Raw genomic sequence first — 115,343 nt, forward strand, 5'->3', positions numbered from 1 at the left:
TCGGCGCCGGTCGGTGCGATCAGCGGCACCAGCCGCGCCGCGGCGGCCAGCTGCGCGACCACCTCGGCCGGGATGAGCCCTTCCACCCCGGGCGACACGGCCGGCGTGGACCCGCGGCCCTCGACACTGGCCTGCTCCGCGATCACATGAATCACCACATTGCCCCTGACCGCGCTCGGTGCCGCCGCAACGCAGTCAGCCCGCCCGCAGCCGCACACCAACCGCTCGCCCCCGGCGGCCAACGCCCCCAACGCATCCGCGCGCCGCTGTGTGACGGTGCGCGGATCGGCCTCACACACCGTGGCGGCCAACGCATCAAGCCGCCGATCCAACGCCTGGCCGTCGGCGCCCACGACGCTTCCGCTCAGATACGCCATCCCCGACTCATTGGCCAGCACATCCACATAGCGATCACGCAGTGCGTCCTTGGCCCGGCGCACCGCATCGGCATCCACCGACGCCACCACCCGGTCCACCGCGGCGGCCAGCCCACCCCGGGTCAGCGACGGGCGCCGCGACAGCAACACCGCCAACCGGGCATCCACCCGGGCCAGCACCGCGGCATCGGTGATCAAGTCGGTGCGAAACACGATCGTCTGAAACGACCGGTAATCGATGAGGCCGGCCCGAAAGGCCTTGCCGACCTGCGGCAGTCGGTCGCGCATCGCCATCGCATAGCGCAGATAGCTGTGCCCCATCGCGACGCTGCACCCCAACGCCGCACCCAACTGCGCGGCCACCGCATCCCACGCATCCGCCGACCAGTCCGCCCGCTCCCCCGACTCCCGACAACGCAACACCAACAACTCACCGGCGGCCACCAGCCGCTCAGCGGCCGCGCGCGCCTCCGCGCGCCCCGCCTCGCGCACCCGATCCAGCAGCACGGCCGAGTCGGGCGTCGGACGGGAGGCATACCACCACTCGAACATACGTTCGATTATGCCACCAGGCTCCGACATTGACTGCCAGCGCGGCTGAAGAACGGCCCTAGCTGCGCAGACGGGGCCTATCCTTCCCTCATGACGTCGAGCCTGTCGGGCAAGGTCGCATTCATCACCGGCGGTGCTTCGGGCATCGGCGCCGCGCTGGCCACCAGGTTGGTCGAGGGCGGCGCGGAGGTCTGGCTCGCCGATCGCCAACTGGCCGCTGCGCAGGAACTGGCGCAACGCCTCAGCAACGGCGGTACGAAGGCCCACGCGATCGAACTCGATGTCCGCGACTACCCCGCGTTCGAGGGCGCGGTCGCCGAGGCGGTGCAGACATCCGGCCGCATCGACTACCTGTTCAACAACGCCGGCATCGGCGTCGGCGGCGAGGTCGATTCGTACAGCCTCGACGACTGGAACGACGTATTGGCGGTGAACCTGCACGGCGTGGTGCACGGCATCCAGGCGGTGTATCCGATCATGATCCGGCAGCGCTCCGGCCACATCGTGAACACGGCGTCGATGGCGGGCCTGCTCGCCGGTCCCGGCACCGCCAGCTACACCGCCTCCAAGCACGCCGTCGTCGCGCTGTCGAAGGCGTTGCGGCTGGAGGCCGAACGCCACAACGTGAAGGTGTCGGTGCTGTGTCCCGGCGCGATCCGGACCCCCATCCTCACCGGCGGCACGTACGGCCGGATGACCAATACCGGCGCCAGCGACGAGGACATCCTCAAATCCTGGGAACCGACGCGGCCGATGGCACCCGACAAATTCGCCGCCCGGGTGCTTCGTGCCGTGCTGCGTGACAAAGCGATCATCATCGTGCCGGCGTGGTGGAAGGCGCTGTGGTACCTGGAGCGCCTCTCGCCGACGATTTCGATGCAGGTGGGACGACTAGTGCTCAAGCGATTACGCGAAATACCCTCCCACGCAACGTGATCCGCTGCTTCACCGCTCAAGATTCAGCCGACATCCAGCGATCAAGGCGAGCCTGCATGGCGAGCCAGTTCCGGCAGTTTTGTCGCAACTGCTGCGCCATCCGTCGGTCCTCCTCCGCGAACCTGCGGTGCTCAGCCGCGTGGGCCCGCAAAAACGCGCCTCGACGTCCACCGCGGTCAGCCGCGTCTTCGAAGGCCTGCGCGGTTCGATCCTGACTATCTGCCGATAACGCCAAACTTTCGGCTGCCGCCTGCACGCTGTTTGCTGCGAGTCGCCTTGCCGCCTCGGCAGCTTGGCGCGCCTGCTCTGCCCGCTGCCCGGCGATCACCGCTTGCGCCACGGCCTGCAGTTGCTCGCTGGATTCCAGCTCGCCGTCGCTCACCGACTGCACCATCAGCACGACCCCCGTCCTCGCCGCAGGATTGACCACTCCGGCTCGCCTCAAACCGGCTCGCCAACACCGCTCCTGAAAGCACGCTGAGAACCGGCAGCGGCGCCGTTTGCGCAGCAGAACGCCGGGTACACAGCCGTTGCGCTTCGGTCGCGACGCGTAGTCGGGGCCTTCTCGGTTGAAAGACACAGCTGGGCGCTTCCAGTTTTCTGGGCGGGCTTTGGCGACCGTTACTGCAGCGACAGTGTCGGGTCCGAAGCCTGCCAGACCGTGTTCCTTCCAACGCGAAGGCGAGGTGGCTTATGGGCATGACGTCGGCGGATCCGGTCGGCGCGCAATCCCCAGACATCCGCGGCGCATTCCTTCGGACACTCGGTGTCTTCCGTGCGCTCACGGCGGCGAACCAGTTCATCAACCACGCCACACCGGGCCGGTAATCATCCCGGCCCGGCACGAGCGCGAGCGAGAAAGGGATGCACATGTTGTTGCTGGGCAACGGCGGACGGTTGAAAGGCCGCACCGCCGGCAGCGACGGACTCGGCGAGGTCCAACATCTGGCCGGGCGAGCGCTGTACGACGTCGCGCACGGCCGATTCGAACGCTCGCTGTCCGGGCTGACCGCCGTCGCGGCTCTGGTCACGACGGCCGAAATCTACTTCGAGCACTACAAAGCCAGCTTCGGCAACAAATGGATGTGGAGCCCCATCGTGGTGACCCCGCCGGTGGTCGTCGCCGGAATCGGTGGGGTGTTCTCGAAGCGCTGGGCCAAACTCTGGCTGCCCATCACCGCGGGCATCTACACGGCCAACGGACTGATGGGCGAATACCTGCACGCCCGAGGGGTCGCGCGCAAGCCGGGCGGGTGGAAGAACGCGTCGTACAACGTGCCGATGGGGCCGCCGATCGCGGCGCCGGGATTGATGTGCATGGTCGGCGGGATGGGGTTGCTGGCGTCGATCCTGCGCCGCGAACGGTTCCGCGGATAGGGGGCTGGGATTTCTGAGATGGCCAACACCTCACGCCCCGACCACCTGCCCAACCTGCGCCCCGACGGCAAGCCGCCGCACCCGTCCTGGCTGCCCAAGCAACGCCGCGGTGTCACGCCGCAGATGATCGGGCGCTATCCCGATTACGACGTGCTGGAAACCGCCGACAAGTGGGACGAGGCCACCCGGAAGGTGGTGCTGGCCCGGCTCGAACCGCCCGGCCCCTTACGGTTTTTCACACCCGAAGAGGAGCCGTGCCTGCGCGCGTTCTGCGACACGGTGCTGGCGCAGGACGTCGACCCGCGGGTTCCGGTGGCCGAGTCGGTCGACTCCAAGCTCGCCGACGGGCGCCTCGACGGCTACCAGTACGCCGATATGCCCGACGACCGCGACACCTGGCGGCTGGTGCTGCGCGGGCTCGACGAGACGGCGTCGACCCACTACGGCGCACCCTCATTCGCCGACGCCGATATCGCCACCCGCGAGGCGATCGTCGACAAGTTCTCGCGGGCCGAACTGCAGGGCGGAGCGTGGGAGAGCCTGAACGTCAAGCGAGCGTGGTCGGTGTGCATGCGAGCGACCTTGTCCGGCTTCTACTCCCACCCATGGGCGTGGAACGAGATCGGGTTCGGCGGCCCGGCCTACCCGCGCGGTTTCATGCGCCTCGGTGGTGCCACCGGCCCGGCCGCCGCGCGCGAACCGTACGAGACCCGCGGCGCCACAGACGAGGATCCGGTGCAAATCGTGAACAACGGGGAGTTGTGATGGGCGACTTCTTGCGGGGCCTGTTCAAGGGAGCGGTCGAACCCAAGGACAACGATTCGCGATTCCTGCTCGACGTCCACACGCGCGACCTGCCCGGCGAGAAGACCATGCGCCGCTACGCCGACGACGACGAGGTCGATCTGGTGGTAGTTGGCGCCGGGGCCGGCGGTTCGGTGCTGGCGCAGCGGCTGGCCCGCCAGGGCTGGCGGGTCGTGATCCTCGAGGCCGGCCCGTTCTGGCATCCCGACGAGGATTGGGTGTCCGACGAGGCCGGCTCGCATGCGTTGTACTGGACCCAGAAACGCATCCTCGGCGGTGACGACCCAATCGAGCTGGGCAAGAACAACTCCGGGCGCGGGGTAGGCGGCTCCATGGTGCATTACGCCGGCTACACCCCGCGGTTTCACCCCAGCGACTTCGAGACCTACACCCGGGATGGGGTCGGGGCGGACTGGCCCATTCGCTACGAGGACATCCGCCGCCATTACGAGCAGGTCGAGCTCGAGCTGCCGGTGGCCGGCCAGAACTGGCCCTGGGGCGATCCGCATCGGTATCCCTTTGCACCACACCCCATTTCGGGCGCGGCCGCCAAGATCTGGCGGGGCGCGCTCAAGCTCGGCATCGAGATGCGGGTGGGGCCGGTCGGCATCGTCAACGGCACCTTCGGCAACCGCCCGCACTGCATCTACCGCGGCTACTGCCTGCAGGGTTGCAAGGTCAACGCCAAGGCCAGCCCGTACGTCACGCACCTCCCCGACGCGCTGGCCCACGCCGTGGAGATCCGCGCCAACTGCATGGCCTCGCGCGTCGAGCTCGACGAGAGCGGCGCGGCCAGGGGCGTGGTCTACTACGACGAGATCGGCGGCAAAGAGCGGCTGCAACGCGCCAAAGTGGTTGCCGTGGCGGGGTATTCGATCGAAACACCTCGCCTGCTGTTGAATTCGACCAGCGATCGCTTCCCGAACGGGTTGGGCAACAACGAGGATCAGGTCGGGCGCTACGTGATGGTGCAGGGCGCCACCCAGTCCGCGGGCCGCTGGTCCGAGGAGGTCCGGATGTACAAGGCGCCGCCCCCGGAGGTGACCTCCGAACAGTACTACGAGACCGACCTCTCGCGCGGATTCGCCCGCGGCTTCGCCATCCAGACCGTGTCGCCGATGCCGATCGGATGGGCCGAACACGTGCTGGCCGAAGGACATTGGGGCCGCGCCCTGCGCGAGTACATGCGCGACTACAACCACTGGGCGACCGTCGGGGTGCTCAACGAGCTTTTGCCGCTGCCGCAAAATCGGGTGACGCTGGCCGACGAGAAGGATCCGTACGGCATCCCGGTGGCCCGGTTCGACTACACGCTCTGCGACAACGACAAGGCCAACATGGCCTACTCCACCAAGGTGATCGGCGACATCCTGCACGCCGCCGACGCCCAGGACGTGCTCACCATCGAGCGGTTCGCCCACCTGATCGGCGGCGCCCGGATGGGCACCGGGCCGCAGAATTCCGTCGTCGACTCCGACCAACGCGTGTGGGGCGTGCCGAACCTGTTTCTCGCCGACGGCTCGGTGTGCCCGACACAGGGCTCGGCGAACCCCGCGCTGACCATCATGGCGCTGGCCTCGCGCCTCGCGGAACGGCTGGCCGGCGGAAAGATCGACACCACCGCCGGACGGAGGTCGGAGGCGGGAGCCCGTGGCTGACCAGACGATCGACGTCGAGACGATCTTCGCGCCGCGGGTGCTGCGCGAGTACGCGCTGCTCGCCGACGGCGAGCGCGGCGCGCTGGTCGGGCCGCAGGGCGACATCGCGTGGATGTGCGCGCCGCACTGGGACTCCGACGCCGTCTTCTCCAATCTCATTGGCGGCGGCGGTGTTTACGCGATCACCCCGATCGACGTCCGGCACGTGTGGGGCGGTTATTACGAACCGGGCAGCCTGATCTGGCGCAACCGCTGGATCACCCGCGACAGCACCGTGGAATGCCGTGAGGCGCTGGCCTTTCCGGGCGACCGGGACCGGGTGGTGCTGCTGCGGCGGCTCACGGTGTGCCGCGGGACGGCGCGCGTACGCGTGCTGCTGGCCCCCGGCGCGGCGTTCGGCCGGCACGGCCTCGGCCAGCCGACCTCGGACGGCGGCGTGTGGAGCGGCCGGTCGGGCCGGTTACGCTGGCGCTGGCTGGCCGGCTGCGACGTACGCACCCGCAAAGCCGCGCACGACAACAGCGAGCTGCTCAGCTGTGAGATCACCCTCGAGGAGGGCCGGCAACACGACCTGGTGCTGGAGCTGTCCGAACGGGCGCTGCCCGACCAACCCCCCGACCCCGACCTGGCCTGGGACGCCACCGAGGCCGCCTGGCAGCGCAGCGTGCCCCGGCTGAACTGCACCATCGCCCCCCGCGACGGAAGCCACTCCTACGCGGTGCTGCGCGGCCTGACCAGCAGCGGCGGCGGCATGGTGGCCGCCGCGACGATGAGCCTGCCCGAGCGCTCGCACACCAATCAGAACTACGACTACCGCTATGCCTGGATCAGAGACCAGGTGTACGCCGGCATGGCGGCCGCCGCGGTGGGCACGACCGAATTACTGGACCGCGCCGTCGAATTCGTCGGCGCCCGGCTGCTCGAGGACGGCCCGAACCTCAAACCCGCCTACACCGTCACCGGCGACGCGGTGCCCGCCGAAGAAGCGCTCGACCTGCCCGGCTATCCCGGCGGCACCGACAAGATCGGCAACTGGGTCAACCAGCAATTCCAGCTCGACGTGTTCGGCGAGGCGCTGCAGCTGCTGGCCAAGGCGGGCACCGCGGACCGGCTCGACGCCGACGGTTGGCGCGCCGCGCAGGCGGCCATCAGGGCCATCGAAAAGCGTTGGCGCGAACCGGATGCCGGGGTCTGGGAGGTCGACGACGAGCACTGGTCGCAGTCCCGCCTGGCCTGTGTGGCCGGCTTGCGGGCCATCGCCAAGCTGGCCGGCGCGGGTCCGGAGGTGGCCGCGTGCACTTCGCTGGCCGATGCGATCCTGGCGGACACGGCGTCGAGCAGCCTGCACCCGCACGGCTATTGGCAGCGCAGCCCGCGGCTGACCGGGGTCGACGCTTCGCTGCTGCTGCCGCCCGTGCGCGGCGCCGTGCCCGCCGACGACCCGCGCACCCGGGCCACCCTGGACGCCGTTCGCCGGGAACTCACCGACGACGGGTTCGTCTACCGCTTCCGGCACGACGAGCGCGACCTCGGTGACGCCGAGGGCGCCTTCCTGCTCTGCGGGTTCATGATGGCGCTGGCCGAAGACCAACTGGGCCATGGCCATTGCGCGATGCGCTGGTTCGAACGCAACCGCGCCGCGTGCGGCCCGCCGGGGCTGTTCTGTGAGGAGTATGACGTGCGGCAGCGTCAGCTCCGCGGCAACCTGCCCCAGGCGTTCGCGCACGCGCTGATGCTCGAATGCACGGCCATCCTCACCGACGACGACACCCACCATGACTGACTACCGGACCGAGCGAGAGGCAGTTCTGCGATGACACAGACCGTGGTGATCACCGGAGCCAGCGCGGGCATCGGCCGCGCCACCGCCCAGCAGTTCGGCCGGCGCGGCGCCAACGTCGTCCTGCTCGCCCGCGGCGCCGCGGGACTCGACGGGGCCGCGCGTGATGTCGAGGCCGGCGGCGGCAAGGCGCTCGCCATCCCTACCGACGTGGCCGACCACTCGGCCGTCGTCGCCGCCGCCGACGAGGCCGAGGCCGCCTTCGGCCCGATCGACGTCTGGGTCAACGTCGCGTTCACGTCGGTGTTCGCGCCCTTCACCGAGATCAGCGCCGAGGAGTTCAAACGCGTGACCGAGGTGTCCTACCTCGGGTATGTGCACGGCACCATGGCGGCGCTGGCCAAGATGCGCCCCCGCAACCGCGGCACCATCGTGCAGGTGGGTTCGGCGCTCAGCCAGCGATCCATCCCACTGCAGTCGGCCTATTGCGGCGCCAAGCACGCCGTCAACGGGTTCACCGAATCGGTGCGCTGCGAGCTGTTTCACGAGGGCTCGAAGGTGCGGATCACCGTCGTGCAGATGCCCGCCGTCAACACGCCGCAATTCTCCTGGGTGCTGTCCCGGCTGCCCCGCCATCCCCAGCCGGTGCCGCCGATCTACCAGCCCGAGGTCGCCGCCCGCGGCGTCCTGTACGCCGCCGATCATCCAGGGCGAAAACAATTCTGGGTCGGCGATTCCACCATGGTGACCCTGCTGGGCCAGAAGTTCGTCGCGCCGCTGCTGGACCGCTATCTGGGCCGCACCGGATACGACTCCCAGCAGACCAAGGAACACGTCAGCCGCGACCGGCCCAACAACCTCTGGCAGCCGCTGGACCAGGAGCCGGGCACCGACCACGGCCCGCGCGGCCAGTTCGACGACCAGTCGCACACCCGCAGCCCGCAACTGTGGGCGTCCCAACACCGGATCGTCAGCGGCACCGGCGCGCTGAGTGCCGCCGGCGTGGGCGCCTGGCTCGCGGCCCGGGCGGGCCGCCGGTGGGCACGATGACGCCCAGCGCGCGGATCGAGGAAGTCACCGCGCAGGTCTACGAAATCCCCACCGACGCACCGGAAGCCGACGGCACCCTGTCCTGGACGTCGACCACGCTGGTGCTGGCCGAGGTTGCCGCCGGCGGCCGCCGCGGAATCGGCTACACCTACGCCGACGGGGCGTGCGCCAAGCTGATCGACGGCAAGCTCGCCGGCGCGCTCACCGGCCACAGTGCCGTGGACATCCCGGCGCGGTGGGCGTCGATGGTCGCGGTGATGCGCAACAACGGGCGGCCCGGGCTGGCCTCCTGCGCGATCTCTGCGGTCGACACCGCGCTATGGGATCTCAAGGGCAAGCTGCTGGAGCTGCCGGTATGCCGGCTGCTCGGCATGGCGCACCCGGAAGTGCCGATCTACGGCAGCGGCGGCTTCACCACCTACGACGAGCGCACCACGCGCGCCCAACTCGAACGCTGGGTCCACGAGTGGAAGATCCCACGGGTGAAGATCAAAATCGGCGAGTCGTGGGGCTCCGACGTGAGCCGCGATCTGGATCGGATTGCCCTGGCGCGCAAGGTGATCGGACCAGACGTCGAACTATACGTCGACGCCAACGGCGGCTACGACCGCAAACAGGCGATCCGGGTGGCCCACGCGATGGCCGACCACGGTGTCACGTGGTTCGAAGAACCCGTGTCCTCCGACGATCTGGACGGGCTGCGGGAGGTACGCGACCAGGTGACCCCGGACGTCACCGCCGGGGAGTACGGCTACGACCTGGCGTACTTCAACCGCATGCTCGCCGCCGACGCGGTCGACTGCCTGCAGATCGACGTCACTCGCTGCGGGGGCATCACCGACTGGGTGCGCGCCGCGGCCGTCGCCGCCTCCTACAACCTGGACGTCTCGGGGCACTGCGCTCCCAACCTGCACGCCCACGTCGCCACCACCATCCCGAACCTGCGGCATCTGGAGTATTTCCACGACCACCACCGCATCGAACACATGCTCTTCGACGGCGCGCTGCCGCCCGACGGCGGCGCATTGCGACCCGATCAACATCGGCCGGGGCTCGGCCTGGAGGTCAAACACCAAGACGCCGAGCGCTACCGGACGGCCTGACGACAGGCACTGCTCACACGCGCCGTAAGCCGAGGTATGAACGCGCGCAAAAGCGGGAATCGATACGCCAAGGTTTTCACAAAGGGGATTGGGGAAACGCGAGATGACGGTGAACTCCAACGACGAAACTGTTGAACGCCGCGACGCGCTGGTGTCTGACGTCGTCGAGGGAGGCGATCTGAACGCGGTCGACCTGGTGCTGGGTCTCGGTGAGCCACAGCGCGTCGGCCGGTTCTGGTTCTACCTCGACGGCCATCGCTGGGAATGGTCGGACGCGGTGGCGTGCATGCACGGCTACAAGCCGGGACAGGTCGAGCCCAGCACGGAACTGCTGCTGCGACACAAGCATCCCGAAGACCGGGAGCGGGTGGCCGCCGTGCTGGACCGCGTGACGAAGGGGAAGCCGTTCAGCAGCCGGCACCGCATCATCGACGCCGCCGGGCGCACCCGGTGCGTCGTCGTCGCCGGCGATCGCATGCTCGACAGCAGCGGTGCGTTGGCCGGCACGTCGGGGTTCTACGTGGACGTCACCGACTCACTGCACTCCGATATCACCAACGTGCTCTCGGCGGTGGCCGAGGCCCGGGCGCGCATCGAGCAGGCCAAGGGCGTGCTGATGATCGCCTACGGCATCTCGGCCGAGCGTGCGTTCGACATTCTGGTGTGGCGTTCCCAGGAGACGAACCTCAAGCTGCGCGACGTCGCCGGCCGCTTCCTGGATGCCGTGGCCAGCAAGGCGTCGTCGGAAACCCAAAGCCAGGTTGACCAGGCTCTGCTGACCCTGGGCTAGGGGCGCACCGCTAGGGTCGGCCCAGTGGCACACCTACTTGGAGCTGAGGCGGTACACCTCGAATATCCGACTCAGGTGGTCTTCGAATCGGTCACGCTCGGGGTCAACGACGGCGCGCGCATCGGCATCGTCGGGCGAAACGGCGACGGCAAATCCAGCCTGCTGCGGCTGCTGACCGGCCAACAGGAGCCCGATTCCGGCCGGGTCACCCAGCGCAGCGGGCTGCGGGTCGGCGCGCTGAGCCAGGCCGACACCCTGGCCCCGGACCACAGCGTGGGCCACACACTCGTCGGCGAGGCGGCCGAACACGAGTGGGCCCGTGACGCGCGGGTCCGCGAGGTGGTCGCCGGGCTGGTCTCCGACATCGCCTGGGAGGCAACGGTTGCCACGCTGTCCGGCGGCCAGCGCCGCCGGGTACAGCTGGCCAGGTTGCTGATCGGCGAGTGGGACGTCATCGCACTCGACGAGCCCACCAACCATCTGGACATCGAGGGCATCACCTGGCTGGCAAGCCATCTGCGGGGGCGTTGGGCGCGCGACACCGGCGGGCTGCTGCTGGTGACCCACGACCGCTGGTTTCTCGACGAGGTCGCCACCGCGACGTGGGAGGTGCACGACGGGATCGTCGAACCGTTCGACGGCGGCTACGCGGCCTACGTGCTGCAGCGCGTCGAACGGGACCGGATGGCCGCCGTCGCCGAGGCCAAGCGGCAGAACCTGATGCGCAAGGAGCTGGCGTGGCTGCGCCGCGGGGCACCGGCGCGGACGTCCAAGCCCAAGTTCCGGATCGAGGCGGCCAACCAGCTGATCGCCGACGTGCCGCCGCTGCGCAACACCGTCGAGCTGGCCAAGCTGGCCACCGCGCGGCTGGGTAAGGACGTGGTCGATCTCCTCGACGTCTCGGTCTCGTTCGACGGCCGCCCGGTGCTGCGCGACATCGAGTGGCGGATCGCCCCCGGCGAGCGCACCGGCATCGTCGGGGCCAACGGCGCCGGCAAGTCGACGCTGCTGGGGCTGATCGACGGCACCATCACCCCGGACGCGGGACGGGTCAAGCGCGGCAAGACCGTGCGGCTGGCGGTGCTCGACCAGCAGGGCGACGCCCTGGCCGCGGTCGGCGGCGACCGGATCGCCGATGTGCTGGGCGGGCTGCAGGGCGGCTATCAGGTCGACGGCCGCGAGGTCACCCCGGCGCAGCTGCTGGAGCGGCTCGGGTTCGGCCGCGGCCACCTGTCCGCCCGCGTCGAGGATCTCTCCGGCGGTGAGCGGCGGCGGCTGCAGCTGATGCTCACGCTGCTGTCCGAGCCCAACGTGTTGCTGCTCGACGAGCCGACCAACGACGTCGACACCGACACCCTGGCCGCGATGGAGGACCTGCTGGACTCGTGGGCGGGCACGCTGATCGTCGTCTCGCATGACCGCTACCTGTTGGAGCGGGTCACCGATCAGCAGTACGCGGTGCTCGACGGCCGGTTGCGGCATCTGCCCGGCGGTGTCGACGAGTATCTGCGGCTGGCCGAACAGCGGACCGGCGCGGCCGCACCCGAGCCCACGCCGGCCGGTCCTTCGGGGATGTCCGGCGCGCAACGCCGCGCCGCGGAAAAAGAGGTGGCCTCCGTCGATCGTCAGCTGGCGCGGCTGGCGGACCGGATCGAGGACAAGCACAACGAACTCGCCGCGCACGACCAGTCCGACCATGTCGGCATCACCCGGCTCACCCAGGAGTTGCGTGCGCTCGAGGACGAGGTGGCCGCCACGGAGAGTCGCTGGCTGGAGCTCAGCGAGCTGCTCGAATGAAACTGGCGCGCACGGGGTTTCGCGCGATGCGCTCAGGCGCTCAGTGCCAGCGCAGCAACACCAGTTCGGAGCCGAAGCCGGGACCCATCGCGAGCATCACGCCGGGGCTGCCGCTGGGGGGCGGTTTGGCGATGGTGTCGCGCAGGATGTGCAGCACCGACGCCGACGACAGGTTGGCGACTTCCTCGAGCGAGCGCCAGGTCAGTTCCTGCGCCTCCGGCGGCAGGTCGAGGCTGGCGGCGATCGCGTCGATGACCTTGGGGCCGCCGGGGTGCGTGATCCAGGCGCCGATCTCGTCCTTGGTCAGCTGGTGTGCGGCGAGGAAACTGTTCACGTCATCGGCGAGGTAGCGGTCGATGACCTTCGGCAGTTCCGGGGACATGGACAGCTGCATGCCGTCCGAGCCGATGTTCCAGCCCATGATATGCAGCGATTCGGGGTACTGCCGGCTGCGGGAATCCAGGATGTCGGGCCCGGCGGAATTCAGCTGCTCGGCGCGACGGTCGCCGACGGCGACCACGGCCGCGGCGCCGTCGCCGAACATCGCCGTGCCGACCAGTCCCGACACGGTCGGCCTGACCGTCGGGAAGGTGAGCGAACACAGCTCGACCGACACCAGGGCGGCAACGCCGTCGGGCGCACCCCGCAGATAATCGTGCAGCCGTCCGACGCCGCCGGCACCGGCCGCGCAGCCCAGCCCGAACATCGGGATCCGGCGCACGTCCGGGCGCAGACCGAGGAGGCCCACGAGCCGGGCGTCGAGGGACGGCACCGCGATGCCGGTGACGGTCGTGGTGGCGATCATGTCGATGTCTTGGGGTTGCAGCCCGGCCTCGTCGAGCGCGCCCAGCAACGCCTCGCAGCCCAGCTCCAGGGCCTTGTCGATGAAGATCTCGTTGGTCGCGCTGAAGTCGGTGAGGTCGTGGTAGCGCTCGAGGGGCAGCACGAGGTGGCGGCTGTTGACCTTGGCGGCGGCATGCAGCCGCCGGACGACCCCTTCGTGCTCCTTCAACGTCGGGAACTCGACGAGCTGGTCGGTGATTTCGCTTTGGCTATATCGATGTGGCGGCAACGCGCCGAAAACACCCGCGATGACGCTCATGTTCTACCTTCTTGACTGCCAACCGGCGTAAACGACGCTCCCCTTGATGCCGGAAGTTTATGCGGTCCCGTTTGGTGGCGCAAAAGTTTGACATATTCGACACATGTCTTATTAATTGTGCTCCGCCTCCGCGTAATCATATCCGCCACCGGGGAATTCATCATTCGGTGTCTTCCTCATCCGCCGAGCTGAGCGCCATCGCGATCAGCGCATCGGGGCTCAACGCGTCGATGTCGTCGGCACCGGCATTTGCTTCGGCGACGGGCGTTTCCGGGGTGCCGGCAAGCAATAAAAGCTTTTCGAGCAAGCCCGTTCTCCGAAGCTCGCGCACCGGAATCTTGCGCAGTGCCGACCAAATCTTTTCCTCGTCCGATTCGGCCGGCTCGTAATGGAGTAGTTGCCGGCGAAGATGATCGGCCAGCGCGGCCGGCGTCGGGTAATCGAAGATCAGCGTTCGCGACAGAGCCAGGCCGGTATGGCTGGTGAGACGGTTGCGCAGTTCCACCCCGATCATCGAGTCGAAGCCGCGGTCGCCGAAAGCGCGGTCGCGGTCGATGGCGTGGCCGCCCGAATGGCCGGACACCGCCGCCGCGTGTTCGCAGACCAGCTCGACCAGCACCCGGTGCTGGTCGTCGGGCGCCAGTCCGAGCAGCCGGTGCGCCAGGTCGGGCGTTCGAGAAGCCGTCGCGGGCGGAGCCCCCGTCGCGCCGGCGCCTTCGGCGCCCAGCCAAAACCTCTGCCGCGCAAAGCCATACGTCGGCAACTCGACACGTCGCGCGTTCAGCCCGGCGAACACGCCCGCCCAATTCGGGTCGAGGCCGCGGGTGAACAATTGGCCGGCCGCGCCCAGCAGCGATTCCGTCTCGGGCCGATCCTTGGCCATGCTGGCCACCGAGACCGCCCGCTCGGCGCTCAGCGATTGGTCGACCGCCGCCGTCAAGGCCGCACCCGGACCCAGTTCCACGAAGACCCCGGCGCCGGCCGCCTCGGCGGTGCGCACACCCTCGAAGAACCGGACCGGCCGGCCGACGTGCTCCGCCCAGTACTGCGGCGAGCCGTAGCCCGCGCCCGCCAGCTGCCCGGTCACGTTGGACACCAACGCGATTCGCGGCTCCCCCGCCTCGATGCCGGCCACGGCCGCGGAAAATTCCGCCACCATCGGCTGCATCAACGGCGAATGAAACGCATGCGACACCGCCAGCCGGTGCACGCGCCGGCCTTCCCGGGCCAGCCGGTCCGCCAGCGTGTCCACCGGCGTCTGTTCGCCCGAAAGCACCACCGCGTCGGGGCCGTTGACCGCCGCGATGCTCACCCCGTCGTTCAGCAGCCCGGCCACCTCGGCCTCAGCGGCGCCGACCGCCACCATCACCCCGCCGGCCGGCAACCCGGCCATCAACCGTCCCCGCGCCGCCACCATGAGCGACGCATCCGCGAGCGTCAGCACCCCGGCCACGCACGCCGCGGTGATCTCGCCGACCGAGTGCCCCATCACCACATCCGGTGTGACACCGAGGAACTGCCACAACGCCGTCAGCGCGATGCCGATCACGAACAGCGCCGGCTGGGCAAACTCGGTGTTACGCAACATCTCCGGGTCGGCGCCCCACAGCACCTCGCGTAGCGGCGCCCGCAGATGAGCGTCGACGGCCGTGGCGGCCTCGTCGAAGGCGCGGGCGAACACGTCGAACCGCTCATACAGTTGCCGCCCCATGCCCAGCCACTGCGACCCTTGACCCGGGAACACAAAGGCCGTCTTGCCCAACGACGTCGCCCGGCCCACCGCCAACCCCGGCCGGGACTCCCCCGCCGCGAGCGCCGCCAAACCCGTTGCCAGCGCCGCAGGATCGCCGCCCACCACCACCGCGCGGTGCTCGAAGACGGTCCGGGTGCTGATTAACGACCAGGCGATGTCGAGGGGGCTCACATCGGCCCGGTCGGCCAGATAGGCCGACAACCGTCGCGCCTGGTTGGCCAGCGCCTGTTCGGAGCGGCCCGACAGCACCCACGGCAGTACCTCGTCCGCACCCGCGGGCGAGTCCGCCGGCCGTGTCTCCGGCTGGGCGGGGGGCTGTTCGAACTGCTCGACGATCAGGTGCGCGTTGGTGCCGCCCATGCCGAACGAGGACACCCCGGCCCGGCGGGGGCGATCCACCGGCGGCCACGGTGTCAGCGTGGTGTTGACCTGCAGCCCAAGGTGATTGAGCTCGGTTTCGGGGTCGGCGTAGTTGAGGCTGGGCGGGATCGCGGCCTGTCCGATCGCCAGCACGGCCTTGAGCAGGCCCGCGATCCCCGCAGCGCTGCCGGCGTGGCCGATGTTGGTCTTGACCGATCCCACCCGCACCGGATCGTCGGCGCGCCCGGCGAAAATCTCCCCCAGGGCCTGGGCTTCGATCGCGTCGCCGACCTTGGTCCCGGTGCCGTGCGCCTCGATGTAGTCGATGTCGCCGCCCCGCAGGCCGGCGTCAGCGAGCGCGCGCCGGATCACCTCCGCTTCACCGCGCGCCGACGGCACGGTCTGGGCGGTCGCGCTGTGCCCGGCGTTGCCGACGGCGCCGCCGCGAATGACCGCGCGGATGCGGTCACCGTCGGCCAGCGCCGACGCCAACGGCTTCAGCAGCACCAGTCCGCCGCCTTCACCGCGCACGTAGCCGTCGGCGCGCCGATCGAACGCATACGTGTGACCCGACACCGACACCGCGCCGAATTCCCGTTCCAGCATCCCGATTTCGTCGGCCAGGTTGAGGTGGACCCCGCCCGCGATGGCCAGTGCGGACTGGCCGGTGGCCACGCTTTCGCGGCCGAGGTGCACCGCCACCAGAGAAGACGACTGGCCGGAATCGACGGTCATGCTGGGCCCCCGCAACCCGAAGGCGTACGAGATGCGGTTGGCGATCATCGCCCGGCTGATCCCGGTGAAGGTGTGGTGATCCAGGTTGTCGGCGACGTCGCGCAGCGTCAGTGCGGCGTAGTCATCCGTCATCGCCCCGAGAAAGACCGAAACCGGTTCTCCCCGCAGCGTTTCCGGCACCAGGAAGGCGTCTTCGAGTAACTCCCAGGTGAGCTCGAGGGCCAGCCGTTGCCGCGGATCCATCGCGCTCGCCTCTCGCGGCGACAGGTTGAAGAAGTCGGCATCGAATTCGCCCGCGTCCCCGGTGAACCGGGTGGCCTCACGCCCGTCGCGGATCAGGCGCCAGAACGCGCCGGGTCCTGGGGCGGCCGGGAACCTGCAGGCCAGCCCGATGATCGCTACGTCTGTCGAGGGCAAGGTCAGGGGCCGACTTCGTCGTCGAGAATCGCGAACAGCTGGCTCTCGGTGGCGGTGGAGATGTCGTCGTCGAACGCGTCCTCGGGGTGTTCCAGCAGCGGTGCCGGCGGCGGGCCGGTCGCCGTGGTCAACAGGCCTTCCAGCCGGGTGATGAGCTGCGCCTTGTCGCCGGGGCTCAGATCGGGCTGGTTGAGCAGCGCCAGCAGTTCCCGGGCGATGTCGTTGAAGCGGGCCACGCGATCGGGCGGCGTGGCGGTCGTGGCCGTCGCGCCGGGGGCGCTGCCGGCCAGCTGGATGCCGAGGTGTTCTGCTAGCGCGCCCGGCGTGGTCTGGTCGAAGATCAACGTGGGCGAAAGAGTAAGCCCGGTAGCGATTTTCAGCCGGTTGCGCAGTTCGACGGCGGTCAGCGAATCGAACCCGAGATCTTGGAACGCGTCGTCGGCGTTCACGTCCGCGGAGCTGTGGCCCAGTACGGTGGCCGCGTTGCTGCAGACCAATTCCACCAATTCGGTGTGCCGCTGCTCTGCGGTCATGCCCTCCAGTCGCGCCCGCAGCCCCGTCAGGGACACCATGTCGGTGTGCTCAAGGACCCGGCGGGCCGGGCGGGTGGCCAACTGGCTCAGCAGCGGCGGCAGCGTGTCGCTGTGGTGCGCCAGCGCTGCCCGGTCCAGCCGGGTGCCCACCACCATCGGGTGTTCGGTCAGCAACGCGGCCTCCAGCAGCTCCAGCGCCTGCCGAGTGGACAACGCGCTCAGCCCGGCCCGGCTCATCCTGGCCTTGTCACGCTCGCCGAGGTGCCGGGTCATCGTCGAGGCCTCTTCCCACATCCCCCAGGCCACCGAGAGTCCCGGCAGCCCGTGAGCGCGGCGGTGCGCCGCCAGCGCGTCCAGGAAGCTGTTGGCCGCCGCGTAGTTCCCCTGGCCCGGCGCACCCACGATGCCCGCCATCGACGAAAACGCCACGAACGCGTACAGATTCGAGTCTTTGGTCAGCTCGTGCAGATTCCAGGCCCCGTCGACCTTGGCCCGCAACACCGTGTCGATGCGCGCGGGCGTCAGGGACGCGATCACCGCGTCGTCGAGCACGCCCGCCGCGTGGAACACCGAGCGCAACGGGTACTGCGCGGGCACCTGTGCCAGCAGCGCCGCGACGGCATCCCGGTCGCCGACGTCGCAGGCCGCCACGGATACCGATGCGCCCTTTTCGCGCAATTCGGCGGCCAGCGCGCCGATGCCGTCGGCGCGTTCACCGCTGCGGCTGACCAGCAACACGTGCGGCACCCGGTGCCGCTCGACGAGATGCCGCGCCACCGCCGAACCCGCCATGCCGGTGCCGCCGGTGATCAGCGCGGTGCCGCCGGCCAGCCCAGCGGGCCCGTCCGGCATGGTGAGCACGACCTTGCCGATGTGGCGGGCCTGGCTGACAAACCGGTAGGCGTCGGCGGCGCTGCGCGCGTCGAATGCCTTGACCGGCAACGGCGTCAGGACTCCGCCGCCGAAAAGCTCCATCAATTCGGCCAACATCTCGGCGATGCGGTCGGGGCCGGCCTCCATGAGATCGAACGCGCGATACGTCACTCCGGGATGTGCCGCCGCGACGGCATCCGGGTCACGCAGATCGGTCTTGCCCATTTCGATGAAGCGGCCGCCGGGCCGCAGCAGCCGCAGCGACGCGTCGTTGAACTCCCCGGCCAGGGAGTTGAGCACCACGTCCATGCCGCCGGCGAACTTCTGCTCGAACTCCAGGGTGCGGGAATCGGCGATGTGGGCATCGTCGAATCCCATGGCGCGCAGGGTGTCCCACTTGCCGCGGCTGGCGGTCGCGAACACCTCCGCGCCCCAATGCCGGGCCAGCTGTACCGCGGCCATGCCGACGCCGCCGGTGGCGGCGTGCACCAGCACGCGCTGCCCGGCGCGCAGGCCAGCCAGCACCGACAGCCCGTAATAGGCCGTCAAAAACACCACCGGCACGGCCGCGGCCTGCGCCATCGACCACCCCCGCGGCGCCCGGGTCACCAACCGGCGATCGACCACGGCCTCGGAGCCGGCGAGCCCGAAGATCCCCATGACCGAGTCCCCGACGGCCAAATCCGGCACGCCGGCGCCGAGTTCGGTGACGATTCCCGCGCCCTCGGCGCCCAGCTGCGCGGCGCCCGGGTACATGCCCAGCGCCACCAGCACGTCGCGGAAGTTCACCCCGGCGGCGGCGACGGTCACCCGCACCTGACCGGCCTCCAGTGCGGCCGGCGGGTACTCCTGCACCGCCAGCTCCTCGAGCGTCCCGGCATCGCCCGCGGCCAGCCGCCACACCGACGGCGGGTCGGGCAGCCGCAGCAGGGGTCGCTGGTCGGCCGGCTTCAGCCGGGGGCTGTAGGCCACACCGTCGCGCACCACCAATTGCGGCTCGCCACAACCGATCACCGTTGCGACGTCGAGCGTTCCGTCGGTATCGACCAGCACCACGCGGCCGGGGTGCTCGGCCTGCGCCGAACGCGTCAGCCCCCACACCGCGGCGCCGGCCAGGTCCGCGACGTCCTCGCCCGCCAGCCCCACCGCCCCGCGGGTCGCCACCACCAGGACCCCGGCCGCCTCACCCGTCAGCCGGGATTGCAGCACACCCAGGGCCTCGTGCGTGGCCCGGTAGACCGAGGTGACCGCGCCCGGGGCCGCGGGGATTGACTCCCAGACGGTGACGTCCGCGCCAACGTCGTTGCCGGGCAGCGAGACCGGTGACCACACCACGTCGAGGAGCTCACCGCTGCCGGAACGGGCCGCCACGGCCGCGGTCAGCTGATCGGCCGACACGGCCCGCGTCACCAGCTCGCGCACCGACAAGACCGGCAGCCCGGAAGAGTCGGCCAGCTCGACCGACACGGCGCCGGCGGCGACCGGCGCCAGCCTGACCCGGAGCCGGGACGCGCCGGCCGCGTTCAGGCTCACTCCTTGCCACGAGAACGGCAAGACGGTCTCGATCCGCTCGTCGGCCACGCCCAGCGCATGCAGCGCCGCGTCCAGGACCACCGGATGAATGCCGAAGCCGCCGGTCGACACGCCGGCCTGTTGCGGAAGCTCCACCTCGGCGAAAGTCTCGGTCCCCCTTCGCCATACGGCGCGTAACCCCCGAAAGGCCGGCCCGTACCCGTAGCCGCGGCCAGCCAGGCCGTCGTACGCGCCGGTCACGTCCACCGCGTCCGCACCCGGCGGCGGCCACATGGACAGGTCGGCGGCCGGTGCGGGCGCAGCGTCGCTCAACACGCCCTCGGCGTGCAACACCCAATCCGATTGTGCGGCACGCGAATACACTGCGACCGCGCATGTTCCCGCGTCGCCGGGCGCGGTCACCACGACCTGGAGGTGCACCACCCCGGCCGCCGGCACCACCAGCGGCGCCGACAGCGTCAACTCCTCGATCACCGAGCAGCCGACCTCGTCGCCGGCCCGCAACGCCAACTCGACGAACCCGGCTCCCGGAAACAGCACCGTGCCGGCCACCGCGTGGTCGGCCAGCCATGGTTGTGCGGCGAGCGAAAGCCGGCCCGTCAACACCACACCACCGGAATCCGGCCGGTCCACCACCGCGCCCAGCAGCGCGTGCTCGGCCTCGGCCAGACCCAGGCTGGCGATGTTGGCCGAACCCACCGAATCGCTGGACAGCCAGAACCGGCGCCGCACAAAGGCATACGTGGGCAGCTCGACACGGTGCGCGGTGGGGTCGGCGAACGCCGAGGCCCACCGCACGTCGGCACCGGCCATGAACAACTGCCCCGCCGCCCATAGCAGCGAGTCCACTTCGGGGCGGCCCTTGGCCATGGTCACCACCGAGGTCGCCCGGTCGGTCGTCAGGGATTGCTCCACCGCGGATGTCAACGCCGCGCCCGGGCCCACCTCCAGGAACACCCCGGCACCCAACGATTCGGCCAGCTGCACACCGTCGACGAATCGCACCGGCTTGCGCACATGGTCGACCCAGTACCCGACCGACCCATAGTCGGGGCCGGCCAGTTGCCCGGTCAGGTTGGATACCAGGGCGATCCGCGGCTGACTCGCCGACACGTCGGCGGCCACCGCCGCGAACTCCCCCATCATCGGCTCCATCAACGGCGAGTGAAACGCGTGCGAGACCGCCAGCCGGTGCACCCTCGCGCCGCCGGCCGCCAGCCGGTCCGCGACCGCCCCCACCGCGGCCTGCTCACCGGAGAGCACCAGCGATTGCGGGCCGTTGACCGCCGCGATGCTCACGGCGCCGTTCAGCAATCCGGCCACCTCGGCCTCGGTTGCGCTCACCGCGACCATCATCCCGCCGGCGGGCAGCCCGGCCATCAGCCGGCCGCGCGCCGCCACCAGCCGCGCCGCATCGGGCAGTGACAGCGCCCCGGCCACGCACGCGGCGGCGATCTCGCCCACCGAATGGCCGATCACCACATCCGGTGTCACACCGAAGGATTGCCACAGCGCGGCCACCGCGATCTCTACGACGAACAGTGCCGGCTGGGCGAACTCGGTGCTCTGCAACAACTCCGGGTCCGAGCCCCACATCACCTCGCGCAGCGGCAGCCGCGCGTGAGCGTCCACCGCCGCGACCGCCTCGTCGAAGGCCTGCACAAACACGGGAAAACGATCGTACAGCTCGGCACCCATCCCGAGGGACTGCGAGCCCTGGCCGGGGAAGACGAACACCCGCTTGCCCGCCGACCGGGTCCGGCCGACCAGCGCGCCGGGGTCGGGTCGCCCGGACGCCAGCCCCGCCAACCCCGCCGTCAGGGCCGCACGGTCGGCGCCCAGCAGCACCGCGCGGTGCTCGAAGGCCGCCCGGGTGGTCGCCAGCGACCACCCCACGTCCACCGCCCGCACACCCGCGTCGGCGCTCAACCGATCCAGCAGCCGTTGGGCCTGGCCGGCCAACGCCTCGGGCGACCGGGCCGAAATCACCCACGGGATCACCTGATTCGACGGCCCCGCAACCGGTTCGGCTCCGCTGTCGAGCGGCGCGGGGGCCTGCTCGACGATCACGTGCGCGTTGGTGCCGCTGATCCCGAACGACGAGACGCCCGCCCGCCGTATCCCGCCGTGATCCGGCCACGGCTGCGGCTCGGACAACAGCGACACCGCGCCAGCCGACCAATCCACGTGCGGCGACGGGATATCCACGTGCAGCGTCTTGGGCATCACCCCGTGCCGGATCGCCTGCACCATCTTGATCACCCCGGCCACCCCCGCCGCCGCCGAGGTATGCCCGATGTTGGATTTGATCGAGCCCAACCACAGCGGCCGGTCCGCGGGTCGATCCTGCCCATAGGTCGCCAGCAGCGCCTGGGCCTCGATCGGATCCCCGAGCACCGTCCCGGTCCCATGGCCCTCAACCACATCCACGTCCGCGGCCGTCAGTCCGGCGTTCGCCAGCGCCGCCCGGATCACCCGCTGCTGCGACGGCCCGTTGGGCGCGGTCAACCCGTTCGACGCGCCGTCCTGATTGACCGCGGTGCCGCGCAGCACCGCCAGGACGGGATGCCCCAGGCGCCGCGCGTCGGCCAACCGCTCCAGCACCAGCACGCCCGCGCCCTCCGACCACGAAGTCCCGTCCGCCGCACCGGCATACACCTTGCAGCGGCCATCGGGTGCCAGGGCGCGCTGACGGCTGAACTCGACGAAGGCCGCGGGGGTGGCCATCACGGTCACCCCACCGGCCAGCGCCAGATCGCATTCCCCGGACCGCAACGACTGCGCGGCCAGATGCATGGAGACCAGCGACGACGAACACGCCGTATCCACCGACACCGCGGGGCCTTCCAGGCCCAACACGTAGGACACCCGTCCCGAGGTCACGCTCAGCGTCGAACCGGTGAGCCCGTAGCCCTCCAGCTCGCCCTTCACCTCGCCGCCGTAGCCCGCGTGGATCACCCCGGCGAACACGCCGGTCGCCGAGCCGCGCAGTGCGAAGGGGTCAATGCCGGCCCGCTCCAACGCTTCCCAACAGATCTCCAGCATCATCCGCTGCTGGGGGTCCATGGCCAGCGCCTCGCTGGGCCCGATGCCGAAGAATCCGGCGTCGAAGTCACCCGCGTCCTGTAGGAAGCTGCCCTGCCGGGTGTACATCTTTCCCTTGCTGTCGGGGTCGGGGTCGTACAACCCCTCGACGTCCCAGCCCCGGTCGGCCGGGAAGTCCGACACCGTGTCGCGGCCTTCGATCACGAGTTGCCACAGGTCTTCTGGCGATTCGACGCCACCGGCGTAGCGACACGCCATGCCCACCACGGCGACCGGCTCGGCGAGTTGGCCCTCCAGTTCCGCGACACGCCGCCGGGTCCGCCTGAGATCCGCCGTGAGGCGTTTCAGGTAGTCGACGTGTTGCGAGGTGCCCGGCATCGTTGCTCCTTGCGGGGTGTCAGCGGCCGAGTTCTTCATCGAGGATCGCAAAGAGTTGGCTTTCGGTGGCGGCGTCGAGGTCATCGTCGAGGTGTTCGGCATCGGAAAGATCGCCCGGCGGGAGCGCGGCGAGCAGGCTGTGAATGCGGGCCCGCAGCACCGATTTGTCGTCGGCATTCCAGGTGGGCGCGGCGAGCAGCGCCTGCAGTTCGCGGGTGATGTCGTTGAAGCGGCCCATCAGGTTCGGCTGATCGTCGGCACCGGCGGTGCCGGCCAGTTGGGTGTCCAGGTGTGCGGCCAGCAGGGTTGGTGTCGGATAGTCGAATATGAGCGTCGGCGAAAGGTTAAGGCCCGTAGCGTTTTTGAGCCGGTTACGCAGTTCGACTGCGGTCAGCGAATCGAACCCGAGCTCCTGAAAGGCGCGGCCGGCGTCGACGTCCGCCGGATTGGGCACGCCCAGCACCATCGCCGCGTTGCCGCACACCAGGTCGACCAGCTCGCGCTGTCGCGCCTCGGGAGTCAGCCCGTGCAGGCGCGCCGAAAGCCCGGTCGTCGACGCGGCTACGTCGCTGTCGACGATGACGCGCCGGGTCGGGCCGGCGACGAGTTCGCGCAGCAGCGGAGGCAGCGCGGCGATGTTGTCGGACAGGGCGGCCCGGTCCACCCGGGCCGCAACCAGCACCGGCACGTCGACGAGCATCGCGGCGTCGAACGCCGCCAGCGCCTGTGCGGTGGACAGCGGCGCCAGCCCGATCCTGCTCATCCGGGCCTTGTCGCGATCCCCGAGGTGCGCCGTCATGGCCGAGGCCTGCTCCCACAGGCCCCAGGCCAGCGAAAGGCCGGGCAGGCCGTTGCCGCGCCGATAGGCGGCCAGCCCGTCGAGGAAACTGTTGGCCGCCGCGTAGTTGGCCTGACCGGGGGTTCCCACGATGCCCGCCATCGACGAGAAGACCACGAATGCCGAGAGATCCAGGTGCCGGGTGAGCTCGTGCAGGTTCCAGGCCCCGTCGACCTTGGCGCGCAGGACCGCGTCCACCCGATCCGGGGTCAGCGACGAGATCAGCCCGTCGTCGAGAACGCCCGCGGCGTGCACGATTCCGCGCAGCGGATACTGCGCCGGTATCTGGGTCAGCATCGCCGCTGCCGCTTCGGGATCGGCAACATCGCAGGCCACCACCGACACCTGCGCGCCGGCCTCCTGCAGCCCGGCCACCAGTTCGGCGACCCCGGCGGCCTGGGCGCCGGTCCGGCTGACCAGCACCACGTGCGCCACCCGGTAACGGTCGACGAGGTGTCGGGCCAGCGCCGAGCCGGCCATGCCGGTGCCACCGGTGATCACCACGCTGGCGCCCGCCAGCCCCCCGCCGCAGCCGCTGAGCACTTCGCCCGGCCCCGACGGGACGGTGAGCGCGACCTTGCCGATGTGGCGCGCCTGGCTGACGTAGCGATACGCCGCCGAGGCGCAGCGGACATCAAAGGTCTTCAGCGGCAATGGTTTCAAGACGCCTTCGGCCAGCAGTCCCACGATCTCGGCCAGCATGGCCGCGGTGCGGTCGGGGCCGGCCTCCATCAGGTCGAACGCCCGATACACCGCACCCCGATACTCGTCGGCGATGGCGTGCGGATCGCGCACATCGGTCTTGCCCATCTCGATGAATCGCCCGCCGGGGGCCAACAGCCGCAACGACGCGTCGGTGAACTCACCGGCCAGCGAGTTCAGCACGACGTCGAACCCGGCACCACCACCGGCCGCCATCAACGCCGCGAATTTCGCCTCGAACTCCGTCGTGCGCGAATCGCCGATGTGGTCGTCGTCGAATCCCATCGCGCGCAACGTGTCCCACTTACCGCGGCTGGCGGTGACGAACACCTCGGCGCCCCAGTGCCGGGCCAGCTGCACCGCGGCCATGCCCACCCCGCCGGTGGCGGTGTGCACCAAGACCCGCTCGCCGGCGCACAGCCCGCCCAGCACCGACAGCCCGTACAGCGCCGTCAGGAACACCACGGGCACACCCGCGGCCGCCACCAGCGACAAGCCCACCGGCACCGGTGTCACCACGCGCTGATCCACCACCGCCTCGGAACCGACGACCCCGAGCAGCCCCATCACCGCGTCACCGACGGCCAGCCCGGTCACGTCGGGCCCCACCTCGACGACCACGCCGGAGCCCTCGGCACCCAGCTGGCCACCGCCCGGATACATCCCCAGGGCCACCAGGACGTCGCGGAAGTTGACACCGACCGCGACCACCGCCACCCGCACCTGCCCGCCGGTCAATTCGGTTCTCGGGCACGGATTCACGACCAGATCCTGCAGCGTGCCCTCGCCACCGGCATCCAACCGCCAGCCGGCGGACGGCAACCCGACGGCGGAGCCCATGCGCACCGGCCGCAGCCGGGCCGCGTACGCCACGCCCTGGCGCACCGCCACTTGCGGCTCGCCGCAGCCGATCACCGCGCCGGCGTCGACGGAGCCATCGGAGTCGATCAGTACCATCCGGCCCGGGTGCTCGGCCTGCGCCGAGCGCACCAGGCCCCACACCGCCGCGCCGGCCAGGTCCGAAACGTCCTCGCCGGCAAGGGCGACGGCCCCGCGGGTCTGCACAACCAGCACCCCGGCGTTTTCGTCGCGCAGCCACGATTGCAGCGCCGCCAGAATCTCGGCGGCCGCGGCGTGCACCGCCTTCACCACGTCGCCGCCATGATCGCCCAGCTCCCACAGCGTGGCCTCGCCGCCGCCCAGCGCGATCGGCGACCAGGTCACGTCGAGCAATCCCTCGGAGCGCTGCGCGGGAGCCGCTGTCAACTGCCCGGCCGAGACCGGGCGCATGGCCAACGATCGCACCGAGAGCACCGGAAGTCCAGTCCCGTCAGCCAGTTCCACCGACACCGACCCGGCGCCGGCCGGCGCGATCCGGACTCGCGCCCGCGACGCGCCCGAGGCGTGCAGCGACACACCCTGCCACGAGAACGGCAGCACTGTCTGATCCTGCTCGGCGGCGACGCCGATCGCGTGCAGCGCCGCATCCAGCAGCACGGGATGCACCCCGAAGCCGCCGTCGTGGGTTCCGGCGTCGTCGGGCACGACGACCTCGGCGAAGAGCTCGTCCCCGCGTTGCCACATGGCCCGCAGACCCCGGAAAGCGTCGCCGTAGTCGTAGCCCCGCTGCGCCAGCCGGGCGTAAGCGCCGGTGACGTCCACCGCGGTCGCCCCGGCGGGCGGCCAGATCGAGAAGTCCGCGACCGGCGTCACCGTGCCCGGCCGCAACAGCCCCTCGGCATGCAACACCCACTCCGAATCCTGTTCGGCAGCAACGGAATACACCGACAACCGCCGCAGCCCCGACTCGTCGGGCGCGCCGACCACCAGCTGCACCTGCACACCCCCGGGCGGGGGCAGTAGCAACGGAGCCGACAAGGTTAGCTCGTCGAGCACCCCACAGCCCACCTCGTCGCCGGCGCGGATGGCCAACTCGACGAACCCGGCCCCGGGGAACAGCACCGTCTCGCCCACCGCGTGATCGGCCAGCCACGGGTGGGCCGCCGTCGACAGGCGGCCCGTCAGCACCACACCGCCGGAATCGGGCCGCGGCACCACCGCACCGAGCAACCCGTGCTCGGCGGCGGCCAGGCCCAGCGTGGCGACGTCCTGCGACCCCGTCGACCCGCCCGGAAGCCAAAAGTGTTGCCGGACGAACCCGTACGTCGGCAGCTCGACGACCCGGCCGCCAAGGCCGGCCATCGCGGCGCGCCAGTCGACGGCCACGCCCGCCACGTGGGCCTGGGCGGCCGAGAGCCAGAAGCGGTCCAGACCGCCGTCCTCGCGGCCCAGCGACGGGATGACGCACGCCCGCTCGCTGTCGGGCATCGTTTCTTCGATGGCCGCCATGAGCACGGGATGCGGGCTGGATTCGATGAACGCCTGATAGCCCGCGTCGCACGCGCTGCGTACCGCCCGCTCGAATTGCACGGTGTGCCGGATGCTTTGGAACCAGTAGTCGGCGTTCAGCCCCGCGGTGTCCATCAGCTCACCGGTGACCGTGGAGAAGAAGGCGACCGCGGACGACCGCGGCGTGAGGCCGTGCAGCGCGTCGGCGAGGGACTCGCGGATCGCGTCCACCTGTGCCGAATGCGATGCGTAGTCGACGTCGATCTTGCGGGCGCGGATGTTGTCGGTTTCGCACCGTTGCATCAGTTCGGCCAGGACGTCCACCTCGCCGGAGACCACCACCGCCGCAACACCGTTGACGGTGGCGATGTTCAGTCGTTCACCCCAGCCGGCGATCAGCTGCTCGGCGCGCGGCAGACTGCACGCCAACGAGACCATGCCGCCCCGGCCCGACAACTGCACCAGCAGCCGGCTGCGCAGCGCGACCACCCGGGCGGCGTCTTCCAGCGACAGCGCCCCTGCCACATAGGCCGCCGCGATCTCGCCCTGCGAATGGCCGATCACCGCATCGGGCAGCACGCCCACCGAGCGCCACAGTTCGGCCAACGACACCATCACCGCCCACAGCGCCGGCTGCACCACGTCCACCCGGTCCAGCCCGGGTGCGCCCGGGGCGCCGCGGATCACGTCGATCAGCGACCAGTCGACGTATTCGGCGAGCGCATGAGCACAGCGCTGCAGGTGCTCGGCGAATACCCTTGAGCTGTCCAGCAGTTGGGCGCCCATGCCGACCCATTGCGAGCCCTGGCCGGGGAACACGAACACCGTCTTGCCCGCCGGTTGCGCACGGCCGACCACCAGGCCTGCGCCCTGCTCGCCGGCCGCCAGCGCCGTCAGCCCACGCAGCAACTGCGCGCCGTCGGCGCCCACGATCACCGCGCGGTGCTCGAAGCGCGACCGCGTCGCAATCAGCGACCAGCCCACGTCCAGCACCCGCACACCGGGATCCGCCTTCACCCGGGCCAGCAGCCGGGCCGCCTGGTTCGCCAGCGCCTCACCCGAGCGGGCCGAGAGCACCCACGGCACCACCACGTCGTCGCCTGGGCGGGTGGCGGTTTCGGGCTCCGGGGCGTATTGCTCCACGATGACGTGCGCGTTGGTGCCGCTGATGCCGAAGGACGAGACTCCCGCACGGCGCGGCCGGTCCACCGCCGGCCAGGGCCGCTGCTCGGTCAGCAGCGACACCGCCCCGGCGGTCCAATCCACATGCGGCGTCGGCTCATCCACGTGCAACGTCTTGGGCATCACCCCGTGGCGGATCGCCTGCACCATCTTGATCACTCCGCCCGCACCCGCGGCGGCCGAGGTGTGACCCATGTTCGATTTGATCGAACCCAGCCACAGTGGCTGATCCGCCGGCCGGTCCTGTCCGTAGGTCGCCAGAACCGCTTGCGCCTCAATGGGATCCCCGAGCATGGTGCCCGTGCCGTGACCCTCGACCAGATCTACGTCAGCCGTGTCCAGCCGCGCGTTGGCCAGCGCCGCCCGGATCACCCGTTGCTGCGATGGCCCGTTGGGCGTCGCCAGGCCGTTGGAGGCGCCGTCCTGATTCACCGCGGACCCGCGCACCACCGCGAGCACCGGATGCCCGTGCCGCCGGGCATCGGCCAGCCGTTCCAGCACCAGCACCCCGACGCCTTCGGAGAATCCGGTGCCGTCGGCGGCACCCGCGTATGCCTTGCACCGGCCGTCGGCGGCCAGCGCGCGCTGCCGGCTGAACTCGATGAACATCGCCGGTGTGGCCATCACGGTCACGCCGCCGGCCAGCGCCAGATCGCACTCGCCGGAACGCAACGACTGCGCCGCCAGGTGCAGGGCCACGAGCGACGACGAACATGCCGTGTCCACCGAGACGGCAGGGCCCTCGAACCCCAGCGAATAGGCCACCCGGCCCGAGGCGACACTGAGCGTCGAACCGCGCAGGCCGTATCGCTCCAGGTGTCCCGGCACCCGTCCCTGACCCCCGTAGGAGCCGTGGAATATCCCGGCGAACACACCGGTCGCCGAGCCGCGCAGGGCGGCGGGGTCAATCCCGGCCCGCTCCAACGCCTCCCAGGACACCTCGAGCAGCAGGCGCTGTTGCGGGTCCATGGCCAGCGCCTCGCTGGGGGCGATCCCGAAGAAGGCGGCATCGAAATCGCCGACATCCGAGAGGAAGCCGCCGCACCGCGCGTACGATTTGCCCACGGCGTCGGGATCCGCGTCGAACAGACCGGTCAGGTTCCAGCCGCGGTCCGCCGGGAACTCCGATACCACATCGCGGCCCTCAACAACCATCTGCCACAAAGCCTCTGGTGAATTCACGCCCCCCGGGTAGCGGCAGGCCATGCCGACCACCGCCACCGGTTCGGTCGCGGCGGCCAGGTACTCGCGGTTCTCGCGCTTGAGCCGCTCGTTGTCTTTCAGCGACTGGCGAAGAGCCTTGATCAGCTCTTCGGTGTTGCCGTTCATCGAAGGCGGCCTCTCGTGTCACTCACAGCGATACCTCCGCGATGGTCCCTCCCACGCCAAGGTCCCACCGCCACACACTCTTTAACGCCCAAAAAGCCGACGCCTTACGGTAGGAACGGAAGCGCGCGGGCGAGGATCAGTGCCAACGCAACAACACCAGTTCGGAACAGAATCCTGGACCCATCGCGAGCATCAGACCGGGGCTTCCACTCGGCGGCGGCTTGGCCATGGTGTCGCGCAGCACGTGCAGCACCGACGCCGACGAGAGGTTGCCGATCTCGCCGAGTGAACGCCAGGTGAGTTCGAGGGCCTCGGGCGGCAGGCTGAGCGCCGCGTTGATGGACTCGATGACCTTGGGGCCGCCGGGGTGGCTCACGAAGGCGCCGATGTCTGCCGTCGTCAGGCCGTGCGCCCCGAGGAAGTCAGTGACATCCGCTTCGATGTACTGCTCGACGACGGCCGCGACGTCCTTGGACAGCACCAGCTCGAAGCCGGTGGCGCCGACGTCGAAGCCCATGGTGCGCAGGGAATCGGGGTACAGGTGGCTGCGCGAGTCGAGGATGGTGGGCCCGCCGGTGACCAATTGTTCGGCGCGCCGCTCGCCGACGGCCACCACCGCCGCGGCCCCGTCGGCGAACAGGGCGCTGCCGACCATGCCGGCCAGCGACGGCGTGTATCCGGGATAGGTCAACGAGCACAGCTCGACGGAGAGCAGCGCGGCCACGGCGTCCGGTGCGCCGCGCAGGTAGTCGTTCACGCGGCCCATTCCCGCGGCGCCGGCCACGCAGCCGAGGCCGAACAGCGGCACCCGTCGCACGTCGTCGCGCAGGCCGAGCTGCGCGGCGATCCGGGCGTCCACGGACGGCACGGTGAGGCCGGTGACGGTGGTGGTGATGAACACGTCGACGTCCCGTGGCCGCAGTCCCGCCTCCTCGAGCGCGCCGGACAGCGCTTCGCAGCCCAGCTTCACCGCGTGCTCGGTGAAGATCCGGTTCGCCATGCCGAAGTCGGACAGCGCGGGGTATTGCTCGATCGGCAGTACCAGGTGACGGCCGCCGACTTTGGCGCTGGCATGCAGCTGCCGGACGATGTCCTCGTAGCCCTCGAACTCCGGGATGCTGACGAAGAAGTCGGTGAGCTCACGCTGGGAGTATCGGTGCGGTGGTAGCGCACCGAAGACACCGGCGACGACGCTCATTGCTCTCCCACCCCTTGGTGACGAGGACCCGGTCCGAAATGTTCATCCGGATCCCTTTGAGCTCGAAGTCTAGTCTGCCCGCCACGGCCCGGCAGGGAAACCAATCTCATCTCAATCGTCGCCGCGCAGCTGGCTTTTGAGCGCATCGACGCTGGCCAGGACGGTTTCGATCTGCTCGGCGACCCGCTCCGGCGCGGTGCCGCCCCGCGCATCGCGCGACGCCACCGAGCCCTCGATCGTCAAAACCTCACGGACCTGTGGCGTGAGATCGGGGCTGATGGCGGCCAATTCGTCGTCGGTCAGCTCGTCGAGCCCGACCGCCCGCTGCTCGGCGGAGCGCACCGCGGCGCCGGCGGCCTCGTGCGCGGACCGGAACGGCACCCCCTGGCGCACCAGCCATTCGGCGATGTCGGTGGCCAGGGTGTAGCCGGCCGGGGCCAGGGCGGCCATCCGCTCGACGTCGAAGGTCAGGCTGCCCACCATCCCGGCCATCGCGGGCAGCACCAGCTCCAGCTGGGCCACCGAATCGAACACCGGTTCCTTGTCTTCCTGCAGGTCACGGTTGTAGGCGAGCGGCTGGGCCTTCAGCGTGGCCAGCAGGCCGGTCAGGTTCCCGATCAGCCGGCCGGACTTGCCGCGCGCCAGCTCGGCGATGTCGGGGTTCTTCTTCTGCGGCATGATCGAGCTGCCCGTCGACCACGAATCGTGCAGGGTGACGTAGCCGAATTCCGTCGAGCTCCACAGGATGACGTCCTCGGCCAGCCGGGACAGGTCGACCCCGATCATGGCGAACACGAAGGCGGCCTCCGCCGCGAAATCGCGGGACGCGGTCGCGTCGATGGAGTTGTCGGCCGCGGCGGCGAAACCGAGCTCCGCGGCGATCGCGTCGGGGTCCAGGCCCAGCGACGAGCCGGCCAGCGCGCCCGACCCGTACGGAGACACTCCGGCGCGCCGGTCGAAGTCGACGATCCGGTCGACGTCACGCAACAGGGGGTGCGCGTGCGCCAGCAGGTGATGGGCCAGCAGCACCGGCTGCGCGGACTGCATATGGGTCTTGCCCGGCATGATGGCGCTCGGGTGCGCGGCGGCCTGGGCCGCCAGTGCGCCGACCACGTCCAGCGCCCCGGTGGCGACCCGGCGCACCGCGTCGCGCAGCCACATCCGGAACAGGGTGGCCACCTGGTCGTTGCGGGACCGACCGGCCCGCAGCCGCCCGCCCAGGTCGGGCCCGACCCGGTCGATCAGCCCGCGTTCCAGCGCCCCGTGCACGTCCTCATCGGTGACCAATGGCGCGAAGCTGCCGTCGGCGACGTCCTCGGCGAGCTGATCCAACCCGGCCAGCAGCCCGTCGCGCTGCTCCTCGTTCAGCAGACCGGCCCGGAACAGGATCACGGTGTGGGCCCGCGAGGCGACGATGTCGTAGGGGGCCAGCACCCAGTCGAAGTGGGTGGACTTGCTCAGTGCGGCCAGCGCATCCGACGGGCCGTGCGCGAACCGCCCGCCCCACAAGGACCCCTCGCGAGTGCTCACGCTTCGGCCGGGCCCTTTGACGTCTGGTCCCGGCGGGACGCGATCTTCGACGACAGCCCGTGCACGTAGACGAAACCCTTGGCAGCCGACTGGTCGAAGCTGTCGCCCTCGTCGTAGGTGGCCAGGTTGAAGTCGTACAGGGATTCCGCGCTGCGCCGGCCGTTGACCGCAATGTGGCCGCCGTGCAACACCATTCGAACCTCACCCGTCACGTGCTCCTGGGTCTTGGTGACGAAGCTTTCCAGCGCGTCCTTGAGCGGCGAGTACCACAGACCGTCGTAAACCAGCTCGGCCCAACGCTGATCGGTGTGCCGCTTGAACCGACCCAATTCCCGCTCCAGCGTGACGTGTTCGAGTTCGGTGTGCGCGGTGATGAGCACCATGGCGCCGGGCGCCTCGTAGATCTCGCGGCTCTTGATGCCCACCAGCCGGTCCTCGACGACGTCGAGGCGGCCGACGCCCTGGGCGCCGGCGCGGGTGTTGAGTTCCTCGATGGCGCCCAGCACCGACACCCGCTTGCCGTCGATCGTCACCGGCACGCCGCGCTCGAACCCGACGATCACCTCGTCGGGCGTGCTCCAGTTCAGCGTGGGGTCCTCGGTGTAGGCGTAGACGTCCTTGGTGGGGGCGTTCCAAAGGTGTTCCAGGAAGCCGGTTTCCACCGCGCGGCCCCACACGTTCTGGTCGATGGAGAACGGCGAGCGCTTGGTCACGTTGATCGGGATGGCGTTTTCTTCGGCGAACGCGATTGCTTTCTCCCGCGTCCAGGCGTAATCGCGGACTGGTGCCAGCACCTCGAGATCGGGTGCCAGCGAACCGAATCCGACCTCGAACCGGACCTGGTCGTTGCCCTTGCCGGTGCAGCCGTGCGCGACGATGCTGCCGCCGTGCTCGCGGGCCGCCGCCACCAGGTGCTTGACGATCAGGGGCCGGCTGATCGCCGACACCAGCGGGTAGCGATCCATGTAGAGGGCGTTGGACAGGATGGTGGGCAGGCAGTAGCCGTCGGCGAACTCGTCGCGGGCGTCGACGACGACGGCTTCCACCGCGCCGCAGTCCAGCGCCCGCTGGCGAATGACCTCCATGTCTTCGCCGCCCTGGCCGAGGTCGATCGCCACCGCTACGACCTCACGGCCGGTCTCCTTGCCGATCCAGCTGATGGCCACCGAGGTGTCCAGACCGCCGGAATACGCCAGGATGACGCGTTCTGACATGAACCAATCTCCTTAGGTTGAAACGCTTTACGTGAGTTTTTCCAGAGTGGTGGCCAACTCGGCGCCGGTCATCGGCTCTCGAGCAGCCACGAAGACGGTGTCGTCGCCGGCGATGGTGCCGACGACGTACGGTAGCGCCGCGCGGTCGATCGCGCTGGCCAGGTAGTCGGCGGCGCCGGGCGGGGTGCGCAGCACCGCGAGGTTGGCGCTGGCGTCGGCCGACACCAGCAGTTCGCTCAGCAGCCGGGACAAGCGTGCGGTGCCGCCGGACACCCCGCGCACCGGGTTGCCGTCCTCGGGAACCATGTAGACGCCGGCGCCGCCGTCGGCGCCGCGCAGTTTCACCGCGCCGAGTTCTTCCAGGTCCCGCGATAGGGTGGCCTGGGTGACGTCGATGCCCTCGTCGGCCAGCAGCGCGGCCAGTTCGCTCTGGCTGCGCACCTCGGCCGACGACAGGATGGCCACGATGCGGGCCTGCCGACCGGCCCGGGTGGTTTCGGGTGTGGTCTTGCTGCGAGTCATGAGCGCCGCTCCAGCAGCCAGGCCAGCAGCGCTTTCTGGGCGTGCAGCCGGTTTTCGGCCTCGTCGAAGACCATGCTGGCCGGGCCGTCCATCACCTCGTCGGTGATCTCGTCGCCGCGGTGAGCCGGAAGGCAGTGCAGCACAATGGCTTCCGGGTCGGCCAGGGACAGCAGCCGGGCGTTGATCTGGTAGGGCTTGAACGGCGTGCGGCGGTCCAGCCCGTCGTCCTCCTGTCCCATCGACGTCCAGGTGTCGGTGACCAGGACGTCGGCGCCGCGCGCGGCCGCGTCGGCGTCGGCGGTGACGGTGACCGAGGCGCCGGTGTCCTCGGCGCGCCGCCGGGCCGCGGCCACGAACGCCTGGTCCGGGGCGAAGCCGTCCGGCGCGGCGATGGTGACGTGCAGGCCGGCCGTGACGCCACCGAGCATCAGCGAGTGCGCCATGTTGTTGGCGCCGTCACCGAAATAGGTCATCCGCAGACCGGTCAGCGAGCCCTTGCGCTCGGCGATGGTCTGCAGATCGGCCAGCACCTGGCAGGGGTGGAACTCGTCGGAGAGCGCGTTGACCACCGGCACCGTCGCGGCCGAGGCCATCGCGTCGAGGCGGTCCTGGCCGAACGTTCGCCAGACGATGGCCTCGACGTAGCGCGACAGCACCCGCGCGGTGTCCTCCAGGGTTTCGTCGCGGCCCAGCTGGGTGCTGCGGGCGTCGACGACGACGGCGTGCCCGCCGAGCTGGGCGATGCCCACCTCGAACGAGAACCGGGTGCGGGTGGAGTTCTTGTCGAACAGGACCGCGACGCCGCGCGGGCCCTCCAGCGGGCGGGCGCTGAAGGGATCCTTCTTCAGTTCGGCGGCCAGCTGCAGCACCTCGGCCTGCTCGGCGGGCGACAGGTCGTCGTCACGAAGGAAGTGGCGGGTCATGCTGCGGCTCCTGCTGCTTCGTCGAGGATGCCCGGCAGCGCGGCGACGAAGCCGTCGAGCTGGGCCTCGGTGATGATCAGCGGCGGCGCCAGCCGGATGACGTCGGGGGCGGCCGCGTTCACCAGGAACCCGGCCCGGCGGGCGGCCGCTTCCGCGTCCTTGGCGCGCGGCGCGCTCAGCGCCACGCCGCAGAGCAGCCCGCGGCCGCGCACGTGGTCGATCAGCGGGTGACCCAGCGCCTCGATGCCGTGGCGCAGCGACTTGCCCAGCACCTCGGCGTGCCGGACCAGGTTCTGCTCGGCCAGCACCCGCAGCACCGCCAGCGCCGCCGCCGCGCAGACGGGGTTGCCGCCGAAGGTGCTGCCGTGCAGGCCGGGCGTCATCAGGTCGGCGGCCGGTCCGATGGCCAGGCAGGCGCCGATGGGCAGGCCGCCGCCGAGCCCCTTGGCCAGCGTCACCACGTCGGGGGTGATGCCGTCGTGCTGGTGGGCGAAAAACGTTCCGGTGCGGCCCATCCCGGTCTGCACCTCGTCGAGTACCAGCAGCGCTCCGTGCCGCGCGGTGATGTCGCGGGCGGCGACGAGGTATCCCTCCGGCGGGACGACGACGCCGCTCTCCCCCATGATCGGCTCCAGGAACACGGCGGCGGTGGCGTCGTCGACCGCGGCGGCCAGCGCGTCGGTGTCGCCGTAGGGCACGTGCGTGACGTCGCCGGGCAGCGGCGCGAACGGCGCCTGCTTGCTCGGCTGCCCGGTCAACGCCAGTGAGCCCATGGTCCGGCCGTGGAAAGCCTCTTGTGCGGCAACCAGTTTGGTGCGTCCGGTGAGCCGCGACAGCTTGAACGCCACCTCGTTGGCCTCGGTTCCGGAGTTGCAGAAGAACACCCGCGCGGCGGAATCGGTACCGAGCAGGTTTACCAGTTCTTCGGCCAGCGCGAGGCTCGGTTCGGTGGCATACAGATTCGACGTGTGGCCCAGCGTCGACATCTGGTGGGTGACGGCCTCGATGATCGCGGGGTGGCGGTGGCCCAGCACGTTGACCGCGATGCCGCCGAGCAGGTCGAGATACGTCTTCCCGTCCACGTCGGTGACCACGGCACCGTCGCCGCTGGCCAAGGCCATCGGCGGGGTGCCGTAGTTGTTCATCATCACGGCTTCCCACCGCTGCTTCATGGCGTCCGTGCCCGTCACGCGCTCACCACCTTGGTGCCGGTGCCTTCGTCGGTGAAAAGCTCGACCAGCACGCAGTGTTCGACCCGCCCGTCGATGACGTGCGCGCTCGGCACGCCCGCGGTCACCGCCCGCAGACAGGCTTCGACTTTGGGAATCATGCCGGCCTCCAGCGTGGGTAGCAGTTGTGACAGTGTGGCGGTGTCGATTTCGCTGACCAGCGAACCGCGGTCCGGCCAGCTGGTGTACAGGCCTTCGACATCGGTGAGCATCAACAGCTTCTCGGCGTTCAGCGCCTCGGCCAGCGCCGCCGCGGCGGTATCGGCGTTGATGTTGTGCACCACGCCCTCGGCATCCGGGGCCAGCGTCGACACCACCGGAATACGCCGTGCGGCAATCAGATCCAGCACCGCGGCGGTGTTGACCCGTTCAACATCGCCGACCAGGCCGATGTCGGTGGCCACGCCGTCCACGGTGACGCTGCGCCGCACCGCGGTGAACAGTTGGGCGTCCTCGCCGGTGATGCCGACGGCATAGGGCCCGTGCGCGTTGATCAGGTTGACCAGCTCGCGGCCGACCTGGCCGAACAACACCATCCGCGCCACGTCGAGCACTTCCGGTGTGGTGACCCGGAATCCGCCCTTGAAGTCGCCCGGGATGCCGAGCCGGCGCAGCATCCCGGTGATCTGCGGGCCGCCGCCGTGCACGACGACGGGATGGATGCCGCAGTTACGCAGGAACGCCATGTCGGCGGCAAAAGCGTGGCGCAGCGTGTCGTCGGTCATGGCGTTGCCGCCGTACTTGATCACGACGATCTTGCCGTGCAGTTGCTTGAGCCAGGGCAGGGCTTCGGCGAGCACCTGCGCCTTGAATGCGGTGGACAGCGATTCGGTCTTGCTGGTCATGAGCTGTAGGCCGAATTCTCTTCGACGTAACCGTGCGACAGGTCGGTGGTCCGGATGGTGACCCGGCCGTCGCCGAGCCCCAGATCGACCGTGATGTCGATGTCGGCTTCGGAGAGGTCCACCTCGCGCGCCCCCGGCGCCCCCGCCCCGTCGGCGAAGACCGCAAAGCCGTTGAACGCCACCGTGATCCGGTCGGGGTCCAGGGCGATGGGCGCGATGCCGACGGCGGCGAGCACCCGGCCCCAGTTGGGGTCCGAGCCGAACACCGCGGTCTTGACCAGGGAGTCGCGGGCGATCGTCCGGGCGGCGACCAGCGCGTCGTCCTCGGAGGCCGCCCCCTGCACGGTGACGTTCACCCGCTTGGTGACGCCCTCGGCGTCGGCCTGCAACTGGGCGCACAAGTCGTCGCAGACCCGCAGCACGGCCTCGTCGAGGTCGGCCTGGCCCGGCGCGATGCCGCTGGCCCCCGAGGCCAGCAGCAGCACCGTGTCATTGGTCGAGCAGGCGCCGTCGATGTCGAGCCGGTCGAAGGTACGGGCGCTGGCGCGACGCAGCGCGGAGTCCAGGGCGGCGGCGTCGACGGCCGCGTCGGTGGTGAGCACGCAGAGCATGGTTGCCAGCGACGGGGCGAGCATGCCGGCGCCTTTGGCCATTCCGCCGACCGTCCAGTTGCCCGGATGGTGCAGCGCAACCTGTTTGGGCACGGTGTCGGTGGTCATGATCGCCTGGGCGGCCTCATCGCCGCCGGACAGGCCGCCGGCCATGTCCTGCACGATCGTGCGTACCCCGGCGAGCACCCTGTCCATCGGCAACCGGTCACCGATCAACCCGGTCGAGCACACCGCGACCTCGACGGCTCCGGTCTCGGTTCCCCAGTCCGACAGCGCGGCCGCGACGGCCTCGGCGGTGGCGTGCGTGTCCTGGAACCCGCGGGGTCCGGTGCAGGCGTTGGCGCCGCCGGAGTTGAGGATCACCGCGCGCAGCGCGCCGGTGCTCAGCACCTGCTGGCTCCACAGCACCGGCGCGGCTTTGACCTTGTTGCGGGTGAACACCCCCGCCGCCGCGTAGTCGGGTCCCTCGTTGAAGACCAGCGCCAGGTCGCGATTGCCCGAGGCCTTGATCCCGGCGGCGATGCCGGCGGCCCGGAATCCGGCCGGCGCGGTGACGCCCTGCTCGCGTAGCAACCGCGCTTGCGCGGCCGTGGACGTCACGGCGCCACCCCGACCACCGAAAGGCCTTCCGTCTCCGGCCAACCCAGCGCCAGGTTCATCGACTGCACGGCGGCGCCGGCCGTCCCCTTGACCAGGTTGTCGATCGCGGCGATGGCCACGAAGGTGCTCGCCGCCTCGTCCACCGCGACGGCGATGTGCGCCGCGTTGCTGCCGATCACCGCCCCGGTGCGGGGCAGTTGCCCGTCAGGCAGCAGGTAGATGAAAGGTTCTGCGTGATAAGCCTTTTCGTAGGCTTCCCGCAGCCGGGCCAGCGGCGCGCTGGTGCGCGCGGTGCAGGTCGCCAGGATGCCGCGCGATGTCGGGATCAGCACCGGGGTGAACGACACGGTCACATCGCGGCCGGTCACGGCGCCCAGTCCCTGGGCGATCTCGGGAGTGTGCCGGTGTGCCCCGGCGATGTTGTACGCCCGCGCCGAGCCGATGACCTCCGCACCGAGCAGGTCGGTCTTGGCGGCGCGGCCGGCCCCGGAGGTGCCGCTGACGGCGACCACGGTGACGGCCGGTTCGATCAGGTCCTCGGCCACCGCGGGCAGCAGCGCCAGCAGCGCCGCGGTCGGGTAGCAGCCCGGAACCGCGATGCGGCGGGCGCCGCGCAGCCGCTCGCGCGCGCCGGGCAGCTCCGGCAGCCCGTACGGCCAGCTGCCGGCGTGCGGCGATCCGTAGAACCGCTCCCACGCCCCGGCGTCGGTGAGCCGGAAGTCGGCGCCGCAGTCGACGATCAACGTGTCGGGGCCGAGCTGTTCGGCCAGCGCGGCCGAATGACCGTGCGGCAGGGCCAGGAACACCACGTCGTGGCCGGCGAGCACGTCGAGCTCCGTCGGCTCGACCACGCGCTGGGCCAGCGGCGCCAGGTGCGGGTGGTGCTCACCGAGGGTGCTGCCGGCGCTGGCGGCCGCGGTCACCGCGCCGATCGTCAGGCGCCCCTGCGCGTAGGCCGGGTGCCCGAGCAGCAGGCGTAGGATTTCACCGCCCGCGTAGCCGCTGGCACCGGCAACCGCCACCTTCATCCCATCGGCCATTCCGCCGATTCTGCATGGTTATGCAGTGGTTTGCAAATCCATTCCGCTAGGTGCGGAGCTCCGCGCCGACCGCCTCGGCGGCGCGGCGAACCGCCGCGTCGCGGGCCGCGGTGGCGTCGTCGTCGGTGAGCGTGCGATCGGGCGCGCGGAAGCGCAGCGCGAAGGTCAGCGACTTGCGGTCCTCGCCGATCTGCGGGCCGGTGAACACGTCGAACAGCTGCAGGTCTTCGAGCAGCTCCCCCGCGCCCTCGCGGACGGCGTCGGCCACCGCCTGGGCCGGCACGTGCGCGGCCACCACCAGGCTGACGTCCTGGAAGACGGCCGGGAACGGCGACACCCGGGGCGCGGGCAGCGCCACGGCGATGGGCATCGCATCCAGGTTCAGCTCGACCGCGCAGGTGCCCTTGGGCAGCCCGGAGCGCTCGATCACCGCGGGATGCAGCTGGCCCGCGTAACCCACCGGGGTGTCCCCGACGAGCACTTCGCCGCACCGCCCCGGATGCCACGGCAGCTGCTGCGCCGCGCGCAACCGCACGTCGATTCCGCACGCGCGGGCGATGATGCGGACCGCCTCGAAGGCGTCGGCGGCCTCGGCCCGACGGCCCGGGCCCCAGGGTCCGCGCCGTTCGCGCAGGCCGCTCAGCACCGCCGCGACGTGTTGCGGTTGCCGCGGCAACGACGCGTCGAGCACGGCGATCTCGGCGGCGGTGGGCCGGCGGTCGACGGGGATGAAGTCCACCGTGCGGGTGTCCGCCGTCGGCTGAACCACCTGCGCCAGGGCATACAGCGACACGTCGACCAGGCCGCGAGAGACGTTGCGCACCAACGCTTCCAGCAATGCGGGCAGCAGCGTGGTGGCCAGATGCGGGCGATCGGCCTCCAGCGGGTTGAGCACGTCGGTGGTGATACGCCGCGGGTCGTCGGCCGGCAGGCCCCACAGGTCGAACACGCCCGCGGGCAGAAACGGTGTGGGCAGGATCTCGACGTAGCCGGACTGGGCCAGCGATTTGCCGATGGCGCGGCGCCGCTTCTGCACGGCGGACAGGCCCCGGCCGGCCGGCGCCGGCGGCAGCACCGACGGGATGACTTCCAGCCCCTCGAGGCGCAGCACCTCCTCGACGAGGTCGGCGGGCTGCACGAGGTCGGGCCGCCAGCTGGGTGGGGTCACCGTCAACGTGTCGCCGCCCTCCGCCACGTCGGCGCCGATCTGGGCGAGCCGCCTGGCGGTCGCGCCCGGGGCATAGGGCACCCCGGCGACGCGGTCCGGCAGGTCCACAGAGATCTCGATGGGCGGGAGCGACCAGTCGTCGCGCGGCGGCTCACCGCGCCAGTCGGTCAGGCCGTCGGAGACCACGCCGCCGGCGATGTCGGCGAGCAGCGTGGCGCACCGGTCCAGCGCGGCCACCGAGATGGCCGGATCCACGCCCCGCTCGTAGCGGCGGGCGGCTTCGCTGGGCAGGTGCAGTCTGCGCTGGGTGCGGGAGACGGCGGCGGGGTCCCAGACCGCCGCCTCGAGCAGCACGTCGGTCGAATCGGCGCGCACCTCGGTGCTCGCCGCGCCCATCACGCCGCCGATCGCGGTGGTCGCCGTGTCGTCGACGATGAGGACGTCGGCCGGCTCGAGTTTGCGCTCGATGTCGTCAAGGGTCACCACGGTCTCGCCGGGCCGGGCGAACCGCACGCCGAAGCTTCCGGTGATGCGCTTGCGGTCGTGGGCGTGCATGGGGTGGCCCAGCTCGAGCATCACGTAGTTCGTCACGTCGACCGCCGGGGAGGCCGCGCGGATGCCGGACAACAACAGCCGGCGCTGCAGCCACCATGGCGACACGGCCGCGGGGTCGATGCCGGTGACCGGACGCAGCGCGAAGCGCCGCACGCCGGTGCCGGGCTGCACGGTCAGCGGCCAGGCCTCGCCGTTGACCGGCAGCGGCTTGATCACCTGGGAGCCGGCCGGGTCGACGAAGTCCAGGTCGTAGGCGCAGGCGATCTCGCGGGCCAGGCCGCGCAGCGACATGGAGTAGCCGCGGTCCGGTGTGATCGCCAGGTGGAAGATCACGTCGTCCAGCCCCAACACGGCGGCGCCGTCGGCGCCCGGGTCGGCGGTGCCCGGCGGCAGCACCAGGATCCCCGAATGGTCGGCGCCCATGCCGAGTTCCGCCGCCGAGCAGATCATGCCGTCGGAGTTGCGGCCGTAGGTCTTGCGGGCGGCGATCTTGAAGTCGCCCGGCAGCGTGGTGCCGGGCAGCGCCGCCACGATCAGATCGCCCACAACGAAGTTAGTTGCGCCGCAGACGATCTCGCGGTCTTTGCCTTCGCCGACGTCGACGTGGCAGAACCGGATCGGCTTTTTGAAACCGGCGAGCTCTTCGATGGCGGTGACCCGGCCCACGGTCAGCGGGCCCTCGACCGGCCCGAGGGTGGCGACCTCCTCGACCTCGTGGCCGATGCGCACCAGCGCCTGCTCGAGCTCGGCGGGGGCGACGTCCCAGTCCGGCGCGCCGGCCGCCACGATCTCACGTAGCCAGCTGTACGGAACGCGCATCAGGCACCCACCCCGAACGGCAGCGAGAACCGGACGTCGCCCTCGACCATGTCGCGCATGTCCGGAATCCCGTTGCGGAACTGCAGCGTTCGTTCCAGGCCCATGCCGAAGGCGAAGCCGGAGTAGACAGCCGGGTCGATCCCCGCGGCGCGCAACACGTTTGGATGCACCATCCCGCAGCCGCCCCATTCCACCCAGCCGGCGCCGCCCTTCTTGCCGACGAACCAGACGTCGACCTCCGCCGACGGCTCGGTGAACGGGAAGAAGTGCGGCCGGATCCGGGTGCGGGCCTCGGGGCCGAACTCGGCGCGCGCGAACGCGTCCAGCGTCCCGCGCAGGTGCGCCATGGTCAGGCCGCGGTCCACCGCCAGGCCCTCGACCTGATGGAACACCGGCGTGTGGGTGGCGTCGAGTTCGTCGGTGCGAAACGTGCGGCCGATCGAGACGATGTAGACGGGCAGCTCGCGGGCGAGCAGGGTGCGCACCTGCACCGGTGAAGTGTGGGTGCGCAGCAGCTGCCGGGAACCGTCCGGCGCGATGTAGAAGGTGTCCTGCTCGCTGCGGGCGGGGTGGTCGGCCGGGAAGTTCAGCGCGTCGAAGTTGAACTGCTCCGACTCGACCTCGGGGCCGTCGGCCAGTTCCCAACCCATGGCGATGAAGGTGTCGGCGATGTGTTCGGCCAGGATCGTGATCGGGTGCCGGGCGCCGATCGGCTGCCGGGTCGACGGCAGTGTGACGTCGATGCCTTCGGCGACCAGCACCGCGGCGTCGCGTTCTGCGCGCAGGACCACGAGCCGGTCGTCGTAGCCCTGCTGGGCGTCGGTCCGGGCGGCGTTGACCCGCTTGCCGGCGTCGGCCCGCTCGTCCTTGGGGACGCCGCCCAGCGCCTGGCGCGCCAGGGCCAGCGGCGAGCGGTCGCCGAGGTGCTCGGTCTTGACGCGCGCCAGGGTGTCGAGATCGCCGGCGCGCGTGAAGGCCTCCCGGGCGGCGCTGACAGCTCGGGCCAGGGCTTCCGGCGACAGGTCGACGGGTTGATCACCCACGCGGCGACACTCTCCTTGCTGAGGGTTGGCTGCAAATTGCCCAACGGCAAGTGCTGATCATAGTGATTCGGCGCGTGGCGCCCGGCGGGCGCGTGGCAGTTGAGCGGCCCGGGGCCGCGCCGGCACAGCGGCGGTCGCGAAGTGGCTAGCCGGCGACGGCCGGCTGCGGGCCGGCCAGCGTGTCGTCACCGTCGAGCGGCAGGGCCGGCAGGCCGCGTCCGCCGGCGAACTTCGCCACCTTGTAGGCGACGAAGGCACCCACAAGGCCGAACACCGGCGTCGCCGCCATGGTCCCCCAGTGGTGCGCCAGCATCAGGAAGCCGAAGCCCGAGGACGCCGCCAGCATCAGGTACCGCGCCGGCGTCCAGTGGATCGGCTGCCGGAACCGGGCGGAGACCAGCACGCCCAGGATCACGGCGACGGTGTGGCCGGCGTCGGTGAAGTCGCCGCCGATGATCGCCGAAGCGATGCCCGCCGCCACCCACCAGCCGACCCAGGCGGCCCGCCAGCGCGACGGGATCACCGCCGTCATCGCGCCGAGCACCGCCAGCGCGCCGTAGCTCATGCCGACGTCGCTGGCCCGGGTGATGGACATGGGCAGCCAGCCGAACTCGACCGACGCGGCCAGGGCGGCGGCCACCAGCAGCGTCGCGCCGATGTGGCCGACCACGAAGGCCACCACCAGCCGGATGGTGCGCAGATGCAACTCGGCCAGCGCCAGCAGGCAGGTCAGGAAGGGCAGCCAGAAGTAGAGCGGGCCGGCATCGACCACCAGCGCGCTGCCCAGCAGCGTGCCCACGTGGCCGTGGGCCAGGTTGTGCACGTTGGTGCTGGCGCGCTGAACGATGACGTCATGCGCCTGCGGGCCGAGGGCCAGGATTGCGCAACTGATGGCAAGCAGCAGCGCCGCATACCCCACAGTGAATTGGACCCGGGCGAGCCGGGACACGATGCCCCCTACCATTGGCATCCATTATGGCTGCGGTTCCGTTTCGGCTGTGTCATCAGAGCCTGACAACTCCTTAAGAGTCTTGAGGCGATATATCGCCAAATCGTCGGGAATGCCGGCGGGCTTCGGCCCGAAAACCGGCTTCCTCGTGCGTTTGGCCTCGACGCCCAACGCGTCCAACTCGCTTTGCGGTATGAGATCTAACGTTGAACTCGACACCATGATTCCACCCTTGGTGGCTCTTTCCATAACTCGTGCGGCGATATTCACATCGACACCGAGCCAGTCCGCCGCCAGCCGCTGCGGCCGCCCGGTGTGAATCCCGACCCGCATCCGGGGCGTGTGACCCGCCACCTCGACCGATTTCAGCGCCTCTTTGGCGGCCAGCACCGCCCGCACGGCGACCGTCGGATCGCCGAATACGGCCATCAGTCCGTCGCCCATTCGTTTGACGATGTGTCCGCCCGCGTCGAGCAGGGGCGGCTCGAGCGCCCGCGCCACCTGGCGCAGCAGCGCGAGGGCCGCGTCGTCGCCGGCCTGCAGGGACCACGTCGAGAAGCCGACCAGGTCGGTGAAGACGAGCGTCACCTCCGCATTCGCCGGCCGGCGGGACACCCCCTCGGTCAGCGCCTGCCACACCTGCAGCACCCCGAGGCTGACCTCGCGTGACACCGCGTCCCGGTCGCCCAGCAGCCGGTCGGCCGCGCGTGCCGCGGCGCGGGGACCGCCGTCGCCCGCCGTGGACAGCGGATCGCCGAACTCGGGGTCGCCGGGCAGCAATTTGCGCGCGCGCCGGATGAACGCAACCGCCCCGGGGCTGCGGTTGCGGCCGTGTAGCCATTGAGTCGCGCTGTGCAGCGGAGAACGTTGCGTAGCGGATTGCGCCTCGGTCTCTTTGGGCTCACCCGGGTCCAGATCGCGACGCGCGAGTTCCACCTGGCCAGGTTATTTGTTTTCGTCAGACGCAGGCAACGACAGCCCGTGACGGTTCTGCCGGATGTGTCACATCTCGCACCGAACCACCTGATCACGGTGGCGCCACACCGATGTGGAAGCTCGATAACACCCTGGCGAACACATCGCCGAAATCGTAGACAACGCGCGTTGTCAAAGTTATCGTGAGCGCAATCGGAGCAGGAGGCCGCGAATGACTGGCACTGTGAACGCTTGCGGGAGCGAATCCGCGGACCCGCTCGGACCAGATTCCCTGACCTGGAAGTATTTTGGTGATCTGCGCACCGGAATGATGGGTGTCTGGATCGGCGCGATCCAGAACATGTACCCCGAACTCGGCGCGGCCGTCGAGGAGCATTCGATCCTGCTGCGGGAGCCGCTGCAGCGGGTGGCCCGGTCGGTCTACCCGATCATGGGCGTGGTCTACGACGGCGACCGGGCATCGCAGACCGGCCGGCAGATCACCAGCTACCACCACACCATCAAGGGCACCGACGCCGCCGGGCGGCGCTATCACGCGCTCAACCCGGAGACCTTCTACTGGGCGCACGCCACGTTCTTCATGTTGATCGTCAAGGTGGCCGAGTACTTCTGCGGCGGCCTGACCGAGGCCGAGAAGCGGCAGCTGTTCGCCGAGCATGTGCAGTGGTACCGGATGTACGGGATGAGCATGCGGCCGGTGCCCGAGACGTGGGAGGAGTTCCAGGAGTACTGGGAGCGCACCGGCCGCGACACCCTGGTAATCAACCGGGCGACACTGGACATCTTCGAGATGCGAATCCCGAAGCCGAAATTCGTGTTGATCCCGACCCCCATCTGGGACCAGATGTTCAAGCCGCTGGTCGCCGGCCAGCGCTGGATCGCGGCTGGACTCTTCGAGCCCGCGGTGCGCGAGAAGGCCGGGCTGCATTGGACGCCGGGCGACGAGGTGTTGCTGCGGTTGTTCGGCAAGCTCGTCGAACTGGCTTTCCTGGCGGTGCCCGACGAGATCCGGCTGCACCCGCGCGCGCTGGCCGCCTACCGCCGCGCCGAGGGACGGGTGCCCAGCGACGCGCCGCTGGTCGAGGCCCCGCCGTTCATGGCGCCGCCGCGCGACCGACGCGGGCTGCCGATGCATTACTTTCCGCCGCCGCCCAAGTCGCCGCTGGACCCCGCACTGCAGCCCGCCCGGGCCCTGATGGAACGCGCCGGATCCCTGGTGCACACGACGCTGTCGCTGGCCGGGCTGCGCGCGGGCCGCGGTCGCCCGAGGCGGCCGGCTACGGCCGCGTAGGCAGGCTCAGCGCCCGCGCGCTCTGATACAGACAGATGGCCGCGGCCGACGCCACGTTGAGGCTCTCCGCGCCGCCGGCCATGGGGATGCGCATGCGGTGGTCGGCCGCCGCCGCGATTTCGGTTGGCAGACCGTGTGATTCGGGGCCGAACAGCCACGCCGTCGGTGTGCCGAGCAGGTCGGTGGCCTCGTCGAGCCGCGTCTCGCCGTCCACGGTGGTGGCGAGCAGCTGCAGGCCCGCGGCACGTAACGCGTCGACGGCGGCGCCCGTGTCGGGCGCGACGACGACCGGGACCGAGAAGATGCTGCCGGCCGATGCGCGCAGGCACTTGCCGTTGTACGGGTCGACGCTGTGGCCGCCAAGGATCACGCCGGCCGCGCCCATCGCGTCGGCGAGGCGAATGAGGGTGCCCGCGTTGCCCGGCTCGCTGATCTCGACGGCGACCGCGACCAGCGCGGGCGAGCCTGCCAGCACGTCCGGCAGCCGGGTCTGCGGCGTTTCGCAGACGGCGACCAGTCCGGCCGGGGTGACGGTGTCGGACAGCGCTTTCGCCGCGCGCTCACTGACCGGATGCACAGGGCATCCCGCGGATGCCAAAGTCGCCAGCAGCGACGCATGACGCTGCTGGGCGACTTCGGTGACGAAGACGTCGCGAACCAGGCCCCGGCGGGCGGCGGCCTCGACGAGGTTGGGGCCTTCGGCGAGGAATCGGCCCGTTCGCCGGCGGCCGACGTGGCGGTGCAACTTGACCGCCGCGGCGACCCTGGCCGAACGTTCGGTCAGCACCTGGGCGGTCCGCACCGTCTCTTGTTAGGCCGCTTCTCCGGAATCCGAGGGGGCGTTGACGTCCTCGGGCAGTGCCGCCCGCGCGATGTCGACCAGCGCCGTGAAGGCGGCCGGGTCGGCGATCGCGATGTCGGACAGGTTCTTACGGTCCACCTCCACACCGGCGGCCTTGAGGCCCTGGATCAGCCGGTTGTAGGTGATGTCGTTGGCGCGCGCCGCCGCGTTGATCCGCGAGATCCACAGTTTGCGGAACTCGCCCTTGCGCGCACGACGGTCGCGGTAGGCGTAGTTCAGCGAATGAAGCTGCTGCTCTTTGGCCTTGCGATAGAGCCGGGATCGCTGGCCGCGATAGCCCTTCGAGGCCTTCAGGATGCTGCGCCTCTTCTTGTGGGCGTTGACCGCCCGCTTCACGCGTGCCATTGGATGTTCCTACTCTCGTTCAAAATTAGTTGGTCGGGTCGCCGTGCCAGCTCGCGATGCGGGTCTGGCCGGCGCGGTGGTCAGCCGTTCAGCAGGCTGTTAACACGCTTGGTGTCGTTGGCCGACACCGTGATTCGGCCGTCGAGGCGGCGGGTCCGCTTCGAGGGCTTGTGCTCGAGCAGGTGCCGGCGGTTGGCCTGCTGGCGGACGATCTTGCCGGTTCCGGTGCGCCGGAACCGCTTTGACGCCCCGCTGTGGGTCTTTGCTTTGGGCATGTTTCCTCTGTTCTATGAAGTGCTCGAGTGCTGGGTACTCGAGCACTCGCTACTGTCTGGCGGTCAGTTCGACGAAGGTTCGGCTTCGGTGGCCGCATCGGATTCCGGTGCAGCGCCGCCCCCAGGTCCTTCCGGATGCCGCGCCTTGGCGCGAGTCTTCGCGCCGCGATGCGGTGCCAGCACCATCGTCATGTTGCGGCCGTCCTGCTTGGCGGACGTTTCGACGAAGCCGTACTCGGCGACGTCCGCACCCAGGCGCTGGAGCAACCGATAGCCCAGCTCGGGCCGCGACTGCTCACGTCCGCGGAACATGATCGTGACCTTCACCTTCGATCCCGCTTCCAGGAAGCGGATGACGTGACCCTTTTTGGTCTCGTAGTCGTGATCGTCGATCTTCGGTCGCAGCTTTTGTTCTTTGACGACGGTCTGCTGCTGGTTCCGGCGGGATTCGCGCGCCTTTTGCGCCGCTTCGTATTTGAACTTGCCGTAGTCCATGATCTTGCAGACCGGCGGCCTGGCGTTCGGGGCAACTTCGACAAGGTCGAGATCGGCGTCCGCAGCGACGCGCAGTGCGTCTTCGATGCGCACTATGCCTACCTGCTCTCCCCCTGGGCCGATCAATCGGACTTCAGGTACGCGAATGCGCTCGTTGACGCGGGTCTCAGTGCTGATGGGGCCTCCCTTGTTGGGCTTCTATATGTCTTGCGGTGACGACCGGCCGGGTCGGTCCGGGAAGCAGCGGCGGAGACACCACACCACTAGCAAAAAAGCCCTGCACAAGCAGGGCCCAATGCCGACCGATCGCGGCTGGAAACTAATCGAGCCGCCCGCGTTGCCCGCGGAACAGGCATCCGTGATGCCTGTGACCGGACCGCTGAACCTTGGAAGATCCGCTCAGGGATTTCGTCGGCGCGCGGTGGGAGTGGGACTCCACTTAACTGTTCCTGGCATTCGCCGGGATGGTCGCAGGCGCTAGTTTAGCAGCCTTGAGGTGGCTTTTAGCACTTCGGCCGGGCGACCGCGCTGCAAAGCGGGTCAACGCGGCCTGAAAAACAGTCCCAAACTCGTGCCCGCCACACTTAGCGCTTCGACAAGCTTTTCACGGATTGAGGGCATATCCTCGCGGTCTGTGACACTCGCTACTCCTGGTTCGGGTCCTCGTACGGGGCCGCGTTTGAGGCCCGGCGGCCGGTCGAACTCGCGGTATCGGTGGGTGCCGGCAGCGGCCGGATGGACGGTGGGCGTCATCGCCACCGTGTCGCTGCTCGGGAGCGTGTCCCCGCTGATCAGGTACCTGATCAAGGTCCCCCGCGAGTTCATCAACGACTATCTGTTCAACTTCCCGGACACCAGCATCGCGTGGTCGTTCATCCTCGCCCTGCTGGCCGCGGCGCTGACCGCGCGCAAGCGCATCGCCTGGCTGCTGTTGCTGGCCAACATGATCCTGGCCGCCGCGCTGAACGCCGCCGACATCGCCGCGGGCGACAACACCGCCGCCGAGATCTTCGGCGAAAACCTCGGGTTCGCCGTACACATCGTGGCGATCGTCCTGCTGGTGCTGGCCTACCGGGAGTTCTGGGCCAAGGTCCGCAAGGGCGCACTGGTCAAGGCGGCCGCGGTGCTGGTCGCCGGCGACGTGGTGGGGATCCTGGTGTCCTGGGGCCTGGTCGAGTTGTTCCCGGGAACGCTGGCCCGCCCGGACCGCCTGCCGTATGTGGCCAACCGGGTGGTCGGGTTCGCGCTGGCGGATCCGGACCTGTTCACCGGCCGGCCGCACGTGTTCCTCAACGCGATCTTCGGGTTGTTCGGCGCGCTGGCGCTGATCCTGGCGACGATCGTGCTCTTCCAGTCCCAGCGCGCGGAGAACGCGCTGACCGGCGAGGACGAATCGGCGATCCGCGGGCTGCTAGAGCTGTACGGCAAGAACGACTCGTTGGGCTACTTCGCCACCCGCCGCGACAAGTCGGTGGTGTTCGCCCAGAGCGGGCGCGCCGCCATCACCTACCGAGTCGAGATCGGCGTCTGCCTGGCCAGCGGCGACCCGATCGGCGATCCCAGGGCCTGGGGCCAGGCCGTCGACGCCTGGCTGGGTCTGTGCCAGACCTACGGCTGGGCGCCCGGCGTGATGGGCGCCAGCACCCAGGGCGCGCGGGCGTACCGCGAGGGCGGCCTGAACGCGCTCGAGCTCGGCGACGAGGCCATCCTGCGGACTTCCGATTTCAAGCTGTCCGGCCCCGACATGCGCGGGGTCCGTCAGGCCGTGACCCGGGCCCGCCGGGCGGGCCTGACCGTGCGGATCCGGCGGCACCGCGACATTGCGGCCGACGCGATGGCCGACACCATCGCCCGCGCCGACGCCTGGCGGGATACCCAGACCGAGCGCGGGTTTTCCATGGCGCTGGGCCGGCTCGGCGACCCCGCCGACGGGGACTGCCTGCTGGTCGAAGCGCTGGACCGCGACGGCCGCGTCGTGGCGATGCTGTCGCTCGTTCCGTGGGGCACCACCGGCGTTTCCCTGGACCTGATGCGCCGGTCGCCGGAGTCCCCCAACGGCACCATCGAGCTGATGGTCAGCGACCTGGCGCTCAACGCCGAAGCCCTTGGCATCACCCGCATTTCCCTGAACTTCGCGATGTTCCGCTCGGCGTTCGAACAGGGTGCCCAGCTCGGAGCCGGTCCCGTCGCGCGGCTGTGGCGGGGGCTGTTGCTGTTCTTCTCGCGGTGGTGGCAACTGGAGACGCTGTACCGCTCGAACATGAAGTACCAGCCCGACTGGGTGCCGCGGTACGCCTGCTACGAGGACGCCCGGCTGATTCCGCGGGTCGGCGTTGCCTCGGCCCTCGCCGAGGGGTTCCTGGTGTTGCCGTTCGGCCGGCGCAAGACCCACACCGGCCACTACCCCGCCGTCCCGCAGCGATTGGCGGAATCCGGACTGCTGCATCACGACGGCAGCGCCCCGGACGTCAGCGGGCTGCGGGAGCGTCGCGAGACCGCCGACGAAGAGGAGTCCAGGTCCCGTCTGCCCGAACAGGTGCGGGTGCGGCTGGCCAAGCTGAAGATATTGCAGCGCAACGGCGTCGACGCGTATCCGGTGGGAACGCCGCCCAGCCACACCGTCGCCACCGCGCTCGACGCGGACGACCGGGACGCCATCACCATCTCGGGCAGGATTTTGCGGATCCGCGACTACGGCGGCGTGCTGTTCGCCCAGCTGCGTGACTGGTCAGGGGAAATGCAAGTACTGCTGGACAATTCACAGCTGCAGCGGGGACGAACCGCCGACTTCACCGCGGCCATCGACCTGGGCGACCTGGTCGAGGTGTCCGGACACATGGGCTTCTCCAAGAAGGGGAGCCGCTCGCTGATCGTCGCCGACTGGCGAATGATCGGAAAGTGCCTGCGGCCGCTGCCGAACAAGTGGAAGGGGCTGACCGACCCGGAGGCGCGGGTGCGGACCCGCTACGTCGACCTCGCCGTCAACCCCGAGTCGCGCGAGTTGATCAAGGCGCGCAGCGAGGTGTTGCGCTCGGTCAGGCAGACGCTGTTCGCCAAGGACTTCGTCGAGGTCGAGACCCCGATCCTGCAGCAGATCCACGGTGGAGCCACCGCCCGGCCCTTCGTCACGCACATCAACACCTACGACCTGGACCTGTTCCTGCGCATCGCGCCGGAGCTCTACCTGAAGCGGCTGTGCGTCGGCGGCGTGGAGCGGGTCTTCGAACTGGGCCGGGCCTTCCGCAACGAGGGCGTGGACTTCAGCCACAACCCGGAATTCACGCTGCTGGAGGCCTACCAGGCCCACGCCGACTACAAGGTCTGGATCGACGGATCCCGCGAGCTCATCCAGAACGCCGCCCAGGCCGCGCACGGCGAGCAGATCGTGATGCGGCACGGCGCCGACGGCCGGCTGGAACCGGTCGACATCTCCGGGGTCTGGGCGGTCAAGACCGTCCATGACGCCGTGTCCGAGGCGCTCGGCGAGCACATCGACCCCGCGACGTCGCTGTCCGTCCTGCGCAAGCTGTCCGACGCCGCGCACGTCCCCTACCGGGCGCACTGGGATGCGGGCGCGGTGGTGCTGGAGCTGTACGAGCACCTGGTCGAGGACCGGACCGAGGAGCCGACCTTCTATATCGACTTCCCGACCTCGGTGTCCCCGCTGACGCGGCCACACCGCAGCGAGCCGGGCGTCGCCGAGCGGTGGGACCTGGTGGCGTGGGGTGTCGAGCTGGCCACCGCCTACAGCGAGCTCACCGATCCGGTCGAGCAGCGGCGCCGCCTGCAGGAGCAGTCGCTGTTAGCTGCCGGCGGGGATCCGGAGGCGATGGAGCTCGACGAAGACTTCCTGCAGGCGATGGAATACGCGATGCCTCCGACCGGTGGCCTGGGAATGGGCATCGATCGGCTCGTCATGCTCATAACGGGCCGCAGTATCCGCGAGACATTGCCATTTCCGCTGGCCAAGCCGCATTAGCTGAGGCCCCGACCGTCCAGAAAGCCCAGAGCGAACATTAGGTGAATATGTTCCAGGCCGGTTACCGATAGATCACAATGAGTCACGTGACAGCCTCAACGGACAGCGCTCCCGCGCAGTTCCTGGCAAGTAGCCACACCTCGCTGATGCATGGCTGGGTGCCCGCGACGATCCAGGTGCTCGCCGCGGTGGTGCTGACATTGGCGGTCGGCTGGCGGTCGCGCCGCTGGCGCACGGTGTGGATGCCGGCGGCCGCGCTGGCCGGCGGGGTCGCGGCCTACCTGACGCACTGGTACATCGTCGACCGTGGGCTCTCCGACGATCCCGCCCCGGCGGCGCTGTGGCTGTGGGTCACGCTGACGGGCATGGCGGCGGCGGTGCTGGTGCTGGGCTGGCGCACCGCGCGCCGCTGGCGGCGCGGCGCCGCGGTGCTGGCCGTACCCCTGTGTCTGCTCAGCACGGCGCTGATGCTCAACCTCTGGGTGGGCTACTTCCCCACCGTGCAGTCGGCGTGGAGCCAGGTGACGTCGGGCCCGCTGCCCGATCAAACCGATCGGGCCACCGTTACCGCGATGGCCGCCAGCCGAATCCGGCCGGCGCACGGCACCGTGGTGCCGGTGGCGATCCCCTCGGACGGGTCGCACTTCAAACACCGCGGCGAGCTGGTATACCTGCCGCCCGAATGGTTCGCCACCACCCCACCTCCGCCGTTGCCGACCGTGATGATGATCGGCGGGCAGTTCAACACACCGGCGGACTGGACACGTGCGGGCAACGCGGTCAAGACGATCGACGACTTCGCCGCCGCGCACGACGGCAATGCGCCGGTGCTGGTATTCGTGGATTCCGGCGGCGCGTTCAACAACGACACCGAATGCGTCAACGGGGTCCGGGGCAACGCGGCCGACCACCTGACCAAAGATGTTGTGCCGTTTATGATTTCGAACTTCGGAGTCAGCCCGCACCGGGCCAACTGGGGCGTCGCGGGCTGGTCCATGGGCGGGACCTGCGCCGTGGACCTGACCGTCATGCACCCCGACATGTTCAGCGCGTTCGTCGACGTCGCCGGCGATTTCTTCCCGAACGCCGGCAACAAGGCCCAAACCATCGCCAGGCTGTTCGGCGGAAACGCCGACGCCTGGGCGGCTTTCGATCCGACCACGGTGATCAACCGGCACGGCCCTTACCGCGACGTCGCCGGCTGGTTCGCGATCTCGTCCGACGGCCCGCCCACCCCGCGCCGCGCCCTCCAGCTGACCGACAGCGGCGCCATCCGGCTCGCCGGACGCGACGCGGCCGCCAATCCCGGCAATCAGACCGCCGCCGCCTATTCGCTGTGTGCGCTCGGCCGCTCCGAGGGAATCGACTGCGCGGTGGTGCCGCAGCCCGGCAAGCACGACTGGCCATTCGCGGACCGCGTGTTCGCGGCCTCGCTGCCCTGGCTCGCCGGCGAGCTCGGCACCCCGGGAATTCCCCGGACGCCGCTGCCCGCCGCGTCCGCGCCCGCCGTGGGTGCCCCGGCGGTCGTCCCGGCCGAGCATTCCAAAACCGCCAAGCGATAGCGCCCGTGCTGTCCGTCGCGGGGGTTCGGCGCGCCGTCTTCGCGCGGCACTGCCATCCGTTCAGCGCCTGGACCCGGTGGGCCAGCACGCCGCTGATCCTGGTCCCGGTCTGGACGCGGCGACGGGCCCACGCGGTGTGGATTGCGTTGTGGCTGGCCGTGAATCCCGTGGTCTTCGGCAAGCCGGCGCATCACCGCGCATGGTCGACGCGGGCGATGCTGGGCGAAGAGCTGTGGATCGGCCGTCGACCCCGCGACGCGGCGATGCTGGTCAGCGCGGCGACGTCGGCGGCCGCGTTGGGGGCGGTAGTCGCCGCGCGCCGGCATCGGCTGCGCCCGGCGCTGATCGCCGTCGTGGTGCAGATGGCGCTGACGCTGGTGTACTGGCAACAGATGGTCCGGTATTTCGAACGTCGATCGCGCTAGCGGGCTCACGGCTCCGGCTGCGACCTACGCCCCTCGAGCGGAACGCAAACGCCGGAATCGATGCGCGCTATACGGTAATCCGATATCCACGTATCGTCACGCGGTGCGGGTGTATTGTCCGGCCGTGGGATCCACCCGGCTGTTTCCGTATGACCCGCCCCCGCCAGCAGAGCCTTCCCCCAAGGAGCGAATTCGCGACGCCGCGCTGAGCTGCTTTGCTGTTCGCGGCATCGCCGCCACGACGCTGCGTGCGATCGCGGAGACCGCGGAGGTGTCGATTGGGCTGGTGCAGCACCACTTTCGTACCAAGGCCGCGCTAGCCGCCGCAGTCGATCAGTATGTCCTGCAGGTGGTAAGCGAGGCTTTGGAACCCACAACGTTGCCCGACCCCCCTCCGACGGGCTCAACGCGGCCGGGCGCGCACTGACAGCACTTATGGTCGAACGACCCGACGCGATGACCTATCTCAGCCGCGCGCTTGCCGAGGGCGGCGCATTGGGTTCGGTAATCTTCACCGGGCTGTTGGGCATCAGCGCGGCGCAGCGCGATGAGTTCTCCCGACGGAACAACATCCACCCCGACCTCGATCCCGATTGGGCTGCGCTCAACCCGCTGATCCTGCGTGTCGGCGCGATCATGCTGCATCCGTACATCGAGCTATACCTGCGGGAATCCTTCTTTACCGAGCCGCAATTGCGCCGCTGGGATGCAGCCGTCACCAACCTCATACGGCACGGGCAATTCCTCGACGAAGCGACACCTCGGCGTTGATCTTGCGCTACACAAACCGGGCTCAAACCCGGTCCGGCTTGCCGCCCAGGTGCTATACACAAAGCACCATGGATGAGCCCGGCGTAATCGCCTACACCGCGCAACTTCTCGACGCTGCTGAGGCGCACGGCGCGTTGGTGTTGCGGCGACTACACGCCGATCCCAACGTGGAGTTCATCGACCGGCTCGATGCACAGACAGCCAACCTGCGTAGCCTTCGGCCCATCCCGCATCCTGAGCTTCTGACAGAGCCCGGCCGCTGGGCCTACTACCCGTGGCGGCGCACGGTTGTGGCGGTGCTGGGCCCGCGCGGATATCGCGCCGTACGCCTGGACCGCAATCGCAATAACATCACCCCGGCGGAACAGGACCAGCTGGGCGCACTGCGCATCGGCGTCGCCGGTCTCAGCGTCGGCCACGTCATCGCGCACACCCTGGCGGCCCAGGGATTGTGTGGCCGCCTTCGGCTGGCTGACTTTGATCATCTCGAGCTATCGAACCTGAATCGGGTGCCTGCCAGCGTGTTCGACCTTGGCGTCAACAAAGCGTGTGTGGCGGCGCGCAGGATCGCCGAGCTCGACCCGTACCTACCAGTGGAGGTGTTTGACGCCGGACTGACCTTCGATACCGTCGACGCATTTTTGGACGGGCTCGACATCGTCATCGAAGAATGCGATTCACTGGATATGAAGGCGGTCTTGCGGGAAGGCGCCCGCACCCGCCACATTCCGGTGTTGATGGCGACCAGTGATCGCGGCCTGATCGATGTGGAGCGTTTCGATCAACAGCCTCAGCGACCGATTCTGCATGGTCTGCTCGGCGACCTCGACATCGGATTGTTGCCCGGCATGAGCAGCCGCGAGAAGGTGCCCCACATCTTGCGTCACCTTGAGGCCGAACGCCTTTCACCCCGGACGGCTGCCTCACTGTTAGAGATCGATCGCACGCTGTCGACCTGGCCGCAGGTGGCCTCGGATGTCGTGCTGGGGGCGTCGGCGTTGGCCGAGGGCGTGCGCAGAATTGGGCTCGGCGAGGAGCTTCGCTCGGGCCGTACTCGCATCGATATCGGCTGGGCGCTCGACCAACTCGGTGACCCCGACATGTCCAGGCACCACCCAGCGCCGGTAGACCATCCCGAGCCACCGGAACTACCCGGGATCGCCGGAACCATCGCTGCCGCGGCGATCCGCGCACCTTCCGGGGGAAATGTACAGCCCTGGTATGTCCAAGCCGGACCTACCGAGATCACCATCGATATTGCCGCGCAACACACGTCGACAATGGACGTCGGATTCCGGGGCAGCGCTGTCGCAGTGGGGGCTGCCCTCTTGAACGCCAGGATCGCCGCCGCGGCTCACCACGTTCTGGGCCCCGTCAGCCTCACCGAAAACGGCAACGGATCGCCGCTGCGCGCCACACTGAAATTGAGCGACGGCACCGACCCCGACCTTGCCGATCTCTATCAACCGATGCTCGAGCGCGAAACCAACCGCCACCACGGCAGTCCCCGGCCGATTGGCGCCGCCACCATCGAGGCGCTGCGCGCCGCGGCGAAGCGGGAATTCGCGCATTTACACCTCATCACCGACAGAGACGACATCGCGCATGCGGCAACAATTCTTGCCGCGTCCGACCGCACCCGCTACCTGACGCCGCGGCTGCACAAAGAGATGGTCTCCGAACTGCGCTGGCCCGGTGATGCCGACCCCGACACCGGCATCGACGTGCGCAGTCTGGAACTCGACACCGGAGATCTGGCGATGCTCGATATCCTGCGCCGCACCGACGTCATGACCCATCTGGCCCAATGGAACGCCGGCAGGGCCCTCGGTGAAGACGCCCGGGACCGGATATTAGCCAGTTCTGCGCTGGCCGCGGTCTCCGTACCGGGACAGGACCTTCGCGACTACGCCAGGGGAGGAGCGGCTGTTGAGTTGATCTGGATCATTGCGCAGCGGCAAGGGCTTTGCGTGCAGCCGGTCTCGCCGGTCTTCCTGTACGCCCACAACGAAACTGAATTCGGCGAGCTGTCAACCCAATTCGCGAATGAGCTAAAGCAATTGCAGCGCGACTTCCGAGGTTTAACAGGCATACCTTCCGAACATTCCGCGGTGCTGGTACTCCGGTTCACTGCCGGTCCACCGGCATCGGTACCAAGCCGCCGCAATTTTGACCGCGGACGGGTGCTTCGTTGAGCGGTCCCCTGCTGATGCACCACTTATGGATTCCGAGTCTGTTTGGCGCGCAGACCCATGACCCAGTACGCAATGTCGGCGCAGCCCACGAGTTGAAGCTACGGTAAGGGCAATGTCGGGCACGCTAGATCATTTGGTCACCGCTGCCGCCGCAGAGTTGATGGCGGCCACCGCGGCTGACTCTGCCGCGATGAGTCAACGAGTGCTCGGCGACTTGGTCCGCGAATTGGCTGTGGACTTCAGCTTCCTGCGCCACAACGATCACACGATCCACGCCACGGTGCTCGTCGCCGAGTGGCCGCCACGCAACGCCGACCCCGACCCGATCGGCGTCATCTACTTCTCCGACGCCGACTCCGTCTTCGCCCAGGCCGAGCACCTCAAAGTGCCGCAAGTCGTGCGTCCCGCGCCGGCGAATGCCGACTACCAACGCAATATCGACGAGGGCACCGGGTGGGGCACGGTCTCCCTGGCCGCCGTGCCGCTGCTGTCTGGCGACGTAACGACCGGCACGCTGGCCTTCGGCAAGGTCGGAGACCGCGAATGGCTGCCCGAAGAGCTCAACGCGGTGCAGGCGATCGCCGCGCTATTCGCCCAATTGCAGGCCCGGGTCGTCGCCGAAGAGCAGATCCACTACCTGGCTGAGCACGACGAACTCACTGGGTTGCTGAACCGCAGGGCGCTCATCGCCTACCTCGACAAGCGGCTGGCCGAGGGACAGCCGGGTCCGGTCTCGATAGTGTTCGTCTCACTCGACCGCTTCAAAGTCATCAATGACCGCCTCGGCCAAGACGCCGGCGACCGGTTCATCGTGGCCTTCGCCGCGCTGCTGCGCGAGGCCACCGATGCCGTCCCCACGGTCATAGCGCGTTTCGGCGGTGACGAGTTTGTCGTCGTGCCGACCGTGCCCATGGACGTCGAGGCTGCCGAAGCATTCGCTCGGTCGCTGCACAACCAGGTTCACGGACAAGTCTCAATCGACGGTGAGATGCTCAGTCGTACCGTCAGTATCGGCGTCGCGGCCGGCCTACCCGGACACGAGAGCACGTCGGACCTACTGCGTCGAGTCGACCAGGCCACCCGGTCAGCTAAGGGTTCCGGCGGCAACAAACTCGCAACCTTCAGTCCGGAGATGTCTACGACAGACACGATCCGCAACGACATCGAACTGCACCTGGAAGGAACGATCGACAGCGGTATCGGGACCTTAGTGCTCCACTACTTGCCGGAGTTCGACATGAATACCGGCGCCATCCTTGGTACCGAGGCGCTAATCCGTTGGCAACATCCGACTCTGGGGTTATTGATGCCCGATTCGTTCATTCAGGTCGTGGAATCGATCAACCTCGGTGCCAAACTCGGCCGTCTCGTAATGCGTTCCGCGTGTGCGCAGTTTGGCCTCTGGCAATCACGCGGCGTCGGACAAGGCACGGTGCTACGTGTCAACGTGTCGCCGGTGCAGCTTGTCACAGATGGTATCGTCGCTGCCGTCGCAGCCACCCTCGACGAGTTCAGTCTCGATCCCAGCACCGTATGTCTGGAGATCACCGAAAGTGTTGTGGTTCAAGATATCGACGCCACACGCAAAACGTTGTTCGGATTGAAGGATATCGGCGTACAGATCGCCATCGACGACTTCGGCACCGGATACAGTGTGCTGACGTATCTGAAATCTCTGCCCGTCGACGCACTCAAGATCGACAAGGGGTTTGTCCGCAGTCTCGATACCAACGCCGGTGATCTGGCGATCGTGCGCTCGACGATGGCCCTGGCCGAGGCCTTCGGGCTCGAGGTCGTCGCCGAAGGGGTCGAAACCGTGGCCGCGGCCAAGACGCTACTCAGCCTCGGTTGCCATCGCGCACAAGGCTTTCTGCTGTCCCGCCCGCTGGACAGCTCGGCGATGGAGTCGCTCTTAACCAAACGCGTCGTCCCGATTAACTTCTCCGACACGGGGTCTTCCGGAAGAGGCAACTCGCTGTAGACGGTCAACGGCACCGTTGGAACAGGTAGTAATACGTCGCGGTCTTGTCGTCGAGTTCCGGCTCGTCGCCGGTGGACAGCAGCCTCCAGCCGTTAGCGAATCGTCGTTCGATCTCGGCGTGATCAATGCCCGGCACCCCGAACCGGCCACCGGGAGGGAACGCGACAATGAATAGCCGCGCATCGGACGCCGCCACGGCGCTGATCTCCCGGACGTAGGCCTCACGATCGGCGTCACTCATGTTGTGGATGCACCCGTTATCGACGATCAAGCCAAAGCCCGTACCGATTCCGGACTGACTCAACTGGGTGACGTCAGCACGGACAAAATCGACCGGAACCTTGGCGGCGCCGGCCTTGGCCCGCGCCTTGTCGAGCGGCTTTGCGACGTAGTCAACCCCGGTGACCCTCCAGCCCTGCTGAGCAAGGTAGATGGCGCAATCCCCGGTGCCGCATCCCACGTCGAGAGCCGATCCCGCGAGCAATGCCGGGGTCTGCGCGCTTCCCTCGACCAGATCCCGCAGACCCTGTCCGATCGGATGGCCCTCCCACGGCGTGAAGCCAACCCGATAGAAGAACCGAAATCGCATGTGTCGAGAAGCCATAGCCGCAATCATGGCATTCGCGACAACTTGCCGGTCCCCAACCCGCCGGCAGGTGCAGCACTGCGTCAGGACTTAGGCAGCGGAAAGGTTACTGACGTAGTCGTATCTCGGCCCTGATCGGAGCCGCCGCGACCATTGTGAACGGCACGGCCAGCGGGAATTCGTCGGAAAGAGACTTGATTTCGACTCGGCGCACGATGGTGGCCAACGCGAGGGTGGCTTCCAGCATCGCGAAGTGGTCCCCGATACACGAGCGTGGCCCGCCCCCGAACGGAACGTACTGCCAACGGTCGCGACCGTCAGCGCGCTCGGGACTGAACCGGTCCGGATCGAATCGCAGCGTATCGTCCCACAGGCCCGGGTCGGTTTGTACCGCCATCCTTCCGAACGCCAGCATGGTGCCGGCTTTGACGCGGTAGCCGGCGACTTCTACGTCGCGCGTCGCCATTCGGGTTCCGGTCGGGCCCGGTGGGCACAGCCGCAGCGCCTCCTGAAGTACCCGGACGGTAAAGCCCAGCCGCGCAACGTCGTCGGGAGTGAGTTGGCGATTTGGTAGGCCCGCGGCTTCGGCCGCGACGCGCTGCTGCAAGTCCGGGTGGCGACCCAGCGCCCACAGCGCGTAGGTCAGAGTCGTCGCCGTGGTGTCGTGGCCGGCGAACAAAAAGATGATCATTTCGTCGCGAATCTCGTTGTCCGATAACGATAGCCCGGTCTCTGGATCGGTGGCGGCGATTAGCGCGTGTACCAGCGGAGCCTCCCTCTCGGGGTCGGCACGACACGCTTGCAAAATCTCGTCGGCCAGCTCCCGAATCGCCGCGGCCGCAGCGCGGGCACGCCGACGCGCCGGTGTGGGCATCCACTCTGGTGCGCGCAGCGGCCGCAGCGCGCGCCGCACCGCGTAACTCGTCGCCACGCGCAGCGGCTCGGCGATCGCGTCGGAGCGCTCATCGAGATCCAATCCCAATACCGAGCGCCCCAATGCCCGCAACGTCAGCGTGCGGCATTGCGCGTCCAGATCGATCTCGGCGCCGTCGCGCCACTGGGCACGCACGATCTCCGCGGCCTCGGCCATGTGCCCACCGAACTGGCGGACACGCTGGCGGGTGAACACCGGTTGCAGGGTGCGTCGGCGCGGCAACCACTCCGAGTGGGGCAAGACGAACAGGTTTCCGCCGAGCAGCCGACGAAGCTCAGTGGCCACCGTGCTGGTCTTGTCGACCGAACCGTCTCTCACACTGACGATGTCGCGGATGCCTTGTGGTGATGTCGCCAAAACGATCGGCGGGATCAGCCACTTCGGGCCCAAGGTAACCCGGGTGACAGGCCCGCCGGCATCGCGGAGTCTGTTGGTGCCGGTATGGAATTCCTTGATGGCCTTCAGTCGATCCCGATACGGAAGCGGGTTTTTCGGGGCCAACGGCAACGCCGCAACGTCGCGCACGGGCTCAGCGATGGACACGAGTCGACCCTAGAACACTTTGATTTCTGCTATGCCGAGATGCGGCTGAGGATTTCGGCGTTCTCGGCGCACATCAGCTTGAATTGTCCCGGCTCGGCATGTGTGGCAAGGGTGCGACGATCCCACCACATCACCTTGGTCCGGTAGTCCTCACTGGGATACGCCGCCGCCGGCACGCGGTTAGCCACGACGCCCCCAGAGGACTGCCACTGCTCCAGCACGTGAGCCGCCGCGGTGGCCATCACGAACTGAACACCCAGCAAAGTCATCATCGGCAGCGCGGTGCGGGCCAACACGGTGGACAGCGCGCGATTGCCATATTCGCGAGAATTGGTCCACGCGCCTTTTACCTCCACGACGCCAAACGGAAGCCGGTTGGAAATCATATGGCGCAGCAACGGAAGACCCGGATTGCCTTTCCATTCCTCGAGAGCGTGGGAGTCCTCCGGCGAGCGCAAAGGCCCGACAACACGCGTACCTCCGACGACTCGCCCTTGCGGGTCAAGCGCAGCAAAAAACAGGGACGTGTCGGCTCCATCCTGAATCTGGTCGACGTCGAGCACCCAATCCAGCCCGTGCCGGCGATAGCTGTTCAGCGCGCCTTCCAGGTACTGATTCCACAGATCAGGCTCCGCGGCCGGCGTCGCCGCGGTGACCCAGCACCCCGTCGAGTGATCGCGCCAACCAAACCCCGAATCCGACCACGGGCCGTCAATCCCGAGCCCCGTGATTTGCACCGCTTCCATACGTGACCTCCGCTTATTCGCCGTTACCAACGAGTAATTTTTTGAACGCCTCTGAATCGTTTGCTAATTTGACTCGCGACAAATTAACCAAAGGGATTGTGACATAAACGGACGAATTCGACCGCAGCGCGAGGGCAATAGCTCACGAAAAGGCTCTTGTGGCGCATTTGTTTTGGCCGCCAGGTCCCGCTGTGGCGCCGCGACGCCGATACTGAGGCTGCCGCACCGAAACCGCGACGCGGCATCTCGATCCCTCGTCGCAGTACCGTGACGGCATGCCCGACGAACCAGTCACGCCCAGCTCCACCGGGCCCGTGCCCGAATACGACGACGCCGGTGTGCCGACCTTCGAGTCGGTGCGCGAACAGATCGAGGCCCGGTACGCGACCGCGCAAGGCGCCGCCGAACTCGACGCCGACTCACCCGAAGGCCGCTCGGTCGACGAACAATACGACGAACGCCGGCGTGCCGCGGCCGAGCGGCTGGCCCAGATCCGGGAGTCGATGCGGCCCGAGCAGGGATGACCGGGGCTCAGGCTGTGACTTTGCGACGCCGGTTCGATCGCCGCGGAGCGCTGGAGGGGGCCGGGCTGCGGCCGATCACCTCGGCGAGGAACTTCCCGGTGTAGCTCTCCGGCACGGCGGCGACGTCCTCCGGAGTGCCTTCCGCGACAACGGTTCCGCCCTCGGCACCGCCTTCCGGCCCCATGTCGACGATCCAGTCCGAGGTCTTGATCACGTCCAGGTTGTGTTCGATGACGATGACCGTATTGCCTTTGTCGACAAGGCCGTTGATGACCTTCAGCAGCTTGCGGATGTCGTCGAAATGCAGACCCGTGGTGGGCTCGTCGAGGATGTACACCGTGCGCCCCGTCGAGCGCTTCTGCAGTTCGGCGGCCAGTTTGACGCGCTGCGCCTCACCGCCGGACAACGTCGGCGCGGGCTGGCCGAGCCGCACATATCCCAGCCCAACATCGACCAGGGTGCGCAGGTAGCGGTGGATGCCGGTGATCGGCTCGAAGAACTCCGCCGCCTCCTCGATGGACATGTCCAGCACCTCGGAGATGGTCTTGCCCTTGTAGTGCACCTCCAGGGTCTCCCGGTTGTACCGGGCGCCGTGGCAGACCTCGCACGGCACATACACGTCGGGCAGGAAGTTCATCTCGATCTTGATCGTGCCGTCGCCCGTGCACGCCTCGCAGCGGCCGCCTTTGACGTTGAACGAGAACCGGCCCGGTTGGTAGCCACGGACTTTGGCCTCGGTGGTGGCGGCGAACAGGGTGCGGATCTTGTCGAACACCCCGGTGTAGGTGGCCGGGTTGGATCGCGGCGTGCGACCGATCGGTGACTGGTCCACCCGCACCAGCTTGTCCAGGTGATCCAGCCCGGTGACCCGGGTGTGCCGGCCGGGGACCTGGCGGGCGCCGTTGAGCCGGTTGGCCAGCACCGCGGCCAGGATGTCGTTCACCAGCGTCGATTTGCCCGATCCGGACACACCGGTCACCGAGGTGAGCACGCCGAGCGGGAAACAGACGTCGATGCCGCGCAAATTGTGCTCGCGGGCGCCGACGACGGTCAGCTGACGCTTGCGGTCGACGGGCCGCCGCTTCGCCGGCATCTCGATGCGTTCCTTGCCCGACAGGTAGGCGCCGGTGATCGAATCCTTGTTTGCCAGCAGCTCGCTGTAGGTGCCGCTGTGCACGATCTCGCCCCCGTGCTCACCGGCCCGGGGGCCGATGTCGACGATCCAGTCGGCGTGCGCGATGGTGTCCTCGTCGTGCTCGACGACGATCAGCGTGTTACCCAGAGCCCTTAGCCGCGTGAGGGTTTCGATGAGCCGCCGGTTGTCGCGCTGATGCAGCCCGATGGACGGCTCGTCGAGCACATACAGCACACCGACCAGGCCCGACCCGATCTGGGTGGCCAGCCGAATGCGTTGCGCCTCACCGCCGGACAGCGTGGCCGCGGCGCGGGACAGCGACAGATACTCCAGCCCCACGTCGAGCAAAAAGCCCAGCCGCGACTGGATCTCCTTGAGCACCTGCCCGGCGATCGCCTTCTCGCGGACGCCGAGGGTGAGCCCGTTCAGAAAGTCCGCACAGTCCGAGATCGACAGCTCGCAGACCTCGGCGATGGACTTCGCGCCCCGGTCCCCCGCGGCCAGCGTGACGGCCAGAATCTCCGGCTTGAGTCGGGTGCCGTCACACTCCGGGCAGGGCACGTCACGCATGAAGCCCTCGTAGCGTTCCTTCATCTGCTCGGACTCGGTCTGGGCCATCTTGCGCTGCAGGAACGCCAGCACGCCCTCGAAATCGGCGTAGTAGGACCGGGTCCGGCCGTACCGGTTGCGGTACCGCACGTGCACCTGGTGATCGGAGCCCTCGAGAATCGCCTTGCGGGCCTTGGCCGGCAGCTTGCGCCACGGGGTATCGACGTCGAAGCCCAGCTCGTCACCGAGCCCGGCCATCATCCGGGTGAAGTACTCCGCGGTGTGGCCCGCCGACCACGGCGCCACCGCGCCCTCGGCCAACGTGCGCTCGGGGTCGGGCACCACCAGGTCGGGGTCGACCTCCTTGCGGATGCCCAGGCCGCTGCACTCCGGGCAGGCGCCGTAGGGCGAGTTGAACGAGAACGACCGTGGTTCCAGGTCGTCGACCGCCAGCGCGTGTCCGTTGGGGCAGGCCAGCTTCTCGGAGAACCGCTGCTCCCGGTTGTGCGCGTCGTGTTCGTGGTCGACGAACTCGAGCACCACGATGCCGTCCGCCAGGTTCAGCGCGGTTTCCACCGAATCCGTGAGCCGCTGCTTGGCGGACGCCTTGACGGTCAGGCGGTCCACCACCACCTCGATGTCGTGCTTTTCCTGCTTTTTCAGCTTCGGCGGATCGGTCAACGGGTGCACGACACCGTCGACCCGCACCCGGCTGTAGCCCTGGGCGTTGAGCTTCTCGAAGAGGTCGGCGAACTCGCCCTTGCGGGTGCGCACCACCGGGGCGAGCACCAGGAATCGGGTGCCCTCCGGCATCGCCAGCACCTGGTCGACGATTTGCTGCGGGGTCTGGCGGGCGATCCTCTCGCCGCAGATCGGGCAGTGCGGCGTGCCCGCCCGCGCGTAGAGCAGCCGCAGGTAGTCGTACACCTCGGTGATGGTGCCGACGGTGGAGCGCGGGTTGCGGTTGGTGGACTTCTGGTCGATGGACACCGCCGGGGACAGGCCCTCGATGAAGTCGACGTCCGGCTTGTCCATCTGGCCCAGGAACTGGCGGGCATAGGCGGACAGCGACTCCACGTACCGGCGCTGCCCCTCGGCGAAGATCGTGTCGAAGGCCAGCGACGATTTACCCGAACCCGACAGCCCGGTGAAGACGATCAACGCGTCGCGGGGCAGGTCGAGATCGACGCCGCGCAGGTTGTGCTCGCGGGCGCCCTTGACGATCAGACGGTCAGCCAACGCTGCCCCTCTCAGGAACTATCTGGCGACTTCTCGTAGCCGCACTGCGGAATCCGAACGGAATTGCGCACGGCGCATTCCATGCTATGTGCCCATACCGACAAGCAACGTGCGACCAGTAACGTGGCCGCCAGGGACTGGCGCCGACGACGATGTTCCCGGCTCGGACGGCGCCGATGCCGGATCAAGGAGTGGCGCACATGACTGCAGTGGACGACAACTACACCGGACACGTTGACCCCGGTACCGCGGCCCGCCGGACCCTACCCGGCGCCACGATCCTAAAGGCCTCTGTCGGCCCCATGGACAACAACGCATATCTGATCACTTGTTCCGCTACCGGCGAAACGCTGCTGATCGACGCCGCCAACGACGCGGACGTGCTGATCGACCTGATCCGGCAGAACGCGCCGAAGGTGTCGTTGATCGTGACCAGCCACCAGCACTTCGACCACTGGCAGGCGCTGGAGGCGGTGGCAGCCGCCACCGGGGCACCGACCGCCGCCAACGAGATCGACGCGGAACCGCTGCCGGTCAAACCGGACCGTTTGCTGAGCAACGGCGACACCGTGCAGATCGGCGAGCTGACGTTCGACGTCATCCACCTGCGCGGGCACACCCCGGGCTCGATCGCGCTGGCCCTGGACGGGCCAGCGACCGGCGGGGTCACCCAGTTGTTCACCGGCGACTGCCTGTTCCCGGGCGGCGTCGGGAAGACATGGCAGCCGGGCGATTTCGCCCAGCTGATCGAGGACGTCAGCACCCGGGTGTTCGACGTGTATGACGACTCCACGGTCATCTACCCCGGTCATGGCGACGACACGGCGTTAGGCGCCGAGCGCCCGCACCTGAGCGAATGGCGCGAGCGGGGCTGGTAGCGCGGCTACGTCGTGGTGTGCACGATCAATACGTCGGTCTTGGCCCGACGGGAGACGTTGGCCGGCACCGATCCCAGCAGCCGGCCGGCGATCGTGCTCAAGCCGACGTTGCCGACCACGAGCAGATCGGCCTGCTCCTCCTCGGCGAGGTGCACCAGCGCGTCGACCGGCGCCCCGACGATGGGTCGCTCGTCGATGTTTTTCGCACCGGCGGCGTGGGCGCGGTCCTTGGCGTCACGCAGGATCGCGTAAATCGGGGCGGTGCCCGAAACCTTGTAGCTCTCGTCCCGCAGGACGTCGGCGGCCCGGGCGTCCTCATGTTGGGGCAGGTACGCCGACGCCACGATCAGCTTGGCGTCCGCTCCCGCGATCTGCGCCGCCTTCTCCACCGCGCGCATCGACGAATCCGAGCCATCGGTTCCTACCACCACAGTCCGATAGGCGCCCATTTACCCTCCCAGTTTCGGTTGGTCAGCCAACCCAAGACAGTAGCGCGTTTGCTCGATGCGCAGGAGACAGATTAACGACACAGCGTGGCGTGGCGCGTCCGCAATTTGCGGGCGCTGGCTGCGGCAACGGACAATATCGCCAATGACAAAACAATCGAATGTGCAGTGCCAACGTGGAAGGCATTGCATTACGCCGCTTTTCGGGAAAGTGGACATGAAGTGCGAATGCGCCGGCCGCGGTTTGTGACCCGTTCCGTCAACCGCGCCTTACAGTAACAAGCATCATGTCCATGCCCACCCTCGAGCCCACCGTCGAGCCTCGTGCCGGGGATTTCGGCGCCGGGTCCGTGTCGGGGCGTGCGCGCGGCGGGTTGCTCGATCCGTGGGCAATCGCCCTGTTCGCCACCGTTGTCAGCGCCGCCTGGGCCTGTCGGCCATCGCTCTGGTTCGACGAAGGAGCGACGATATCCGCTTCGGCCAGCCGGACTTTGCCAGAGCTGTGGCGGTTGCTGGGCCACATCGACGCCGTCCATGGCGCTTATTACCTGCTGATGCACGGTTGGTTTGCGCTGTTCCCGCCTACCGAATTCTGGTCGCGTTTCCCCAGTTCCCTGGCGATCGGAGCCGCCGCCGCCGGTGTCACGGTGTTCACCAGGCAGTTCTCGACGCGGCCAGCGGCGGTGTGCGCGGGGGTGATTTTCGCGATCCTGCCGCGCACGACCTGGGCGGGCATGGAAGCGCGTCCGTACGCCTTCGTGGCGGCCGCGGCCGTCTGGCTGACGGTGTTGTTCCTCGCCACCGTCCGGCGGAACAGGCGGCGCGGGTGGGTTTGGTACGCGCTGGGATTGATGCTGTCGATACTGCTCAACCTCAACCTGGTGCTGTTGGTGCCGGTGTACGGCGCGATGCTGCCGCTGCTCGCACCCAAAGGCGCGCGCAGGTCTCCGGCGCTCCGGTGGGCCGCCGCTTCGACCGTCGCGGTGGCGGCCATGACGCCGTTCCTGGTGTTCGCGCACAACCAGGTGTGGCAGGTCAACTGGATCTACCCCGTCAGCTGGCATTACGCGTTCGACATCATCCTGCGCCAGTATTTCGACCACAGCGTGGCCTTCGCCATCGCGAGCGCGGTCCTGATCGTCGCGGCGGCCGCGACACGGTTGGCCGGCGTGCCGGCCCCGGCCGGCGACCTGCGCCGGCTGTTACTCATCGCCACGGCGTGGGTGGTGATTCCCACCGCCCTGGTCGTCATCTATTCGGCCGTCGACGAGCCGATCTACTACCCGCGCTACCTGATCTTCACCGCCCCCGCGATGGCCGTCGTCCTGGCCGTCTGCCTCGTCAGCGTCGCCCGCCGACCCTGGCCCATCGCCGGCGGGGTGCTGCTGTTCGCCATCGCCGCGGTGCCGAATTACCTGTTCGTCCAACGTTGGCCGTATGCCAAAGAGGGTTGGGACTACAGCCAGGTCGCCGATCTGATCAGCTCCCACGCCGCCCCCGGCGACTGTCTGATGGTGGACAACACCGTGCCGTGGAAGCCCGGACCGATTCGTGCGCTGCTGGCCACCCGCCCGGCGGCCTTCCGGTCGTTGATCGACGTGGAGCGCGGCGTGTACGGCCCGAAGGTCGGATCGTTGTGGGACGGGCACGTCGCCGTGTGGCTGACGACGGCCAAAATCAACAAATGCCAGGCGATCTGGACCATCACCAATAAAGACAACTCGCTGCCCGACCATCAGGCCGGGCAATCGCTACCGCCCGGAAGCGCGTTCGGTCGCGCCCCGGCGTACCGTTTCCCGGGCTACCTCGGCTTCCACATTGTCGAGCGGTGGCAGTTCCACTACTCGCAGGTTGTCAAGTCCACGCGGTGATTTGGTGCTTTGGTCGGTCGCGTGCAGCGCCGGGCCCGAAGCTCAGCCCCCGGTGGCGACCGGCTCGGCTTGCCGGGTGGCCCGCGTCGCGGCGTAGGACACCGCCACGCCGGCCGCGCTCAACGCGGTGAACACCGTGAACAGCAGGTGCGCCGCCATCTCCTCGCCGCCGGTGGCGGTGTTGACGACGACACCGGCCAATCCGGCACCGATCGCGGCGGACGTCAGCTGGACGGTGTTGATCGCGGCGGAAGCGGCGCCGCCTTCGGCCGGGTCCGCGACGGAGGCCATCGCTCGGGCCGACAGGTGCGGCCAGGCCATCCCGATTCCGATGCCGGCAACCAGCAGGGCCACCGCCCACAGCGCGGCGGTCCAGGCCGAGCCGTCGCCGTGCCGGGCGACGGCGCCCAGCGCCAGGCCCGACGCGGCCACCATCGGCGCCACCATGACCACCCGCCCGACCGTCCGCGGGTTCTCCAGGGATGCGCTGACGATCTCGCTGACGGTCCATCCCAGAGCGAGCGCCGCGCCCAGGAATCCGGCCGCGATCGGCGTCAGGTGGGCCAGCCGCTGCCCGAACAGCGGCACGTAGGTGTTCACCATCGCTGCGCCCATCAGCACACCCATGGTGAGGTAGATCCACTTCAGGGGGCCGGGCGAGAACACGCTGGGCGGCAAGATGGCCGCGTGCATCCGCCAGTCGACGATCACGAAGACGCCGACCAGGCCGATGCCCGCCGCGAGCAGCCCATACGTCGCGATGGTGTTGCGCGGAATCTGCGCGACGCTGACGGCCAGCGCCGCCAACCCGATGATCAGCAGCGACCACACCGGGACCTTCATCCTGGCGAGGCCGTTCGTCGGGTTGACGCGGGCCAGCGCGACCGGGACCAGCAGGGCCATCAGCACGGTCAGGATGGCCATCACGACGAAAGCCCATCGCCAGATCCCGAGCTGCGCGAACAGGCCTCCCGTAGTGGGTCCGACCACGGTCGCGACGCCCCACATCGCCGACACCAGGGCCGAGCCCCGTGTCCACAACCAGCGGGGCAGGGCGGAGTTGATGACCGCATAGCCCAGGCCGGCCAACAAGCCCCCGGCCATCCCCTGCATGGCGCGCCCAGCAATCAAAACATGCATGTTTGGTGCGGCAGCGCAAACCAGGCTGGCGATGCCGAACACGGCGAGTCCCATCAGATATGACGACCGCGCCCCGATGCGCAGCAGTATCGGATTGACCATCGTCGCCGCGACCACCGACCCCACCAGGTACAGCGTCGTCACCCACGCGTAGAGCCGGCTGCCGCCGATTTCTGCGATGGTGTTGGGCAATAAGCTGGTGGTCAGGAACTCATTCGTGGCGTAGAGCGCCACCCCGCCGGCCAGCAGGATGGAAGTTCTCAGGTACCTCGCGCCCAGCAGCTCACGCCAGCCGCCGGTGATAGTCGCCGCGTCGGTCACCCCTCTACCGTATGGGGTCACGCGGAGAGAAGAGCCGGAGATCGGTTGCCAGCAAACTCATTTCACGCCGGCGGCGTCCATCCCACGCAGTTCCTTCTTGAGGTCGGCGATCTCGTCGCGGAACCGCGCCGCCAGCTCGAACTGCAAGTCACGAGCCGCGGCCATCATCTGGGCGGTGAGGTCCTTGATCAGGTCGGCCAGCTCGGCGCGCGGCATGCTGGCCGTATCCCGGCCCTCGAACACGCCCGCGCTGACCGCGCGGCCCGGCTCACCCTGTGCGCGCCGGCCGCGGGACGCATTGCGCCCTGACCCGCCGATCTCCACCGTCTCGCTGTCGTCCGCCTCGCGGTAGACCTGGTCGAGGATGTCGGCGATCTTCTTGCGCAGCGGCTGCGGGTCGATGCCGTGTTCCTCGTTGTACGCGACCTGCTTCGCCCGGCGCCGTTCGGTCTCGTCGATGGCCTCTTTCATCGAGTCGGTGATGGTGTCGGCGTACATGTGCACCTCACCGGAGACGTTGCGGGCGGCGCGGCCGATGGTCTGGATCAGGCTGCGCGATGACCGCAGGAATCCCTCTTTGTCCGCATCCAGGATCGCCACCAGAGACACTTCGGGAAGGTCCAGGCCCTCGCGCAGCAGGTTGATGCCGACCAGCACGTCGTACTCGCCCAGCCGCAGCTGGCGCAGCAACTCCACCCGGCGCAGCGTGTCGACCTCCGAGTGCAGATAGCGCACCCGGATGCCCATCTCGAGCAGGTAGTCGGTGAGGTCCTCGGCCATCTTCTTGGTCAGCGTCGTGACCAGCACCCGCTGGTCGGCCTCGGTGCGCTTCCGGATTTCGCCGATCAGGTCGTCGATCTGCCCCTTGGTCGGCTTGACCACGACTTTCGGGTCCACCAGGCCGGTGGGCCGGATCACCTGCTCGACGAATTCGCCGCCGGACTGGCTGAGTTCGTAGGGGCCGGGGGTGGCCGACAGGTACACCGTCTGCCCGATCCGGTCGGCGAACTCCTCCCAGGTCAGCGGGCGGTTATCGCACGCCGACGGCAGCCGGAATCCGTATTCGACGAGGTTGCGTTTGCGCGACATGTCGCCCTCGTACATGCCGCCGATCTGCGGGACGGTGACGTGGGATTCGTCGATGACCAGCAGGAAGTCTTCCGGGAAGTAGTCCAGCAGGGTCGCCGGCGGCGAGCCCGCACCTCGGCCGTCGATGTGCCGGGAGTAGTTCTCGATGCCCGAGCAGAACCCGACCTGGCGCATCATCTCGATGTCGTAGTTGGTGCGCATCCGCAACCGCTGCGCCTCGAGCAGCTTGCCCTGGCCCTCCAGCTCTGCCAGCCGCTCGGCCAGCTCCGCTTCGATCGTCGAGATCGCGTGGGCCATCCGCTCCGGGCCGGCCACGTAGTGGGTGGCCGGGAAGATCCGCAGCGAGTCCACCTGGCGGATCACGTCGCCCGTCAGAGGGTGCAGGTAGTACAGCGCCTCGATCTCGTCGCCGAAGAACTCGATGCGCACCGCCAGCTCTTCGTAGGACGGGATGATCTCCACGGTGTCGCCGCGCACCCGGAACGAGCCGCGGGTGAACGACAGGTCGTTGCGGGTGTACTGCACGTCAACGAGCAGCCGCAGCAGCGCATCCCGCGGTACCTCGGCACCCACCCGCACCTCGACCGAGCGGTCCAGGTAGGACTGCGGCGTGCCCAGGCCGTAGATGCACGACACCGACGCCACCACGACCACGTCGCGGCGCGACAGCAGCGAGGACGTCGCGGAGTGCCGTAGCCGCTCCACGTCGTCGTTGATCGAGCTGTCCTTCTCGATGTAGGTGTCGGTCTGGGCGATGTACGCCTCGGGCTGGTAATAGTCGTAGTACGAGACGAAGTATTCAACCGCGTTGTGGGGCAACATCTCTCGCAGCTCATTGGCCAGCTGGGCGGCCAGCGTCTTGTTGGGCGCCATCACCAGGGTGGGCCGTTGCAGCCGCTCGATGAGCCACGCGGTGGTGGCCGACTTCCCGGTACCGGTGGCACCCAGCAGCACGACGTCGCGCTCCCCCGCCCTGATCCGGCGTTCCAGCTCCTGGATGGCGGCCGGCTGGTCACCGGCGGGATCGTGCGGGCTGACCACCTCGAAGTCGCCGCCGACGCGCACGACGTCGTCGACAGCGCGATACTCCGAATGCGCTACTACGGGATGCTCCGTGGCGAATGCCATGCCACCAGGGTAGAACCGATCACCGACAAGTGCTTTGGAGCCGGTCCTCCCAGGTCAGCGCCCGCGTCCGGCCACATCCGTCCCATCCGTAGCTATGTCGGGAAGGACGAGGCGATTCCGAAACGCGCTACCGGATGCGCTAGCGGATTCGGGACTCACTCAGAGGTACCCGGAGACCGACAGCCCCGGCAGGCTAGCCCACCGGCCGCGTCCACGTCCGGGTGACCGGATCGCATTGCAGCAGGTAGCCGTCGCTGGAGGTGCTCATGGCGAACACCGAGGTGCCCGGCCGGTCGCATGAGCTGCCGGCGGCGTGCACGCCCATCGTGATCGGCGCCTTGGCCCAGCTGCTGCCCTCGCAGACGATCTGCTCGTTGTTGGTCGGGTCGTAGGCGACCTTGCCGACGTCGCTGCACAGCCCGCCGAGCACCGGCGGCGCCGGGGAGGACGCGGTGGCCGAGGTGTTGATGACCTGGGTGGGGTCGCCCAACGTCACCTTCGCGGGCACGTCGCCGGTCCGGCCGGCGACCACGGGCACCCGGACCACCGCCCCCTGGGCGCCGCACTCGTTGCTCAGCACGGTCTCGGTCAGCGTGCCGCGCAGCGTGCCGTCGGCCTGCGGCGCCAGCGACCAGGCGATGGTTTCCTGCTGGGTGGCCCGGACCTGGCCGTTGGGCTGAGTGCAGCCGACCCGCTGCTGCGCGGGGGCGCCCTGCCAGTAGCCCCCGACGAAGCGCAGGGTGTCGCTCTGGCCCCCGTCGGTGGTGTTGGCCACCTGATGGGTGGCGTCGTCCAGCTGGGTACCGGTGGCCGCACATCCGTTGGTGGTGCACACCGACCGGAAAGCCCACCAGCCGGTGGCCGCCCCGTCATGCCGGATCGAGATGCCGTTGGTGGTGCGCTTGGTCTGGTCGTAGTCCAGCTTGTAGGTCCCGTTGAGCACCGGTCCGCCCGCGGTGGGTGCGGCGCTCGCGGCCGGGGCGGACGGTCTCGACGCGAGCGCGGGGTTGGCCGGCGGCGTGTCCGGCTGAAACGAGTAGAGCATCGACCAGGTCGCCGCGACGGCGACGAGCACCGCACACACCAGCGCGGTCGCCCAGCGGGTTTTCGCCGAAAACCGGTGACTCCACCCGGCAACGGCGCCGACCGGTCCGCGCCGCCGATGCGGTGTCGACACGGCGGCGCCCGGCTGGGCGCCCGGGCCGGCCTCCGAGACACCGCCGGCCGACTCGCTGACGGCGGCGGCGAACGCGCGGCACCGCTCGAACCGGTCCCCGGGTTGCTTGGCCAGGGCGCGAAAGAACACCTCGTCGAGCTCGGCCAGATCGGGGCGGAGATCGCTGAGCCGGGGCGGGTCCTCGTGCAGGTGCTGACTGATCACCGCGATCGGATTGGAGTGCTGGAACGGCGGCGCCCCGGTGAGCAGGTGGAAAGCCGTTGCGGCCAAAGCGTATTGGTCTGCCCGGCCGTCGATGGGGGTACCCGTCAGCTGCTCGGGCGCGGCGTATGCCACGGTTCCGACCGCGACGTTGGTTTCGGTGATCCCGCTGATGTCGCCGAGGTGACGCGCAACACCGAAGTCCGCCAACAGGATTCGGCGCTCCCCCTCATCCGGATGGGTGAGCAGGATGTTGGCCGGCTTGACGTCGCGGTGCAGCAGCCCACGGTCGTGGGCGTAGTCCAGCGCGCCCGCGACCGCCTGCACGATGGCGCACACCTCGTGGATCGGCATCCCGTCTGCGTAGTTCTCCTTGACCAGCCGCGAGGCGTCGGTGCCCTCGACGTAGTCCATCGAAATCCACAGATGCCCGTTGAATTCGCCCCGGTCGTGCACACCGACGATGTGCGGATGCCACAGCGTCGCCGCGAGATCGGCCTCCCGGTTGAACCTTTCGCGAAACTCCGGGTCGGCGGTCACCGCCTCGGCGAGAACCTTGATCACATCACGGCGGGGCAGCCTGGGGTGCAGCGCGAGATAGACCTCGGCCATGCCGCCCGCACCCAGCTGCCGCAGAATCGTGTAACCGGCGAACGACGCACCGTTACCCACCGCGAGGCGCGACCCCGAGGAATCGTTGGGCTGCTGCGCCACCGCCGGTTCCACGTTCGGCGCGGAATCGACGGGGGGTATCCGCCGGAACAGCTGCCCGATGGGCATGGCGGGCAACGACTGAAAACCCGCGCGCAACGCCTCACGGGCTTGTCCCGGGTTGCTCAGCAGCCGTCGCCCGGCGTCGATGCGCCGGGTAGTTCCCTTGTGCTCGTTCGTCAATGCCTTGCCCCCTCGTTTTCCCGGCACCGCCCCAGGTGTCGCCGCAATGTGATGCGGATCGCACACCATGGGCATGCGCATAGCGATTGGGCCCTACTCCGTCTCGCTGGCTGCCGGCACAACGCTGTGCTCGGCACGCGGACACAATCGAACTACCCCTGCCGTTCGAATAATGCCGCACCGCCGTGGGCGATTCGTCGCAGCAGGCTATGAAAGGGCTATGAGAGGCGGGATCGAAACAAAGCGAAGTCACAGCTGGGTCCAATAGAGCGCACTGCCAACGCGGGCCGATACTTGAGTGGTGACTCGACCCGCCCCGCCCATCCTGACAATTCGGCATGACGGGTCCCAACGTTCCTTCGCGGCCGGCCACGAGGTGGTCGTCGGGCGCGACGTGCAGGCCGATGTGCGCATCGCCGATCCGCGGATCTCGCGCGCGCATCTGATCCTGCGGTTCGATCAAGGCCGTTGGCTGGCAATCGATAACGGCTCGCTGAACGGGACCTACCTCAACGGCTACCGGATGCCGGTGGTCGATATCCACGACGGCCAGAGCATTCACATCGGAAACCCGCAAGGTCCGCGCCTGACCTTCGCGATCGGGCCGCAGCAGGGTCACGCCGGGCATCCGCCGCGGACCCGGCCGAGCCACGATTCCGGGCCGCCGACCCTGCCGTGGTCCGCGGTTGCTGAGCAAACCAACCCGACGCACCCGCCGCGGCCCCCACAGGGCAGGCCCGGCGGCCCGGGCAGGAGCCCGGCGCGCGGCGGTCCGCAGGGTGCGCCGTCGCGCCCCGTGCCACCTCGGCAGCCGGCCAGACCGCCGAACGCACCGCCGCGACAGCCCGCGGCACCGCCCCGTCAGGCGCCGCCGCCCCCGGTGCCCCCGCCGCCGTCGCCGCATGGCACACCGCCCGAGCAGCGCACCGTCATCGACCCCGGCTCGCCGGCCAGGTTGCAGGTCAGGCCGCCCGTGGCGAGCGAAACCGCGGCACCGCCGCAGCCATCACCCACGCCCGCAGCGGAATTCACCGTCATCGACGCCAAGACGGCTGACGTGTCGAACCTGGCGACGCGTTTTGTGAAATTGCTCTCGCCGCGTGCGTCGTCGGCCGCGGGCACGGCCGGGGCCATGACGATCGGCCGGGCCGCCGAGAACGACATCGTCGTCTCCGACGTCCTGGCGTCGCGTCAGCACGCCACCCTGGTGCCCACCCAGCTGGGCACCGAGATCCGGGACAACAGCGTCAACGGAACGTTCGTGAACGGCACCCGGATCGGGTCGGCCATTCTGTCCGAGGACGACATCGTCACCATCGGCAACGTCGACCTGGTGTTCCGCGACGGCACCCTGACCGAACACAGCGGCGCGGCCGCCCGCACGGGCGGCCTGGAAGTGCGCGACGTCAAGTACGTCGTCGACAACGGCAAACAACTACTGGACGACATCTCGCTGACCGCGCGCCCCGGCACGCTGACCGCCGTGATCGGCGGTTCGGGGGCCGGAAAGAGCACCCTGGCCCGGCTCATCGCCGGCTACACCACCCCGACGTCCGGCTCAGTGACGTTCGAGGGCCACAACATTCACGCCGAGTACGCGTCGCTGCGCAGCAGGATCGGCATCGTCCCGCAGGACGACGTGGTGCATCGCCAGCTGACCATCAACCAGGCGCTGGGCTACGCGGCCGAGCTGCGGCTGCCGCCCGACACCAGCAAAGTGGACCGCGCCAAGGTCGTCGCCCAGGTGCTCGAGGAGCTCGACCTGACCAAGCACGCCGATACCCGCGTCGAGAAGCTGTCCGGCGGGCAACGCAAACGCGCCTCGGTGGCGCTCGAATTGCTGACCGGGCCGTCGTTGCTGATCCTCGACGAGCCCACCTCGGGTCTGGATCCCGCGCTGGATCTGCAGGTGATGACGATGCTGCGCCAGTTGGCCGACGCCGGTCGTGTCGTGCTGGTGGTGACGCACTCGCTGTCCTACCTGGATGTCTGCGACCAGGTGCTGCTGATGGCGCCCGGCGGCAAGACGGCCTACTGCGGGGCGCCCGACCAGATCGGCGGGGCGATGGGCACCACCAACTGGGCGAAGATCTTCACCCAGGTCGGCGCCGACCCCGACGAAGCCAACCGCCGCTTCCTGGAACAGAACCAGGCGCAGAAGCGGCCGCAGAAGTACCTGCCGGACAAGGCCGACGAGCCGAGCAGTCTCGGCGAACCGGTGCACACCAGCGTGCGGCGCCAGATCTCGACGATCGCCCGCCGGCAGGTCCGCCTGGTGATCGCCGACCGCGCCTACTTCGTCTTTCTGGCGCTGCTGCCGTTCATCCTCGGCTCGCTGTCGCTGACCGTCCCGGGCAGCAACGGATTTCATCTTCCGGCACCCAACGCGGGGACGCCCGACGAGGCCGCGCAGATACTGGCCCTGCTGATGCCGGCCGCGGCATTCATGGGTACCGCCTTGACGATTCGCGACCTGGTCGGCGAGCGCGCCATCTTCCAGCGTGAGCAGGCGGTCGGGCTGTCGACCACGGCCTACCTGCTGGCCAAGAGCGCGGTGTTCTGCGGGTTCGCGATACTGCAGTCGGCGATCGTGACGGCGATCGTGGTGATCGGCAAGGGCGCCCCGACGCGCGGCGCGGTGCTGTTCGGCCACTCGACCGTCGGGGCCACCGTCGAATTGTTCGCCACCGTGGCGGCGACGTGTGTCGCCTCGGCCATTCTGGGCCTGGCGATTTCGTCGCTGGTTCGGTCCAGCGAGCAGATCATGCCGCTGTTCGTGGTGACGGTGATGGCGCAGCTGGTGCTGTGCGGCGGGATGGTCCCGGTGACGGGCCGACTCGGTTTGAACCAGCTGTCGTGGGCGATGCCGGCTCGCTGGGGCTACGCCGCGGCGTCGTCGACGGTGGACCTGCGCCACCTGGTGCCTGATTCGCTGCTGTCCCAGGACCGGTTCTGGCAACACACGTCGAACATCTGGCTGCTGGACATGGGCATGCTGGCCGCGTTGTCGCTCTTCTACGCCGGGTTCGTGCGGTGGAAGATCCGGTTGCGCCGTTAAGGAATCGCCCGGCGGCGGTAGGGTGACATCATTCACCCGCCGAAGCACGAGACGTTCGACATCCCGGCCCGCACGAACACCGATCCGAAGGGCATCGTGCGGACCGTCGACGAGTACGCGGTGCACCCGTGGGGCCTCTACATCGCCCGCCCCACCCCCGGTCGCGCCCAGTTCCATTACCTCGAGTCGTGGCTGCTGCCGTCGTTGGGCTTGCGCGCCACCGTGTTTCATTTCAATCCCGGGCATGAACGCGACCACGATCAGTACCTGGATGTGGGCGAATACTCACCCGGTCCCACCGTGTGGCATTCCGAAGACCACTACCTGGACATCGAGGTCCGCACCGGCGCCAGGGCCGAGCTCACCGACGTCGACGAGTTGCTGGATGCCGTGCGGCACGGATTGCTGACTCCCGAGGTCGCCGAGCAGGCGGTGCGACGCGCCGTGGCCGCCGTCGATGGTTTGGCCCGCAACGGCTATGACCTGTCGCGATGGCTGGCGCACCACGGCATGGCGCTGACCTGGCGCGGGCCGTAGTCGTTTTCGCGGTCCGACGGCGGGTATGCACTTGAAATGACGGATATCGCCGGTCTGCCCGATGCAGTGCGCGAAGCGCTGCACGCCGAACCGGTGCCCGTCTGGCGAGATCCCACACTGGCCACCCTGACCGACGAGCGGTTCTGTGACCCGCAGTGGATTTTCGAACGCAAATTCGACGGTATGCGTTGCCTCGCCTTCCGTGACGGCGACGAAGTCCGTCTGCTGTCACGAAATCGGAAGCCGCTCAACGGAACTTATCCGGAGCTGGTCGATGCACTCGCGGCCCAGCGCACCACCCGATTCGTGGTCGACGGTGAGGTCGTCGCGTTCCAGGGACGCCGCACCAGCTTCGCCCGCCTGCAGGGACGCCTGGGTATCACCGACCCCGAGGTAGCCCGTGCCTCGCGAATCCGGGTCTACTACTACGTGTTCGATCTGCTGCACCTGGACGGCAGGGATACCACCGCGCTGCCGCTGCGATGGCGCAAGCGACTACTCCGCGATGCGATCAGCTTCGATGATCCGTTGCGCAACACCGCGCACCGCGTCGGCGACGGCCTCGCCGCCTACCGCGCCGCCTGCGAGCGCGGCGACCAAGGAGTGATCGCCAAGCTGGCCGACTCCACCTACAACAGCGGCCGGTCAAAGAACTGGCTGAAATTCAAATGCGTCCGCAACCAAGAATTCGTCGTGGGCGGCTACACCAACCCGAAAGGCAGCCGAATCGAACTGGGCGCGTTGCTGCTCGGCTACTACACAGGACACGGAGAAAGCCGCGACCTCGTCTACGCCGGCAAGGTCGGCACCGGGTTCGACGAGGCCACGCTGCGCAGCCTGCACGAGCGGCTCTCCCCGCTCGAACAGGAGGCCCCGCCGTTCACCCGTGGGTTGGTACGCGAGAACGGAGCTCGCTGGGTGCGCCCGGAGGTGGTGGCGCAGATCGGGTTTACCGAGTGGACCCGCGACGGCAAGCTCCGTCATCCGCGTTACGAGGGCCTGCGCATCGACAAGGACGCCGCAGAGGTGGTACGGGAGACACGCTGATGACGCGCATCGACATCGAGATCACGCACCCGGATCGGGTCATGTTCGGCAAGGACGGGATCACCAAGCGGGACCTGGCCGACTACTACGGCGAGGTGGCCGAGACCATGTTGCCGCACCTGAAAGGCCGCGCGCTGACCGTGCAACGGTTCCCCCGTGGCATCGGCGAAAAAGGTTTCGTGCAGCAGGATTTCGCTGATACTTTGCCGGACTGGATGAGCGGTGTCGAGGTCGACAAAGAGGGCGGCACCTTGGTGCATCCGCTGGCCGAACGGCCGGAAGCGCTGCGCTGGTTGGCCAACCAGAATTGCATCACGTTGCATGTGTGGCAGTCGCGGCAGGGCAACCTGCACCGTCCCGACCGGTTGGTCTTCGATCTCGACCCGTCCGACGCCGATTTCGCGGCGGTGCGCGCGACCGCCCACGCGGTGGCCGATGTGCTCGATGACCTGGGACTGGCACGCTACGTGCAGACCACCGGATCGCGCGGGCTACATGTGGTGGTGCCGTTGCGCGCCGAAACCGACTTCGACACCGTCCGCCAATTCGCCCGTGACGTCGCCGAAGTCGTCGCCGCCGATGACGACGCGCACCGCACCGTCGAGGCCCGCAAGGACAAACGCGATGGCCGCATTTACCTCGACGTCATGCGCAACGCCTACGCGCAGACCGCCGTCGCCCCCTACTCGGTGCGGCCCCGCGGCGGTGCGCCGGTGGCCACCCCGCTGGAGTGGGACGAACTGGACACGCGCGGTCTGCGGGCGGATCGGTTCAGCATCCGCGATGTTCCCAAACGGGTTGCCGAGCAGGGTGATCCGTGGGCAGACATGTTCCGGCACGCCCGCTCCCTCGCTGGACCGCGCGAACGATTGGCGAAACTTCGTGCCTGAATTGCCGGATGTCGAAGGGTTCCGGCGCGAGCTCGCTAAGACCTTGCCCCACCGCCGGATTGAAGACGTAGACGTCCGCGACCCCGGAATTTTGCGCAACTCCTCCGCCACCACGCTCGCCCGGCGCCTGGCCGGGCATCGCTTCCGCGCCCCGCGCCGGCACGGCAAATGGCTGATACTGCCGACCGATGGTCCGGCGCTCCTGATCCACAGTGGCATGACCGGACACCCGTACTACACCGAAGCGGGCGCCGAGCCGGAAAAGTATGAGCGCCTGGTGGTGTCGCTCGACAAGGGTGAACTGCGCTATGCCGACCTGCGCAAGCTGCGCGGGGTCTGGCTGACCGACGACGAGGACGACCTCGCCGACCTACTGGGCCCGCAGGGGCCCGACGCGCTGGGCATGGGGCTGCGCGAGTTTCGCGACGTGGTGGCCGGGCGACGCGGTCGCCTGAAGCCGACGCTGATGGACCAGTCGGTGATCGCGGGCCTCGGCAATCTGCTCGTCGACGAAATCTGCTGGCGGGCCAGGATACGGCCCACCGTTCCGGTTGCGGAGTTGGACGACGAAGCCGTCAAGGAGTTGCATCGCGCGATGACGCAAGTGCTGCACACTGCGGTACGCCACGGCCGGGTGCCCGGCCTTCCGCGCTGGCTCACCGGGGTTCGCGACGGTCCGGACCCGCACTGCCCGCGCTGCGGCAGCGCCCTTCGCCACGGCCGGATCGGCGGCCGGATGTCGTTCTGGTGTCCCCATTGCCAGCCCTAGGGGCTCCGCCGAACAGCCTGGTGGACCGGGCGACGTCGGGCGTAATCTCAGCTGCTATGAGCCCCAAATCCCGCAGGTGGATGTCGATCGCCGCGCTGACGGTGATCGCAGCCGGCGCCCAGCTGAGTCCGGCAATCGCGAGAGCGGATCTGCACAACATCACCTATCGTGCGAGGATCGACGCCCTGACGACCGGTAGCCAGGCCACATTCGTGACCAACGGCGGCCAGACGAGCACGACCGGCCTTCCTTCCATGCCCGGCAACGTATTCGAGGCCAACACCGTGCTTCCCGACCCGGCGCAGGCCGGCCTGCGGATTGTGCTGCGCTTCCCCTACGCAGCCAACGTGCACTGCGAGATCGACGCCGACGACAACGTTTTCATCCAGACCGACCAAATGGTGCGACCGACGGCCGGTAACAGCGATCCCAACAACGGGGCGCTGCAGTGCGGCGCACCGTTGCCCTGATACGGGTCAGGGCTTCCAGCCCGTCGAGTCGGCCCACTCCCAGGCCCGCCGGTATGCGCCGAGGAACCACGGCTCCTTGACCTCGACGTAGGCCGCGGTCTCTCCGCCGCCGCCCTTTTCGGCGGCGCGCTTGACGTTCAGGTAGTCGGCGCGGGCGCCGGGGTCGGCCCTCAACCAGTCCACGAACAGCAGGGCGAACTGCTGGTTGGGCCAGCCGTCCACCCGGATGTGCACGTTGGTGGGTCGACCGGGATCGGCCGACGCGTGAATTCGCTTGAGCCACAGTTCCGGATCATCCCGGCGGTCGTAGCTCTCGACGGTGCTGCGGGCGTCGGGCTTGGCCACGTCCTCGGCGACGTGCTCGATGCGCGGGTACCCGGCGGACAGCAACGGCTCGACGAGTTCGTCTGCGACGGCGAGGGATTCGACGGTGATCTGAACGTCGATGACGTCCTTGGCCGGGAAGTCCGGCACGGCGGTCGAGCCGATGTGATCGACGCGCAGCGCGCGGTGACCGCAGCTGGTCTTGAGGCGGTTCACAATTCGTTGCGCCTGGTCCGCCCAGCTCGGGTCCGGCGGCACCAACCGGGCCGGGGCCCGGACGGTCTGGTGTGCGCTCAGGTTGTGCGCGAACGGGACGATGCGGGTGTTCCACACCTCGTGTGCCCGCTGGACCAAATCCTCGGGGCTGCCCGAGTTGTCCAGCCAGATGTCGGCGACCGCCCGGCGCTGCTCGTCGCTGGCCTGCGCGGCGATCCTCGCGCGGGCATCATCCTCCGGCATGCCGCGCTGGTCGACCAGCCGCCGCAGCCGCACCTCTACGTCGGCGTGGACGATGACCACGAGCGGGAACAGCGGCGCCATCCCGGACTCCACCAGCAGCGGAATGTCCTCGACCACAACGGAATCCTCGGGCACCGAGGCGATGATCTCCGAACGGCGATTGCCCACCAGCGGGTGGACAATCCCGTTCAGCGTCTTGCGTGCCTCGTCATCGCGAAAGGCCTTGGCGGCCAACGCCGGTCGATCCAGCGATCCGTCCGCAAGCAGGATATCGCTTCCGAACGCCTCGACCAGCGCGGCCAGGCCCTCGGTTCCCGGCTGTACCACCTCACGCGCGATGACGTCACCGTCGACGATGACGGCACCGCATTGCTCGAAGGTGGACGACAGCGCCGACTTGCCGGCGCCGATGCCACCGGTCAGCCCGATCCGCAGCATGGCGTGCTCAGCAGAGCGTCAGCGTCACGCGTTGCCGGCGAGTTTCTCCCGCAGAGCGGCCAATTGGGCGTCGCTGGCCAGCGATCCGCCCGCCTTCTCCGGAGGAGCACCGTTGCCCGGCGACTGCTCGGCGTGCCCGGCAGCCTCGGCGGCGGCGAACTTCTCCATCTGCGCCGTGTGCATCTTGTGCCGGCGCTCGGCCTCGGCGTAGCGGGCTTCCCACTCGTTGCGCTGCTTCTCGAAGCCCTCGAGCCATTCGTTGGTCTCGGAGTCGAAGCCCTCGGGGAAGATGTAGTTGCCCTGCTCGTCGTAGCTGTCGGCCATGCCGTACTTCGCCGGGTCGAACTCGTCGGTGTAGTCCTCGTTGGCCTGCTTGAGCGACAACGAGATCCGGCGGCGCTCCAGGTCGATGTCGATGACCTTGACCATCGCGTCGTCGCCGACGGTGACCACCTGGTCGGGGACCTCGACGTGGCGCTCGGCCAGCTCGGAGATGTGCACCAGACCTTCGATGCCCTCCTCGACACGCACGAACGCACCGAACGGAACCAGCTTGGTGACCTTGCCGGGCACGATCTGGCCGATGGCGTGGGTGCGGGCGAAGTGGCGCCACGGGTCTTCCTGAGTCGCCTTCAGCGACAACGAAACCCGCTCGCGGTCCATGTCGACGTCGAGCACCTCGACGGTGACCTCGTCGCCGACCTGCACAACCTCGGACGGGTGGTCGATGTGCTTCCAGGACAGCTCGGAGACGTGCACCAGACCGTCCACACCGCCGAGGTCGACGAACGCACCGAAGTTGACGATGGAGGAGACGACACCCTTGCGGATGGCGCCCTTCTGCAGCTGGTTGAGGAACTCGCTGCGCACCTCGGACTGGGTCTGCTCCAGCCATGCGCGGCGGCTCAGCACCACGTTGTTGCGGTTCTTGTCCAGCTCGATGATCTTGGCCTCGATCTCCTTGCCGATGTACGGCTGCAGATCGCGCACCCGGCGCATCTCGACCAGCGAAGCGGGCAGGAAGCCGCGCAACCCGATGTCGAGGATCAGGCCACCCTTGACCACCTCGATGACGGTGCCCTTGACCGCCTCGTCCTTCTCCTTGAGCGCCTCGATGGTGCCCCAGGCGCGCTCGTACTGCGCGCGCTTCTTGGAGAGAATCAGGCGACCCTCTTTGTCCTCCTTGGTGAGGACCAGGGCTTCGACCTCATCACCGACGGAAACGACCTCATTGGGGTCGACATCGTGCTTGATGGAGAGTTCGCGGGCGGGGATGACCCCTTCGGTCTTGTAGCCGATATCGAGGAGCACCTCGTCCCGGTCCACTTTGACGATCGTGCCTTCGACGATGTCGCCATCGTTGAAGTACTTGATCGTTTTGTCTATTGCGGCGAGAAAGTCCTCGCTCGAGCCAATGTCATTGACGGCTACTTGCGGCGAGGTGACGGCGGGACTCGGCATGTTGTTGGGTTGCTCCGGACAGGTTTGGTCGTAGGGACAATTGGGATTTACCTGTCGAGGCTACTCGACTGTGCACATGCTGGCCAAACTCAACGCGGTCCCATCTGGTCGAACGGCCGCCGCGAATGTGACGCCACGCCGAATCCCCGGAGAACTTTTCACCATCACACCAGGCTCGACGACCGGTTGAGCAGCGGATATGCGCCCGGAGGCCGCGCTGGGCCGCGTCGCGCCGGCCGCCGCGCTAATGCGCCGCAGCGTCCCAGCTGCGGCCGTAGCCCACCGAAACCTCCAGCGGGACGTCGAGCGGGTAGGCGCCGCCCATTTTGTCGCGGACCATTGCTTCCAGCTGTTCTCGCTCGCCGGAGGCGACCTCGAACAGCAGCTCGTCGTGCACCTGCAGCAAAATCCGAGAAGACAGCCCGGCGCTCTTGATCGCCTTGTCGACCTCGAGCATCGCCACCTTGATGATGTCGGCCGCGCTGCCCTGAATCGGCGCGTTGAGCGCCGCCCGCTCGGCGGCCTCGCGCACCTGACGGTTGCTGCTGTCGAGTTCGGGCAGGTAGCGACGGCGGCCGAAGACCGTCGACGTGAAGCCGTCCTTGCGGGCCTGCTCCACGACGTCCATCAGGTAGTCGCGCACCCCGCCGAACCGCGCGAAGTATTGCTCCATCTGGTCTTTGGCTTCCTCGGTGGAGATTTTCAGCTGCGCGGACAGCCCGTAGGCGCTCAATCCGTAGGCCAGGCCGTAGGACATCGCCTTGACCCGGCGGCGCAGCTCGGCGGTGACTTCTTCGATCGGCACGCCGAATGCCCGCGAGGCGACGAACGAGTGCAGGTCCTCCCCGGTGTTGAACGCCTCGATCAGGCCCGCGTCCTTGGACAGGTGGGCCATGATCCGCATCTCGATCTGGCTGTAGTCGGCCGTCATCAGCTCGCTGTAGCCGTCGCCGACGACGAAAGCATCGCGGATCCGCCGGCCCGCCTCGGTGCGGATCGGAATGTTCTGCAGGTTCGGCTCGGTCGACGACAATCTGCCCGTGGCGGCGATGGTTTGGTTGAAGGTGGTGTGGATGCGCCCGTCCGAGGCCACCGAGTTCAGCAACCCGTCGACGGTGACTTTGAGCCGGGTGGCGTCGCGGTGGGTCAGCAGATGCTGCAGGAACGGATGTCCGGTCTTGTCGAAAAGCGATTGCAGGGCATCCGCGTCGGTGGTGTAGCCGGTCTTGGTGCGCTTGGTCTTCGGCATCTCCAGCTCGTCGAAGAGCACCGTCTGCAACTGTTTTGGCGAGCCCAGGTTGATCTGCTTGCCGATCACCCCGTAGGCCGCCTCGGCCGCGTCGCGGATCTGATGGGCGAAATCGCTTTGCAGCTCGTTGAGCAGGTCCAAATCGACTGCGATACCGGCGTTTTCCATCCCGGCCAGCACCGCCTGCACCGGCAGCTCCATGCCGCTCAGCAGCGATGTGGAGTTGATGCGCGCCAACTCCTCGTCGAGCGCGTCGGCCAGGTCGAGCACCGCCACGGCGCGCAGGATCAGTGTCTGCACCGCCTGGTCGTCGGTGCCCTCGTTGTCATCGAGCAGCGAAAGTTGTTGCTGTTCAGGGTTTTCCGCGCGCAGCTCGCGGCGCAGGTAGCGCAGCGAGAGGTCGTCGAGGGAGAAGCTGCGCTGCCCGGGCCGCACCAGGTAGGCCGCCAGCGCGGTGTCGGAGGTGACGCCGGCCAGCGTCCAGCCCCGTCCGGCCAGGTCGTGCATCGCCAGCTTGGCCTCGTGCAGCGCCTTGGGCGGACCGGGGTCGCCAAGCCAAGACGCCAGCGCCGCTTCGTCTTCGGGGTCCAGCGTGGCGGTGTCGATGTAGCGGCCCTCACCGTCGGCGGAGACGATGGCGAGCGCGGTGGCGTCGGCGTCGTAGGCCAGGTGGGTACCGACGACGGCCAGGCCGAACCGCTTCCCCGAGCTGTGCTCGGCCAGCCACACGGCGAGTTCGCCGGCTTCCAGCGCGCCGCCGCGCACGTCGAAGCCCTCGTCGACCTCGGGCTCCACCGCGGCCAGGGTTTCGAATAGCCGGTCCCGCAACACCCGGAACTCCAGGTCGTCGAAGAGCCGGTGAATCTGGTCGCGATTCCACGGCTGCAGCCGCAACGTGTCCGGAGTCTGGGCCAGCGGCACGTCTTTCACGAGATCGGTCAGCTCGCGGTTGCGGATGACGCTGGCCAGATGTTCGCGCAGCGCGTCGCCCACCTTGCCGCGCACCGAATCGACGTTGTCGACCAGCGCCTGCAGCGACCCGTATTCACCGATCCATTTGGAGGCGGTCTTCTCCCCCACGCCGGGAATGCCGGGCAGGTTGTCGCTGGGATCGCCGCGCAGGGCGGCGAAGTCGGGATACTGCCTGGGCGTCAGCCCGTACTTCTCGACGACGGCGTCCGGGGTGAAGCGGGTCAACTCGCTGACCCCCTTGCGGGGATACAGCACCGTCACGTTGTCGCTGACCAACTGCAACGAGTCGCGGTCGCCGGTGACCACCAGCACCCGGTAGCCCTCGTTTTCGGCCTGCGTGGCCAGCGTCGCGATCAGGTCGTCGGCCTCGAACCCCTCCTCGGCCAGCACCGTGATACCCAATGCCGCGAGGACTTCCTTGGTGATGTCGATCTGGCCGCGAAACTCGTCGGGCGTCGCCGACCGGTTGGCCTTGTACTCCGGGTAGCGCTCGGAGCGGAAGGTCTGCCGCGACACGTCGAACGCCGCGGCGATGTGGGTCGGGGCTTCGTCGCGCAGCAGGTTGATCAGCATGGCGGTGAAGCCGTAGACCGCATTGGTGGTCAGCCCGCCGCGGGTTTTGAAGTTTTCGGCGGGCAGCGCATAGAACGCCCGAAACGCCAGCGAGTTGCCGTCCAGCAGCATGAGCGTCGGAGTGGTTTCTTCCTCGCTGGCCTTCGTAGTGGTTTTCGTGGCGGGCACGGCTCTCACTCTAAGCACCCGGTGTGACGAGCCAGGCGCCCCAACCGTGCCACCAGGAGAACTGCAACACGTTTCAGTTTTGAGTTTGGGCTGGGTAGTCTGGCCCAGTGCCAGAGGTCAGCAGTCAAGAACCCGCGATCGAGGGGTGGTTCGCCACCGATGACGCCGGAAATCCCCATCTGATCGGCAGCAAGTGCCCCGAGTGCGGCACCTACGTCTTCCCGCCGCGGGAGAACAACTGCCCCAACCCGGCGTGCGCCAGCGACGCCCTGGAGTCCGTCGCTTTGTCGACCCGGGGAACGCTGTGGAGCTACACCGAGAACCGGTACCCGCCACCCGCGCCCTACCCGGCGGCGGACCCGTTCGAGCCGTTCGCCATCGCCGCGGTGGAGCTGGCCAACGAGGGCATCATCGTGCTGGGCAAGGTGGTCGAGGGCACGCTGGCCGCCGACCTGAAGGTCGGCATCGAGATGGAGCTGGCCACCATGACCTTGTTCACCGACGCCGACGGCGTCGAACGCCTCGTGCACGCATGGAAGGTGGCCTCATGAGCGCTCCGGAACCGCTCTACATCCTGGGCGCCGGGATGCACCCGTGGGGCAAATGGGGCCGCGACTTCACCGAATACGGCGTGGTCGCCGCGCGCGCCGCGCTGGCCGAGGCGGGGCTGGACTGGCAGCAGATCCAGCTGGTCGCCGGCGCCGACACCATCCGCAACGGCTACCCGGGCTTCATCGCGGGGTCGACGTTCGCGCAAAAGCTGGGCTGGAACGGCGTGCCGGTCAGCTCGAGCTACGCGGCCTGCGCCAGCGGTTCGCAGGCGCTGCAGAGCGCCCGCGCCCACATCCTGGCCGGCTTCTGCGACGTCGCGCTGGTCATCGGCGCCGACACCACCCCGAAGGGCGCGTTCGCCCCGGTCGGCGGCGAGCGCAAGAACGACCCAGACTGGCAGCGCTTCCACCTCATCGGGGCGATGAACCCCGTGTACTTCGCGCTGCTGGCGCGGCGCCGGATGGACCTCTACGGCGCGACGTCCGAGGACTTCGCCGCGGTGAAGGTGAAGAACTCCCAGCACGGCCTGCAGAACCCGAATGCCCGCTACCGCAAGGAATCCTCGGTCGAGGACGTGCTGGCGAGTCCGGTGGTCTCCGACCCGCTGCGGCAGCTCGACATCTGCGCCACCTCCGACGGCGCCGCGGCGCTGATCGTGGCCGGCGCCGACTTCGCCCGCAAGCACCTCGGTTCGCTCGAGGGCGTGCCGTCGGTGCGCGCGGTCAGCACGGTCACGCCGCGCTACCCGCAGCACCTTCCCGAATTGCCGGACATCGCAACGGATTCCACCGCCGTCGTGGCCGCACCGGAGCGGGTGTTCAAGGATCAGATCCTCGACGCCGCCTACGCCGAGGCGGGCATCGGGCCCGAGGACGTGAGCCTGGCCGAGGTCTACGACCTGTCCACCGCGCTGGAGCTCGACTGGTACGAGCACCTGGGGCTGTGCGCCAAGGGCGAAGCCGAGGAGCTGCTGCGCAGCGGCGCCACCACCATCGGCGGCCGGGTCCCGGTCAACCCGTCGGGTGGGCTGGCGTGCTTCGGCGAGGCGATCCCCGCCCAGGCGATCGCCCAGGTCTGCGAGTTGACCTGGCAGCTGCGTGGCCAGGCCACCGGCCGGCAGGTGGAGAACGCCACCGTCGGGGTGACCGCCAACCAGGGGTTGTTCGGGCACGGCTCGTCGGTGATCGTCGCGCGTTAGGGCCTACGGCCACTGGTGTTGTGCAACCACGGCTTTCAGTGTGCAACCACGGCGGCTGCCGTCGGCGCGTCGTCGCCCTCAGCGCACACCCGACGCCATGGGTTCACACTCGACGGTTGACGTTTGAGCCCGTGACCGAGAGCTAGGCGTCTTTGGACGGATCCAGGGTCTCCAGGACGACCTCGGCCACCCGCTTCATCGTGGTCCTGCGGTCCATGGCGGCCCGTTGAATCCACTTGAAGGCCTCGGGCTCGGTCATGCCCTGTTCGCTCTGCAGTAGCCCTTTCGCGCGCTCCACGAGCTTGCGGGTCTCCAGCCGGTCGGACAACGAGGCCACCTCGCGTTCGAGCTCGGCGATCTCACCGAAGCGGCTGACGGCCAATTCGATGGCCGGGATGAGGTCGCTGATGGTGAACGGCTTCACCAGATAGGCCATTGCCCCGGCGTCGCGCGCCCGCTCCACCAGGTCGCGTTGGCTGAAGGCGGTCAACACCACGATCGGGGCGATGCGCTTGCTGGCAATCTCCGAGGCCGCGTCGATGCCGTCGCGGCGCGGCATCTTCACGTCCATGATCACCAGATCCGGCTGATGGCGTTCGGCCAATTCGACGGCTTCCTGTCCGTCGCCGGCCTCCCCGACGATCTCGTACCCCTCCTCTCGGAGCATCTCGGCGAGATCCATTCGGATGAGCGCTTCGTCTTCAGCGATCAGGACCCGGCGCGGCACAGCGGCGTCGGTGTCGGTCGTGGGGCCTGTCATGACGCATATTGTGTCGTGAGCGCCTCAGACCAGCGACCTCGGGGGCGGGTGAGGCAGTTGAGCACTCCCGATCCTCTATGGTGGGAGGCTGCTCTAAGGTAAGAGGCCGCGCGCCCTCGTATCCCAACTGGCAGAGGAAACGGATTCAAAACCCGTCCAGTGTGAGTTCGAATCTCACCGAGGGCACCACAGCTACCGCGTGAACGTTGGCAAACGGCCGCCCTGATGACGCACCCGATCTAGCTGCCGCCTTGGGTGTCACGTTGAGACCACTCCTGGCGTCCCGGCCCGGCATCTCGGCGCTCAGATCGACGCACCGAGGCGAGCCACCGACCCGCTTTCCGGTACCGAAGTAGCTCCTCCGCGGGGTTTCACCAAATCCGCCGGTCTGTTACCTGGGCTGAATACCTTCTAACGGTATGGATTGTGCGCATTTAATAAACTCCCCGCAATTATGAACAAATACTGCATTTAGCAAGAGCGCAATGAATTCATATTGCTTTTCCGTCCGCACGGCCACGCGCCGAAATGCATCCAGCAACGGCTTCGATCGCGCGGAACGCATGCTTGGGGACCCCGTGCAGACCGGACCGTTGGGGTGGGCCTCACCCCTCGTCGAGGCCCACCGTCCGGTTCAGTCGCCGAATGATCGGGTGATGCAGACCTGGTCTGACGCAGAGACATTCAGCCCCGTGGTGTCGTTGCCGATCGAGTCGCCGGCGACCCGGAGGAGCCAACTCGGCTCGCTGCAGGCGGCACTACAGCCGTCCATGAGCACGGCGGTGAGAGCAAGGATTGACGCAAGAACGAATCTCTTGAGACCCGCCATCAGGCACCCCTTAGTCGAGGCGAACACGTGTCTAACAGCCCTGCCGAACACGTGTTAAATAACCAAACGATCCATTCGCAAACCCGATTACAACCCGATAACAGAGTTGTTATCAGACTCGGGAAACTTGCGGAGGCGAAAACGGCAATATTCATGCGGCAGTCGACAAAATTCGCTGCTCAGCGGTTAGGCTTACACCCGTGGCGGCCAAGAAGTGTGGCGCCCCACCAAGACGCCTCGACGGCTCCTCGGAGCGCCCGGACTGCGTGGCCGTGGCGCGGGCCCAGTCACGCGCCCGCAATCAGCACTACGCCGACAGCGCCGCACGCGAATTTCGAGTGCTCTCAATCGCGGCCTGGCTGGCAGTGGCGGTCTGCACCACTTTCGTGGTGCTGCAGGTGGTCACCGGCGCCTGGATCTGGCAGATGCTGCTCCTCAATGTCGTCTCGGCGGTGATCTTCGCGTGTGTGCCGTGGCTGCACCGCTTCGGTGATCTGGTTGCACCGCTGACCTTCATCGGCGCCGCCTACGTCACGGTCTTCGCCACCTGCTGGGACTCGGGCACGGCCTCGGGCGCCCAGTTCTTCTTGGTGGTGGGCGCCTGCCTGGTGGTGCTGGTGCTGGGGCTTGATCACATCGTGTTGGCCGCAATCCTGGCGGCGATCGCCGCCGGCCTGATCATCGCCCTGGAATTCCTCGTTCCCCGCGACACCGGGCTGGTGCCGCCCTGGGCGCAGTCCATGATGTTCGTCGTCACCATCGTCTCCGCCTGCGTGATGGTGTTCATCACGGTGTGGTACGCGTTGCGCGATACCCAGCGCGCCGAGGCGGTGATGGAATCCGAGTACGAGCGGTCGGAGGCACTGCTGGCCAACATGTTGCCGGCCAGCATCGCCGAGCGTCTCAAGAGCGTCGACCGCAACGTCATCGCCGACAAATACGACGAGGCCTCCGTCCTGTTCGCCGACATCGTCGGGTTCACCGAACGCGCCAGCAGCACAGCGCCGGCCGACCTGGTGCGGTTCCTGGATCGGCTGTACGGCGCCTTCGACGAGTTGGTGGACCGACACGGCCTGGAGAAGATCAAGGTGAGCGGCGACTCCTACATGGTGGTCAGCGGGGTCCCGCGCGTGCGGCCGGACCACGCCTTCGCCCTCGCCGATTTCGCGCTCGACATGGCCAATGTTGCTGCGGCACTGAAGGATCCGCACGATCAGGCCGTCTGGTTGCGGATGGGCATGGCCTGCGGACCCGTCGTCGCCGGCGTCGTGGGTTCGCGCCGCTTCTTCTACGACGTGTGGGGCGATGCGGTCAACGTGGCGTCGCGGATGGAGTCCACCGATTCGGTGGGTCGAATTCAAGTGCCCGAGGCGATGTATGAACGCCTCAAACACGAGTTCGTTCTGCAGGAGCGCGGCCGGATCGAGATCAAGGGCAAGGGCGTTATGCGCACCTGGTATCTAATCGGCCGCAAGACAGGCGAAGAACCCACCGACCTGCGTGCCGAAGATCCACGCACGGTCCACGTCTGACGAAAGTCCCTGTACCACGGCTCACGTTTGTGCCAGACTGCGGCCATGACTATCTCCCCTGGCTCTCCTGGAACCCAGCCCGTTCCAAGCCTGCTGCCGCATCTGTGGAAATCCGCTCTGCTGTCGGGAATTCTGTCTCTTGTCCTCGGTATCCTGGTGCTGGCGTGGCCGGGAATTTCCATCCTGGTCGCCGCCGTCGCGTTCGGCGTTTATCTGTTGATCACCGGTATCGCGCAGGTTGTCTTCGCGTTCTCGCTTCACGTCTCGGCGGGCAGCCGGATCCTGCTGTTCATCAGTGGCGCGGCGTCGTTGATCCTCGCGCTGCTGGCATTCCGTCATTTCGGTCAGGGATACGCAATCCTGCTGCTGGCCATCTGGATTGGCATCGGGTTCATCTTCCGCGGTGTCGCCACAACGATTTCGGCGGTCAGTGACCCGCACCTGCCGGGCCGAGGCTGGAACATCTTCGTCGGCGTGATCAGCCTGCTCGCCGGCATCGTCGTGCTGGCGTCGCCGTTCCAGTCCATCGTCACCCTGGCGATCGTGGTCGGCGCGTGGTTCGTGGTCATCGGCGTGTTCGAGATCATTTCGTCGTTCGGAATTCGCAAGGCCTCCAAAACCCTCGCCGGCTGACGAGGGCACCGGTAGCGGAGGCGCCGACTCATCTACTACACTCTGTCGTAGCCGTTGATCGGCCCTCCGCAGTCTCGGGAGATGACAGATGAATGTCGTCGATATTTCGCGGTGGCAGTTCGGTATCACTACCGTCTACCACTTCATCTTCGTGCCGCTCACCATCGGTTTGGCGCCGCTGATCGCCATCATGCAGACGGTCTGGGTGGCCACCGGTAACACCGCCTGGTACCGACTGACCAAATTCTTCGGCAAGATGTTCCTGATCAACTTCGCCATCGGCGTGGCGACCGGGATCGTCCAAGAATTTCAGTTCGGGATGAACTGGTCGGAGTACTCGAAGTTCGTCGGCGACATCTTCGGTGCGCCACTGGCGATGGAGGGGTTGTTCGCCTTCTTCTTCGAGTCCACGTTCATCGGATTGTGGATCTTCGGCTGGAGCCGGCTGCCGAAGCTGATACACCTGGCCTGTATCTGGATCGTCGCGTTCGGTGTCAACGCGTCGGCGTTCTTCATCATCGCGGCGAACTCGTTCATGCAGCACCCGGTCGGCGCGCACTACAACCCCGCGACGCGACGCGCCGAGCTCGACGACATCTTTGCCCTGCTGTCCAATAACACTGCGCAAGCGGCATTTTCACATACCGTGACCGGGGCGCTCCTGGTTGCGGGCACCTTCGTCGCCGCGGTCAGCGCATGGTGGATGGTGCGCTCACGCAAGCAGGGGGCGGCCACGCCGGAAGCGCAAACCGATGCCCGCACCATGTTTCGTCCCGCGGCCATCCTGGGCTGCGGGGTGGTATTGCTCGCCACTGTCGGCCTGTTCTTCACCGGTGACCGGCAGGGCAAGCTGATGTTCGTCCAGCAGCCGATGAAGATGGCGTCGGCGGAGGCGTTGTGCCACACCCAGACCGATCCCGACTTCTCGGTGCTGACGATCGGAACACACAACAACTGCGGCAGCGTCGCCGAGGTCATCAAGGTGCATTATGTGCTGCCATTCCTGGCCGAGGGCAAGTTCAGCGGGGTGACGCTTCGCGGGGTGGACGAGTTGCAGCAGGAATACCAGCAGCGCTTCGGACCCGACGACTACCGGCCGAACCTGTTCGTCACCTACTGGTCCTTCCGGGCGATGATCGGATTCCTGGCGATCCCGGTGTTGTTCGCCCTGACCGTGCTGTGGGTCACCCGCGGCGGGCGAACACCCAAGAGCCGCTGGATCTCCTGGTTCGCCCTGCTCACCATCCCCACGCCATTTTTGGCCAACATCTCGGGGTGGGTGTTCACCGAGATGGGCCGCCAGCCCTGGGTGGTGGCGCCCAATCCCACTGGGGACCAATTGATTCGGATGACCGTGCGCGAAGGGGTGTCGCATCACGTGCCCGGCATGGTCATCACCTCCCTGGTGACCTTCACCCTCATCTACGCGGTGCTCGCGGTCCTCTGGTTCTTCTTGCTCAAGCGCTACACCGTCGAAGGGCCGCTGGAACACGACGCAGAACCCGCTCCCCCGCAAGCGCCCAGCGATGACGAGGTGGCACCTCTGTCCTTCGCGTACTGACGAGGGCTTACCCGACGCCGAAAGGAGTTGCGACGGTGGGACTACAGGAAGTGTGGTTCGGCATCATCGGGGTGCTGTTCCTGGGTTTCTTCATCCTCGAGGGCTTCGACTTCGGCGTGGGCATGTTGATGGAGCCGTTCGCCCGCGTCGGCATCGGCGAACCCGAACCCGTGCGCCGCGCGGCGCTCAACACCATCGGACCGGTGTGGGACGGCAACGAGGTCTGGCTGATCGTCGGCGGCGCAGCGATGTTCGCCGCCTTCCCCGCCTGGTACGCGACCGTGTTCTCCACGCTGTACCTGCCGCTGCTGGCGATCCTTTTCGGCATGATCGTGCGCGCCGTGGCGATCGAGTGGCGCGGCAAGATCGATGACACCAAATGGCGCGGCTGGGCCGACGTCGCCATCGCGGCCGGGTCGTGGCTGCCGGCCGTTTTGTGGGGCGTCGCGTTCGCAATCCTGGTGCGCGGACTCCCGGTCGGGGCCGACGGCCACATTCACCTCTCGATCACCGACGTGCTCAACGCCTACACGCTGCTGGGCGGCTTGGCCACCGCCGGACTGTTCTTGTTCTACGGAGCGACATTCGTCGCGTTGAAGACCTCCGGCGCCATCCGCGAGGACGCGTACCGGTTCGGCGTCTGGCTATCGCTTCCGGTCACCGGACTGATTGCGGCATTCGGACTTTGGACGCAACTGGCGCACGGCAAGGACTGGACCTGGCTGGTGCTGGCCGTGGCGGTGCTGGCTCAACTGGCGGCGGTGCTGCTGGTGTGGCGCCGGGCGTCCGACGGCTGGGCGTTCACCTGCGTCGCGCTGGTGGTCGCGGCCGTGGTGATCCTGCTCTTCGGCTCGCTGTATCCGAACTTGGTGCCCTCGACGCTGAACAAGCAGTGGAGCCTGACCATCTACAACGCCTCCTCGACTCACTACACCCTGAAAGTCATGACGTGGGTGACGGCGTTCATGGCCCCGCTGACGGTCATCTACCAAGCCTGGTCGTATTGGATTTTCCGGCAACGGATCTCGGCCGACCGGATACCCGCGCCGATCGGACTGGCAAGGCGCCCGTCCTGAGCGGTACGGACCGTACCAGCCGGGCGCCGCTAGACCCGAGACTGTGGCGAGCCTCGGCGGCGGTGCGCCGCTACCTGGTCGCCGTGGTGACCTGCGGCGTGCTGATCTCCGGCTGCGCGATCGGATCGGCGATCGTCTTGGCGCGCATCGTCGCCCGCGTCCTCGGCGAGCCCGCCGCCCGGAGCCTGCACGTCTGGCTGGGTCCGCTGTCAATCCTGTTGGCGCTCTGGGTGGTTCGTGCGTTAACGCATTGGCTTCAGGCCCGACTGGGGCAACGGGGAGCCAGCGCGGTCATCGCCGATCTGTCCGGCCAGGTGCTTGCCGCGGTGACCGCCAGGCAACCCGGCGAACTGGCGATGCAACGCGACACCGCCGCCGTCGTCGTCACCCGCGGGCTGGATGGCTTGCGCCCCTACTTCACCGGCTACCTGCCGACGTTGATGCTCGCCGCGATCCTGACCCCGGCGACCGTCGCCGTGGTTGCGGCCTACGACCTGAAATCGGCGGTAGTCGTGGCGATCACGCTGCCCCTGATACCGATCTTCATGGTGCTGATCGGGCTGGCCACCGCCGACCGGTCGGCCGCGGCGCTGGCCGCGATGACGACGCTGCAGGCCCGGTTGCTGGACCTGATCGCGGGCATCCCCACCCTGCGGGCGCTGGGCCGCAGCTCGGGCCCCGAACATCGCATCGCCGAACTGGCTGCGGCGCACCGCCGCTCGGCCATGGCGACGCTGCGGATCGCCTTCCTGTCGGCCCTGGTGCTGGAGCTGCTGGCCACGCTCGGGGTGGCGCTGATCGCCGTCGGAATAGGCCTTCGACTGGTGTTCGGCGAGATGACCCTGACCACGGGTTTGACCGTCCTGTTGCTGGCGCCGGACGTGTACTGGCCGCTGCGCCGCATCGGCGTGGAGTTCCATGCCGCGCAAGACGGCAGGGCCGCCGCCGGTGCCGCGTTCGCCCTCATCGGCGAGCCGACCGCGTCGGCGGCCGGGACTCAGAAGGTCACCGCGCGCGGCGCGCGGATTCGCCTCGACCATCTGACCGTGGACGGCCGCGACGGCCAGGCGCCACACGATCTGAGCGCGGTCATCGAACCCGGCACGGTGACCGTGCTGACCGGGCGCAACGGCGCCGGCAAGAGCACCACCCTGCAGGCGATCGCCGGCATCAGCGTGCCGTCGTCGGGCCGGGTCATCGTGGACGGTGTTGACGTCGCCGATCTGGAGCCCGCCGGCTGGTGGGCGCAGCTGTCCTGGCTGCCCCAACGACCGGTGCTCGTGCCGGGCACCGTCGACGACAACCTGAAGCTGCTCGGAGGTCTTGACGACACCGAAAAGGCCTGTGCCGATTCCGGATTCGACGCGGTGCTGGCCGAGCTGCCAAATCGGGGCGACACCGTGCTCGGGCGCAGCGGTGTCGGGCTGTCGTTGGGGCAGCGCCAACGGCTGGGTCTGGCCCGTGCGCTCGGCTCGACGGCCGCCGTGCTGTTGCTCGACGAGCCGACCGCACACCTGGACGCCGCCACCGAGGACCGCGTCTTGCGGGCCATCGTCGAGCGGGCCCGGGCCGGTGCGACCGTGATCGTCGTCGGCCACCGTGCGCCGGTGCTGGCCATCGGTGACCGGGTCATCGAAGTCGTCGCCGAGCGGGGGGCGCGATATGCCCCGGCGTGATCCGCTCGTGGACGCTTTGACACTGCTGCGCCCGCGGCTGCCCCGCGTCCTGGCGGCGATTGCGCTAGGGGTGCTCTCGCTGGCTAGTGCGCTGGCCCTGGCCGGTGTCTCGGCATGGCTGATCACCCGGGCCTGGCAGATGCCGCCCGTGCTGGACCTGTCGGTGGCGGCGGTCGCGGTTCGGATGTTCGCGATCTCGCGCGGCGTGCTGCACTACTGCGAGCGACTGGCCACCCACGACACGGCCCTGCGCGCGGCCGGCACCGCACGGGTACAGATCTACCAGCGGCTGGCCCGCGGACCGGCGGCGGCCGCCGTCCGGCTGCACAGCGGTGAACTGGTGGCGCGGGTGGGCACCGACGTCGACGAGCTGGCCAACGTCCTGGTGCGCGCCCTGGTGCCGATCGGCGTCGCGATGGTGCTGGCGCTGGCGGCAACCGCCGTCGTCGCGGCCACCTCGCCGGCCGCGGCCGCGGTGCTGGCCGTTTGCCTGCTGATCGCCGGCTTGGTCGCGCCCCGGCTCGCCGGCCTGGCCGCCGCGACGCAGGAAGACGTTGCGCGACAGCGTCATTCCGAACGCGACATGTCCGCGATGGTGGCCCTCGAACATGCCCCCGAGCTTCGGGTCGCCGGCCTGCTGCCCGATGTCATCGCCGAATCGCAACGGCGGCAACGCGCTTGGGGCGATGCCCTGGACGCCGCCGCCAAACCGGCGGCCATCGCCGAGGCGATGCCGACCGCGGCGATCGGGGCGAGCGTGCTGGGCGCGGTGGTGTGCGGGATCGGGTTGGCGCACGCGGTCGCGCCCACCACGCTGGCCGTGCTGATGCTGCTGCCGCTGTCCGCCTTCGAGGCGATGACGCCGTTACCGGCCGCCGCCGTCCAATTGACGCGGTCGCGGATCGCCGCGCGCCGCCTGCTCGAACTGAGCCCGCCCGGGCCCGAGAACCCGACGGCGAGCGCGCCCACACCGGACGGCACCGGACGGTTGTCGGCCGACGTGCGTTCCGGTCACGACAACGCGGCTCGCTCGACCCGGATAACGGTGGATCTGCCCCCGGGTGCGCGGCTTGCCGTCACCGGCGCCAGCGGTTCCGGCAAGACGACGCTGTTGATGACGCTCGCCGGCCTGCTGGCGCCCCTGGACGGGCGGGTGACGCTGGACGGTACCGCCGTGAACGGGTTCGGCGAGGCCGACTTGCGCAGCGCGATCGGGTTTTTCGCCGAGGACGCCCATATCTTTGCCACCACCCTGCGCGACAACCTGTTGGTCGCCCGCGGAGACTGCCCCGACGACGAATTGACGGCAGCACTGGACGCGGTCGGCCTGGGCGCCTGGTTCGCCGGCCTGCCCGGCGGCTTGTCCACGGTGCTCACCGGTGGGGCGCAAGCCCTTTCGGCCGGCCAGCGCCGAAGGCTATTGCTGGCCCGGGCGGTGATCTCGCCCACGCGGATCGTGCTGCTCGACGAGCCCACCGAACACCTCGATGTCAGCGACGCCGAACAGGTTCTCCGCGACCTGTTGGCCCCGGATTCGCGGTTGATGTCCGCGCGGCGGACGGTGGTGGTGGCGACTCACCACCTGCCCGCGGGGCTGGGCTGTCGGCAACTACGCGTCGATGACGAGGTGACGCGTGTGCGCCCAGAGGTGTCGCCGGCGCGGCATGAATTCCAGCGACAGCAGCACGAACAGTAGCGGGACGATCTGCGTCATGGAGATCAGCGCGTAGCGCCGGGCGTCCAGCGCGTGCCACTTGCGCACGTACCGGTACAGCGACTCGAGGGCGATCAACGGGTCGAGAACGTGGATCAACCGGTAGAAGACTCGCTGCGTCCAGCCACGATTCTTGGCGTCGAAGATTTCCGGGAACGCGGCGAAGGCAAGCGATACGCGCTGTGCCCCAGTCTCTTTGCCAGCCATGATCATGTCGACGCTGAGCCGCTCGTCGAGGCCGTTGGGGGCGCTGCGCCGGCGCCACGGCACATCGAGGGTGATGTCGCTGCCCTCGCCGGCGGTGGCGTACCGGTGGAATGCCTGCACCGTGCCCGCTTTGTCCCGGGCGATGATGAGCTGGATTCCCGGGAAACGGCCCTCCAGCACGCCGTCGAGGTTCATGTGAAATCCGCGATCGGCGTGGGCCCCCTTAGATGACTCGCGCACCACCTCGGTGAGCTCGCCCAGCAGCTTGTCGTCGAGCCCCTGCTCCGACACGATTTCGGTTGTCACACCGCAATTGTGGGTGCGCTTCACCGCCTGACGCAGGTTGCGGAATTTGCGGCCCACCATGTCGAAGCTGGACACGTCGACCACCACATCGCGGCCAATCGGTATGGGCCGCAACGATTGTCCCAATACCGTCGAATCAGTCCACAGGCCCAGCCGCCGCTCGCCGCACCCCACCACGGCGATGCGCCATCCGTGGGCATGGCACGTGGCGGCGAAATCGGCGACCAGTTCCGGGAAGTGGGCCTCGTCGCCGATCGGGTCACCACTGACCACGGCGATTCCCATCCGCGTCCGGTAGGCCAGCGCCGCCGTGCCGTCGGCGGTGAAGTGATAGCTCTTGCCGGTCTGCATGGTGAACGGCGCTAGCGCGTCGCCGCCGGTCGCGTTGATCAGCTTCCACACGCGCGGCAGCTCACCGGGCCGCGGATACGAGGTCGTCGGCCACATCAACACCATGCCCGAGCTGGCGATCACCAGGTCACCGAGCAAATCGAAAGACAGCACATGCAGGCCCAGTCCAGCCAGCACGAAGAAGGCGGCGGCGGTGGCGTGCATGGTCGTCACGGGCCGGCCCAGGAAGATGCCGCGAGCCATCCAGGCCACCGCCACCAGCACGGTCAGCGACCAGGCCAACCTGTCGGCGTAGTTCCAGCTCGGGTGGCTGTGGTGCCGAGCGAGGATCCCGATGAGCCAGCATGCCGCGCCGAACAGCGCCAACGCGCCAATCAACCGGGCCGCGAGCGAATCGACCGACACGACAACGCGTTCGCGCGCGCGGGGCCTTGCCACCGTGACGTCCACCGCTGGCCCGTTCACAATCACCTCCCGATGCGCTGACACCAGCTGGGCGGGTTGATTACCGCCTCTGCACCGAATACCCGACTACGTCAAAGCTACGCCCGATCAGGCCGTTTAGGGCCCGAATTCGCGCGGAGATTTCGTAGCTATTACCGGCCGGAAGATGGGAAGTATTTCAGCACCCCTTCTTGCACCACCGTGGCGAGCGGCTGCCCGGATCGGTCGAAGAAGTGCCCGGTACCCAAGCCCCGCGAATCAGCCGCCACCGGCGACGATGTGGAGTACAACACCCAGTCGTTGAAGTTGACCTGCCGGTGAAACCAAATGGAATGATTGGTCGAGGCGGCGAATATGCGGTCGAATCCCCAGGAAAGGCCGTGCGTAGTGATAACCGAGTCCAATACCGTGGTATCCGACGAATACACCATTGTTGCCGTGTGCAATACGGGGTCGTCGGGAACCTCTCCCAAAGCCTTGACCCAGACCCGATTGTGCGGGAGCCGATCGCCCTTCGTGCGCATCACCCAGGCCGGGTCGTTGGTGTAGCGCCATTCGATGGGCTGCAGGGCGTTGACGAAGTGCGGAACGGTTTCTTCGTAGCCGCGCAGAAGTTCACCGATGGTGGGTTGCGTGTGCGGCTCGGCCACCTCCGGGGGCGCGATGCCGTGTTCCAGGCCGCGGCCGCCGGCCATGTAGGACACCAGGGCCGTAGACAGCAGCGTGCCGTCTTGCATCGCATCGACGCGCCGATTGGCGAAGCGGCGCTCGTCGCGCAGCCGCGTCACGCGGAATTCGATGTCCTTGGCGGTGTCTCCCCCATTGATGAAGTGCACCGACAGCGCGCCCGGCGGCAGGTCGTCGCGAACCAGGCTGCGGCTGCTCGCGACGAACGACTGCGACATGAGCTGACCGCCGAAGGTCCGCATGGGGTTCTTGCTGGGATGCGAGCCGATGAACAGGTCGTCGTCGACACGGTGGAGGTCGAGGGTCGCCAGCAGCTCCGCGAAATCCGGATGGGTCTGTGTCGCGGCTTCGTCAACCGCATTCGGCTCTTGAGACTCACAGCCGGCCGGCACACGCTCTCCTCTAGTTAGACGTCGTCCTCCCCGATCCGGTGCACATGGATGAGGTTGGTTGACCCTACAGTGCCAGGTGGCGCGCCGGCGACGATGACCACCAGGTCGCCACGCTTGTAGCGACCGAGCTCCAGCAGCGACTTGTCGACCTGGCGGATCATGCCGTCCGTAGAGGTCATCATCGGGACGATGAACGTTTCGGTGCCCCAGGTCATGGCCAGCTGACTGCGCACCTCGGGCCACGCGGTGAAGGCGAGCAGCGGCAGCGGGGTGTGCAGGCGCGCGAGGCGCTTGACGGTGTCGCCGGACTGGGTGAAAGCGACCAGCGCCTTGGCGTCGAGCCGCTCACCGATGTCGCGGGCCGCATACGAGATCACGCCGCGCTTGGTGCGCGGCACGTGCGTCAGCGGCGGCGCGGCCGTGGAATTGTCCTCGACCGCGCAAATGATCCGTGCCATCGTCCGGACGGCCGCCATCGGATACTTCCCGACCGACGTTTCCCCGGACAGCATCACCGCGTCAGCGCCGTCCAGGACGGCGTTGGCGACGTCGGAGGCCTCGGCCCGGGTCGGCCGTGAGCTCTCGATCATCGAATCGAGCATCTGGGTCGCCACGATCACGGGTTTCGCGTTCTCCCGGGCCATCTGGATGGCCCGCTTCTGCACCAGTGGAACCTCTTCCAGGGGCAGCTCGACACCCAGGTCGCCGCGGGCCACCATGATCGCGTCGAAGGCCAGCACGATGGCTTCGAGATTGTCGACGGCCTCCGGCTTCTCCAGCTTCGCGATCACCGGCACCCGCCGGCCAACGCGGTCCATCACCTCGTGCACCAACTCGACGTCGGATGGCGAACGCACGAAAGAGAGCGCGACCAGGTCGACACCTAGTTCCAGGGCGAACGTGAGGTCGTCGATGTCCTTCTCCGACAAGGCCGGTGCGGACACGTTCATACCGGGCAGCGAGATGCCCTTGTTGTTGCTGATCGGCCCGCCCTCGAGGACGCTGCAGATGACGTCGTCACCCTCGATGCCCTCGATCACCAAGCCGACCTTGCCATCGTCGACCAAAATTCGGTCACCGACCGCGGCGTCCTCGGCCAGCTTCTTGTAGGTGGTCGACACCCGGTCGTGGTCGCCCTCGCAGTCCGCGACGGTGATCCGCACCGTTTCACCGTCGGCCCAGTAGGTGGGCCCGGTGGCGAAACGCCCCAGCCTGAGCTTGGGGCCCTGCAAGTCGGCGAGCACGCCGACGGCGCGGCCGGTGGCGTCGGATGCGGACCGGACGCGCTCGTACGCGGCCTTGTGGTCCGAGTAGTCGCCGTGGCTGAAGTTCAACCGGGCAACGTCCATTCCGGCCTCAACCAGGGCCAGGATCGACTCATCCGAATTCGTCGCAGGGCCAAGGGTGCAGACGATCTTCCCGCGTCTACTCACGCCGACCCAGCATAGTCGTGTGTAACCCTTACGGCCCGCAGATAGCTGCCGCCGCGCAGTGTGCTTTTACCCACCAAGAACGGTGGGAAACAACGGGAAGGCGGGCAGGTTACGCAGGACCGTCCACGCGATCGTCGCGACAACGACGGTCAGCAACGCGGCCCTCGGCGGCAATCCCTTGCCGCGGGCGCGGCGCACCAGCAGCCATGCGGCCAGTAGCGGGAGTCCTACCAGCAGGAAGACGTTGTCGTGGACGGCGGCCATCAGGTCGCCGTGCAACACGTCATGCGTCATCCGCAGTCCGCCGCAAAACGGGCAATTCCAGCCGGTGAGCCATTTGAACGGGCACGTCGGGTAGATCGCACTCGGGCTGTGCGGGTCGGCCAGCGCGACGTAGCCGAGCGCGCCACCCAGCACCGCGCCGGTCCCGGCCGCGATGGAGAGGCGATGACGACGCAGGCCGTGCGGGTGGGGTTGCACGGGTGGGTGAGGTTGCATCATCTAGCCGCTGACCTTGCGTTGGTCACGCTTTTCAGCATGCCAGATCCGTTGCGCTCCGCCGGGTGAAATCGGGACACGCCGGTGGTTAGCGGCCCGACAGCCGGTTCCGCAGTCGCGAGCCCCATCGCCGACGGGTTTCCGGCTGGGCTGGGCTCGTTGTGGCTTCGGGTTTCTCGGGTTCGGGTTTCTCGGGTTCGGGCTTCTCGGGTTCGGGCTCGATGGCCGCCGTCGACTCGGCTTCGGGTGTTTCGGCGTCGGGTGTTTCGGCGGCCGGTTCGTCTTCCGTTGCGGCTTCCGGCACTTCGGCTTCCGACTCCGGCTCTTCGACTTGCGCTTCTGGCTCTTCGAATTCCGCTTCTGGCTCTTCGGCTTCCGGCTCTTCCGTTACCGCCTCGGCTTCAGGCTCTTCGACTTCGGCAGCGGGCTCCTCGGTCTCGGGCTCTTCGGGTTCGACCTCTTCGGCCTCGACCTCTTCGGGCTCGGTCTCTTCGGGTTCGGCCTCTTCGGGCTCAGCCTCGCCGGGCTTCACTGCCGCGGAGTCCGCCACCGGTTCTTCGGCTTCCGCATCGGCGGCGGTGGTTTCGTCAGCTTCCGTCGTCTCCGCCGAGCCAGTGGCCGCCTCGGCCGCGGCGACGGACCCAGCGCCCGCCGCGGCCGTCGCTGCGGCCACCGTCGCAGGCTCGCCCTCCGGTTCGGCTTCGGCCGCTTCCTCGTCGAGGTATTGGTTGCCGCGCAGGCTCTCGGGATCTTCGCGGCCCTTGGGCGCCGCCATCAGATACACCACGGCGCCGATGAACACGAAAGTCGAGGTGAACGAGTTGATCCGGATGCCGGCGATGTGGGTGGCGGTGTCGTCGCGCAGCAGCTCGACACAGAACCGCCCCACGCAATAGCCCGCCACGTACAGGGCGAACAGCCGGCCGTGGCCCAAATTAAAGCGCCGGTCGGCATAGATCAATGCGACGAAAATCAGGAAATTCCAGATCAATTCGTAGAGAAACGTCGGCTGCACCACGAAGGCGATCTGGCCCGTCGAGACGCCGTCCAGCGAATGCGGGTCGATGTATCCCGAGGGATCGCGCCGGTAGAAGACCTCCAGGCCCCACGGCAGCGTGGTTTCGCGGCCGTAGAGCTCCTGGTTGAAGTAATTACCGAGCCGACCGATGGCCTGCGCCAGAATGACTCCCGGGGCCAGCGCGTCGGCGAAGGCCGGCAGCGGAATCCCGTGCCGGCGGCAACCGATCCAGGCGCCGACACCGCCGAGCGCAACCGCGCCCCAAATGCCCAGACCGCCGTCCCAGATGCGTACGGCCGCCCCGAGTCCGGCGCCGCCGGGGCCCCAATAAGTGCGCCAGTCGGTGGCCAGGTGATAGAGCCGGCCGCCGATCAATCCGAACGGAACCGTCCACAGCGCGATGTCGTAGATCACGCCGCGCTCGCCGCCGCGGGCTTCCCAGCGCCGGTCACCGATCAGCAGTGCGGCCACGATGCCGGCGATGATGAACAGTGCATAGGCCCGGATGGGCAGCGGGCCGAGGTGCCACACCCCCTGCGGCGGGCTCGGGAAATAGGCCAGCAGTTTAGTCACGAGGCGACCGCCCTCTGACGAACACCGGCGGCGAGTTCCTCAGTCAGTGCACGCAATGCAGTCAACCCCCCGTCCCCCAGTGCCGACACCAGCGCGGACCCGACAATCACACCGTCGGCGTAGCTGCCGATCTGGGCGGCCTGCTCCCGCGACCGCACCCCCAGACCGACACCAACGGGTATGTCGGATATCTCCTTGACCCTGCTCACCAACTCGGGCGCGGCGTTGGACACGACGTCGCGCGCCCCGGTCACGCCCATCGTCGAGGCCGCGTAGACGAATCCACGCGACGCGTCGACCGTCATCGCCAACCGCTGCGGCGTCGAGGACGGCGCCACCAGAAAGATCCGGTCCAACCGGTGCTCATCGGAGACCGCCAACCACTGCCCGGCCTCGTCGGGGATGAGATCCGGCGTGATCAGGCCGAACCCGCCGGCGGATGCCAGATCCCGGGCGAACGCGTCAACCCCGTAGCGCAACACCGGGTTCCAGTAGGTCATCACCACGGCGCGGCCACCGGCCGCGCTGATCGCCTCGACCGCGGCAAGGGTGTCGCGAACGCGCACTCCCCCGTGCAGCGCGAGCTCGGTGGCCTTGGCGATGGTCGGACCGTCCATGCCGGGGTCCGAATAGGGAACCCCGACTTCGATGATGTCGCAGCCCGATTCGACCAGTGCCGTCATCCCCTTCACCGAGGTCGGCACGTCGGGATAACCGGTGGGCAGATAGCCGATCAGCGCCGCGCGATTGTCTGTGCGGCAGTGATCGAAGATCGACTCGAGCTTGCCCGCTTCGCTGTGTTTGACCGTCATCGATCGCTGGATCCCAACAGCCCGAACCACTTCGCGGCGGTCTCGACGTCCTTGTCGCCGCGGCCGGACAGGTTCACCACGATGATCGCGCCCTGCCCCAACTCGGGGCCCAATTTCAGCGCACCCGCCACGGCGTGCGCGGATTCGATGGCCGGGATGATCCCCTCCGTGCGGCACAGGACGCGGAATGCATCCATCGCCTCGGAGTCGGTGATCGGACGGTACTCGGCGCGACCCGTCTCGCGCAGATACGCGTGTTCTGGACCAACTCCCGGATAGTCGAGACCCGCTGAGATGGAATGGGATTCGATCGTCTGCCCGTCGTCGTCCTGTAGCAGATACGAGAATGATCCCTGAAACGCACCGGGTGAGCCGCCGCTGAAGGTCGCGGCGTGCCTGCCGGTTTCGACACCGTCGCCGGCCGCCTCGAATCCGACCAGCCGCACATTCGGATCGTCGATGAACGGGTGGAAGATCCCGATGGCGTTGGAGCCGCCGCCGATGCAGGCCACCACGGCGTCGGGCAACCGGCCCGCCTGGGCCTGGATCTGGGCGCGCGCCTCGAGACCGATGATCCGCTGAAAGTCGCGCACCATGGCGGGAAAGGGATGCGGGCCGGCCGCGGTGCCGAAGCAATAGAAGGTGTTGTCGGCGTTGGTAACCCAATCCCGGAACGCCTCGTTGATGGCGTCCTTGAGCGTCCTCGAACCGCTTTCCACCGAGACGACCGTCGCTCCCAGCAGGCGCATCCGCGCCACGTTGAGCGCCTGACGCTCGGTGTCCACCGCGCCCATGTAGATCACGCACTCCAGGCCGAGCAAGGCACACGCGGTGGCGGTCGCCACGCCGTGCTGACCGGCCCCGGTCTCGGCGATCACCCGCTTCTTGCCCATCCGCTGGGCCAACAATGCCTGACCGAGCACGTTGTTGATCTTGTGAGAACCGGTGTGGTTCAGGTCTTCTCGCTTGAGGAAGATGCGCGCGCCGGCTTGGTCGGACAGGCGGAGGGCCTCGTACAGCGGCGACGGCCGGCCCGCGTAGTTCGCCTGCAGGTAATCCAGCGTGTCCAGGAAATCCTGGTTGACACGTTCCTTCTCGTAGGCGGCGGTGACCTCTTCGATCACGGCCATCAAGGCCTCGGCGACGTAGCGGCCGCCGTACACACCGAAATGGCCACCCGCATCGGGTTCGTGGCGGGTGGGTTCGGCGATGGCTGCGCTCGCGAGCGGAAGGTCCGGGCGGGACAGGTCCACCATCACCAAGTCTCTACGCGGGGATGGCTCATGGGTTCAACGTTTCAGCGCTGGGGCTCTTCAGTGACGTGGTGACTAGCGAGCCGGTTTCGGACAGGACGGATGGGTGCCCGCGGTAACCAGGTCGGCAACCGCGGCGCGCGGGTCACCACTTTTGACCAGGCCTTCGCCGACCAGGACGGCGTCGGCACCCGCACCGGCGTATGCCAGCAGGTCTCCCGTACCGCGCACACCGGATTCGGCGATCCTGATCACGTTGCTGGGCAGCCCGGGAGCGATGCGCGCGAAGCAATCCCGGTCCACCTCCAGTGTCGCCAGATCGCGAGCGTTGACGCCGATTACGCTGGCCCCCGCCTTGAGCGCCCGGTCGGCTTCCTCCTCGGTGTGCACCTCGACGAGCGCCGTCATGCCCAGCGATTCGGTGCGGTCCAGCATCGACACCAACGCCGACTGCTCCAGCGCCGCGACGATGAGCAGCAACATATCGGCGCCGTGCGCGCGCGCCTCGTGAATCTGATAGGGCTGCACGACAAAGTCTTTGCGCAGGATCGGTATCGAGACGGCCGCGCGCACCGCGTCGAGGTCGTCGAGCGAGCCGTGGAAGCGGCGCTCCTCGGTCAACACGCTGATGATGCGGGCGCCACCGTCTTCGTAGGCCCGGGCCAGTTTCGCCGGATCGGCAATGGTCGCCAGCGAACCCGCCGACGGGCTGGCGCGCTTGACTTCGGCGATGACACCGATTCCGGGCTCACGCAGGGCGGCCATCACGTCGCGTGGCGGCGGCGCGGCCGCTGCGGCGGCTTTGATCTCGGACAGGCTGATGAGCGCTTCGCGCGCGGCAACGTCGGCCCGGACTCCCTCGAGGATGGAGTCAAGCACGGTTGCCGGACTCATGCCTGTCGTTTCCCTTCGCCCTGTCGTCCGCTGTCATCCCACGGCCACTTTGTTGTCCCGAGCCGATTGCGACGACGTGAAAGAAGGGTAGCGGCCCGCGGCTTGCGGCCCGTCACCGACCCTCGGTGTCAGACTCGTTCGGCCGATCGGTTGGGTCGCGTCCCTCGTCAAGCGCGTCCCAGATCATCCGCTCCGACATTCCCGGCGTCTCCGGCTCCTCCAGCATCGCCCCGTCGGCCTCTTCGCGTCGCACAATCGACCGGCGCGTCGCCGGTGCCGCGTACTTTCTTGCGCTCGAGCGGGCCGACCCCGAGTCGGACGCGGAGCGCATGAGCAGGACGGCGGCGATCAGCGTGCACGCCGCGGCGGCCACCGTGACGCCCGCGCCCCAGTACCGACGCTCGCTTCCCACCAGCGACATCACCGAGACGTGCGCCAGCTCGGCGCCGCGTACCGCCACGTCAGGCAGCGCCCACAGGCTGATCCCCAGGTAGCCCACCGCCAGGCTGACCACCGCCAATAGGCCCGCCAGCGCGCGCAGCAGCCATCCCCGCACGGCGAGGGCGGCGACGGCCGCGGCCAGCAGGAGCAACGCCAACGGCAGCAGCGCCGTCGACCACGCCGCGCCGGCCAAGGTCACCTGTTTGGGCGGCCCCAGCCCGTCGAACGACCGGATAACGACCCACGGCAGGCGCGAGGCCACCCACAGCGTCCCGGCGGCAATCACCAGCACTGCCTGGGCAATCCGGATCAGCCACCGGCTGTTCGGCCGGCCGGTGTCCGCGCCGGCCTCAGTCATCGCCGCTGGGGCCGGGTTCGGTCAGTGTCTCGGCGGCCGCGATCGCGCTCAGCACCGCGCGGGCCTTGTTGGTCGCCTCGGTGTACTCGTAGGGGCCGTTGGAGTCCGCCACCACCCCACCACCGGATTGCACGTACGCGGTGCCGTCGCGCATCAGGGCGGTACGGATGGCGATCGCGAAGTCGGCATTGCCGGCGAAGTCCAGGTAGCCGACCACGCCGCCGTACAGGCCGCGGCGCGTCTTCTCCACCTCTTCGATGAGCTCCATGGCCCGGACCTTTGGCGCGCCCGACAGCGTGCCGGCCGGGAAGCAGGCCGTCACCGCGTCCAGCGCGGTGCGACCCTCGTCGAGCGTGCCGGTCACCGTCGACACCAGGTGCATGACGTGGCTATAGCGTTCGATGTGGCTGTAGTCCTCGACGCGCACCGTGCCCGGCGCGCAGACCCGACCCAGATCGTTGCGGCCCAGGTCGACCAGCATCAGGTGCTCGGCGCGTTCCTTCTCGTCGGCCAACAGCTCCTTTTCCAGCAGCTGGTCCTCTTCTTCGGTGTCCCCGCGCCACCGGGTGCCGGCGATCGGATGGGTGGTCGCGGTGCCGTCGGCGACGGTGACCAGCGCCTCCGGACTGGAGCCGACGATCGAAAAGTCAGTTCCGCCAGCACCATTCGGCACCTGCAGCAGATACATGTAGGGGCTCGGGTTGGTGACCCGCAACATCCGGTAGACGTCGATCGGATCGACGTGGGTGTCCATTTCGAACCGTTGCGAGGGCACCACCTGGAAGGCCTCACCCGCGGCGATCTGGTCGACCAGATAGTCGACGATCTTCCCGTACTCCTCGACGCTGCGCTGCGCGCGGTAGTGCGGCACGGGCCGCTCGAACGTGCCGACGGTGGACGGCAACGGCTGGCCCAGCGCCGCCGTCATCACGTCCAGGCGGGCGATCGCGTCGTCGTAGGCCTCGTCCACCCGCTCGTCGGTCCCGTTCCAGTTCACGGCGTTGGCGATCAGCGTGATGGTGCCCTCGTGGTGGTCGACCGCCGCCACGTCGGTGGCCAGCAGCAGCAACATGTCGGGCAGCTTCAGGTCGTCCACGGCCAGCTCGGGCAGCCGTTCCAGGCGCCGCACCATGTCGTAGGCGAAGAACCCGACCATGCCGCCCGACAGCGGCGGCAGCCCGTCGAGCGGGCCGGTGGCCAGTAGCTCGCAGGTGGCGCGGAGGGCCTGCAGCGGGTCGCCCCCGGTCGGCGCGTCCTGTGGCACCACGCCCAGCCAGACGGCCTCACCGTCGCGCACGGTCAGCGCCGACGGCGCCCCGGCGCCGATGAACGACCACCGCGACCAGGAACGGCCGTGCTCGGCCGACTCCAGCAGGAAGGTGCCCGGGCGGTTGGCGGCGAGTTTGCGGTAGGCCGACAGCGGCGTCTCGCTGTCCGCCAGCACCTTGCGGGTCACCGGAACCACGCGGTGCTCGGCTGCCAGCTGGCGGAAATCCTCTCGTGAGGTCGTCGCGGCGAGGTGGGCGTGCACCGAACCATCCTCCCAGACGAGTTGCTGCGCTTCGGGCCAGCCCGACGAAGCCAGCGGGCGTAGCGTGTCCGCCATGAAACCTGGTGACACCGTCGCGGACTTCGAGTTGCCCGATCAGACCGGGACGCCGCGCAAGCTGAGCGAACTGCTCTCCGGTGGGCCCGTGGTGCTGTTCTTCTACCCGGCCGCGATGACGCCCGGCTGCACCAAGGAAGCGTGCCACTTCCGCGACCTGGCCTCCGAATTCGCCGCGGTGGGGGCCAACCGGGTGGGCATCAGCGCCGATGCGGTGCAGAAGCAGGCCGAGTTCGCCGACCTGCAGCAGTTCGACTACCCGTTGCTGTCGGACACCGACGGCACCGTCGCCACGCAGTTCGGCGTCAAGCGCGGCCTGCTCGGCAAGCTGATGCCGGTCAAGCGCACGACGTTCGTGATCGACACAGACCGCACGGTGCTCGGGGTGATCTCCAGCGAGTTCAACATGGACAGCCACGCCGACAAGGCGCTGGCGACGCTGCGGGCCCGCGCGTAGCCGTCAGGGGTTGATCGCCAGGAACACGTAGGCGGCCAGCAGCACCAGATGCACCTCGCCCTGCAGGCGGGTCGCCCGCCCGGGCACCACGGTCAGCATGCTGATCACGACCGTCAGGGCAAGCAACACCAGCTGGACGGCGCCGAGGCCGAGCACCAGCGGCCCTTTGAGCCATATCGACGCCAGCGCGATCGTCGGAATGGTGAGCCCGATGCTGGCCATCGCCGAGCCGTACGCCAGGTTCAGGCTGATCTGGATGCGGCCCTTTCGCGCCGACCGCGCCGCCGCGAGCGTCTCGGGCAGCAGCACCAGCGCCGCGATGATCACACCCACGAACGACTGCGGCAAGCCCGCCACCACCACCGCGTGTTCGACGGCCGGTGATTCCTCCTCTGCCAGGCCGACCACCGCTACCAGGGCGCAGAGCAGCAGCACCAGGCTGCTCAGCGCCTGCCGCCTGTTGGGTGGATCCGCGTGACTCTCGTCCTCGAACACGCGCTGTTGGCCCCTCTGCGCGATCGGCAGAAAAAAATCGCGGTGCCGCACGGTCTGGGTGAACACGAACAGCAGGTACACCAAGAGCGTGGCGATCGCGGCGAAGGCGAGCTGGCTGGGGGTGAACTCCCTGCCCGGGTGCCCGGTGGTGAAGGCGGGCAACACCAGGCTCAACGTGGCCACCGTGGTGACCGTGGCCAGGGCGGCGCCGGCGCCTTCGGCGTTGAACAGCGTTACGCCGTAGCTCCGGGAGCCGAGCAGCAGCGACAAACCGGCGATCCCGTTGGTGGTGATCATCAGCGCGGCGAACGCGGTGTCCCTGGCCAGCGTCGCGGCCTCGTTGCCGCCGGACATCATCAGGGTGACGATGAGTGCCACCTCGATGATGGTGACCGCGGCCGCCAGTATCAGCGACCCGAAGGGCTCGCCGACCCGGTGTGCGACCACCTCCGCGTGATGCACCGCGGCAACCACCGCACCGATGAGAAACAGCGCCGCCAGCCCGACCAGCACGGGCCCCAACCTCTCGCCCCAGATCACTGCCAGCACGACGACGGCAAGCACCGGCACAACGACGTTCCAGGACAACCATTTCGACATCGCCCGCCATTCTTGTCTAAGTCGTGCGCCCGCGCCTGTGGAAAGTGACCGCAGACACGTTTGCTGGAGCACACCGCCGCCGGACCCGACCCCGGTCGGCGATACCCGGTTGCCGCCCCGACGGCGTCAACGGAATCAATGCAATGGCGGGTTAGGCGGTCAGCGCTCCGGTGCCAGCAGCACGTCGGCGTCGAAGCAGCTGTGATCGCCGGTGTGGCAGGCGCCGCCGACCTGGTCGACCGTCAGCAGCACGGTGTCGCCGTCGCAGTCCAGGCGCACCGAGTGGACGTATTGGGTGTGGCCGGACGTCGCCCCCTTGATCCACTGCTCGTCGCGGGAGCGTGAATAATACGTCGCCTCACGGGTTTCCAGGGTCCGGGCCAGCGCCGCGTCGTCCATCCAGGCGACCATCAGGACGTCACCGCTGCCGCGCTCCTGCACGACGGCGGTGAACAGGCCGTCGGCGTTGCGCTTGAGCCGCGCGGCGATCTGCGGGTCGAGCGTCATCGCGCCATCCTTACCGCGATTCCCGCCTTGGCCATGGCGGCCTTTACCTGACCGATGGTCAGCTCCCGGAAGTGAAACACGCTGGCCGCCAACACCGCATCGGCGCCGGCCGCGATCGCGGGCGCGAAGTGTTCGGCCGCCCCGGCGCCGCCGCTGGCGATGACCGGCACAGTGACCGCCGACCGCACCGCCTGCAGCATCTCCAAGTCGAATCCGGCCTTGGTGCCGTCGGCGTCCATCGAGTTCAGCAGGATCTCCCCCACCCCCAGATCGGCTCCGCGCGAAGCCCACTCGACCGCGTCCAGCCCGGTGCCCTGGCGCCCGCCATGCGTGGTGACCTCCCAGCCCGACGGCGTCGGCACCGCGCCCGGCGGCACCGTGCGGGCATCGACGGACAGCACGATGCACTGGGAGCCGAACTGCCGCGCCATCTCGGCCAGCAGCTCGGGCCGGGCGATCGCGGCGGTGTTGATGGACACCTTGTCGGCACCGGCACGCAGCAAGACGTCGACGTCGGCCACGGTGCGCACCCCGCCGCCGACGGTCAGCGGGATGAAAACCTGCTCGGCCGTGCGGCGCACCACGTCGAGCATGGTGGCCCGCCCGGACGACGACGCGGTCACGTCGAGAAAGGTCAGCTCGTCGGCGCCTTCGGCGTCATAGGCGGCGGCGAGTTCCACCGGATCGCCCGCGTCCCGGAGGTTTTCGAAGTTGACGCCCTTGACCACCCGGCCGCCGTCGACGTCCAGGCATGGGATCACTCGCACCGCGAGGCCGTGCGGATTCGGGGCCATCTCAGTAGTCCTCCGGTCGGCCGGTGGCGCGCAGGATTTCCAGGATCTCGGCGTGCGCGGCGGGACCGGCCGCCAGCGCGGAATCCGAATCTGGAGTCCACGGCTCGCCGGCCAGGTCGGTGACGACGCCGCCCGCGGCCCGGACCAGCGCCACCCCGGCGGCGTGGTCCCACACGTGACCACCGAAACTTATTGCCGCACCGAGTATTCCGTCGGCGACGAACGCCAGGTCAAGCCCGGTGGAGCCGTGCATGCGCAGTCGCGAGGAGATCCTGCTCAGGTTCTCCAGCACTGCCATCCGGTAGCGCCCCGGGAACCGGCCGCGCGCGTCCGCGCTGAACGACCCGGCGCCGACCAGGGCGTCGGCCAAATCGACGGCGGCCAGCGGCGGCTGCGGCACCCCGTTCTTGCGCAACGGGCCGCCCGCCACCGCGGTGTAGCGCTGGTCGATGAACGGCAACCAGGTCAGGCCTGCCACCGGGTCACCGTGGTGCAGCAGGCCCAGCAGGATCCCGGCCATCGGCGATCCGGCCGCGTAGTTGAAGGTGCCGTCGACGGGATCCAACACCCACACCCATGGCGAGTCGACGGCAGAACCGCCGAATTCCTCGCCGTGCACCCCGATCCCGGTGGCCTCGCCGAGTGCGGCGACCACTTCTCGCTCGATCGCGAGATCCACGTCGGTGGCAAAGTCGTTGCCCTTCTTACGAACCGCCGAATCGGCGCGGTGGCCGGCAAGGAACGGTTCGACCGCGTCGTCGAGAATCGCCGACGCCTGCGCCACCAACGTGTGCACGTCCATGCGGCGCTACTCCGCCACCGCGGCCAGCGCCTGAGGCAGGGTGAATCGGCCCGCATAGAGGGCCTTGCCCACGATGGCGCCCTCGATCCCGCGGCCGGTGAGGGTGGCGATCGCGCGCAGGTCATCGAGGCTGGACACGCCGCCCGAGGCGATCACCGGGACGTCGGTGCGGTCGGCGACGGACGCCAGCAGGTCCAGATTGGGGCCGCCCAGCGTGCCGTCCTTGGTCACGTCGGTGACCACGAACCGCGAACACCCTTGCCCGTCAAGGCGTTCCAGCACCTCCCACAGGTCGCCGCCGTCGGTTTCCCAGCCCCGCCCGCGCAGCCGGTGCGCGCCGGCCGGATTGGTTTTGTCGATCTGGACGTCAAGGCCGACGGCGACCTTGTCGCCGTGCTTGCTGATCGCTCGCGCACACCACTGCGGGTCCTCGAGGGCCGCGGTGCCCAGGTTCACCCGAGCGCAACCGGTGGCCAGGGCGGCGGCCAGCGAATCGTCGTCGCGGATCCCGCCGGACAGCTCCACCTGCACGTCGAGCTTGCCGACCACTTCGGCCAGCAGTTCGCGGTTGGAGCCCCGCCCGAACGCCGCGTCCAGGTCGACCAGATGGATCCATTCGGCGCCGTCGCGCTGCCAGGTCAGCGCGGCGTCCAGCGCCGAGCCGTATTCGGTTTCACTGCCCGCCTTGCCCTGCACCAGACGCACGGCACGGCCGTCGACCACGTCGACCGCGGGCAACAAGATCAACACATTCCCTCCTGTGTGCCGAGATCGCAACGCATTACGCGCGTTCCCGGCTGTTGCTTGCTAGAAAGCGCTTTCGCGAGGCCCTTCACAATCCCTGGACCCAATTGCTCAACACGGCCGCGCCCGCATCCCCGCTCTTCTCCGGGTGGAATTGGGTGGCCGATAGCGGCCCGTCCTCGACCGCTGCCAGAAACGGCCCCTCGTGGGAGGCCCACGTCAGCACCGCCTCGGGTGAACCCTCCCACTGCTGCGCGGCGTAGGAGTGCACGAAGTAGAACCGGGTGTCGGCATCGAGGCCTTTGAACAGCACGGTACCGGGCCCGGATTCGACGACGTTCCAGCCCATGTGCGGGATGACCGGCGCTTGCAGTCGCGTGACGTATCCCGGCCACTGACTGCATCCCTCGGTCTCCACACTGAACTCGACGCCGCGGGCGAACAGGATCTGCATGCCGACGCAGACGCCCAGCACGGGGCGCCCGGCGGCGATCCGCTCGGCGATGATGTGCTCGCCGCCGATGTTGCGCAGCCCCGTCATGCAGGCCTCGTAGGCGCCGACGCCGGGCACGACCAGCCCGTCGGCGACGACCGCGGCATCGGCGTCGCCGGTCACCTCGACCGACGCGCCGACCCGCTCCAGCGCACGCTGAGCCGACCGGAGGTTGCCCGAGCCGTAGTCAAGGACAACTACTTTCTTAGGTGCCGTCACAGAACCCCTTTGGTGGACGGCACGTCCGACACCCGGGGGTCGGACTCGACCGCCTGACGCAGCGCGCGGGCAACCGCCTTGTACTGCGCCTCGGTGATGTGGTGCGGGTCGCGCCCGTACAGGACGCGCACGTGCAACGCGATGCGCGCGTTCATCGCCAGCGATTCGAACACGTGCCGGTTGATGACGGTGTGATACGGCACCGAGTTGCCGGCAATGGTGGTGTGCTGCAGGTGATCCGGTTCTCCGCTGTGCACACAGTAGGGCCGGCCGGACACGTCGACCGCGGCGTGGGCCAGCGTCTCGTCCATCGGGATGAAGGCGTCGCCGAACCGCCGGATGCCCCGTTTGTCGCCCAGTGCCTGGCCGAGCGCCTGCCCCAGCGCGATGGCGGTGTCCTCGATGGTGTGGTGTCCCTCGATCTCGACATCGCCCTTGGTGCGCACGGTCAGGTCGAAACTGGCGTGACTGCCCAGGGCCGTGAGCATGTGGTCGTAAAACGGCACACCGGTGTCGATGTCGACCTGGCCGGTGCCGTCGAGGTCGAGTTCGATGACGATGTCGGATTCCTTCGTGCGGCGCTCAATGCGCGCACGACGGGTAGCGGTCGCTGTCACGGTGCTCCTACGGGGCTGGGGGTAACGGGTGCCAGTTGGGTGGCGGCGATCTGGGCGCTGGCGCGCAGGAAGGCGTCGTTCTCTTCGGCTAGTCCGGTAGTGACGCGCAGGTAGCCGGGGATGCCGACATCGCGGATCAGCACGCCGGCATCCAGATAGCGTTGCCAGGTGACCGGCGCATCGGCGAATTCCCCGAACAGCACGAAGTTCGCGTCGCTGGGAATCACCCGAAAACCCATGCCAGCCAAAGCAGTTGAGACACGCTCACGTTCGGCGATC

At 68.5% G+C, this 115,343-nt stretch carries 83 protein-coding genes, 1 tRNA gene and 4 pseudogenes (1 of these 88 running past the window's edge); 35 read left to right on the forward strand and 53 right to left on the reverse strand.

Going from position 1 to position 115,343, the window contains the following annotated elements; all coding sequences use genetic code 11:
- On the reverse strand, positions 1-929 hold a 929-nt coding region (locus tag A5760_RS18455), incomplete at its 3' end, for a 13E12 repeat family protein (RefSeq protein WP_196772130.1).
- A gap of 90 nt (positions 930-1,019) precedes the next feature.
- On the opposite strand from A5760_RS18455, the gene A5760_RS18460 reads away from it, so the two are divergent.
- The gene (locus A5760_RS18460) at positions 1,020-1,865 is read left to right on the forward strand and encodes an SDR family NAD(P)-dependent oxidoreductase (protein WP_064883370.1); all 846 of its coding nucleotides are present in this window, start codon (positions 1,020-1,022) and stop codon (positions 1,863-1,865) included.
- A gap of 16 nt (positions 1,866-1,881) precedes the next feature.
- On the opposite strand, the gene A5760_RS18465 is transcribed toward A5760_RS18460, so the two are convergent.
- Entirely contained in the window at positions 1,882-2,265 is a 384-nt protein-coding gene (locus A5760_RS18465; RefSeq protein WP_155764371.1) for a hypothetical protein, read from the reverse strand.
- Positions 2,266-2,735: 470 nt separating this feature from the next.
- Here A5760_RS18465 and A5760_RS18470 point away from each other — a divergent pair, with 470 nt between their 5' ends.
- The 8 genes from A5760_RS18470 to A5760_RS18505 all read left to right on the forward strand — a co-directional run bounded on the left by A5760_RS18470 (position 2,736) and on the right by A5760_RS18505 (position 12,224).
- On the forward strand, positions 2,736-3,242 hold the full coding sequence (locus tag A5760_RS18470; RefSeq protein ID WP_064883594.1) for a hypothetical protein: 507 nt from the start codon (positions 2,736-2,738) through the stop codon (positions 3,240-3,242).
- Positions 3,243-3,260: 18 nt separating this feature from the next.
- Positions 3,261-4,007 (forward strand): gluconate 2-dehydrogenase subunit 3 family protein, encoded by a 747-nt coding sequence (locus A5760_RS18475; RefSeq protein ID WP_064883374.1) that lies wholly within the window; start codon positions 3,261-3,263, stop codon positions 4,005-4,007.
- Positions 4,007-5,704 (forward strand): GMC family oxidoreductase, encoded by a 1,698-nt coding sequence (locus tag A5760_RS18480; RefSeq protein WP_064883376.1) that lies wholly within the window; start codon positions 4,007-4,009, stop codon positions 5,702-5,704. Before A5760_RS18475 ends, A5760_RS18480 begins: the two co-directional genes overlap by 1 nt.
- A complete protein-coding gene (locus A5760_RS18485; protein ID WP_064883378.1) occupies positions 5,697-7,487 on the forward strand; it encodes a glycoside hydrolase family 15 protein in 1,791 nt (596 codons plus the stop codon). Before A5760_RS18480 ends, A5760_RS18485 begins: the two co-directional genes overlap by 8 nt.
- A 30-nt stretch (positions 7,488-7,517) precedes the next feature.
- The gene (locus A5760_RS18490) at positions 7,518-8,534 is read left to right on the forward strand and encodes an SDR family oxidoreductase (protein ID WP_064883380.1); all 1,017 of its coding nucleotides are present in this window, start codon (positions 7,518-7,520) and stop codon (positions 8,532-8,534) included.
- Entirely contained in the window at positions 8,522-9,637 is a 1,116-nt protein-coding gene (locus tag A5760_RS18495; RefSeq protein WP_419538257.1) for an enolase C-terminal domain-like protein, read from the forward strand. The genes A5760_RS18490 and A5760_RS18495 overlap by 13 nt, the downstream gene beginning before the upstream one ends.
- 103 nt (positions 9,638-9,740) lie before the next feature.
- Positions 9,741-10,427: a PAS and ANTAR domain-containing protein gene (locus A5760_RS18500; RefSeq protein ID WP_064883597.1), complete on the forward strand. Its 687-nt coding sequence runs from the start codon at positions 9,741-9,743 to the stop codon at positions 10,425-10,427.
- Positions 10,428-10,451: 24 nt separating this feature from the next.
- A complete protein-coding gene (locus tag A5760_RS18505; RefSeq protein WP_064883382.1) occupies positions 10,452-12,224 on the forward strand; it encodes an ABC-F family ATP-binding cassette domain-containing protein in 1,773 nt (590 codons plus the stop codon).
- A 40-nt stretch (positions 12,225-12,264) separates the two neighbouring features.
- Here the strand turns inward: A5760_RS18505 and A5760_RS18510 are convergent, their stop codons facing one another.
- The 17 genes and pseudogenes from A5760_RS18510 to A5760_RS18590 all read right to left on the reverse strand — a co-directional run bounded on the left by A5760_RS18510 (position 12,265) and on the right by A5760_RS18590 (position 44,535).
- On the reverse strand, positions 12,265-13,326 hold the full coding sequence (locus A5760_RS18510; protein WP_064883384.1) for a type III polyketide synthase: 1,062 nt from the start codon (positions 13,324-13,326) through the stop codon (positions 12,265-12,267).
- 160 nt (positions 13,327-13,486) lie between these two features.
- Positions 13,487-16,591, reverse strand: coding sequence for a type I polyketide synthase (locus A5760_RS18515; RefSeq protein ID WP_064883386.1), 3,105 nt, complete (start codon positions 16,589-16,591; stop codon positions 13,487-13,489).
- Positions 16,592-16,593: 2 nt separating this feature from the next.
- Entirely contained in the window at positions 16,594-22,953 is a 6,360-nt protein-coding gene (locus A5760_RS18520) for an SDR family NAD(P)-dependent oxidoreductase (protein WP_419538258.1), read from the reverse strand.
- A gap of 19 nt (positions 22,954-22,972) precedes the next feature.
- Positions 22,973-29,353 (reverse strand): type I polyketide synthase, encoded by a 6,381-nt coding sequence (locus A5760_RS18525; protein WP_064883391.1) that lies wholly within the window; start codon positions 29,351-29,353, stop codon positions 22,973-22,975.
- Between the two features lie 136 nt (positions 29,354-29,489).
- Complete coding sequence (locus A5760_RS18530; RefSeq protein WP_064883393.1) at positions 29,490-30,551, reverse strand: type III polyketide synthase; 1,062 nt, start codon at positions 30,549-30,551, stop codon at positions 29,490-29,492.
- A 111-nt stretch (positions 30,552-30,662) separates the two neighbouring features.
- Positions 30,663-32,081 (reverse strand): argininosuccinate lyase, encoded by a 1,419-nt coding sequence (argH, locus tag A5760_RS18535; RefSeq protein WP_064883395.1) that lies wholly within the window; start codon positions 32,079-32,081, stop codon positions 30,663-30,665.
- Positions 32,078-33,295 carry an argininosuccinate synthase gene (locus A5760_RS18540; RefSeq protein ID WP_064883397.1) on the reverse strand — a complete coding sequence of 406 codons (1,218 nt, stop codon included), beginning with the start codon at positions 33,293-33,295 and terminating at the stop codon, positions 32,078-32,080. Before A5760_RS18540 ends, argH begins: the two co-directional genes overlap by 4 nt.
- 27 nt (positions 33,296-33,322) lie before the next feature.
- Positions 33,323-33,817 carry an arginine repressor gene (locus tag A5760_RS18545; protein ID WP_064883399.1) on the reverse strand — a complete coding sequence of 165 codons (495 nt, stop codon included), beginning with the start codon at positions 33,815-33,817 and terminating at the stop codon, positions 33,323-33,325.
- Positions 33,814-34,740 (reverse strand): ornithine carbamoyltransferase, encoded by a 927-nt coding sequence (gene argF, locus A5760_RS18550; protein WP_064883401.1) that lies wholly within the window; start codon positions 34,738-34,740, stop codon positions 33,814-33,816. The genes A5760_RS18545 and argF overlap by 4 nt, the downstream gene beginning before the upstream one ends.
- Positions 34,737-35,912, reverse strand: coding sequence for an acetylornithine transaminase (locus tag A5760_RS18555; RefSeq protein WP_064883599.1), 1,176 nt, complete (start codon positions 35,910-35,912; stop codon positions 34,737-34,739). Before A5760_RS18555 ends, argF begins: the two co-directional genes overlap by 4 nt.
- Positions 35,913-35,926: 14 nt before the next feature.
- Positions 35,927-36,814 carry an acetylglutamate kinase gene (argB, locus tag A5760_RS18560; protein WP_064883403.1) on the reverse strand — a complete coding sequence of 296 codons (888 nt, stop codon included), beginning with the start codon at positions 36,812-36,814 and terminating at the stop codon, positions 35,927-35,929.
- On the reverse strand, positions 36,811-38,025 hold the full coding sequence (gene argJ / locus A5760_RS18565; RefSeq protein ID WP_064883405.1) for a bifunctional glutamate N-acetyltransferase/amino-acid acetyltransferase ArgJ: 1,215 nt from the start codon (positions 38,023-38,025) through the stop codon (positions 36,811-36,813). The genes argB and argJ overlap by 4 nt, the downstream gene beginning before the upstream one ends.
- Positions 38,022-39,081, reverse strand: a pseudogene (argC, locus tag A5760_RS18570) (N-acetyl-gamma-glutamyl-phosphate reductase). The gene argJ and the pseudogene argC overlap by 4 nt, the downstream one beginning before the upstream one ends.
- Positions 39,082-39,111: 30 nt before the next feature.
- Positions 39,112-41,607, reverse strand: a complete 2,496-nt coding sequence (pheT, locus tag A5760_RS18575; RefSeq protein WP_064883409.1) for a phenylalanine--tRNA ligase subunit beta — start codon at positions 41,605-41,607, stop codon at positions 39,112-39,114.
- The gene (gene pheS / locus A5760_RS18580) at positions 41,607-42,650 is read right to left on the reverse strand and encodes a phenylalanine--tRNA ligase subunit alpha (protein WP_064883411.1); all 1,044 of its coding nucleotides are present in this window, start codon (positions 42,648-42,650) and stop codon (positions 41,607-41,609) included. Before pheS ends, pheT begins: the two co-directional genes overlap by 1 nt.
- Positions 42,651-42,795: 145 nt before the next feature.
- Positions 42,796-43,614 carry a rhomboid-like protein gene (locus A5760_RS18585; RefSeq protein WP_064883601.1) on the reverse strand — a complete coding sequence of 273 codons (819 nt, stop codon included), beginning with the start codon at positions 43,612-43,614 and terminating at the stop codon, positions 42,796-42,798.
- Between the two features lie 9 nt (positions 43,615-43,623).
- A complete protein-coding gene (locus tag A5760_RS18590) occupies positions 43,624-44,535 on the reverse strand; it encodes an adenylate/guanylate cyclase domain-containing protein (protein WP_064883413.1) in 912 nt (303 codons plus the stop codon).
- A gap of 211 nt (positions 44,536-44,746) precedes the next feature.
- Between A5760_RS18590 and A5760_RS18595 the strand changes: the two genes are divergently transcribed.
- On the forward strand, positions 44,747-45,826 hold the full coding sequence (locus A5760_RS18595) for an oxygenase MpaB family protein (RefSeq protein WP_064883415.1): 1,080 nt from the start codon (positions 44,747-44,749) through the stop codon (positions 45,824-45,826).
- Here A5760_RS18595 and A5760_RS18600 read toward each other — a convergent pair.
- From A5760_RS18600 to infC, 4 genes are all read right to left on the reverse strand, one after another.
- Positions 45,813-46,613, reverse strand: a complete 801-nt coding sequence (locus A5760_RS18600; protein WP_064883603.1) for a TrmH family RNA methyltransferase — start codon at positions 46,611-46,613, stop codon at positions 45,813-45,815. The two genes, A5760_RS18595 and A5760_RS18600, sit on opposite strands and share 14 nt — an antisense overlap.
- 24 nt (positions 46,614-46,637) lie before the next feature.
- The gene (gene rplT / locus A5760_RS18605) at positions 46,638-47,033 is read right to left on the reverse strand and encodes a 50S ribosomal protein L20 (protein ID WP_007776071.1); all 396 of its coding nucleotides are present in this window, start codon (positions 47,031-47,033) and stop codon (positions 46,638-46,640) included.
- Positions 47,034-47,113: 80 nt separating this feature from the next.
- The gene (rpmI, locus tag A5760_RS18610; protein ID WP_064883419.1) at positions 47,114-47,308 is read right to left on the reverse strand and encodes a 50S ribosomal protein L35; all 195 of its coding nucleotides are present in this window, start codon (positions 47,306-47,308) and stop codon (positions 47,114-47,116) included.
- A gap of 63 nt (positions 47,309-47,371) precedes the next feature.
- A complete protein-coding gene (gene infC, locus A5760_RS18615) occupies positions 47,372-47,980 on the reverse strand; it encodes a translation initiation factor IF-3 (protein WP_082279532.1) in 609 nt (202 codons plus the stop codon).
- 502 nt (positions 47,981-48,482) lie between these two features.
- On the opposite strand from infC, the gene lysX reads away from it, so the two are divergent.
- From lysX to A5760_RS18645, 6 genes and pseudogenes are all read left to right on the forward strand, one after another.
- Positions 48,483-51,782: a bifunctional lysylphosphatidylglycerol synthetase/lysine--tRNA ligase LysX gene (lysX, locus tag A5760_RS18620; RefSeq protein ID WP_082279533.1), complete on the forward strand. Its 3,300-nt coding sequence runs from the start codon at positions 48,483-48,485 to the stop codon at positions 51,780-51,782.
- A 77-nt stretch (positions 51,783-51,859) separates the two neighbouring features.
- Complete coding sequence (locus A5760_RS18625) at positions 51,860-53,344, forward strand: alpha/beta hydrolase (RefSeq protein ID WP_196772131.1); 1,485 nt, start codon at positions 51,860-51,862, stop codon at positions 53,342-53,344.
- Positions 53,345-53,349: 5 nt separating this feature from the next.
- Entirely contained in the window at positions 53,350-53,769 is a 420-nt protein-coding gene (locus tag A5760_RS18630) for a DUF6653 family protein (RefSeq protein WP_196772132.1), read from the forward strand.
- A 124-nt stretch (positions 53,770-53,893) separates the two neighbouring features.
- A pseudogene (locus tag A5760_RS18635) lies at positions 53,894-54,540 on the forward strand (TetR/AcrR family transcriptional regulator).
- A 68-nt stretch (positions 54,541-54,608) separates the two neighbouring features.
- Positions 54,609-56,735: an Rv1355c family protein gene (locus A5760_RS18640; RefSeq protein WP_064883427.1), complete on the forward strand. Its 2,127-nt coding sequence runs from the start codon at positions 54,609-54,611 to the stop codon at positions 56,733-56,735.
- 112 nt (positions 56,736-56,847) lie between these two features.
- Positions 56,848-58,716: a putative bifunctional diguanylate cyclase/phosphodiesterase gene (locus A5760_RS18645; RefSeq protein ID WP_064883430.1), complete on the forward strand. Its 1,869-nt coding sequence runs from the start codon at positions 56,848-56,850 to the stop codon at positions 58,714-58,716.
- Positions 58,717-58,720: 4 nt separating this feature from the next.
- On the opposite strand, the gene A5760_RS18650 is transcribed toward A5760_RS18645, so the two are convergent.
- From A5760_RS18650 to A5760_RS18660, 3 genes are all read right to left on the reverse strand, one after another.
- Entirely contained in the window at positions 58,721-59,320 is a 600-nt protein-coding gene (locus A5760_RS18650) for a class I SAM-dependent methyltransferase (protein ID WP_064883432.1), read from the reverse strand.
- Positions 59,321-59,408: 88 nt separating this feature from the next.
- Positions 59,409-60,779 (reverse strand): cytochrome P450, encoded by a 1,371-nt coding sequence (locus tag A5760_RS18655; protein ID WP_064883434.1) that lies wholly within the window; start codon positions 60,777-60,779, stop codon positions 59,409-59,411.
- 29 nt (positions 60,780-60,808) lie between these two features.
- The gene (locus A5760_RS18660; RefSeq protein ID WP_064883436.1) at positions 60,809-61,525 is read right to left on the reverse strand and encodes a hypothetical protein; all 717 of its coding nucleotides are present in this window, start codon (positions 61,523-61,525) and stop codon (positions 60,809-60,811) included.
- 275 nt (positions 61,526-61,800) lie between these two features.
- On the opposite strand from A5760_RS18660, the gene A5760_RS18665 reads away from it, so the two are divergent.
- Positions 61,801-62,049 carry a hypothetical protein gene (locus A5760_RS18665; RefSeq protein ID WP_064883438.1) on the forward strand — a complete coding sequence of 83 codons (249 nt, stop codon included), beginning with the start codon at positions 61,801-61,803 and terminating at the stop codon, positions 62,047-62,049.
- A gap of 7 nt (positions 62,050-62,056) precedes the next feature.
- Here A5760_RS18665 and uvrA read toward each other — a convergent pair whose 3' ends face one another.
- Positions 62,057-64,972, reverse strand: coding sequence for an excinuclease ABC subunit UvrA (gene uvrA, locus A5760_RS18670; RefSeq protein ID WP_064883440.1), 2,916 nt, complete (start codon positions 64,970-64,972; stop codon positions 62,057-62,059).
- Positions 64,973-65,172: 200 nt separating this feature from the next.
- On the opposite strand from uvrA, the gene A5760_RS18675 reads away from it, so the two are divergent.
- Positions 65,173-65,850: an MBL fold metallo-hydrolase gene (locus A5760_RS18675; protein ID WP_064883442.1), complete on the forward strand. Its 678-nt coding sequence runs from the start codon at positions 65,173-65,175 to the stop codon at positions 65,848-65,850.
- Positions 65,851-65,855: 5 nt separating this feature from the next.
- On the opposite strand, the gene A5760_RS18680 is transcribed toward A5760_RS18675, so the two are convergent.
- On the reverse strand, positions 65,856-66,299 hold the full coding sequence (locus tag A5760_RS18680; protein ID WP_064883444.1) for a universal stress protein: 444 nt from the start codon (positions 66,297-66,299) through the stop codon (positions 65,856-65,858).
- A gap of 284 nt (positions 66,300-66,583) precedes the next feature.
- Between A5760_RS18680 and A5760_RS18685 the strand changes: the two genes are divergently transcribed.
- Positions 66,584-68,167: a glycosyltransferase family 39 protein gene (locus A5760_RS18685; RefSeq protein ID WP_064883445.1), complete on the forward strand. Its 1,584-nt coding sequence runs from the start codon at positions 66,584-66,586 to the stop codon at positions 68,165-68,167.
- A 42-nt stretch (positions 68,168-68,209) separates the two neighbouring features.
- On the opposite strand, the gene A5760_RS18690 is transcribed toward A5760_RS18685, so the two are convergent.
- From A5760_RS18690 to A5760_RS18700, 3 genes are all read right to left on the reverse strand, one after another.
- The gene (locus A5760_RS18690) at positions 68,210-69,628 is read right to left on the reverse strand and encodes an MFS transporter (protein WP_064883448.1); all 1,419 of its coding nucleotides are present in this window, start codon (positions 69,626-69,628) and stop codon (positions 68,210-68,212) included.
- Between the two features lie 57 nt (positions 69,629-69,685).
- Positions 69,686-71,845 (reverse strand): excinuclease ABC subunit UvrB, encoded by a 2,160-nt coding sequence (gene uvrB, locus A5760_RS18695; protein WP_064883450.1) that lies wholly within the window; start codon positions 71,843-71,845, stop codon positions 69,686-69,688.
- A gap of 193 nt (positions 71,846-72,038) precedes the next feature.
- Entirely contained in the window at positions 72,039-74,003 is a 1,965-nt protein-coding gene (locus A5760_RS18700) for a serine/threonine-protein kinase (RefSeq protein WP_231122676.1), read from the reverse strand.
- Positions 74,004-74,415: 412 nt separating this feature from the next.
- On the opposite strand from A5760_RS18700, the gene A5760_RS18705 reads away from it, so the two are divergent.
- From A5760_RS18705 to A5760_RS18730, 6 genes are all read left to right on the forward strand, one after another.
- Entirely contained in the window at positions 74,416-77,175 is a 2,760-nt protein-coding gene (locus A5760_RS18705; RefSeq protein ID WP_196772133.1) for an ATP-binding cassette domain-containing protein, read from the forward strand.
- 96 nt (positions 77,176-77,271) lie between these two features.
- Positions 77,272-77,712, forward strand: a complete 441-nt coding sequence (locus tag A5760_RS18710; RefSeq protein ID WP_064883454.1) for a DUF402 domain-containing protein — start codon at positions 77,272-77,274, stop codon at positions 77,710-77,712.
- A gap of 36 nt (positions 77,713-77,748) precedes the next feature.
- Positions 77,749-78,759, forward strand: a complete 1,011-nt coding sequence (ligD, locus tag A5760_RS18715) for a non-homologous end-joining DNA ligase (RefSeq protein WP_064883456.1) — start codon at positions 77,749-77,751, stop codon at positions 78,757-78,759.
- A complete protein-coding gene (gene ligD / locus A5760_RS18720) occupies positions 78,759-79,649 on the forward strand; it encodes a non-homologous end-joining DNA ligase (RefSeq protein WP_064883458.1) in 891 nt (296 codons plus the stop codon). The genes ligD (A5760_RS18715) and ligD (A5760_RS18720) overlap by 1 nt, the downstream gene beginning before the upstream one ends.
- Positions 79,642-80,418: an Fpg/Nei family DNA glycosylase gene (locus tag A5760_RS18725; RefSeq protein WP_064883460.1), complete on the forward strand. Its 777-nt coding sequence runs from the start codon at positions 79,642-79,644 to the stop codon at positions 80,416-80,418. Before ligD (A5760_RS18720) ends, A5760_RS18725 begins: the two co-directional genes overlap by 8 nt.
- A 56-nt stretch (positions 80,419-80,474) precedes the next feature.
- Positions 80,475-80,888, forward strand: a complete 414-nt coding sequence (locus tag A5760_RS18730; RefSeq protein ID WP_064883462.1) for a hypothetical protein — start codon at positions 80,475-80,477, stop codon at positions 80,886-80,888.
- Positions 80,889-80,894: 6 nt separating this feature from the next.
- On the opposite strand, the gene coaE is transcribed toward A5760_RS18730, so the two are convergent.
- The 3 genes from coaE to polA all read right to left on the reverse strand — a co-directional run bounded on the left by coaE (position 80,895) and on the right by polA (position 86,475).
- The gene (coaE, locus tag A5760_RS18735) at positions 80,895-82,109 is read right to left on the reverse strand and encodes a dephospho-CoA kinase (protein WP_064883464.1); all 1,215 of its coding nucleotides are present in this window, start codon (positions 82,107-82,109) and stop codon (positions 80,895-80,897) included.
- A 24-nt stretch (positions 82,110-82,133) separates the two neighbouring features.
- Positions 82,134-83,570 (reverse strand): 30S ribosomal protein S1, encoded by a 1,437-nt coding sequence (rpsA, locus tag A5760_RS18740; RefSeq protein ID WP_064883465.1) that lies wholly within the window; start codon positions 83,568-83,570, stop codon positions 82,134-82,136.
- 244 nt (positions 83,571-83,814) lie between these two features.
- Positions 83,815-86,475: a DNA polymerase I gene (gene polA, locus A5760_RS18745; RefSeq protein ID WP_196772135.1), complete on the reverse strand. Its 2,661-nt coding sequence runs from the start codon at positions 86,473-86,475 to the stop codon at positions 83,815-83,817.
- Positions 86,476-86,639: 164 nt separating this feature from the next.
- Between polA and A5760_RS18750 the strand changes: the two genes are divergently transcribed.
- A complete protein-coding gene (locus A5760_RS18750; RefSeq protein WP_064883471.1) occupies positions 86,640-87,083 on the forward strand; it encodes a Zn-ribbon domain-containing OB-fold protein in 444 nt (147 codons plus the stop codon).
- On the forward strand, positions 87,080-88,282 hold the full coding sequence (locus A5760_RS18755) for a lipid-transfer protein (protein WP_064883474.1): 1,203 nt from the start codon (positions 87,080-87,082) through the stop codon (positions 88,280-88,282). The genes A5760_RS18750 and A5760_RS18755 overlap by 4 nt, the downstream gene beginning before the upstream one ends.
- A gap of 142 nt (positions 88,283-88,424) precedes the next feature.
- On the opposite strand, the gene A5760_RS18760 is transcribed toward A5760_RS18755, so the two are convergent.
- On the reverse strand, positions 88,425-89,042 hold the full coding sequence (locus A5760_RS18760) for an ANTAR domain-containing response regulator (RefSeq protein ID WP_064883477.1): 618 nt from the start codon (positions 89,040-89,042) through the stop codon (positions 88,425-88,427).
- A 112-nt stretch (positions 89,043-89,154) separates the two neighbouring features.
- Here A5760_RS18760 and A5760_RS18765 point away from each other — a divergent pair.
- From A5760_RS18765 to cydC, 7 genes and pseudogenes are all read left to right on the forward strand, one after another.
- A tRNA-Leu gene (locus A5760_RS18765) sits at positions 89,155-89,231 on the forward strand.
- Between the two features lie 840 nt (positions 89,232-90,071).
- Positions 90,072-91,403, forward strand: a complete 1,332-nt coding sequence (locus A5760_RS18775) for an adenylate/guanylate cyclase domain-containing protein (RefSeq protein WP_064883480.1) — start codon at positions 90,072-90,074, stop codon at positions 91,401-91,403.
- 27 nt (positions 91,404-91,430) lie between these two features.
- Positions 91,431-92,036 (forward strand): HdeD family acid-resistance protein, encoded by a 606-nt coding sequence (locus A5760_RS18780; protein WP_419538259.1) that lies wholly within the window; start codon positions 91,431-91,433, stop codon positions 92,034-92,036.
- Positions 92,037-92,124: 88 nt separating this feature from the next.
- Positions 92,125-93,597 carry a cytochrome ubiquinol oxidase subunit I gene (locus A5760_RS18785; protein WP_064883482.1) on the forward strand — a complete coding sequence of 491 codons (1,473 nt, stop codon included), beginning with the start codon at positions 92,125-92,127 and terminating at the stop codon, positions 93,595-93,597.
- A gap of 35 nt (positions 93,598-93,632) precedes the next feature.
- Positions 93,633-94,673: a cytochrome d ubiquinol oxidase subunit II gene (gene cydB, locus A5760_RS18790; protein ID WP_064883484.1), complete on the forward strand. Its 1,041-nt coding sequence runs from the start codon at positions 93,633-93,635 to the stop codon at positions 94,671-94,673.
- Positions 94,674-94,735: 62 nt separating this feature from the next.
- Positions 94,736-96,349: a thiol reductant ABC exporter subunit CydD gene (cydD, locus tag A5760_RS18795; protein WP_064883486.1), complete on the forward strand. Its 1,614-nt coding sequence runs from the start codon at positions 94,736-94,738 to the stop codon at positions 96,347-96,349.
- Positions 96,336-98,079 (forward strand): annotated as a pseudogene (cydC, locus tag A5760_RS18800) (thiol reductant ABC exporter subunit CydC). The gene cydD and the pseudogene cydC overlap by 14 nt, the downstream one beginning before the upstream one ends.
- Here cydC and A5760_RS18805 read toward each other — a convergent pair.
- The 10 genes and pseudogenes from A5760_RS18805 to A5760_RS18850 all read right to left on the reverse strand — a co-directional run.
- Positions 97,995-99,392: pseudogene (locus A5760_RS18805) on the reverse strand (bifunctional lysylphosphatidylglycerol flippase/synthetase MprF); the annotation flags it as partial. The pseudogenes cydC and A5760_RS18805 sit on opposite strands and share 85 nt — an antisense overlap.
- A 131-nt stretch (positions 99,393-99,523) precedes the next feature.
- Entirely contained in the window at positions 99,524-100,372 is an 849-nt protein-coding gene (locus A5760_RS18810; RefSeq protein WP_155764377.1) for an acyl-CoA thioesterase II, read from the reverse strand.
- Between the two features lie 92 nt (positions 100,373-100,464).
- The gene (pyk, locus tag A5760_RS18815; protein WP_064883489.1) at positions 100,465-101,883 is read right to left on the reverse strand and encodes a pyruvate kinase; all 1,419 of its coding nucleotides are present in this window, start codon (positions 101,881-101,883) and stop codon (positions 100,465-100,467) included.
- Between the two features lie 66 nt (positions 101,884-101,949).
- Entirely contained in the window at positions 101,950-102,384 is a 435-nt protein-coding gene (locus A5760_RS18820) for a DUF2752 domain-containing protein (RefSeq protein ID WP_064883491.1), read from the reverse strand.
- Between the two features lie 85 nt (positions 102,385-102,469).
- On the reverse strand, positions 102,470-103,972 hold the full coding sequence (locus A5760_RS18825) for a prolipoprotein diacylglyceryl transferase (protein ID WP_064883493.1): 1,503 nt from the start codon (positions 103,970-103,972) through the stop codon (positions 102,470-102,472).
- Positions 103,969-104,784, reverse strand: a complete 816-nt coding sequence (gene trpA / locus A5760_RS18830) for a tryptophan synthase subunit alpha (RefSeq protein ID WP_064883495.1) — start codon at positions 104,782-104,784, stop codon at positions 103,969-103,971. The genes A5760_RS18825 and trpA overlap by 4 nt, the downstream gene beginning before the upstream one ends.
- On the reverse strand, positions 104,781-106,043 hold the full coding sequence (trpB, locus tag A5760_RS18835) for a tryptophan synthase subunit beta (RefSeq protein WP_196772134.1): 1,263 nt from the start codon (positions 106,041-106,043) through the stop codon (positions 104,781-104,783). Before trpB ends, trpA begins: the two co-directional genes overlap by 4 nt.
- Positions 106,044-106,112: 69 nt before the next feature.
- Entirely contained in the window at positions 106,113-106,931 is an 819-nt protein-coding gene (trpC, locus tag A5760_RS18840) for an indole-3-glycerol phosphate synthase TrpC (RefSeq protein WP_064883499.1), read from the reverse strand.
- Positions 106,932-107,043: 112 nt separating this feature from the next.
- On the reverse strand, positions 107,044-107,730 hold the full coding sequence (locus A5760_RS18845) for a TIGR02234 family membrane protein (protein ID WP_064883501.1): 687 nt from the start codon (positions 107,728-107,730) through the stop codon (positions 107,044-107,046).
- Positions 107,723-109,261, reverse strand: a complete 1,539-nt coding sequence (locus A5760_RS18850; protein WP_064883612.1) for an anthranilate synthase component I — start codon at positions 109,259-109,261, stop codon at positions 107,723-107,725. Before A5760_RS18850 ends, A5760_RS18845 begins: the two co-directional genes overlap by 8 nt.
- Positions 109,262-109,334: 73 nt before the next feature.
- Between A5760_RS18850 and A5760_RS18855 the strand changes: the two genes are divergently transcribed.
- Positions 109,335-109,793, forward strand: a complete 459-nt coding sequence (locus tag A5760_RS18855; protein ID WP_064883503.1) for a peroxiredoxin — start codon at positions 109,335-109,337, stop codon at positions 109,791-109,793.
- Positions 109,794-109,796: 3 nt separating this feature from the next.
- On the opposite strand, the gene A5760_RS18860 is transcribed toward A5760_RS18855, so the two are convergent.
- From A5760_RS18860 to A5760_RS18895, 8 genes are all read right to left on the reverse strand, one after another.
- Positions 109,797-110,888, reverse strand: a complete 1,092-nt coding sequence (locus A5760_RS18860) for a calcium:proton antiporter (RefSeq protein ID WP_064883504.1) — start codon at positions 110,886-110,888, stop codon at positions 109,797-109,799.
- Between the two features lie 159 nt (positions 110,889-111,047).
- Positions 111,048-111,395, reverse strand: a complete 348-nt coding sequence (gene hisI, locus A5760_RS18865) for a phosphoribosyl-AMP cyclohydrolase (RefSeq protein ID WP_064883506.1) — start codon at positions 111,393-111,395, stop codon at positions 111,048-111,050.
- Positions 111,392-112,189, reverse strand: coding sequence for an imidazole glycerol phosphate synthase subunit HisF (hisF, locus tag A5760_RS18870; RefSeq protein WP_064883509.1), 798 nt, complete (start codon positions 112,187-112,189; stop codon positions 111,392-111,394). The genes hisI and hisF overlap by 4 nt, the downstream gene beginning before the upstream one ends.
- A 1-nt stretch (position 112,190) precedes the next feature.
- Positions 112,191-112,991: an inositol monophosphatase family protein gene (locus A5760_RS18875; RefSeq protein WP_064883511.1), complete on the reverse strand. Its 801-nt coding sequence runs from the start codon at positions 112,989-112,991 to the stop codon at positions 112,191-112,193.
- Between the two features lie 6 nt (positions 112,992-112,997).
- Positions 112,998-113,741, reverse strand: a complete 744-nt coding sequence (gene priA, locus A5760_RS18880; RefSeq protein ID WP_064883513.1) for a bifunctional 1-(5-phosphoribosyl)-5-((5-phosphoribosylamino)methylideneamino)imidazole-4-carboxamide isomerase/phosphoribosylanthranilate isomerase PriA — start codon at positions 113,739-113,741, stop codon at positions 112,998-113,000.
- A gap of 82 nt (positions 113,742-113,823) precedes the next feature.
- The gene (hisH, locus tag A5760_RS18885; RefSeq protein WP_064883515.1) at positions 113,824-114,447 is read right to left on the reverse strand and encodes an imidazole glycerol phosphate synthase subunit HisH; all 624 of its coding nucleotides are present in this window, start codon (positions 114,445-114,447) and stop codon (positions 113,824-113,826) included.
- Positions 114,444-115,064 (reverse strand): imidazoleglycerol-phosphate dehydratase HisB, encoded by a 621-nt coding sequence (hisB, locus tag A5760_RS18890; protein WP_064883520.1) that lies wholly within the window; start codon positions 115,062-115,064, stop codon positions 114,444-114,446. Before hisB ends, hisH begins: the two co-directional genes overlap by 4 nt.
- Positions 115,061-115,343, reverse strand: partial view of a histidinol-phosphate transaminase gene (locus A5760_RS18895; protein WP_064883522.1) — the final stretch only. 860 nt of this gene lie beyond the right edge of the window; 283 of the gene's 1,143 nt are visible here — the last part of the coding sequence; its start codon lies off the right edge, out of view; its stop codon occupies positions 115,061-115,063. The genes hisB and A5760_RS18895 overlap by 4 nt, the downstream gene beginning before the upstream one ends.

The organism is Mycobacterium colombiense (assembly GCF_001665835.1).
Classification (GTDB): domain Bacteria; phylum Actinomycetota; class Actinomycetes; order Mycobacteriales; family Mycobacteriaceae; genus Mycobacterium; species Mycobacterium colombiense_A.

What these genes read in the sequence shown, in the direction of transcription:
- A5760_RS18460 (WP_064883370.1), top strand. Translation starts at nt 1,020, where the DNA reads ATGACGTCGAGCCTGTCGGGCAAGGTCGCATTCATCACCGGCGGTGCT.
- A5760_RS18470 (WP_064883594.1), top strand. Translation starts at nt 2,736, where the DNA reads ATGTTGTTGCTGGGCAACGGCGGACGGTTGAAAGGCCGCACCGCCGGC.
- A5760_RS18475 (WP_064883374.1), top strand. Translation starts at nt 3,261, where the DNA reads ATGGCCAACACCTCACGCCCCGACCACCTGCCCAACCTGCGCCCCGAC.
- A5760_RS18480 (WP_064883376.1), top strand. Translation starts at nt 4,007, where the DNA reads ATGGGCGACTTCTTGCGGGGCCTGTTCAAGGGAGCGGTCGAACCCAAG.
- A5760_RS18490 (WP_064883380.1), top strand. Translation starts at nt 7,518, where the DNA reads ATGACACAGACCGTGGTGATCACCGGAGCCAGCGCGGGCATCGGCCGC.
- A5760_RS18500 (WP_064883597.1), top strand. Translation starts at nt 9,741, where the DNA reads ATGACGGTGAACTCCAACGACGAAACTGTTGAACGCCGCGACGCGCTG.
- A5760_RS18510 (WP_064883384.1), bottom strand. Translation starts at nt 13,326, where the DNA reads ATGAGCGTCATCGCGGGTGTTTTCGGCGCGTTGCCGCCACATCGATAT.
- A5760_RS18520 (WP_419538258.1), bottom strand. Translation starts at nt 22,953, where the DNA reads ATGCCGGGCACCTCGCAACACGTCGACTACCTGAAACGCCTCACGGCG.
- A5760_RS18525 (WP_064883391.1), bottom strand. Translation starts at nt 29,353, where the DNA reads ATGAACGGCAACACCGAAGAGCTGATCAAGGCTCTTCGCCAGTCGCTG.
- A5760_RS18530 (WP_064883393.1), bottom strand. Translation starts at nt 30,551, where the DNA reads ATGAGCGTCGTCGCCGGTGTCTTCGGTGCGCTACCACCGCACCGATAC.
- A5760_RS18540 (WP_064883397.1), bottom strand. Translation starts at nt 33,295, where the DNA reads ATGTCAGAACGCGTCATCCTGGCGTATTCCGGCGGTCTGGACACCTCG.
- A5760_RS18545 (WP_064883399.1), bottom strand. Translation starts at nt 33,817, where the DNA reads ATGACTCGCAGCAAGACCACACCCGAAACCACCCGGGCCGGTCGGCAG.
- argF (WP_064883401.1), bottom strand. Translation starts at nt 34,740, where the DNA reads ATGACCCGCCACTTCCTTCGTGACGACGACCTGTCGCCCGCCGAGCAG.
- A5760_RS18555 (WP_064883599.1), bottom strand. Translation starts at nt 35,912, where the DNA reads ATGAAGCAGCGGTGGGAAGCCGTGATGATGAACAACTACGGCACCCCG.
- argB (WP_064883403.1), bottom strand. Translation starts at nt 36,814, where the DNA reads ATGACCAGCAAGACCGAATCGCTGTCCACCGCATTCAAGGCGCAGGTG.
- pheT (WP_064883409.1), bottom strand. Translation starts at nt 41,607, where the DNA reads ATGCGCGTTCCGTACAGCTGGCTACGTGAGATCGTGGCGGCCGGCGCG.
- A5760_RS18585 (WP_064883601.1), bottom strand. Translation starts at nt 43,614, where the DNA reads ATGGTAGGGGGCATCGTGTCCCGGCTCGCCCGGGTCCAATTCACTGTG.
- A5760_RS18595 (WP_064883415.1), top strand. Translation starts at nt 44,747, where the DNA reads ATGACTGGCACTGTGAACGCTTGCGGGAGCGAATCCGCGGACCCGCTC.
- rplT (WP_007776071.1), bottom strand. Translation starts at nt 47,033, where the DNA reads ATGGCACGCGTGAAGCGGGCGGTCAACGCCCACAAGAAGAGGCGCAGC.
- rpmI (WP_064883419.1), bottom strand. Translation starts at nt 47,308, where the DNA reads ATGCCCAAAGCAAAGACCCACAGCGGGGCGTCAAAGCGGTTCCGGCGC.
- A5760_RS18625 (WP_196772131.1), top strand. Translation starts at nt 51,860, where the DNA reads ATGAGTCACGTGACAGCCTCAACGGACAGCGCTCCCGCGCAGTTCCTG.
- A5760_RS18640 (WP_064883427.1), top strand. Translation starts at nt 54,609, where the DNA reads ATGGATGAGCCCGGCGTAATCGCCTACACCGCGCAACTTCTCGACGCT.
- A5760_RS18645 (WP_064883430.1), top strand. Translation starts at nt 56,848, where the DNA reads ATGTCGGGCACGCTAGATCATTTGGTCACCGCTGCCGCCGCAGAGTTG.
- A5760_RS18650 (WP_064883432.1), bottom strand. Translation starts at nt 59,320, where the DNA reads ATGGCTTCTCGACACATGCGATTTCGGTTCTTCTATCGGGTTGGCTTC.
- A5760_RS18660 (WP_064883436.1), bottom strand. Translation starts at nt 61,525, where the DNA reads ATGGAAGCGGTGCAAATCACGGGGCTCGGGATTGACGGCCCGTGGTCG.
- A5760_RS18665 (WP_064883438.1), top strand. Translation starts at nt 61,801, where the DNA reads ATGCCCGACGAACCAGTCACGCCCAGCTCCACCGGGCCCGTGCCCGAA.
- A5760_RS18675 (WP_064883442.1), top strand. Translation starts at nt 65,173, where the DNA reads ATGACTGCAGTGGACGACAACTACACCGGACACGTTGACCCCGGTACC.
- A5760_RS18680 (WP_064883444.1), bottom strand. Translation starts at nt 66,299, where the DNA reads ATGGGCGCCTATCGGACTGTGGTGGTAGGAACCGATGGCTCGGATTCG.
- A5760_RS18685 (WP_064883445.1), top strand. Translation starts at nt 66,584, where the DNA reads ATGTCCATGCCCACCCTCGAGCCCACCGTCGAGCCTCGTGCCGGGGAT.
- uvrB (WP_064883450.1), bottom strand. Translation starts at nt 71,845, where the DNA reads ATGGCATTCGCCACGGAGCATCCCGTAGTAGCGCATTCGGAGTATCGC.
- A5760_RS18700 (WP_231122676.1), bottom strand. Translation starts at nt 74,003, where the DNA reads ATGCCCATCGGGCAGCTGTTCCGGCGGATACCCCCCGTCGATTCCGCG.
- ligD (WP_064883456.1), top strand. Translation starts at nt 77,749, where the DNA reads ATGACGGATATCGCCGGTCTGCCCGATGCAGTGCGCGAAGCGCTGCAC.
- ligD (WP_064883458.1), top strand. Translation starts at nt 78,759, where the DNA reads ATGACGCGCATCGACATCGAGATCACGCACCCGGATCGGGTCATGTTC.
- A5760_RS18730 (WP_064883462.1), top strand. Translation starts at nt 80,475, where the DNA reads ATGAGCCCCAAATCCCGCAGGTGGATGTCGATCGCCGCGCTGACGGTG.
- coaE (WP_064883464.1), bottom strand. Translation starts at nt 82,109, where the DNA reads ATGCTGCGGATCGGGCTGACCGGTGGCATCGGCGCCGGCAAGTCGGCG.
- rpsA (WP_064883465.1), bottom strand. Translation starts at nt 83,570, where the DNA reads ATGCCGAGTCCCGCCGTCACCTCGCCGCAAGTAGCCGTCAATGACATT.
- polA (WP_196772135.1), bottom strand. Translation starts at nt 86,475, where the DNA reads ATGCTGCTGGACGGCAACTCGCTGGCGTTTCGGGCGTTCTATGCGCTG.
- A5760_RS18755 (WP_064883474.1), top strand. Translation starts at nt 87,080, where the DNA reads ATGAGCGCTCCGGAACCGCTCTACATCCTGGGCGCCGGGATGCACCCG.
- A5760_RS18760 (WP_064883477.1), bottom strand. Translation starts at nt 89,042, where the DNA reads ATGACAGGCCCCACGACCGACACCGACGCCGCTGTGCCGCGCCGGGTC.
- A5760_RS18785 (WP_064883482.1), top strand. Translation starts at nt 92,125, where the DNA reads ATGAATGTCGTCGATATTTCGCGGTGGCAGTTCGGTATCACTACCGTC.
- A5760_RS18820 (WP_064883491.1), bottom strand. Translation starts at nt 102,384, where the DNA reads ATGATGCAACCTCACCCACCCGTGCAACCCCACCCGCACGGCCTGCGT.
- trpA (WP_064883495.1), bottom strand. Translation starts at nt 104,784, where the DNA reads ATGACGGTCAAACACAGCGAAGCGGGCAAGCTCGAGTCGATCTTCGAT.
- trpC (WP_064883499.1), bottom strand. Translation starts at nt 106,931, where the DNA reads ATGAGTCCGGCAACCGTGCTTGACTCCATCCTCGAGGGAGTCCGGGCC.
- A5760_RS18845 (WP_064883501.1), bottom strand. Translation starts at nt 107,730, where the DNA reads ATGACTGAGGCCGGCGCGGACACCGGCCGGCCGAACAGCCGGTGGCTG.
- A5760_RS18855 (WP_064883503.1), top strand. Translation starts at nt 109,335, where the DNA reads ATGAAACCTGGTGACACCGTCGCGGACTTCGAGTTGCCCGATCAGACC.
- A5760_RS18860 (WP_064883504.1), bottom strand. Translation starts at nt 110,888, where the DNA reads ATGTCGAAATGGTTGTCCTGGAACGTCGTTGTGCCGGTGCTTGCCGTC.
- hisI (WP_064883506.1), bottom strand. Translation starts at nt 111,395, where the DNA reads ATGACGCTCGACCCGCAGATCGCCGCGCGGCTCAAGCGCAACGCCGAC.
- hisF (WP_064883509.1), bottom strand. Translation starts at nt 112,189, where the DNA reads ATGGCCCCGAATCCGCACGGCCTCGCGGTGCGAGTGATCCCATGCCTG.
- A5760_RS18875 (WP_064883511.1), bottom strand. Translation starts at nt 112,991, where the DNA reads ATGGACGTGCACACGTTGGTGGCGCAGGCGTCGGCGATTCTCGACGAC.